Below are 110,385 nucleotides of genomic sequence, written 5' to 3' on the forward strand. Positions count from 1 at the left end.
GTGAGGTCGAACTCCGCCCCGATGAACGGCAGCGCGACCGCCATCATCACCCGGTCGATGTAGTCGACGACCCAGACCCCCATGAGCAGGCCGACGGTGAGGGTCGCGGTCTTCCTGACGTCGAGCGTGTACGTACTCCCCAAGGCGACCTCCGGTGATGCGGGCGTTCCGCATTCTTCATACAGACCAGCCGGTGGTACTCGGGGCTGTTCGACGATTCGTCCGGAGAGGCTACCTCAGGTGGCTTCGGTCAGGGATTGGGTCATTCGGCCGAGCGTACGCTGCAGGTCGGCCAGCTCGCTCATCCGCAGCCCGGTGGCGCCCAGCACGTGCTCGGGCACCCGCAGGGCCGACTGCCGCAGCTCGGCGCCGGCGCCGGTCAGCCGCACCACCACGGAGCGCTCGTCGCTGGCGCTGCGCTCCCGCTGGACCAGCCCGGCCGCCTCCAGCCGCTTGAGCAGCGGTGACAGGGTGCCGGAGTCGAGCCGCAACGCCACCCCCAGCTCCTTGACCGTCACCGGCTCCCGCTCCCACAGCACCAGCATCACCAGATATTGCGGATAGGTCAGCCCCAGCTCCGCCAGCTCGCGCCGGTAGAAGCCGTCGAGCGCGCGGGACGCGGCGTGCACGGCGAAGCACACCTGGTTCTCCAGCAGCAACGCGTTCATGACCCCAGCATACCCGGGGTTGACGGCAGGCAACTAAATTGTGCACAATTAAGTTGTACGCAATCGATTAGGAGCGATCATGAGCACTCTCTACACCGCCATTGCCACCGCGACGGGCCGCGAGGGCCGCGCCGTCTCCTCCGACGGGCGCCTGGACGTCACGCTCTCCCCGCCGAAGGAGCTGGGCGGGGCCGGTGCCGGCACCAACCCCGAGCAGCTCTTCGCCGCGGGCTACGCCGCCTGCTTCGCCAGCGCCCTCGCCCTGGTGGCCAAGCGCATGAAGGTGGAGGCGGAGCAGGCGTCGGTCACCGCCGAAGTGGGCCTGGCCCCCAACGGCGACGGCGGCTTCACCCTGGAGGTCGCGCTCCGCGTCGAGCTTCCCGACCACCTGCAGGGTGAGACCGGCCGCGCCCTGGTGGAGGCCACGCATCAGGTGTGCCCGTACTCCAACGCCACCCGTGGCAACATCCCGGTGACCCTCGTCATCGAATAGGTTCCTTGGCGGGCCCGAGCACCACTGGCAGCACCGTCGGTCCTTCGGTGATGAACGACGGGGTGTAGACGATCTGGTCCTCCTCGACCGCCAGGCGCAGCTCGGGGTACCTGCCGAACAGCGAGGACAGCGCGATGCGGGTCTCGAGCCTGGCCAGCGGCGCGCCCAGGCAGAAGTGCGGCCCGCGGCCGAACGCCAGATGCGTCTCCTGGCCGCGCTCGATGTCGAACCGCCCGGCGTCCCCGCCGAACCTGGCCGGATCCGTCCCCGTGCCGCCGATCGCGACCATGATCGGCTCCCCGGCCGGGATCGTCACCTCGCCGAGGCGCACGTCCTTCAGCGGGTAGCGGAACAGGACGTTGATCACCGAGTTCCGGCTGCGTAACCCCTCCTCGACCACCTGCGCCCAGGCGTCCCGCGTACTCGCCAGGGCGATCTGGTCCCGGTCCGCGCACAAGGCGATGACCGTGTTGGCGAGCAGGTGCACGGTGGTCTCGTGGCCGGCGATCAGCACCAGCCACAGGATCCCCACCATCTCGTCGTCGTTCAGCCGGTCCCCGTCGTCCTCCTGTGCCCGGATGAGCCCGGAGGTGAGATCGTCCCCCATGTCGCCGCGCTTGCGGGCGATGAACGTGGCCAGGTAAGCGAGCAACCCGGCCCCGGCCGTGCCGGCTTCCTCCGGGGTGGCGGTGTGGGACAGGAGCACATTCGTCCACTCGCGGATCTGGTAGCGCTCCTCCTCGGGCACGCCGAACAGCTCGCAGATCACATTGATCGGCAACGGCTCGGTGAAGTGGCGGACGAGATCCACCGCCTCGCCGTCGTCGGGCAGCCGGTCGAGGAGTTCGTCCGTCATCTCCTGGACGCGGTCGGCGAGACCCTGCACGCGTGCCGGGGTGAAGGCCCGGTTGATGAGGCCCCGTAGCCGCCGGTGGTCCGCCCCGTCCTTGGTCAGCAGGTGATCGCCCTCGATGACCTGCCGCAGCGGCCAGTCAGGAGGGATGGTGCCGTCGTGCAGCGCGGGGCAGTTCCGGGCGTTCTTGCTGAAGAGCGTGTCGTCGTTGGAGAGGACCTCGTTCACCATGTCGTACGAGGTCACGGCCCACGCTTTGACCTTGCCCGGGAGCTCGATGGGGACCACTGGCCCGTGCCTGTCACGAAAGCGGTGGATCGTGCTGGACGCTCGCTCGCCGGGAACCGGGATTTGTAGCGGAGAGGTAGTCACTGATAAGCCTCCAAAAAGTGAAATGTTCTCCCAACTGTCCGCGATGGGCAAGATCCAGAAAAGACGAGTTAGACGTCACCGCAGGACCCGCAACTCTTACCAGACGGTGTCAGAGGCGGGTGCTGAGGTGAGTCAGGGTCACGCCGAGGGGTGCGTCCAGGGTGAGTGCGGCTTGGGCGTCTCCGCCGGTCGGCCCCTGGTTGACGATGGCGATCGGGATGCCGAGCGCGGCGGCCTTGCTGACGAATCGCAGGCCGGACCGTACGGTCAGCGACGACCCGAGAACCAGCAGCGCCCGCGCCGCCGCGACGAGCGCGAAGCACTCATCCACCCGGGTCCTGGGCACGTTCTCGCCGAAGAACACCACGTCGGGCTTGAGCAGTCCGCCACAGGCCGCGCAGTCCACCACCTGGAACCCTTCGACCTGATCGTCGGTGAGCACGCTGTCACCGTCGGGGTTGATCTGCCCGCTGGCCGCCCAGCCGGGATTGGCCGATCGCAGGCGGCTCTCCAGTTCGGTGCGGCGGGTCCGCTCGCGGCAGGACAGGCACACGACCCGGTCGAGCCCGCCGTGCAGCTCGATCACCCGCCGCGCTCCGGCCGCCTGGTGCAGGCCGTCGACGTTCTGCGTGACGATGGTCTCGATCAGCCCGCGCCGTTCCAGCTCGGCCACGGCGCGATGCCCGGCGTTGGGCGCGGCCAGGCCGATCTGCCGCCAGCCGGCGTGGCTGCGCGCCCAGTATCGCCGCCGCGCCTCGGCGCTGCCGACGAAGCGCTGGTACGTCATGGGCTCGGCCTTCCGGGCGCGACCTGTGGGTCCGCGGTAGTCCGGGATCCCCGATTCGGTCGACAGCCCTGCCCCGCTGAGCACCACCACGCCACCCCTGGCCACCAGCTCGATCAGGGAGTCGAGCGCGCTGCCGCGGGTTCCCACACTTTCGGTCACAGCACCATGGTGCCCGACTCGCCGCACCGCGCCGTATTCCGGTAACCGGAAAGGGCCCTCCGGTTGGGCTAAAGTGAGAGGCATGTCCACCGAGCCGTCTCAGATGCCGTACGCGCCCGCCGACGCACCCGGGCAGCCCGCCGAAACCCCTGCGCCGCGCGCCGACGCACCTGGGTTGCGTGCTGACGCGCGGCACAACCGCAACCGCATCCTCGAGGCCGCCCGCGAGACCTTCGCCACGCACGGCCTGGACGTGCCGATGGTCGAGATCGCCCGCCGCTCCGGCGTCGGGATCGCGACCCTCTACCGCCGCTTTCCCACGAAGGAGTCGCTGGTCGTCGAGGTGTTCGCCGACGACCTCCACGCGTGCGCGAAGGTGGTCGACGACGCGCTCGCCGACCCCGACCCCTGGCGCGGCTTCCGCAGCGTCATCGAGAAGGTGTGCGCCATGCAGGCCGTCGACCGGGGATTCACCACGGCGTTCCTGTCGAAGTTCCCGGACGCGCTCGCCTTCGAGCACGAACGCGAATGCGCCGAGCGGGGTTTCGCCGAGCTGGCCCGGCGAGCCAAGGAGGCCGGGCGGCTGCGGGCCGACTTCGTCCAGGACGACCTCACGCTCCTGCTCATGGCCAACAGCGGCATCGTGACCGACTCGCCCGAGGCGGCGCTGGCCGCGTCCCGGCGGCTGGTGGCCTTCCTGCTCCAGGCGTTCCGCGCCGAAGGCGCCGACCCCCTGCCACCGGCCACCCCGCTCGGCCTGGACCAGCTCAGAGGCGGGCGGCCTCTTCCAGGGCATTGATGTCGATCTTCCGCATGCCCAGCATGGCCTTCATGACCTGCTGCGCCTTGGCCGGGTCGGGGTTGCTCAGCAGCTCGGGCAATACCTTGGGGACGATCTGCCAGGACAGGCCCCACCTGTCCTTCAGCCAGCCGCACTGCGATTCCTCGCCACCGTCGGTGAGCTTGGCCCACAGCTCGTCGACCTCCTCCTGCGAGGCGCAGTCGACGTACAGCGAGATCGCCTCGGTGAAGGTGAACTGCGGGCCGCCGTTCAGCGCGACGAACCGCTGGCCCGCCAGCTCGAACGACACCGTCATGGCCGTCCCCGCCGGACCCGGGCCTGCGTCGCCGTAGCGCTGGACCTCCAGGATCCGCGAGTCCTCGAACAGCGAGGTGTAGAAAGCCGCCGCCTCTTCGGCCTGGTTGTCGAACCACAGGAACGTGGTGATCTTCTGCATGATGCGCTCCTCCAAGTACGGGAGTCCGGAACGGTGAGTCCCGGGCTGTCCTGTCACTAACGCGTCGAACACGTCGACGGCGATTCGACACGGCGGAGCGAGAATTTTTCCCCGATGTCGAGCGATCGTGTCTTCGCAGATCAGGGTAGGGAAGCCTTGGTTCCGGCGATGATCAGTTCGAGGCCGGCGCGGAAGGCGCGGTCGCGGAGCTCTCTGGGCCGGGTGCCGATAGCGCGGGCCTGTTCCTCGGTCGTGTAGCCGTTGACGTAGGCCATGACGGTGTCCACGGCCGCGGCGGCCGTGTCGGCGGGGACGCCCGCGGTGGTCAGGGTGGCGATGAGGTCGTGGTAGAAGGCGACGGCCTCACTGCCCGGGTTCTGGAAGGTGGACATGAGGCGCGCCCCGTCGCGGTGGGCCAGCATGAGCTCCCGCGTGCCGATCGCGAGCAGGCGCAGCCGCTCGTCCCAGGGGCCGTCGAGCGGCGGCACGGCCTGGCCCGGCGGGACGACCAGGTGCGCGACCATGGCGTCCAGCAGGGCCTGCTTGCTCGGGTAATGCCGGTACAGCGCGCCTGCCCGCACGCCGAGCCGGCTCGCCAGGAGCCGCATGGTGAGACCGTCCAGGCCGACCTCGTCGAGCAGCTCGATCGCCGCCTGAAGCACCTGGGCGCGTCGCTCACTCATCGAATCCTCCAAGACGTGGTTGACAATGCGGCCCTCCGTACGTGAACAATGTACACGTGAACGTTGTTCACGTCGGAACGGCGTCGGAGACGGAGGGTGTCATGACCGAGCAAGGCGTGGGACGGGTGCTGGTGATCGGGGCGGGGCTCGGCGGGCTGACGCTCGCCCACGCGCTCGTCCGAGCGGGCCTCGACGTGCGCGTGTACGAGGCGGATGACGGCAGCGGCGAGCGGTTCCAGGGATACCGGATCGGGCTGGCGGAGCCGGGGCTGACCGCGCTGCGGGCGAGCCTGCCGCAGCGGCTCTACGAGCTGGTCGAGGCCACCAGCGGGGGCCTGACCGGGCCGGGGCTGCTGTTCGACGAGCAGTTAACGGTCCTCAGCCGCGACCTGGAGGGGCCGGTGGAGGGGAGCAGGGCGGTGGACCGGCAGGTGTTGCGGCGGATCCTGCTCGGCGACCTGGGCGACCGGGTCACGCACGGCAAACGGCTGACGGGTGTCGTGGAGAGGGCCGTCGGGAGTGTGACCGCGCGCTTCGCCGACGGTACGGAGGCCACGGGCGCGGTGCTGGTCGGCGCCGACGGCGGCAACTCCGTGGTGCGGCGGCATCTGGTGCCCGAGGTCGGGCTGGTCGACGCGGACCTGTGCGGCGCGATGGGACGCACCACGATCACCGACCGCTTCCTGCGGCTGGTGCCGGGGCGCGGCACCATGGTGAAGGGCCCCGGGATCACGCTGATGCTGGGCCGGATGCAGTTCGACAGGGAGCCGTCCGCGGCCGCCGCCGAGCTCGTCCCCGGGCTGGAGATGCCACACCGGGACAGCTACGTACGGTGGGTGCTGCTGGTGCCGCCGGAGCACCCGGCGGCCACCGATCCGGGGTCCGCCGGGGAGGACGCGCGCGAGCTGGTGCTGGAACTCCTCGAGGGCTGGCATCCCGACCTGCGGGATCTGGTGCGCTCCGCCGACATGAGCGCCGTCGGCCGGTCCAAGGTCTATGACCGGCCGACGCCGCCCTGGCCGGTGGGCCGGGTCACGCTGCTCGGTGACTCCGCGCACCTGACACTGGCCAGCGGTGGGAACGGCGCGAACACCGCCATGCAGGACGCCGTACGGCTGAGCGCCCGGCTGGCCGAGGTCCACCGAGGCGAGCGGGACCTGATCTCGGCGCTTGGGGAGTACCAGGACGATCTGCTCGAACGCGGGAACGCGGCGGTCCAGTTCGGCAAGGAGGCGCTGAAGAGGTTCGTCCCGCCGCGACCGCAGGAGACGCGCTGATCCGTCCGCTCCCGGCCCCAGGGGACGCGGGCCGGCCGTCTTGTTTACCTACCTCTGGAGACTCTTGTCCGGGGTTCGATTGACCTTTCTGGATCACTCCTGGTCAGGTGGTGATTACGGAGCGGAGGTGGATGATATGGCGGACAAGGTGATCGCTCGCAAGCCTGGGGAAGGCGACGCGTTCTGGGTGCTCGGCGGTCTGTACGAGATCAAGGCCGCGAGCGACGAGACGGGTGGCGGCGTGACGGTCATAGAGATGACCGTCCCGGCCGGAATGGGCCCCCCGCCGCACACGCATCCGGGAACGGAGATGCTCTACATCCTGGAGGGGACGGTCCGCGTCTACATCGACGACGAGGTGGTGGAAGGCGGCCCGGGTTCGTTCTTCTACATCCCTGACAGGACGTGGGAGCGCTTCGAGCCTCTTACGGACGCGCGCATTCTCGTGACCTACGCGCCCGGTGGCATCGAAGGGTTCTTCGCCGAGATCGGGGAGCTGGCGCCGACCCGGCAGGCCCCGCCGGCGGACCACCCGTTGCCCAGTCTCAAGGCCGTGACGCAGGTCGGGCTGCGCTACGGACTGGAGATGAGACTGCCGGAGTGACCCGACTGGGCGCAGGCGTAGGAACCTTGCCCATCTCGACGTGAGCTATTTTTTCGGCTTGTCACTGCCACGACGGCCGGGCAGGCGCATGGTGAGCAGCCGCGCGCGGGGTGCGACCCGTTCGGCGAGGTTGAACATGGCCTCGGTCCGGGTGCGGTCGGCGTCGAGGTGGGTGAAGAGGTTGACGCCCAGGTAGAACGTGATCGCCGCGTACGCGAGATCGCGCGGCGGCAGCAGCCTGGCCAGGGGCGACCCGCCGATGACCCGCTCCAGGGCCTGCTCGATGAAGTCGATCCAGGGATCAGAGCGCGCGGTGATCTCCGCGCGGAGCTCGGGCCGGGCGATGCTCGCGCCCACCATCTCGGAGAACAGCGTGATATGGCCGCCTTCGAGATCGGCCCGGTAGATGGCGCTCGCGGTCTCGACGAGTTCCTCGAGGTTCTTGGCCTGCTCCACGGCCTGCCGGTAGGTGGCCATGCGCTGCTCTGACGAGCGGTCCAGCGCGGCGAGCAGCAGCGCGTCGACGCCGCCGAAATGGTAGAAGACCAGCGCCGAGTTGACCTCCGCCGCCTTGGCGATGGCTCGCGCGCTGGTGCCGGCGTAGCCCTGGCTCCGGATCGTCTCGGCCGCGGCGTCGATGAGCCGGTCTCGGGTCTCCGCGCCCTGCTGTTGCTTCTCGGCCACCCGCACCCCCATTGACAGAATCCCGCGTCCTCATCGTACAGTTTAATCGCCTGATTAAATCTACTGGTTAAGGGGGGCGGATGGAGCCTGAACGCCAGCCGCAGATGAGGGCGCGGTGGACGCTGGCCGGAGTGCTGGTCGCGCTGTTCGCGGCGATGTTGCTCGACAGGGTCCTGCACGAGGGGCATCTGGAGCAGACGGCGCTGTTCTACGTCGGCATCCCGGCGGTGATCGCCGTCACCGTCGCCCTCACCGCCCGGCCGCGCAGCACCATCGGCATGGTCATGGCGTCCATCACCGTGGCCCTGGCCCTGGCCGGTCCGCTGCTCGGGGAGGGGATCGTCTGCCTGGTCATGGCCGCGCCGCTGTTCTACCTGGTCGGCCTGCTGGTCGCATTGCTCGTCGACGAAGTCCGGCGCCACCGGGGCAAGGGCCGGATGAACCTCCTGCTCGCGCCGCTTCTCGTCGCCGCCACGTTGGAGGGCACGGCGGTCTCGCTGCCCCGGGACAACGAGGTGAGCGTCACCGCCGGGGCGACGGCGGCGAACGTCGAGCGGACGCTGGCCGCCGAACCCCGGTTCGGGCCCGTGGAGTCGCGGTTCCTGTCGCTCGGCTTCCCCCGGCCGTTACGGGCCGAAGGTACTGGGCTGGCCGTCGGCGACACCCGGAAGATCATCTTCACGCCGCGCCGCTCACTGGGCATCGGCGCGCCCTTGGAGCCCCGGTCCATGATCCTGCGAGTGAGCGAGCGCATGCCGGGGCGGGTGGTGTTCGCCGTGGTCGAGGACACCACGCTCGCGCGCTGGCTGGACCTGCGCCGGGCGACGTTCGACTGGCGAAGCGGCCGTCTGACGGTGACCTTGGCCTACCGCCGTACCTTCGATCCGGGCTGGTACTTCGGCCCGCTGCAGAGCTACGCGCTGTCCGAGGCGGCCGGCTACCTGGTCAAGACGTTCGCCGGATGAGCGATCCCACGCTCATCCGGGGCGTCGCGCTCTTCGTCCCGATGGCCGCCGTCTGGATCGCAGCGGCCGTACGGCGGCCGGGGGAGCGGGACCTCGCCGCGATCATCCTGGCCACGGCCTGGAACCTGGTCGGCCTCGCGGTCGTGAACGCCGTCGCCGTGTACGCGGGCTGGTGGCGCTTCGCCGCCGAAGGCGCCGTGGTGGCGGGCGTACCCGTTGATCTACTGCTGGGCTGGGCGTTGCTGTGGGGCGCGCTGCCCGCGTGCGTGGCGCGGGCGTACCCGCTGCCGCTGGTCCTGGCGGGGTTCGCCTGGCTGGATCTGGGGGTGATGCCGCTGGCCGAGCCGGTCGTGACGCTGGGGCAAGGGTGGCTGTACGGGGAGGCCGCCGCGATCGCGTTCTGCCTGCTGCCCGGACTGCTGCTGGCCCGCTGGACCGCCGCGGACCGGCGGCTCACCTGGCGCGTGTCGTTCCAGGTGAGCCTCGTGGGCGGGCTCATGCTCGGCCTGCCCGTCGCGCTGACCGGCGTATGGCGGCAGCCCGAGTGGGTGATCGGGCTGCTGGCGCAGGTCGTGGCGGTGCCGCTGCTGTTCGGGCTGGCCGCCGTCCGCGAGTTCGCCGTCGCCGGGGGAGGGACGCCGGTGCCGTACGATCCGCCCAAACGCCTCGTCACGAGCGGTCCGTACGCCTATCTGCGCAATCCCATGCAGTCCTCCATGGCGGGCGCCTACCTGCTGCTCGCGGTGCTCGACCTGCGGTTCGCCGCCGCCGCGGTGAGCTGCGTCGCCTACGGCGCGGGGCTGGCCGCCTGGCACGAGGGGACCCAGCTCGTGTCGCGGTACGGCCAGGGGTGGACGGACTACCGGGACCAGGTACGCGCCTGGCTGCCCCGCATCCGCCCCTACCCCGGCCTGCCGCGCGCCGACCTCCACGTGGCCGCGACCTGCGGGCGATGCGACGCTGTCGGCCGGTGGTTCATCCGCCGACGGCCCGTCTCGCTGCGGATCCAGCCTGCGGAGAGGCATCCGGGGGGTTTGCGGCGGATGACCTACGAACGTGCCGACGGGCTGCGCGCCCAGGGGGTGGCGGCCTTCGCCCACGCGGCCCAGCACCTCCACCTGGGGTGGGCGCTGCTCGGCTGGGTGCTTCTGCTCCCGGGGGTGGGGTGGTTCGCCCAATTGTGCGCGGACGCCTTCGGCGCGGGCCCCGCCCGTCCCCGAGCCACCGAAGACGCGGAAACCTGAGACCCGCACGGCCCCAGGCCACCGGACACGCGGAAACCTGAGGCTGCACGGCCCCGAGGCGTCGGACCGGCAGCACGTCTGCGCGGCCACTGGCGCACAACTGTGACCGGCATCACATTTTTCACCTGTCCCCTGAAGCGTTGCCTGTTCGTCCTATGCCCGACAAACCGGTTACGTGGAGGTTCAAGGTCATGAACAAGGTGATCGTCATCCAGTTCGTCTCTCTCGACGGGGTCATGGAGGACCCGGACGGGTCGGCGGGTTCGGCGCAGGGAGGGTGGGCGTTCCGCTACGGGCCCGAAAGCGTGGCCGGCGACAAGTTCGAGCTGGGGGAGGTGCTGGACACCGGAGTCATGCTGCTGGGCCGGGTCACCTGGCAGCTGTTCTCGCGCATCTGGGCCCCAAGGGAAGATGAGTTCTCCCAGAAGATGAACGCCATCCCCAAACTCGTCGCCTCACGCTCGCTGGACCGCGTCGAGGGATGGCGCAACTCCACCCTGCTGCGGGGGGACCTGGCAGACGAGGTGGCCAAGCGCAGGCAGAACCAGGATGTCGTGGTCGCCGGCAGCGCTAGCATCGTCGATGCGCTGCGGGCCCACGACCTGATCGATCAATACCGGTTGCTGGTCTTCCCGACGGTGCTCGGCGCGGGCCGGCGCCTGTTCGGCCAGCCCCTTGGTCTGGACCTCGCGTCCGCCGAAAAGGTCGGCCAAGCCGTCCGCCTCGTCTACGACCGCACGTCCGCGAATGGAGATTACCGGTGAGATACGCCCTGCTGATCAACGAGCGCCCCGGGGCGTACGAGGGCCTCAGCGAGGACCAGCGCGCCGCCATCAGCGCCGAGTACATCACGCTCATGAAGGACGAGCGCATGCTCGGGGGCGAGCGGCTGCAGCCGGCCGACACCGCGACCACCGTCCGCGTCCAGAACGGCGAGCCGCTGCTGACCGATGGGCCGTTCGCCGACACCAAGGAGATCTTCGGCGGCTTCTACATCGTCGAGGCGGACGACCTCGACTCCGCGCTGGAGCTCGCCGCCCGGATCCCGGCCGCCCGCCTCGGCGGCTCGGTCGAAGTACGGCCGCTGGTGGAGCGGTAGGCCGTGCTCGAGGAGGTCTTCCGCGACCAGTGGGCACGCGTGTTCGCGGCCCTGGTGAGCTTCCTCGGCGACGTCGACCTCGCCGAGGAGGCCGCACAGGAGGCGTTCGTCATCGCCGCAGAGCGCTGGGTACGCGACGGGCTCCCGGACAATCCGGGGGCCTGGCTTGTGGTGACCGGCCGCAACCGGGCGATCGACCGCCTTCGCCGCGACCGTACCCGGGCGGAGAAGACCCGGCTGCTGGACCGCCCCATACCGGAGGAGGTCACGATGGACGAGACGACGATCCCCGACGAACGCCTCGAACTCTTCTTCATGTGCTGTCACCCCGCCCTGGCGACCGAAGCTCAGGTCGCGCTCACGCTGCGCGCTCTGGGCGGCCTGTCGACGCCGGAGATCGCCCGCGCGTTCCTGGTGAACGACGAGACGATGAAGCGCCGGCTCTCCCGCGCTCGCAACAAGATCCGGGCGGCGGCGATCCCCTTCGCGGTTCCGGACGAGCGCCTGCTGCCCTCCCGCCTGAGCGCGGTCCTCGCGGTGCTCTACCTGGTCTTCAACCAGGGGTACGGCGACGGCCGGGCCGACCTCGCGGCGGAGGCGATCCGGCTGGGCCGCACCCTCCTCGACCTCATGCCCGACGAGCCCGAGGCGGCGGCGCTGCTGGCCCTGATGCTGCTGCACGACTCGCGTCGCGCGGCCCGTGTTCGCGACGGCGAGATGATCCTGCTCCACGACCAGGATCGCACCCTGTGGAACACCGCCCAGCTCGAGGAAGGGCGAGCGCTGCTCGACCGCGCCGTCAGGTCGGGTGCTTCCGGCGCCTATACGGTGCAGGCCGCCATCGCCGAGCTGCAGACCGAGGAGCGCATCGACTGGCCGGCTGTCGCGGCGCTCTATGACCGCCTGCGGCAACTGACGGGCTCGGCGGTCGTCGAGCTCAACCGGGCCGTGGCGATCGCCGAGGTCGAGGGGCCGCGGGCGGCGCTTGCGATCGTCGACGCGCTCCACCTCGACGACTACCGCTACTTCCACTCCACCCGGGCCGAACTCCTGCGGCGTCTCGGAGACACCGTGGCGGCGCGGGCGGCGTACCTCAGAGCGCTCGACCTCGCCACCACCGGGGCCGAGCGGCGCTTCCTCAGCCGTCGCCTCGCCGAGCTGTGACTCGCCTCGCGACCTCGACGGCGGTGGTCGGCTGCTTTGCGCGCCTACCTTCCGATGCGAGGTCGGCGAGGACGTCGCAGGGCGGTGGCGAGGTCGTCGAGGTGTGTGGCGACCGGGCCCAGGGTGAGCAGCCCGCTGCCCGCCCCGGCCAGCTCCGCCGCCGCCGGAGTGAGCTCGGCGTGGGCGCGTTCCATCGTCTCCCGGTCACCGACGGCGATGGCCGCCCGCGCGGTCAGGCACCACAGAGCCTCGTACAGCAGGTCGTGGGGCGGGTCCGGGATCAGACGCAGTGCGGCCGCGGCCGCGTGGCGGCGATCCTCGGCCAGCAACACCCAGGGCTGCGCCCATGGCTCGTAGGGCCCCCAGTCGGCGTGCTCGTCGACCAGGTCCGGCGGCCGATGCTCGCCGGGCCGTGCGTACTGGAGGCGCAGGCACAGCAGCGCGAGCGGCAGTATGCCGGACCGCAGTCCGGGCATGCCCGCGCCGTCCAGCTGAGCGGCGGCATCCCGATAAGCCGCCTCCGCCGCCGATGCTGATCCAATCGCGGTGAATGACTGCCCGGTCGCGGCGAGCCGCAGCGCCCGGTACCACTGGACGAACACTCCCACCAGCGGCAATTCATGCCGCCGGGCCAGCAGCTGGGCGGCGGTCGCGTGCCCGTCGGCGCCGGCGAAGTCCGCGAGCGCGCTGCGGGCCTGGAGGCGGATGAGGTGCCCGAGCACCTCGAAGGTGACCAGCCCATGCCGGGCGGACAGAGCGACCAGCTCGGCGCCGATCTCGTCGCGGCGCGGCGCGAGCCCCGCCCGGTGGAAGGTCTGCATGAACACCCCGTTGAGGGCGAACGCCAGCAGCCCGGGATCGTCCAATTGGCGGGCGATCTCCTCGGCCTGCCGGGCGGCCTCGGGTCCGCGAGCCGCGCGGGTGCCGCGCGACTCCAGGGCGATCGTGGCCAGGAGCCGCGCCCGCGCCGCCTGGTGCGTGCCGGGTGGGAGAGCGGCCAAGGTGCGTTCGGCCGCCGCCACGATCTGTGCCGCCTGCGCCGGGTCGTCCGAGCGGGTCCAGATGGCCGGTACGTCGTACGCGCCGATCACGCGGGCGGTCAGCTCCGCGTCGCCCAGCTCCTCCGCCGCCGCGACGGCCGCCCCACGATAGCGTCGGGCCTCCTCCAGGCCGCCGCCTCCGGTCACCGCCAGGTTGCGCAGCAGGCCCACCGTCGACTCCAGCCGCGCTCGCGAGCCGGACGCCACAGTACGGTCATAGGCGGCGGCCGTCGCCGCCCACACCCGACCCGTGGCTTCGGTCGTCTCTGCCCGGTCCGGGCCTGTGGCTTCGGTCGTCTCTGCCCGGTCCCGGCCGGTGATCTCGGTCGTTTCCGCCCGCTCCCGGCCGGTGACCTGGGCTGTTTTTGCCCGCTCCCGGCCTGTGGCCTCGGTCGTGTCGAGGTGGCCGGCTTGGTGGAGGATGTCCGTCTCCAGGCGGCGCAGTCCGGGGCCCGGATCCACTCCCAGCTGCTCGACCAGGAGCGTACGCGCCCGGCGCAGCACCGCGAGCGCGTCGCCCTGGCGGCCGGTGCGATACAGCGCCAGGGCCAGCAGCCGCCACGCGTCCTCGCGCCAGGGATGTTCGGCCACATGCGCGTCCAGATCCGGCACCGCCTCGGCCGCGAGGCCCAGGGACAGGCGCGCGTCGGCCTGACGTTCCACCGCCTGTAGCCGCAGCTCCGCCAGGCGGGAACGCTCCGCACGGGCCCAGTCCTCCTCCGCGAACTCGGCGTAGGCGGGTCCGCGCCACCATCCCAGCGCCTCCTCCAGCCGCTTGAGTACGCCCTCGGGCGGCAACGTCGCGGCCACCGCCTGCTCGAAACGCCAGGCGTCCACCGCGTCCGGCTCCGCGCGCAGTGCGTACCCCGGCCCTTCGGTGACCAGCAACCGGGCCGCGGCGCGGGGCGGGCGCTCGGGCTCCAGCGCGCGGCGCAGGGCGGCCACGAAGGTACGTACGGCGCTCACCGCGCCTGGAGGGGGATCGATCCACAGGTCCTCGACCAGCCGGGAGACCGGGACGACGCGGCGGCGGGCGACGATCAGCCGGGCCAGCACCGCGCGGTGCCGCGGCCCCTTCAACGCGACCGCGCCCCCGGCCTCGTCCCAGGCCACCACCGGCCCCAGCACCCCGAACATCCTTTGTGCCACCGGTCCCGGTGCCCCGAACGTCTTCCGTACCACTACCCCACTCTTCCGCGTCATCGTCACCCCGGGCCTCACGCTATAGCGCGCTCATCCGATGCTCATCCGCGCCCGGCAGGCTGGAGGCACCCCATCGGAAAGGACCGAACCATGACGCCTGCCATCGCCGGCTTCGACTACCAGCGCGTGCCCGTCGCCGACGGCGTGTCCCTGAACGTGGCCGTCGCGGGCTCGGGCACGCCCATCGTGCTGCTGCACGGCTTCCCGCAGACCCATCTCATGTGGCGGCACGTCGCCGCCGACCTCGCGGCCGACCACACCGTGATCTGCCCCGACCTACGCGGCTACGGCGCCAGCGACAAGCCCACCGAGACCGAGCACACCGAGACCGAGCACACCGTATACGCCAAGCGCACCATGGCCGCCGACATCGTCGCCCTGGCCCGCGCGCTGGGCCATGAGCGTTTCGCGTTGGCCGGGCATGACCGCGGTGCCCTGGTCGCTTTCCGCGCCGCACTCGATCACCCTGAGGTGATCACCCACCTGGCCGTCCTGGACGTACTGCCGACCCTGGACATGTGGCAGGTGATGCGCGGCACCAGCGCCGCCGTCGGTTTCCATCTCTACCTGATGGCCCAGCCGCCGGGCCTGCCCGAGCAGATGATCGCCGCGACCTCGGACGCCTTCTTCGGCCACTTCCTCGACATCTGGACCAACGACCCGCAGGCGATCCCCGCCGATGTCCGCACCGCCTACCTGGACGCCTGCCGCGGCGCGGTGCCCTCGATCGTCGCTGACTACCGCGCCTCGGCCGGCATCGACGTCCTCCATGACCAAGCCGACTGGGACGCCGGCAACCGGCTGCGGATGCCGGTTACGGCCCTCCAGCAGGACTGGGGTGCCGCCCTCGGCTTCGACGCGGCCGCCCTGTGGCGTGCATGGGCATCCGACCTGCGGCATGAGACCGTCACCTGCGGTCACTTCATGGCCGAGGAAGCGCCCGCTGACATCGCCAAGATCGTCCGTGACCTGCTCACCCGCTGAACGACCAGCCAGAGCCGAGCCGCCGAAGGCATCCGCGCCGTCGGCACCGACCCCGGCTCGGCCCGGACGGTGACGAGCGTCAAGTGCGGTGCCCACGAACGATCGCCGGGCATGCATCCTCCCGCTCCGTCGGAGGGGGTTTCCCTCCGGAGGGACCGTTGTCGCGACGGACCGTCTTCTTCCGCTCCCGCGAAGGGTGTCCTCCCAAGGGAGCCCAGTCACGACGGACCGTCTTCTTCCTCGCCCCCGGAGGGGCGTCCGTCCCTGGGGAGGCCAGCCGCGACGGACGTCTTCTTCCTCGCCCCCGGAGAGGGTGACCGCAAGGGTCTCCCGGGTGGTTCGTCACACGACCGTCTCGATCCTTGTGACGGTCCGTGGTGGCTGGGTCTTTTGAGAGGAATACCCCCTGCGGGGGAAGAGGAAGACGGTCCGTCGTAACTGCCCTCCCCAGGGCCCTCTGCCCGTTCCCGGTCCGGCACGGCCTGGCCGCGTTCCGGTTGGCCTGTCGGCTTGGGGCGCGAGAGTCTTGGCGCCAGGAGTGGACCTTCCCCTTGGGTGAAGGGGCAGCATCGTGGTGCCGGTCGCGTTGGCCGGCGCGAGGAGGGCGGGGGAATGGGGCTGCTGACGATCGGGGCGTTCGCTCGGGCCGCGCGGTTGTCGCCGAAGGCATTACGGCTGTACGACGAGCTCGGGCTGCTCCCCCCGGCCGCCGTGGACGGGGAGTCGGGTTACCGCTTCTATGATCCGGCGCAGTTGGAGCGGGCCCGGTTGATCGTCTGGTTGAGGCGGCTGGGGATGCCCTTGGCCGGCATCCGTCAGGTGTGCGATCTGGAACCGGAGGCGGCGGCCGAGCAGGTCGCCGGCTATTGGGAGCAGGTCATGGCCGCCACCGCCGTACGCGAGCAGCTGGCCACCTTCCTCGTCGACTACCTGTCGGGAAGGGGCAGCGCCGTGGAGGACGCGGAAGCGATGATCGGGATCCGTTATGCGGCCCGGTCGGAGTCGGGGCTGGTTCGTACGAGCAATGAGGACTCCGTGTACGCCGGCACCCGGCTCCTGGCGGTGGCCGACGGAATGGGCGGGCCGGGCGGGAATCTGGCGAGCGCGGCGGCGATCGAGGCGCTCAAGTCGCTGGAGCTGGAGGCCGTACCCGCGGGCGACCTTCTCGGCGCGCTGGCTGATGCGGTGACCCATGCCGACCGGGCCATTCAGGGCATCGCCGAGTCGGCATTGTCCGGTGAGCCGGCCACGACGCTGACCGCGATGCTGTGGTCGGGCTCCCAGCTGGCGCTGGTGCACATCGGTGACACGCGGGCGTATCTGCTGCGCGGCGGTGAGGTCTTCCAGATCACCCACGATCACACCTATGTGCAGGAGCTGGTCGACGAGGGTCGTCTCAGCCCGGAGGAGGCCGCCTCGCATCCGCAACGTTCGCTGCTGGCCCGTGCGCTCACGGGCAAGGGAGGGGCTCAGCCGGACCTTTCGCTGCATACGGCCGTCGCCGGTGACCGTTATCTGTTGTGCTCCGATGGTCTGTCCACTGTCGTATCGGCAGAGTCCCTGCATGGTGTGTTGAGCAGTACGGAGGGCCCGGAGCAGGTTCTCGACGAGCTGGTCAGGCTGGCGTACGCCGCTGGGGCGCCGGACAACGTCGCCTGCGTGGTAGCCGACGTGGTGATGCTGTGACCGCCCCTCGTCCCGATGGCGGCGCCTCGGCGGTCCGTTCCTTCGGCGCGTACACGATCGACCGGCGGCCCCTGGCGATCCCCGCTTTCCGGCGGCTGTGGGTCGCCTCGGCCGTTAGCGCGGTCGGTGGCTCGTTCAGCGTGGTCACGGTGCCGACGCAGCTGTTCACGATGACCGGCTCGTCCGCGGCCGTCGGCGGTGCGGCCGTGGCGTCGTTCGGTGCTCTGGTCGTCGCTTCGCTGGGGGCCGGAACCCTCGCCGACCTCGTTGACCGGCGGTCGCTGCTGCTGGTGGCTCACTGCGGGCTCGCGCTGACCTATCTGGCCTTGTGGGCTCAGGCGGGCCTGGGGAATCGCTCCGTCGCCGTCCTGTTGGTGCTGTCGGGGTTCCAGGGGCTGGCCTTCGGGGCGATCATGGCGACGATGGGCGCCGCGGTGCCCCGCCTGGTGCCCGCCGAGCTGCTGACGGCGGCCAACAGTCTCAGTTCGCTGGCCCGGTACACCGGATCGGTCGTGGGGCCGCTCCTGGCCGGTGTGCTGATTCCGGTGGTGGGGCTCGGCACGCTGTACCTGTTCGACGCCGTCGCGTTGTCGGCCGTCATATACGCGGTGGTCAGGTTGCCGCCGATCCTGCCCGACCCGGCCCGCCCGGTGTCGCGGGGCGGGCTGTACGGCGCCTCCAAGTCCTACGGCGCCTCAAAAGCAGTGCGGCGGCCGTCGATTCTCGGGCAGACGTTCGCCGGGTTCCGCTACCTGCTCGGCAGCCGGGTGCTCGTGGCCGTACTGGCGGTGGACCTCGCCGCGATGGTCTTCGGGATGCCGTCAGCGCTTCTTCCGGAACTGGCGCAGCGCACCTATGGCGGGCCCGTGGGAGGAGGCGTGGAGCTGGGTCTGCTCTACGCCGCCTATCCGGCCGGCGTCTTCGTGGCCGGGCTGATGTCGGGGACGTTCACGCGCGCCCGCCGTCATGGTGCCCTGATGGCATCGGCCGCCGCTGCCTGGGGAGGGACCGTCGTCGTCCTCGGGTTGGCGCCACGGCTCTGGCTCGCGCTGACGGCCCTCCTGCTCGGCGGTGCGGTGAACTTCGTGCTCAGCACCTTCCGCAACGCCATCTCCCAGGCGTACACCGACGACGCCATGCGCGGCCGGATCCAGGGATCTCTCACCGTCGTCCTCATCGGTGGCCCCCAACTGGCCAATCTGCTGCACGGGACCGCCGCGGCGGCGTTCGGCCCGCGGGTGGCGCTCTGCGTCGGCGGGCTGCTCACCGTGACGACCGTCGCCCTGATCGTACGGGCGGCGCCTCAGCTGTGGCACTATGCCGCCCCAAGGACACTGAGTCAGGCGGTTGACCGGGCGCCTATAGTTAGTTAGGTGACTGACTCGAAAGGCTCCCGGGTGAAGACGGCGACCGCCAAGCGGCAGCGGCTGATGATCGCCGCCGCCCGGGTCGTGCACCAGCAGGGCGCGGAACGTACCACCATCGCCGACATCGCTCGCGCCGCCGACGTGCCCGTGGGCAATGTGTACTACTACTTCAAGACCAAGGACGAGCTGGTCTCGGCCGCGCTCAGCGAGCACGTCCGGCAGTTGGGGATGCTCACCGAGCACCTGGAGAGCCTCGGCGGCCCGCTGGAGCGGCTCAAGGGCCTGGTGGAGGCGTGGGTCGGCCAGCGCGAGCTCGCGGCCCGCTACGGCTGCCCGACCGGAACGCTGGCCGTCGAGCTGGACAAACGTGACGAGGGCGGCCTGGACGTGGAGGCGGGCAAGGCCATCCGGCTGCTGCTGGACTGGGTCGAACGGCAGTTCCGCGACCTTGGGCTGCCTGATCCCGACGGGCTGGCCCTGACCCTGGTGGGTGCCTATCAGGGCATGTCGCTGCTGGCCAACGCTCTGCGCGAGCCCGACGTCATGACGCGGCAAGGTGCCCGCCTGGTCGCTTGGCTGGACTGCCTGCCGGGCGACGGCTGCCCAGAGCGGCCCGGCGACCGTTCTCAAGCGCACTGATAAAAGACATGCCGATAAAGGACATATCGCTAAAGAAATGCCGATAATGGCATTTCTCGGGTGGAAAGTGAGGCTGTCAGGTTCTGTTTATCGAGCGAGTAGAGCGTAACCGCCAAGCGCCAATAGATCATGACAAAGGAGTCGCCAGTTGCCTGTAGGAGGCGTTTCCGGACGTCTCGTGCAGAGCAGGATTTGATCGACATGTTGGCGCCCTGGGGGCGGGGCGGATTCGATAGGGGGTCGGCCATGGGAATGAGTCGATTTAATGCTATTCGGGCGGGCACAGCCGCCGCGATGGTCACCACGGCGCTGGCCTGGGCGACCTCCGCCCAGGCGGACACATGCGCGGAGTCGACCACCTGCTCCACGACGGTGACGTTCACCGTCACCGTGGGCGAGGGCCTGGAGATCAGCGTGCCCGACGGGCCGGTCGACCTCGGCACCGGTCAGCCCGGCAGCCAGGTCAGCGGGGAACTCTCAGTCGTCACGGTCATGGACCAGCGGGCCGCGCTGAACGCCACCTGGACGGCGAGCGTGTACGGCACGCCGTTGACGACCGGCGGCGGTACGAGCGACGAGACCGTGCCGCTGAGCGCGCTCAGCTACTGGTCGGGACCCGCGACGGCCACCAGCGGTGCCGGAACCTTCGTGCCCGGCCAGCCCACCGCCGCCGACGCGGAGGTACTCGACGAGGTGTACACGGCCTTCAGCAAGATCAACGGCGCCGGCAACAACTCCGCCAGCTGGAATCCGACCATCGTGATCGACGTCCCCGCCCAGGCGGTGGCCGGTACCTACACCGGCACCATCAGCCACTCGGTCGCCTGAGCCGATGACCAGACGCCCCGGCCGCACCGGAGCCGATCGCCGCTCAGCGGCTCGAATCGGCTCCGGCGGCGCTCTTCCGGCGGGCGCGCAGGCGGCGGAAGGTGATGATCAGGACCGTCCCGGCGACGAGGGCCGCAAGGCCGGGGATGACGAGGATCAGCGCCAGCGGGGAGTCCGACGCGGCGGCCAGGCCCCACGCCCCCGCCTTGCGCGGGAAGGTGAGCGTTCCGGTCTCCGTCCGGTCGATCCGGCCGCTCCTGAGCGTGAGGCTGAACTTCCACGGCCCGTCGGGAAGATCCTGCCCCAGATGTACGGCGACATCCCCCTGCTGGCCGGGCGCCAGGGTGGTGCCCCGCTCGATCGGGAAGGGACCAGCGCTCAGAGCGCTCGGCCCGTCCGTGAGCGACAGCTTCCCTTCGAGGTCGATGGCGCGTTCGCCGGTGTTGGCGATGGTGGCCACGATCTTCGGCTGCCCGTCCTCGGTGCGCTGGGGCAGGATCTCGCCGATCTTGAAGTCCGAGGGTGGCTCACCGCCCGGACCGACGTCGAGGTAGGCGCGCAGCCCTACGCGGTTGACGAGGGTGATGCCCTCCTGCTGCCCCGCGCCGGGCGAGGAGATCTGTGCCCAGATGACGGCGTACCGCTCCCCTTTGGGAGCCCATGCGGGAATGCCGACGGTGGCCTTCACCGACGTCCTGCCCTGTGGCGGCAGGTCGGTGGCGGCCTGGTTGAGCTTGATCCAGGAGCTCAGTTCGTTCGGCGTGCGCTCGGGCTCGAAGGTGAAGCGGCCGCGGCTGATGCCGGCACCGGCGGTGTACAGCTGCACGTGTTGGGGTTTGTCCGAGACGTTGTACACCTCGAAGCGCCGGGTGAACGTGGTGCCGGGATTGACGTGGTCGACGATGAAGGCGTGCGCGCGCGGGTCGTCCATCCGGTTGGCGGGGATCTCCAGCAACCTGATGCCGATGCTGTCCTTGTCGGAGGGGCGCGCCGCGCCCCGGCTCGAGTCCGCGATCGCCGGTGCGCTGAGCATCGCGTACGCGAGCAGCGTCACGGGGACGAGCCGGGGCAACAGTGAAGTGGGCATGTGGGCTAGGCGACGGAGTGGTTCACCGTGCCGGTGTAAACGCCCGCCACCGCTTGGGCGGGGACGTTGACCACGATGGTCGGGTTCCAGGTGGCGGAGTTGTCGCCGGAGCCGGTCGTCTTGCTGAAGGCGGTGCGTGAGGTGTCCAGCGACTGCGCGGCCGCCGCGTTCGCCTGACCGGGAACGAAGGTCCCGGTCCCTGTTGTGGCGGTCGCCCCGCCGGACCAGTACAGGACGGCCGTGTTGGGAACGGTCTCGGCGGCGGTGCCGCCGCCCGTGGTGAAGCCTCCCGACGCGGCGACCACGGACGCAACCCAGCTGGCGGAGAGCGCGGCGCGCTGGTCGGCCACCGTGACCGAGCCGAGGTGCGTGCTGATCTGGCCTCCCGAGCTGCCGCTGCCGAGGTCCGCCGTGTCGGGTACGGTGATCTCCAGCCCGCCCTCGGCGGCCACGGTGAAGGTCACGGTGGTGGAGCAGGTGGTGGACTCGGCACAGGCCTCGGCCTGTGCGAGCGGGGCCACCGCCACCGTCGCCATGATGCCGGCGATGCCTATCAGGGGAAGGCCCAGACGGCTTATGAACATTGCTGTCTCCTTCATCGCATTTCCCGCCCTCTCTGGGCCGTTCACAGCACATTCTCCTCAGTGATCAGATTTCGGAAACTGTTCCCGAGGGCGCCTGGAACAATTTTGGCGATCAGATGACGACTATCGGAAATTAGCAATTCACCGCGTGGGGCCATGTGTAAGGAATAAAGGTGATTATGCCGATTCGCCCGTGCACTCTGGTTCACAACGGCATCGGCGTCCCCGGATCCGAGTGCTCTTGTCGGTGTCTTTGCGCGGGAATTGCCGCCCACGGATCTGGCGGGGGAACGAAGACGGCGGCAAGTGATCTATGATTCCACCGGTTTGCCGCGCGTCGACCTTCAAGCCGGGGCCTCCGCCCGCGCGGACGCCGGCGGCAGTGAGACGGTGACCCGCAGGCCGCCGTCGGGCCGGGCCCGCAGCTCCAGGCCGCCGCCGTGCGCGGTGGCGATGGCCGCGACGATCGACAGTCCGAGTCCGGAGCCGTCACCGGAGCCGGTCCGGTCGGTGCCGAGCCGCTCGAACGGCTGGGCCAGCCGCGCCACCTCCGCCTGATCGAGGACCGGCCCGCCCGTCTCCACGACGAACAGCGCGGTCGCGCCGTCGGACGCGGCGGACAGGCGGATCCAGCCGCCGTCGTGGTTGTGGGTGATCGCGTTGTCGATCATGTTCTCGGCCAGACGGGACAGGAGCGTCCGGCTGCCCCACGTCCACGCGCTGTCGTGGATGTCGCTGTCATGGACGGTGAGGTTCTTGGCGGTGATGTCGGCGGCTCGGGCGGCCAGGGCCGCGGACACCGTACGGCCGAGCGAGACTTCCGCCCGGTCGGCCAGGGCGCCGTGCTGGGTGCGGGCGAGCACGAGGAAGCCTTCCAGAAGCCGGTCGACCCGGTCGAGCTCGGTGCGGAGGCGCTCGGACAACGCGACCGTCTGCGCGGGTACGGGTTCCGGCTTGGCCAGGGCCACGTCCAGCGACGCCCGCATGGTCGCCAGCGGGGTACGCAGCTCGTGGGAGGCGTTGGCGACGAACCGGCGCTGCGCGTCGAAGGAGCCCTCCAAGCGTTCCAGCAGGTCGTCGATGGTGTCGGCGAGGTCCTTCACCTCGTCGGCCGGGCCCGGTACGGCCAGCCGCTCGTGCAGGTTGTCGGCGGAGATCCGCCGGGTGGCCGCGGTGATCGTCCGCAACGGGCGCAGCACCCGGCCCGCGGCGATCCGGCCCAGCACGATCGACACCACGGCCATGACGGCCAGCGCGACGGCCGAGCCGATGAGGAGCTGCCGTGAATGGAGCGCCTGGACCTCCGACAGCTGACTCTGGAGGCGGGCGATGAGCTCCTGGGCGGCGCCGGGCGTGAGCCGCTCGACCGGCGCTGTCCCCACAGGGGAGGTGACCCGCGTCCCCAGGCTCACCAGGTTGGTGATGGCCAGCAGTCCGACGCCGGACAGGAGGAACAGGACGCCGTACAGGGCGGTGAAGCGCAGCCGTACGGTGCCGTCCCACAGTTTCCTCATGACTCCAGGATGCTGTTTCGCGCCTAACAACGACATGACAGCCTCGGTTCGGCCCACGTTATGGCGTCTTGCGTAGAACCGAACCCATGCGAGCAACCATCGAGGTCGCCGGGCTGCGTAAGCGGTTCGGCCAGACCATGGCGTTGGACGGGATGTCCTTCACCATGGAGCCGGGGCAGGTCACGGGCTTCGTCGGCCTCAACAGAGCGGGTAAGTCCACCACGATGCGGGTGATCCTCGGCCTGATCGCCGCCGCCTCCACCGGCCGGATCGCGCTGCGCACCACCGCGCCGTCGGAGGCGATGGCGGCGCCGGCACACGCCGGCGCCACCGTGGCCGCCACCGGCCGCGACACCCTCACGGTGACCGGGCTGGCGGGTGAGCACGGCCGCCAGTGGGGCGTGGCGCCCGGACGACGTGGGCGTCACCCTGAACCCCGACGGGTCGGCCCACCATCCGGGCGGCTTCAAGGAGTCCGGCGACACGTATCGGCGGGCTGCGCCTACGACTGGGCCAAGATCAGCCTGTTCGGGGTCCAGGTGGGCCAGGCGATGGTCGCCATCCTGGCCGTGCTGGCGATCAGCGGCGAGTACAGCACCGGCATGATCCGCACCACCCTGACGGCGATGCCGCGCCGGGCCACCGCGCTGATCGCCCTGCTCAGCCTCGGCATCGCCGCCGCCGTACGGGACTCGGCCACGGCCATCGGGGTCGTGCTCGGCCTGCTCTACATTCTCTCGATCCTGCCGTCATGATCGCGGATCCGGACTGGCAGAAGCTCCTCTGGCAGCTGTCCCCGATGAACGCCGGGCTGTCACTACGGCTGCGCGACACCTGAACGAGGCCCGCCCGCACACGATGTGGAACGTGGTGGAACGCCCCAAAGAGCACAGAGAGGTGCCGCAAGGAGGCGGCACGTTCAGGACGGGGCGGAGGAAAAACCCCATGGAGAATCTTTTTCGATTGATGCTCACACGGCCGGCCGTGGCGCAGGATCCGGATAATCCCAGCATCCCGCTGAGCCAGGACACGCCGTTTCAGCAGTCGCTGCGGGAGGCCGTCGAGGCACCCCAGCGGCGTACTGCCATAGAGGAGGCCGCCACGGCGTTCGTGGCGGGACCGGAGTTCATCGGCGACCCGGCGGACACCCCGCTGGGCGCCGAGCTCGACGAGCTGGCCGCGCGGCTGGAGGAGATGGAGACGGTCGACGGGAGCGCGTCACCGGAAATGGTGCGTGAGGCCATCATCGACGTGTTCGGGATGGACCCGGACGACGTGACCGAGCTGGCGGACTTCAAGAACGCGGTCAGGAGGCTGCGGGACAGCCTGGTGGCGATCAAGGTGCTCCAGGAGGAGCACTCACGGCCCATCGAGCGGCTTGCCCGGCAGCTGCGTACCGCCGAGGTGATCACCCGCCACGTGGCCGACGACAAGTTCCCCAAGGACCTGGACGAGCTGCGGCGGTGGCTGCGGCGCTCGCTCCGACTGCCCTTCGACCTCGGCCTGACCTCCAGGCTGTCGACTCGCGAGGCGGAGCAGGCGCGGCAACAGCAGCACGCGGCGGCGGTGGCCGCGCGCCAGGAGGAGATCGACGGACTGCTGGCGCAGCACGCGAGCCTGCGGGCCGGACTGGAGGAGCTGGGCCGGCTGAACTCCGAGCACTTCCACGTGACGTCCCAGACGGGCAGCGGGTCGGTGCAACCGCCGGAGCAGCTGCGGCTGACGAACGTGGCCACGGCCCTGAGCGCCTTCCACGGCAACCTGCGCGAGCGGGTCGCCCCGACCTCGGTCATCCCCATCGCAGGCGCGGAGGAGCCCGACGCGACCTCCGCGGCCGCCGAGACCATCTCCCCGGCCGAAGAAACCACCACCGACGAGATCAACGCGCCGGTGGCCCAGGCGCTGCTGCAGACGGCCGCCCCGGTGTTGCGCGGCCGTACGGACTTCCAGCCGACGCCGCTGACCGAGGTCGGCTTCGTCCTGCTGCCGACCGCCAACGAGCGGTTGTCCGCGGCCACCCGTACGCTGCTCACCGACCGCGGCCTCGACCTGACCGCGGTGCCGCTCGACCGGCTCACCCACCGGCTGGAGACCGACCTGGCGGCGACGGCGGCCCGGCTGGAGGCGGTGGCGGGCCACCCGGTGCGCCAGTCGCTCCTGCGGGTCGGCGACGCACTTGTCACGGTGCGGACGCCCGTGACGACCGGCTGGGGAACGCTCGGGACCGGCGGCTCCGTACCCCTGCCGACGCTCCCGCTGGACGGGCGCGTCCCGCACACCAAGGGCGAGGTCGCCCCGGCCGGCATCGCCGACCTGCTGGTGGTCAAGCAGCAGCTGACCGGATACGAGTCGGCCGACGTCGCGCACATCGAGAGCGTGCTGCGCGGCGAGCGCAAAGTACGCGATCACAGCCGCCGCGACACCACCGAGCTGATCACGATCAACGAGCAGGAGACCAACACCAGCGAGGACCGCGACCTGCAGACCACCGACCGGTTCGAGATGACCCGGGAGACCGAGCAGACGGTCAAGGAGGACGTCGCGCTGAAGGCCGGGCTGAACGTCTCGGGCAGGTACGGCCCGGTCGTGGAGTTCGCCGCCAGCGCCGAGGGCTCCATCGCGCGCAGCAAGCAGGAGGCCACCAAGTCGGCCGCCAGGTTCTCGCAGGACGTCACCGAGCGGACCTCCCGCAAGATCGCCGAACGGGTGCTGACCCGCACCCAGCTGACGACCACGACCGAGACGATCGAGAAGAACACCCACGAGCTCGACAACACCCGCGGCAACGAGAACATCTCGGGCGTCTACCAGTGGGTCAACAAGGTGTACCAGGCCCAGTTGTTCAACTACGGGCTGCGGGCGATGTTCGACTTCATGGTGCCCGAGCCGGCCGCCTTCCTCATCGCCTCCATGCGGCAGACGAACGCCGCCGCCCGGAACCTGATCAAGCCCCCGGACTTCCCCCTCAACCCGGCGCAGATCAACGAGATGAACTTCGCGTACTGGGTCAAGCAGACCGGCGCGACCGACGTGCAGCCGCCGCCCGAGATGTTCAAGACGAAGTCCCTGGACTTCAAGGCCGGTGGCGGCGACAGCGACACCAACTACAACCACTCGGCCCAGATCGCCATCGACGAGGGCTATCGGGCCGTCTACGCCACGGTGGGCGTGGTGCGCAACATCTGGGAGAGTGACAACACGGTGGAGGTCGTGGTCGGGCGGCGTACGCAGCGGATGCCCGGCGGCGACCGGCTGTGGGCCACGACGCTGGACGACGAGCTCGACTCGGTGGCCGTGGCCATCGACACCTTCCACGTCGCGCAGGTCGCGGTGGCCGTGGAGGTCAAGTGCCAGCGTACGGACCGGGCGATGGACAAGTGGCGGCTGGAGACGCACGCCAAGCTGGAGACGGCGCACAAGGCGGCCGTGGCCGACTACGAGGAGAAGCTGGCGGCGCTGCAGTTACGGGCCGGGGTGGACATCCAGGGCCGCAATCCGGCCGCCAACCTCGCCCTCATGCAGACGGAGCTGAAGAAGAACTGCGTCAGCATCCTGACCGACCAGCACTACGACCTGTTCGACTCCATCGAGACCTCCCCGGCCAACGGGCTGCCGGAGATCAACGTGTTCGAGGCCGCCGGTGAGGGCCCGTACGTGCGCTTCTTCGAGCAGGCCTTCGAGTGGGAGCACGTGACGTTCGTGACGTACCCCTACTTCTGGGGGCGCAAGAACCAGTGGGAGGAGCGGCTCGGCTTCGACGACCCGGACCCGGCGTTCGCCGACTTCCTCCGGGCCGGGTTCTGCCGGGTCTCGGTGCCCGCCCGGCCGGGCTTCGAGGGCGCGATCGACCACTTCCTCACCTTCGGCGAGATCTGGAACGGCGGCCCGCTGCCGACCATCTCCAACCCCCTGTACCTGCCCATCGCCGACGAGATCGCCGAGCGGCTGGACCGGCCCGGCACGGAGGTGCCGCAGGGGGATCCGTGGATCGTGCGCGTGCCCACGTCGCTGGTGAAGCTGCGTGACGACGACCGGCTGCCCCGCTGGGAGCAGGACGCCGACGGCGAGTGGGTGGAGGTCTAGCGACCCCTCATGGACCGGCGGCGGCCTGTCCCCGCCGGTCCTCGGCCTGATCGTCCGCGCATATGAATGGAGGAATGCGGACATGGCAGATCCAGTCGTGCCGGCCATCGCGACCGGCCCGCTGCTGACCGGGTACGTCGAGCCGGGAGTGGGGCGGGGCGTGCTGACCTTCTTCGCCGACATCGCCGACCCGGTCTTCGGGGCCACCATGGAGATCACGCTCACGGCGCCCCCCTGGAACGAGACCGGCCACCAGCCCTTCACCTGGAGGTACCTGCCGCCCACGGCGGAACGGGCCTTCCCCAAGATCTGGCTCGCGGTCGGCAGGCAGGTCACGGTGACCACCCGGCGCACGGGCAAGAGGAGCGCGGCCGATCTCCTGGCGCTCGGCCCGCGCAACCCCTTGATCGAAATCGTCCGTCCGCAGGACGACGACCTGATCCCGCAGCCCGACGCGTCGGTCATCGAGATATGGCGGTTGCTGCCCCAGCCCTTCACGGTCGGGCCCTTCACCGACGACGAGCTCGGGCGCCGCGACGACTTCTTCTCCCAGGCCGCCACGGTCAACGTCACGACGAAGCCGCTCGGCGTGGTCATCCGGAACGTGCTCAACGGCTATGTGGTCACCATCGACATCGACAACAGGAAGGACGGGAAACCGGCGGCCTTCGTCTACGACATCGTCGTCGATTCGCGCGAGGACGACGACAACATCTTCGGAGACCATGTCACGGTACGCGTCGTGCACACGCACAACGTGACCGTGCACGCCACGGCGTCGCAGGACATGGCCGGATTCATCAGTGTGCAGACCCTGCGACTGGATGACTCGTTCATACCGTCATTCCCGCCGCAGGGGACCGTGCTCGACAACACGACCTTCCAGCCGCAGGAGGTCGAGGTCCACTTCGCGCCCGAGCATCCGACCCTGATCTTCCTGTTCGAGCTGGCGATCCAGTTCGTGCCCTACGTCAACGTTCTCTACGACCTCTCGCAGCTGACCTTCGAGCTGGCCACGGGACGCGACTTCTGGGGCAACGAGGTGAGCGGGGGGCAGATCCTGGCCTACGGGATCACGTCGATGTTGCCGTTCGCCAAGGCGCTGCCGCGCTCGGTCCTGCAGTCCGTACGGACCGAGCTGAAGGCGACCAAGCTGGCGCGAGTCCTCGAAGAGGACGTGATCAGCGAGGTGGGCCGCGTCGCCGAGCAGGAGTTCCTCGAGGCCGTGGGCAGCATGGACGTCAAGGGCGCGACCGACCTGGCCCGGATGCTGACCCGCTACGCCACGGGCAAGCTGTCGATGGACCAGGTGCTCAGGCGCTTCCACGACCTCGTGGGCAACGCCTATCTGCGGGAGCTGGACCGGCGCGTCGTGGAGCGGCTGCTGACGGCCAACTTCAAGACCTTCCGCAACCCCCGCCTGGCGGCCGGGTTCAACGCCTTCTCCGCCAAGAAGCTGAGCCGGGGCATCGTGCGCTCACTCGACCCGATCTCGTGGGCGCTGAGCCAGCGCGGCAAGTCCCGCTTCATCCAGGAGCTGGAGAGCGAGCTGGGCAAGGACTGGGCCGAGGTGCTCAAGCACGCCAAGCGGACCGACAGCCGCCTCAGGCAGCTCAGCACCGCCGACATCGCGCACTACGACCGGCTCGCCGCCCGGGTTGAGGACTTCCGCACGCTGTCCAAGCTCAACCGCGGGCGCGGCGATCTGTACGAGGTCGACCACATTCTCGAGCAGCGTTTCTGGCGCAACGATCCGCGGGTGAGCACCGCGTTCGACGAGAAGGGCGAGGGCATGGCCATGGTGATTCCCAAGAACCCGGCGGTGGCGGCGAAGATGCCGGGAAAGACCATCGCCTATGTGCACACCCTCAAGACCCGCCTGCTCACCGAGCTGATACCGAACGGCCGGGAGGCGGAGTTCACCGTCCAGCAGATCTTCGACGCCCACATATGGGTGCTGGAGTCGTTGCGGGTCGACCGCTCGGTGACGTTGGGGGATCGCCTCCTAGGCGATTTCCGGCTGCTGGCCAGGGCGCGCCGCGAGCGGCTCGAACTGCGCATGCCGTCCGCCGCCACCTTCACGCCGCAGGGCGGCTGGCCGGTGCTCGTAGGGGTCCAGTGAGACAAGCCATAGGGCGGGGGAGCAGCGCTCTAAGGCGTCTGCTTGCCCGCCCGCCACTCCGGCGCGAGCACCGACCAGACCTCCATGTCGAGCCGCTTGCCCCGATACGGGTAGCTCTCGCGTAGCACGCCGTCTTTCCTCATCCCGAGGCGCCGGGCCACCGCGATGCTGGCCGCGTTCTCAGCCGAGACGACCCACTCCACGCGGTGGATGCCCCGGTCCTCGACGGCCCAATCGATGATCATGCGCGCGGCCCGGGTCACCAGGCCCTTGCCCGCCGCGGCCGGCTCCAGCCAGCAGCCCACCTCGGCCGTGCCGTGCTCGATGTTCATCGTCCGGAAGAGCACCCCGCCGACCAGCTTGCCGTCCGTCCAGATGCCGTAGATCCGGCCCACGTCGGCCGCGGCCTTCTCGGCGTACGCCCGCAGGTACGAGCGGCTCGACTCCAGGTCCGTGACGGCGTCCGGCAGCGCGATGTGCTGCCCGATGAACTCCCGCCCCCGGTCCATGTGGGCAAGGAACTCCGCCGCCCGCCACGGCTCCAGCGGGCGCAGCTCCGCGCCATCGTCGCCCAGGGATATCGCGTACATAGCTCACCTCAACGGTTGAAACCAGCCCAAACGGTGAACGGATCTTCTCACGGGCGGCGTGACGTCATCTCCCGGCACCGCCAGGAGACGTCATGTCCCAGCACCGTCAGGCGACGTCGCGGTCGCGACAGCGTGGGCCGCGCCGCGTCCGCGGGCTCGGGCGACGATCTCGCCGGCCTGAACGCGTACCGCGGCCTCGGTGGCGTCGCCGATGTCCGGGAGGCCGACGGCCGAGGCGAGGGTGGCGTGGCCGTCGAGGACGAGCCGGAAGCCCGGCCGGGCCTCCGGCTCGAACACCCGCCGCAGGCACCCGGTGAGGTCGCCGACCCTGAGCCGTACGAGACGTCCGATCTCGGCGGGGTCGCCCGTCACCACCGCCACGGTGATCCGGTCGCCCGGCCGGGCGGCGCGGACGGCTTCCTCCGCCGCCTCCAACCGGCCGGCCCCGAGGACCACGAGCACGCCGTCGGCGCCGAACCCGACCCGGCGGCCGGTGATCTGATCCGGCAACTCGGCGGGCGGCTCCCAGCGCTCCTGGACAGACTGCGCGGGGGCGACGAAGGGGAGGTGCGGCGGGTCCCACGTGTCGGCGAGGTCGAGGCCGGCCAGGTGCTCGCAGGCCCGCGCCACGTCGAAGGGGTCGGCGAATCCGGGCGCTGTATCGGCCAGGTGACCGGCCCCGTTCAGCAGGGTGAGGACCAGTTCGGCCAGCCGTACGCACCGCGTGTGGTGCGGCGGGCGTGACTCCAGCGCGAGAGCGAGCAGCAGCGATTCCAGCCGGGTGACCTGTGCCAGCGCGGTGCGGCCCGGCTCGTCGTCGAAGACCCCGGCCAGCGAGCGCAGCCGCAGGCTCCCGTCGGCGGGCGTGTCGCCGGCCAGCGGCAGGCGTTCGAGCCAGCTGCGGGCGAACGCGCCCATCGCCTCGGCCAGACCGGATGGCGACGGTGTCTTGGGGTCGTCCGCGTGCTCGATCGAGCCGGCAGGGGCGTCCGCGTGCTCGATCGAGCCGACCAGGACCGCCAAGTAGAGCGCGCGCTTGCTGGGGAAGTTCGAGTAGACCGCGCCACGGGTCAGCTCCGCCCGCTCCGCGATCCGGTCGACCTTGGCGTCGGCGTATCCACGCTCGCCGAACTCCGCCCGCGCGGCGGCCAGGACGGCCGCCCTGGTGCGTTCCTGCTGCTGCGCCCGGGTCAGCCTGACCATCGCGACCTCTTCGTCCCCGTCATGGTCACAGGATACTAAGGGCATTCGGATGTACGCATCATCCGACCTCGGGGTGTAAATCGAGGTGGCCTACCGCTGGGCGGGCACCGCCGAGGTGGCCGTCGGCCACCAGGTCGCGGCCGGCGGTACATGGACGCCGGGTCGACGATCTCCTCCACAAAGCGGTCCCAGCCGAAGCTCGGCCCTGAGGTGTCGATCCGGATGTCGAACGCGGCGCTCAGCGAGCGGTAGAACAGGCCTCCATCGTCATGGAGACCACCAGAACTGGGCTTGACGTCCACCGGCGTAGCGTCGGTGTCATGAGAGGGACGGCGGCCCTGGTGGGGTCCTGAACGAAGGCGGATGTACGTCCGTGGATGTACATCACCGCACGAAGAGGATAGGGGGAGCCATGCCATGGCCGAACTTGCTGCCCGCGGGATGTCGGTCTGGCTGGACGGCCTGAGCCGGGAGCGGCTGGTTTCCGGCAGTTTGGCGGATCTGGTCGCGCGGGACCACGTGGTGGGGGTTACCACCAATCCCACCATCTTCGCGAACGCCATATCGCGCGGTGATGCCCGCGACGCACAGATGAGCGTTCGAGGCGAGATGGGATCGGCTGTGCGAGCAACTGGCCACCACCCTACGAGCAACCGACAGAAGTGCTGGACATGGCCGTTGACATGACGTACCTGATCGCCGGAGTCAGCGACCGGCTCAAGGCGGTCTTCCAAACCGAGTCCCGGGTCATGATCATCGGCGCCGGCTGGATCGGGTTGGAGACCACGGCCGCCGCTCGCGCCGCCGGAGCCGAGGCGGCCGTCCTGGAGAGCAGGGAGTTGCCGCTGCTGAGGGTGCTCGGCCGCGAGACCGCCGAGGTCTTCGCCGGGCTTGCACCGAGAGCGCGGGGCCGACCTGCGCTGCGGCGTGCGGGGCCGGCCGGTATGAACGTCAAGGCCCGCCGTACAGGGACGCGCACGACCGTGAGGAGGCAACCATGGCTGGCAAGGGCAAGGGCAAGGGCAAGGGCAAGGTTCAGGTGCGCCGGGTCTATGAGGAGCCGGCTGGAGACGACGGCACCAGAGTGCTGGTGGACCGGATCTGGCCGCGAGGGCTGACCAAAATCAAGGCCGGCCTCGACGAATGGTGCAAACAGGTCGCTCCATCGACCGAGCTGCGTACCTGGTATCACCACGATCCCGAGCTCTTCGCGGAGTTCGGCCGCCGCTACCGCGGCGAACTGGCAGAGCCCGAACGGGCAGCCGCGGTGACGCACCTGCGCGAGCTCGCGAACAGCGGAGTGCTGACCCTGCTCACCGCGACCAGACAGCCGGAGATCAGCGAGGCCGCCGTGCTCGCCGAACTGCTCCAGCAGTGACCAGGCCGCCGGCGGGACGGCCAGGCCGGAACGCCATCGGCGCGGCTGACGTGGAGGCGAGAGCAGACTCTTTGACGCAGGGCCAGGAGGTGCGGCATGCGGCACAACGTCGCGCAGAACCCACCTGCGGCGCTTCGGCCTCTCATGCCGGCCATTCGGCTCGTGCGCTGTCGGGGTCATCGAGCAAGGCAGGACTCCCGCTGCGCGGCACCGTCTGGTTGGCCGCCCCAGATGGCGGGTGGTCGCGGACTAGGTGAGGCGGGTTCGACGTCGCCGGGAAAGGCACAGGGCGAGGACCAGAGCGGCCAGGACCGTCGCGGCGAGGCCGATGATGAGCATCCACGGCCAAGACGAGTCGATCAATGCCGGGATGCCCCAGCTGGCGGGTTTGCCGGGGAAGCGGAGTGTCGCGGTGACGGTGCGGCGGATACGGCCGCTTTCCAGCAGGAGTTCGACCTTCCACGGGCCGTCGGGCAGCTGTTCGTCGAGCACGACGGCGACCGGCGCACTCGCGTTGAGGGCCAGCGTGGTGCCCAGCTGGGCTGGGAACGGTCCGGCGCCGAGCCCGCCGGGCCCCTCGCTCAGCCGCATCTGCCCGCTGATGTCCAGGGCGCGCTGGCCGGTGTTGTGCACCGCGGCCTGGACCACGGGCATGCCGTCGGCCGTGCGGCCGGGGGTCAGCCGGTCGATGCGGAAGTCCGACGGCGGGTCACCGCCGGGGCCGACGTCGAGATACATCCTGATACCGACCCGGTTGATCATTTGGACGGTGGGAGCGGAGCCGGGCGCGGCTGCGGAGGTCGCCTCGGCGAAGATGGCGCCGTACCGTTCTCCCTTGGTGGCGCGATGGGGAATGGTGATCGTCGCCTTGAGCGGGATGTGGCTGTGCGGCGGCGCGACCAGCTCGGTGCGGTTGATGGACACCCACGAACTCAGCTCGTTGGCGTCGCGCTCCGGCGACGGCACGAACTTGCCGTCGCGGATCTCCGCCGCACCGGGATAGACCGTGATGCGCTGGGGACTGCTGGAGGTGTTCTCGACCTCGAAGCGCCGGGAGATCTTGGAGCCGGGGTTGATGTGGTCGACTATATACAGGTAGGCGCGGGGATCGTCGCGACGGTTGGCGGAGGCCTCCAGCAGCTTGATGCCGATGACGCCGCGGGGGGCGCGGTGGGACGGGTCAGAACCGCCCGATCCGCCTTGTGCGAGGGCGGGGGCGCTGACCGAGCTGAGCAGCAGCGTCAGCGCCCCGAACGAGGAGAGCAGTAGCGAGGAGAGCGGCATGGTGCGCAGGCCCACGTGGTCAGGTCACCGTGTGCGTGATCGTGCCGGTGTACTGGCCTGCCACGTTGCTCAGGGCGACCGCGATGGTGATCAGCGGGTTCCACGTCGCCGAGTTGCTGCCGGTGCCGCCCGAATGGCTGTAGGCGGTGCGCGAGGCGCTCAAGGCCTGTCCGGTCGCGGGAGGTGGTGCGGCACAGCCGGTCTGGCCGGCGGTGAAGGTTCCGTTGCCGGACGTGGCGGAGGCGGTGCCCGAGCAGTAGGACACGCTGGCGTTGGAGATGGTCTCCCCGGGGTCGTCGCCGCCGCCGGTGGTGAAGGCCGTCGAGGTCACGGCGGCCGTCCAGGTGGGGGTGGCCGAGCCGCGCGCGTCGTTCACGGTGACCGCCCCCAGCTGGCCGGAGGAGTAGCCGCCCGGTGCCGCGTCATTGGTCAGGTCGACCGTGCTGTTGGGCACGGTGATCTCCAGTGCGCCCACGGTCACATCGAAGGTGACCGTGGTGTTGCACGCCGTGTTGTTGGCACAGGTGGCGGCTTCGGCCGGCATTCCGGTCAGCGTGCCCAGCGTCATCACCCCCGCCAATCCCACCAGGCCGGTCCGCAAAAGCGCTTTCATGCTGGTGAATTCTCCTTCAACTCGCAGACATCGAAAACCCCGGCCCGGTTCGGGCGCAGGGTGTGGGAACATTAACACGGAGTGAAAGCGACTCCTCCGCCGATACGGTCAATCGCCCCACCAAAAAACGCCAAGCCTTCGAATGCCGTAATTGGCCGGTAGTCGCCCCCAGTTCTATGAGGTGCTCGCCCAAATGCTGAATCATGTTTGGCGATGAATTTACCGGACGCGGGGATTGTCCTATGAACGCGGCCCGCCATTCGCCACTTAGACTGCCGACGGCATTCGCTTGTCGCCTGAACGGTCGGCGGTCCGGCTCATGCGGATTCATCGGAATCGAGGGAGATACGTGGGGACATTCGCGTCGCTGACGGCGTCGATCGTCGTGAGCCTCGGGCTCGGTGCTCCCGCGGCCCCCGTGCCCGCCGCCGGTGCCATCGGTGCCGCGACGAACTCCACGTTCGCCTTGCGCGTCAATACCCTCACGATCACCGTGCCTGCCTCGGCCAGCCTGGGCAACGGCACTCAGGGCAACTCGCGCAGCGCCAGCATGGGCACGATCACCGTGGAGGATTCCCGTAACGGGTCCCTGTCCTGGACGGCGACCGTGACGTCCACCAACTTCACCACCGGCGGCGGGAGCGCGGGCGAGACGATCGCCAAAGGCAACGTCGCGTACTGGTCCGGCCCGGTCACCGGCCAATCGGGCGGTGGCACCCGCGTCCCGGGGCAACTCACCGCGGCGGACAAGGTTCCGCTGTCTTCGCCGGTGGTCGCGTTCAAGGGGACCAAGTCGCCGCTCGCCACCCTCACCAGTTGGCAGCCGACGCTCGTGGTCAGTGTCCCGATCGCGGCCGTCATCGGCCACTACACCGGCGTCATCACCCATACGGTTACCTGATCACTCGGTTCCCGCCATCGCGCGAGCCCCGGTTCGATGTCTTCATAGTGGCCGCGTTGAGCGGCGAATCCGATATTTCCCACTGACCGCCCGGTCGCTGCTTTGGCAACCCGGCCGGTGAATTGGTGGACTCATGACCGGCCACAAACGAAGACAGCCGAGGCGGAACGGTGGCGCCGGGAGATATTGGGACGGCTGAGCCGAGCGGAGGCGAGGAATGTCCGGTGTATCGATTGTTCGGCGGTTTTCGCGGCGAACAATCGAGCAATCCAGACATTTCTTGCGGCGATAAAAGCCGCTCATCCAGCCGATATATTTCCATTCCTCCTGAAAGGGGATGTCATGCGTCGACGCTCCAGAATTCTCGGATACCCACTCGCCGTCATGGCCCTGCTCCTGGCGGCCCACATACCAGCCGCCGCATCCGACGCCAAGCCACCCCGCCCCCCCTCGCCCCCACGCCCCTGGGTCAAGCTCTGCCTCACGCTCAAGCAGCGGCCGCACCACAGGAACATCCGGTGCACCTTCCCGCCCGCCGACCGGCACGCGAACGCCCCGATGCGCATAGCCGACTCCCTGCGCACACCGACGATCAACGAGAGCGCCGTACCGACTAGCCCAGCGAGCCCTGTCGGGATCACCTCCGGTCCGGACGGCAACATCTGGTTCACCGAGAATTACGGCAACAAGATCGGGAAAGTCACCCCGGGCGGCGTGTACACCGAATACAGCCTGCCCAACGCGGACTCACAGCCCGGCCACATCACCACCGGACCTGACGGCGCCCTGTGGTTCACCGAGGCGAACGCCAACAAGATCGGGCGCATCACCACCACCGGGACGATCACCGAATACAGCCTGCCCACCTCCGCCGCCTACCCATGGGGCATCACTTCCGGTCCGGACGGCAACCTGTGGTTCACCGAGACCAACGTCGACAAGGTCGGAAAGATCACCACGTCCGGGACGATCACCGAGTACAGTCTGCCCACTTCCGGCGCCTACCCCATGTTCATCACCACCGGCCCCGACAGCAACCTGTGGTTCACCGAGCCCCTTCTGGGCAGTCTCGCGAAGGTCACCACCAGCGGAACCGTCACCGAGTACGCCGGTCCCTCTGGCGCGTTGCCCATAGGGATCGTCACTGGATCCGACAGCAACCTCTGGTACAGCGACGCCCAAGGAAGGATCGGCACGGCCACCACCGCCGGGAGCTTCACCGACTACTCCCTCAGTGATCCCAACAGCTTCCCCTGGGGAATGACCCTCGGCCTGGACGACAACGTGTGGTTCGTCGAACAGAGCGCCAACAACGTCGCTAGCATCACCACAACCGGCACCATCAGCGAATACGCTCTCCCGACCAGCTACGCCGGCCCGATGCAGATCGCCGTCGGATCCGATGACAACCTCTGGGTCACCGAGAACCCCGTCGACCAGCTCGCCATCGTCACCCCCTGACCAGGGCGGCCGGCAGCCGCATCGCCTGCGTGCCGCGGCTGCCGGCCGACCCCCCTCGTCCGAAGATCTCGCATCCGGTGGGCATGTCCCGGATCCTTCATCCGGACCAAAGGCGCTGCTATGTGCCGGCGCGATCAGGGGAGCATGAACGACGGGTCATCGGGCCGGGAAGTAGGCGTAGGCGTCCACGGAGACGGTCACCTGCGAGGTGCCCTCGTTCTTCAGCACGACCGTCCCGTCCTGCCGCAGCGCGGCCGTCGTGAAGCCGCTGGTGTCCTTGCTCGCCGGGTACGCCACCACCCGGGCGGTGTTCGGGCCGCTCTGGGGCACCACCGAGACGATCCCGGCCGCGCTCGCCTTCGCGGCGACGGACAAGCCGACGGCGGCGACGCCGGACGAGGGGATGTCCGGCACTCCGGTGAACCTCAGCACGCGGGTGCCGCCCGCGGTGATGGTGACGGCTTTGGCCACCGACGCCGGCCGGATCGCCTTGGTGGTCGATCCTCGCTGGGCCGAGGTGTAGTAGCCGCTCACGTCGACGGAGATCTCCACCGTGCCGGCGCCGAGATTGTGCAGGTTGATCTTCCCGTCGGGGCCGGGCTTGACGATGGTGAAGAACTGCGCCGCGGTGTTGGCCGGGTAGTCGATGTTGGCGTCGATGGGATAGATGTCCCCGGCGGCGTAGACCCGTATCGTCCCGGTGGCGGCGCTCTTGACCATCACCGTGAGCGCGACCGTGTCCACCCCGGAGGCGGGGACGCCGGACATGCCGGCGGTGGCCAGCTGGACGTTGCCCCAGGCAGGGATGACGGTCCGCTCCGCCGGCCGTACCGGGGAGATCGGCATGTAGGTGCCGCCCACGGCGGCGTCGGCCGCCGCGCGGGTGTGGCCGTGGACGTCGAGCGTCACGCGCACCGGCGCGCCGCTCCTGTTCACCACCTTGACCTTCCCGTCCGCGCCGACCTTCGCGATGACCATGGTGGAGGTGTAGCGGCCGCTGTCGTAGAAGAGCACGTTGCTCTCCGGCTCCGCTTCGCCGGAGGGGTACACCGCCAGGGAGCCCGAGTTGAACCAGTCGCCCTTGGCGGCGAGGTTGAGCGCGACCGCGCGGATCCCCGTCGCGGGCAGGCCGGCCACGCCGGCGACCTGAACCGCCATGGTGGAGTTGGCGCTGAGCTGGACGCTGTCCAGAATCCGGCCGCGCGTGTTGAAGTACTGGTCGGGCCCCGGCCTCGGGGTCGCTCCCAGGGCGGCGTCGTCGAGCTGGATCCGTGGAGTGGTGGCGCCGGGATAGCTGATGCTCCTGCCGTTCTCCTTGAGCATCGGCTCCAGCTCGGTCACGCTCGCGTTGGGGAAGGCCTGGCGTAGCACCGCCAGGGAGCCGGCGACGTGGGGGGCGGCCATGGACGTCACTCGGCCTGCCAGCCCGGCCCGAAGACCGACAGGTCGGCGCGGGAGGCCGGCACCGCCTTCGGCTGGGCCAGGCTGCCGTCGATGGCGGCCACGCCGTGCTTGCGGCCGATCGCGCCCACCGAGGCGTCGATCTCGTTGAGCTCGAAGGTCTTGGCGTCGGCGAAGTACTGGCCGGGGCCGACGGGCTGGTCGCTGTCCGACGCCGTGGCGGCGACGGCCGCCTGCCCGGGAAGGACGGTCAGCAGGGGCAGGATCACCGCGGTGACCGCCGTGACGATGGCTAATCGCCTCATGAAGCTCTCCTTACGTCGTTGGGTAAAGACGCTCGCGGTCCCGCTGGACGAGTGCCGGGGTCGACGACCACTCTTCGTGGGGCGCGGGGCTCCCCTGAGAGAGGGGAGCGGTGCTCGAAATCTATGGAGAGATGGGCGGCCCGTCTTCAACCCGCGGTTTGAACCGGCGGTCCACCATTCGCGGCAGCCGCTGCTACTCCGTTCGCTGACACCGGGGGTGCGGTCTACCACGGAAGTCGCAGACCCATGGTTTTGCCATATCGGCAACAGAGTTTGCAGCTGCGGTCCATGAGGTCGCATAGTTCGTCGCGGAGGTGGTCAAGGTGACCGATCAGCTGAAGGACGGCTACGACGTGGTGGTGGTCGGCGGTGGCGCCGCGGGGTTGAGCGGGGCGCTGATGCTGGCCCGGGCGCGGCGCTCGGTGGCGGTGATCGACGCGGGAGCCCCGCGCAACGCCCCGGCGGAGGGCGTGCACGGGTTGCTGGCCCGGGAGGGGATCCGGCCGGCCGAGTTGCTGGAGCGCGGCCGGGCCGAGGTGCGCGGCTACGGCGGTCACGTGGTGGCCGGGGAGGTCGCCGCGGCGGTGCGGGACGCCAAGGGGTTCACCGTGGCGCTGGCCGACGGCAGGTCCGTCCGGGCGCGCCGGCTCCTGGTGGCCGCCGGGCTGGTCGACGAACTGCCGGACGTGCCGGGGCTGCGGGCTCGGTGGGGAAGGGATGTGATTCATTGCCCGTACTGCCACGGCTGGGAGGTTCGTGACCGGGCCATCGGCGTACTGGCCAGTGGGCCGATGGCGGTGCACCAGGCGCTGCTGCTGCGTCAGTGGAGCGCCGACGTCACGCTCTTCTCCCACACCATGCCGCCGCCGGACGAGGAGGAGGCGGAGCGGCTGGCCGCTCGCGGCATCACCGTGGTGCGCGGCGAGGTGGCGTCCCTGGAGATCGTCGAGGACCGCATCGTGGGAGTACGCCTGAGCGACGGCACGCTGGTCCGCCGCGAGGTGATGGCGGTCGCCACACGAATGGTGGCGCGCGCCGGTTTCCTGTCGGCGCTCGGGCTACGGCCGGTCGAACATCCCATGGGAGCCGGCGAGTACATCCCCGCCGACGCGACCGGCCGTACAGACGTGCCCGGGATCTGGGTCGCGGGCAATGTCAGCGATCTGGTCGCCCAGGTGGGCACCGCCGCGGCGGCGGGGGCCACGGCGGCGGCCCAGATCAACGCCGACCTGATCGCCGAGGAGACCCGAGAGGCGGTGGCCGCCTACCGGGACCCGTTCTCGGCCGAGGCCGAAGCGCGGCTGTGCGAACTGGCGATGGGCGAAAGCCGCCACGGCCTGTGAACCGTGGCGGCAGGTCGCCCATTCTCCTGGGAAATCAGTGGCGTTCCTGACGCGGCAGCACCACCTCGGCCGTGATCAGCTGAAGGGCGGCGGCGGCCGGGATGGCCAGCAGCGCGCCCACCACGCCGAGCAGCGCACCGCCGATCAGCGCGGCGACGATGGTGGTGGCGGGGGGTACGTCGACGGAGGACTTCATCACTCTCGGCGCGATCAGATAGTTCTCGATCTGCTGGTAGACGATGAAGAACACCAGCGTGGCGATGGCCACCGGAAACGACACGAACAGTGACACCAAGATGGCGATGGTCGCCCCGATCCCGGCGCCGATCAGCGGTATCAGGTCGGTGACCGCCACGATGATGGCCAACGGCAGTGCGTAGGGCACACCGGCGATCGACAGGAACATGAACGAGGTGACCCCGGCGATCAGGGAGATGAGCAGGTTCCCGGCCACGTACCCGCCGACGCTCTTGAAGATCTGGTCGCCCAGCATCTGTACGCGCGGCCGCCGGCTCCTGGGGACCAGCCGGTAGCCGACCCGGATGATGGAGGGCAGCGCGGCGAGGAAGTACAGCGTCAAGATCAGCCCGGTGATGGCGGAGAAGACCGCGCTGACCACGACGCTGGCCGCGCCGAGCAGCCCGCCGAACAACTGCTGTCCGACCTGCCCGCCGGTGAGGTACGCCTGGGCCTGCTCCAGCAGGCCGAAGCGCTGATCGAGCTCGCGCACCTGCGCGTTGTTCTGCAGTTGGCTGATGTAGGTGGGCAACTGCTCGACGAACTGGCCGCTCTGCTGGGACACGGCGGGCACGACCGCGATGACGAAGACCGCGAAGAACGCGATCACCGCGACGAACACCAGGGTGATCGCCAGCCAGCGCGGCAGGTGCCGCTCTTCCAGCCACTCCACCATGGGGTTGAGCCCCACCGCGAGGAACAGCGACGTCACTATCAAGATCAGTATGGAGACGGCGGCGGTCAGCGCCTGGACCAGCAGCCAGGCGGCCAGTACGCCGAGCGCGGCGGTGAAGCCGAAGAGGAAGGGATTGCTGCCGAAGGGACGGCCGGGGCGGCCGAACGGTAACGGCGAGGGTTCCTCCCGAACGGCCCTGGCGTCGCCCGGGGCCTGCGCGGTGGGGTGATCAGAGGGTTCCGGCACGGGTGCTCCTCTGCCCGGAGGCATCGCTTCATACCGTGCCGGGGGTCACAGCTTGCCGACGCGCGGCGCCATGCATCGGGCAATGCCGATCAGCGGTGGCTCGGGGAGGCGATTTGTGGATGTTCGCCCCGGTCCATCCCCTCGAACAGCGCCGCCGCCCACCCGGCCGTCTCCGAAGCCCAGCGCCCGGTGCTGAGCAGCCCCAGGGCCAGGACGCCGACGCCGAGCCCGAGCACCAGCCACCACACGCCGTGCTCCGCGTCGGTGAACGCCGTGCCGCCGTGAGCCACGGATGACCCGACGATCGTGCCGGAGATCGCGACGCCCAGGCTGGTGCCGGTCTGCCGGCCGGTGGAGGCCAACGAGGCGGCCACCCCGGTCATCGAGCGGGGCATGCCGGAGACCGCCGTGTTGGTGATCGGCGGATTGACGGTGCCCAGGAACACGCCGAACAGCAGATAGATCGCGAGTACGGCCGGCAGCGGGGTGGCCGGTACGAGCCAGAGTGACGCCCCGCCACCCAGCGCCAGTGCGGCCCCGGCGACCACCAGCGGCAGGCGCGGACCGCGCGCGCCGACCACCCGGCCGGTGAACGGGGACAGCACCACGACCAGCCCACCGACCGGGAGCAGGCACAGCCCGGCCGTCAGCGCCGACATGCCGCGTACGTCCTGCAGATACTGGGTGGTCACAAACAGGAACGCGCCGAACCCGCACAAGGCGAACAACGCCATCAGAATCGCCGAGCTGAACGGCACACTGCGAAACAGGCGCAGCTCCAGCAGGGGGTCGGCACGGCGGGTTTCGTACCCGAGGATGCCCAGCACGCCGAGCACGGCGACGGCGAGCAGCCCGAGGATGAACGGCGAGGTCCAGCCCGACCTGCCGGACTCGATGATCGCGTAGACGACGCTGCCCAGCACCAGGATCACCAGCGTCTGGCCCACCGGGTCGAAGCGGCGCGCCCGGGCGGCGCGGGACTCGGGAACGAACAGCGCCGTGCACACGATCGCGGCGGCCACGATCGGCACGTTGATCCAGAAGATGGAGCGCCAGCCGAAGCCGTCGACCAGCGCGCCGCCGAGGATCGGACCAAGCCCCAGCGACAGACCGGACATCGAGCCGAAAATGCCGATGGCCCTGGCCCGCTCGGCCGGGTCGGGGAACGTGGTGGCGGTGATCGCCATCGCCACCGGGTTGAGCATCGTGCCACCGACGGCCTGGAGCGTACGCGCGGCGATCAGCCAGCCGATGCTCGGCGCCAGGCCGCACATCAGCGAGCCGAGCCCGAAGACGGCGAGGCCGATCTGGAAGGTTCGCCGGCGGCCCACCCGGTCGGCGGTGGATCCGGCCAGCAACAGAAAGGCGGCCAGCACCAGGGTGTACGCGTCGACCGACCATTGCAGGCCGGACACCGAGGTGTGGAGATCATGACGGATCGCGGGGAGCGCCACGTTGACGATGGAGATGTCCATCACCACGACGATGATGCTGGCGCAGCAGATGGCGAGCACCAGGTATCGACGGCGCCGGCTGAGGCCGGGCACGTCACGCGGCACCGGCCCGCGTTCGCCGGCCGTCGCCTTCGGCCGCATTGAGTCACTCATGACCTCGACGCTAGGATTTAGAGCATGCTCGAAGTCAAGCCGCAGCCGGAAGTCAAGCCGCAGCCGGAAGTCAAGCCGCAGCCGGAAGTCAAGCCGCAGCCGGAAGTCAAGCCGCAGCCGGAAGTCAAGCCGCAGCCGGAAGTCGAGCCGCAGCCGGTCGAGTCGCAGCCGGTCGAGTCGCAGCCGGAACCCGAGCCTGCCCGCTCCGTCTCTAACCGCTCTGTCTCTAATCGCTCTGTCCCTGACGCCGGCCTGAGCATTGCCGAGGCCGCTCGCCTCACCGGGGTCAGCGCGCACACCCTGCGCTACTACGAACGCGCCGGCCTGGTCGTCACCGCCGTCGACCGCACCGCCGGCGGCCGGCGGCGCTATCGCAAACTGGACCTCGAGTGGATCACCATCTGCACCAGGTTGCGGGCCACCGGCATGCCCATCAAGGCCATCCGGCGCTACGCCGAACTCGTCTCCGCCGGACACGGCAACGAGGAGGAACGACTCGCCCTCATGGAGAGCCACCGCGCCGACGTGCTCGCCAAGATGGCTGAGCTGCAGGAGAACCTCCGGCTCATCGACCACAAGATCGACGTCTACCGGGGCCGGCTCGCCGCCGGCGACGCCGACCAGCTCTGGGCACCCAAGGCACCCAGCCGCCACGCTCCCGCCCGCCAAGCAGGCGTCAGCTGAGCGTGCCGTAGCGAACCTGCGCGGTCCGCTATGTCATCAGCGGTCGAACCAGCGAGCAGCCGAAGGCGTGAGCAGCATGATGACGAGCACCAGCGGTATGAGCAGGGCCGCGACCAGCGTGGTCCAGCCGACACCGCCGTCGATCGCGTTCTTGAGGAGGGAACCACCGACCGAGACCCCTTCGACGGCGATGGCACCCCAGCGCACGAGCTTACGTCGCGAAGTCCAGCGGGCGAGCAGCCAGCACATGAACGCTGTGATCGCGGCGCTGTAGAGCAGCAGCAGGAGAAACGGCCCGCTGAAGGCGAAAGCGATCGTGCCGATCGTGATGGCGAGCCCCAAGAGACTGAAGGCCACATCGAGCGTCAGGACGAACATGGCGACTCGCATGGCGGTCGGCATACGCTCGGCCGGGATCGCATCCGTCACATGATCAGGGTAACCGTCTCGATGCCGGGGCACGATCACTCCCAGGTCACGGAATCCGGGTCCTCGTCATGGGCAGCCGCGCTCGCGAAGATCACGTTGCGCGGCCAGATGGCCAGCGTCGGATCGCGGGTGTCGTAGTACTCCGTGAAGCGCGGATCATCGCTGGGAGGGGGTCAGGACGAGGCGTTGGCCGGGGGCGGTCGGGGTGTTCCATGCCTGCTCGACCTGGTCCAGCGGCATGGGCAGGGGGTCCACGGCCAGGGCGCCGGAGGCGATCTCCGCGGCGAGGGACGGCAGTTCGGCGATGATGCCGGCGGTGGTCAGGGAGCCCTGGCCGCTGCCCATGATGTTCAGGTTCGCCGCGCGCAGCAGGTACGAGGGCAGGGTGATGTCCTGGCCGGCCATGGAGCCGATCTGGACCCAGGCCAGGGCCTTGGAGCGGTCGGAGCGGGCGGTCAGCAGGGCGGACATGGCCTGCTCGGTGGGCCGGCCCCACAGGTAGTCGATGACGACGTCGACGTCAGCGGCCGCCCGCGCGAGCCGCTCGGCGACGTCGTCGGAGCCGGAATCGGAGCGAGAGCCGGAGCGGGAGTCGGAGTCGGAGTCGGAGTCGGAGTCGGAGTCGGAGAGCCTGACCACCTCGTCGGCCCCGAGGCTCTTCAGCAGGTCGAGGCGTCGCGAGTCGCGGCCGGCACCGATCACGCGGGCGGCACCCAGGTGCTTGGAGATCTGGACGGCGAGTTGCCCGGCGTTACCGGTGGCGCCCATGACCAGGACGGAGCCGCCGGGCGGTAAGGACACCCGGCGGCGCAGCGCTACCCAGGAGGACATGCCGGGATTCATGGCCGCCGCCACGGCGGCCGGGTCGGTGCCGGCCGGCAGGGTGATGGCACGGCGGCGGTCGACGACGGCGTGCTCGGCCATGGTGCCCAGCGCGGTGTCGGGGGTGGCGAAGTAGAGCAGTTCGCCCTGCGCGGTACGGCCGACCGCGTCGATGCCGGGCACCAGGGGCAGGGTGCCGTCGGAGGTGTAGTGGCTGCCGTTCGCCGCCGAGCGCACCCGTGGGTGCAGCCCGGCGGCCAGCACGTCGACCAGGACCTCGTGCTCCCCCGAGGGGGTGGGGGCCGGGAAGGTGCCGAAGCGGGGCGGGGCGTCGAAGGAGTGGACGACTGCGGCGCGCATGAGGGTTCTCCTGCCGTAGTTGGTTTGTGTCACGTACTACTTTTGAAAGTAGTTTGTCCCACGTACTAGGTCAAGTAGGCTGACCCACATGACCTCCACCCCGGCCGACGGACCCCTGAGCACAGTGGACGCCCTGGTGCAGCTGTCCTTCCTGGTCCAGCGCGTCCTGTCCGAGGCCGGTGCGGAGCACGACCTGTCGATCATCCAGATCAGGCTGCTGGGCATCCTGCGCGATCGGCAGTGCGGCATGCTCGAACTCGGTGGCTACCTCGGCCTGGACAAGTCCTCCATGACCGGCCTGGTCGGCCGCGCCGAGAGGCGCGGACTGGTCCAGCGCTCGCCTTCCCCCCATGACGGCCGTGCCGTGCTGGTCCGCCTCACCCCCGAGGGCAAGCGGTTCGCCGAGGAGTGTGCCGCCGAGATCGGCCGCCGTGTCATCGGGCTCACCGAGCACCTCTCCGCCGCTCAGCGCGCCCAGCTCACCCAGCTCGCCACTGCCGTCGTGGGGGTCCGGCTGGGCTGAGCGGGTGTCGTTATCCCCGTCGTATATACCCTCGGGGTATAGTGGCGTCCCATGAGCGTCCCCCTCGCCTTGCTCGGCCTGCTGGAACGGGAGCCGAGTCATGGATACGACCTGAAACGCGACTACGACACCTTCTTCGGCCGCGGTAAGCCCCTGCCCTTCGGCCAGGTCTATTCCACGCTCGGCCGGCTGGCCAGAGACGGCAAGATCACCGCCGGGCCGAGCGAGCCGGGCGACGGGCCCGACCGCAAGCGCTACGCCATCACCCCGGTCGGCACGGGCGAGGTCGAGGAGTGGCTGGCCGAGCCGGTGGCGGCCGAGCCGTACCTGCAGACCGTGCTGTTCACCAAGGTCGTGCTGGCCCTGATGCTGGGCCGCGACGCGGCCGGTTACCTCGACGCCCAGCGGGCGACGCATCTGCGGCGCATGCGCGAGCTCACCGAGGTCAAGCGCGCCGGCAACCTGGTCGACGCGCTGCTGGCCGATCACGGGCTGTTCCGCCTCGAGGCCGATCTGCGGTGGATCGACGTCACCCAGGCCCGGCTGGACGCGCTGACGGCGGCGGTGCGCGAGCGATGATCGTCAACCCGGTGCTGCGGGCCGAGGGGATCAGCCGCGCCTTCGGCAACACGCCCGCGCTGCGCGAGGCCAGCCTGTCGGTGAGCGCGGGCGAGGTCCTGGCCGTCATGGGACCCAGCGGTTCCGGCAAGTCGACGCTGCTGCACTGCCTGGCCGGGATCTTCACCCCGGACAGCGGCGAGGTGTGGTTCGACGGGCGGCGCCTGGACACCCTGAACGACGGCCGCCGCAGCGAGTTACGGCGCACCGCCTTCGGCTTCGTCTTCCAGTTCGGCCAGCTCGTGCCGGAGCTGACCGTGGCCGACAACGTGGCGCTGCCGCTGCTGCTCGGCCGTACCCGGCGCCGTCGTGCCTACGCGCGGGCCGCCTCCTGGCTGGAGCGGCTGGAGCTGGCCGAGCTGGGCGGCCGCCGCACGGGGGAGCTGTCGGGCGGGCAGACGCAGCGGGTGGCCATCGCCAGAGCGCTGGTGACGGGGCCGCGGGTCGTCTTCGCCGATGAGCCGACCGGCGCGCTCGACTCGCTCACCGGCGAGCACGTGATGGAGCTGCTGGTGAGCCTGGCCCGCCAGGAGGGCACCACCGTGATCGTGGTGACCCACGACGCCCGGGTGGCCGCCTGCGCCGACCGGGAGGTCGTCGTCCGCGACGGCCGGGTCACCGACCCGTACGCCAGCGGGATCGTACGATGATCCGGCTGGGCCTGCGGCTGTCGCTGAGCAGCGGCAGGGAGACGGTGGCCAGGCTGGCGCTGATCGTCGGCGGGGTGGCGGCCGGCGTCGCGGTGCTGCTGGGCACGCTGTCGCTCTTCAACGCCTTCCAGGCCACCAACGACCGCCAGTGCTGGGAGTGCACACGCGGCACGGCGCCCAACGGCTGGGCCCTGGACGCCACCGCCGACGGCGCGCTGTGGAACGTCCACGAGGACTACTACGCCGGCCAGACGATCACGAGGCTGGACGCCGCCGCGCTCGGCGCCCGGGCGCCGGTCATCCCCGGCCTGTCCCGTATGCCCGCTCCCGGCCAGTACTACGCCTCGCCCGCGCTGGCCAGGCTGCTGGACTCGGCGCCGCGCGACCGGCTCGCCGATCGCTTCCCCGGCACCCGTGCCGGGCTGATCGGCCAGGCCGGGCTGTCCGGGCCCGACGAGCTGGCCATCGTGGTGGGGCGGACATCGGGGCAGGTCGCCGCCATGCCCGGCGCCAGGCAGGTCGACACGGTCGCCACCGAGCCCGCGACCGACGGCAACGCCGACATCTACCAGTTCGGCTTCGGAGTCGGCGCCATCGCGCTGGTCGTCCCGCTGCTGGCGCTCGTGGGCACCGCCACCCGGCTGGCGGCCGCCCGCCGTGAGACCCGCCTGGCGGCGATCCGGCTGGTGGGCGCCACCTCCCGGCAGATCAACGTGCTGGCCGCGGTGGACGCCGCGTTGGGCGCGCTGCTCGGCGCGCTGGCCGGCCTGGCGCTCTTCCAGGTCGTACGGCCCGCGCTGGCCGGGGTGCGGATCACCGGCGTCCGCTACTTCCCCGAGCTGATCGCCCCACATCCTTGGCAGTACGCGGCCGTGCTCGCCTGTGTGCCGGTCGCCGCGGCGGGCGCCGCCCTGTGGTCGCTGCGCCGGGTGCGGATCTCACCCCTCGGAGTGGCCAGGAAGGGCGCGGCGGCTGCGCCGAGGGCGTGGCGGGTGATCCCGATGCTGGCCGGGCTGGGGTTGTTCGCGGGCCCGGTGTTCCGCGGTGACAACGACCTCGACACCGTGCTGGCCGTGGCGGGGCTCGCCCTGATCATGGTCGGGCTGATCCTGGCCGGTCCCTGGCTGACGATGCGGGCCGCGCGCCTGGCCGCCCGGCGGACCCGGAGCGCGGCGACCCTGCTGGCCGCCCAGCGGATGGCCGCCGACCCCAAGGCCGCCTTCCGCGCGGTGAGCGGGCTCATGCTGGCGGTGTTCGTCGGTACGGCTCTCGCCGGCATCGTCCCCGCGGTGCTGTCCGGCCAGCGGGCCGTGGCCGGGGGAGCGCTGAACCACGTACTGCGCGCCCAGTTCGACCGGCCCGGCACCACGGGGCTGTCCCAGCGGGCGCAGAAGGACGTGGTCGCCCGGCTGCGCGGCTTCCCGGGCGTGGACGTACTGCCGATCTACGCCTTGGCGGAGCCGCCGGCCGCCCCTATGCCCACGGACGGCCCACCGCCCCCGCGAACCGCCGTCGAATGCGCGAGCCTGGCCCGCTTCCCCGTGCTCGGGCGGTGCCCGGCGAACGCGTACGCCGTGGCGGGCGTCTTCAACCGCGTGGCCGGCGCCGACAACCCGCTCACCATCGACAAGATCCTGCCCGTCGCGGGAGCCGGCAGCCGATCCGTCTCCACCACCGACGGCCTCGCCATGGAGGCGATCCTGATCTCCACGGCCGATCCGGCGGCGGTGGAGCGGCTCCGCACGCTGCTGGCCGAGCACACCGTCGAAGCCCCGATGACCTTCGCCGAGGTCGCCCAGGTCAGAGCGACCCTGTACACCCAAGGCCAGAACATCGCGCTGGCCGTCGTCGCCCTGACCCTCATCGTCGGCGGCTGCAGCCTCGTGGTGGCGGTCGGCGGCGGGCTGGTCGAACGCCGCCAGCCCTTCACTCTGCTGCGGCTGGCCGGCACCCCCACCCGCACCCTGGCCGGGGTGGTGCTGCTGGAGTCCGCGCTGCCGCTCGTCCTGGCCGCCGTGCTCGCCGCGGGCGCCGGTTTCGGCGTGGCCGAGCCGCTCATCGACCAGCTCGCGATGAGGAAGACGTCTCTGGCGCTGCCCGGCCCTGTCTACTTCGCGACCGTCGGCGGCGGCCTGACCGCCTCCCTGCTGGTGATTCTGGCCGGCCTGCCGCTGCTCAGGCGCCTGACCGCGCCCGACAGCGCCCGTTTCGAATAGGAGCCGCATGAAGCTCATATCGCGGTTGGTCGCGCTGTTCGTGCTCGCCTCCGCGGTGGTGGTGGTGCGCGCGGCAGCGCCGTCCGCCGCCACTGCCGCCGACGAGGGCTACTCCGCCACGATCCGGCGCACCGAGTACGGCATCCCGCACATATCCGCCAAAGATTATGGCGGCCTCGGGTTCGGGTACGGCTACGCCTTCGCGCAGGACAACCTGTGCGTGCTGGCCTCGTGGGTGGTGACCATGCGGGGCGAGCGGTCCCGCTACTTCGGCGCCACGGCCATGTCCGACGACCCGGTCCGCCCGGTCACCAACCTGTCCAGCGACGTCTACTACAAAAGCGTCACCGACTCGGGCGTCGTAGGGCGGCTGCTGGCCCGGTCCGCGCCAGTGGGGCCGGGGGCCGAGGTGCGCCGCCTGGTCGACGGCTACGTCGCGGGATACAACCGCTACCTGGCCGACACCGGAGCGGCGAACCTGCCCGATCCCACCTGCCGGGGCAAGGCGTGGGTCGGCCCCATCACCGCCACGGACATCTGGAACAACCTGCTCGACCTCAACCGCATGGTGGGCAGCGCCGGGCTCAAGGACGCCATCACCGGAGTACGCGGCCCCGAGGCAGACGGGCCGGACAGGAGACCGCCCGCGGGCAGCAACGCCTGGGCGCTGGGCCGTCAGGCGACGCGCGACGGCCACGGCATGCTGCTGGCCGACCCGCACTTCCCCTGGAACGGGATCCGCCGCTTCTACCAGGTGCAACTCACCATCCCCGGCGTGCTCGACGTCTCCGGCGGCAGCCTGTACGGCACCCCGGTCGTCCAGATCGGCCACAACGCGAGCCTGGCCTGGACCCACACCGTCTCCCACGCCCAGCGCTTCACCGTCTACCAGCTGAGGCTCGCGGGCGACCGGAGCAGCTACCTGGTGGACGGCCACGCGGAGCCGGTCGGCCGCCAGGAGGTGGAGGTCACCCTTCAGGACGGCACCACCAGCGGCCACACGCTCTACACCTCGCGTTACGGCCCGGTGCTCGCCGTCGGCCAGACCGACAAGGTCGCGTACGCGCTGGCCGACGTCAGCGCCGCCAACCTGCGCGCGGCCGACGAGTGGCTGGCGATGGGCAGGGCGAGGAACCTCACCGAGCTACGCGCGGCCCAGAACACCTACCAGGGCATGGCGTTCGTCCACACGCTGGCCACCGACGCCGGCGGGACGGCCTACTTCGCCGACGCCTCGGTGGTCCCGCACGTCACCGACGCCAAGGCGCGCCGCTGCGCCAAGCCCTCGCCCATCCCGGGCCTGGAGGCATACGTCCTGGACGGCTCGACGTCCGCGTGCCGGTGGGGCAAGGACGGCGACGCCGTGGTGCCCGGCATCTTCGGGCCGGGCAAGCAGCCCAGGCTTACCCGCGCCGACTACGTGGCCAACTCCAACAACACCTTCTGGATGACGAATCCTTCGGCGCCGCTGACCGGCTATCCGCTCGCGTGGGGTAAGTCGCGCACCGAGCTGGAGCCGCGCCCCCGGGTCAGCCTGGACATGATCGCCCAGCGGCGGTCCGGCGCCGACGGCCTCGGCGCGCCCGGCTTCACCCTGGAAACGCTGCAGGCCACCGCGTACGGCAAGCGCGACTACACCTTCGAGCTCATGCGCTCGGACCTGCTCCGGATGTGCCGGGCCAACCCCGAGCCGACCACCTCCGAAGGCAAGCGGGTGAACGTGCGCGAGGCCTGCCGGACGCTGGGCGACTGGGACGGTCGTGCCACTCTGGACGGCCACGGGGCCATCCTGTGGCGGGAGTTCTTCACCCGGCTCGAGCGTCCCACCAAGCCGGGGGAGCCCAGGTACAGCCCCTGGCGGGTGCCGTTCGATCCCGCGCGTCCGCTGACCACTCCTCGGGGGCTCAGGGGCGACGATCCGACGGTCCGGCAGGCCCTGGCCGACGCCGTGCTCTTCTTCCAGACCAACCGCGTCCCCCTGACGCTGACTCCGGGCCAGGCGCAGCGCTACGCCTCGATCCCGATTCCCGGCTGCACCGAGGGGGAGGGCTGCTTCGACAGGGTGCGCATGAGGGGTCCGCTCGGCGCCGACGGGCGCTACCCGGAGGTGGACACCGGCTCCAGCTTCATGATGGCCGTCGAGCTCACCCCGGACGGGCCCCGCACCCGTACCGTCCTGACCTACTCCCTGTCCGCCAACCCCGCCTCGCCCCACCACACCGACCAGACGGTCCTGTTCTCGCGCCGCCAGTGGGTCACCGAGCGCTTCACCGAAGCCGAGATCGCCGCCGCACCGCGGCTGAAGACCGCCACGGTGCGAGGGTGACGGCTCAGCTCAGCCGTCGAGGCGCACGGTGACGGTGACGCGGCCCGCTTCGTCGCGCCGGGCGACCGCGTGCCCGGTGCGATCGGCGCCGTCCAGGTCCAGCGATATCGGGCCGCCCTCGTCCAGGAAGTTGCGCCACCACTTCTTGGCGTCCGGCATCTGCACGCCGATGGTGACGACGTCGTCCGCCCGCCGGTAGGCGACGGGTGTGCTGAAGACGCGTCCCGAGCGACGTCCTGTGTAGGTGACGATCGTGAGGTGCTTGCGCACCAGCCTGCCCCAGCGAGGAGAGGAGCGCAGCGCGCTCGCGCAGGCGTTGACCCGGGTGACCATTTGCTTCGGCAGGGGTCCTTTGTAGGGCACGAATCCTCCATCCCGGTAACTGGAGTTGGTTCTCCAGTTACCGGGATACCGTAGCACGGTAAGTGGAGAGCCCCCTCCACCTGAACGGGCCCTATCGTCCGCGCCGCAGCCCGCGCAGGAAGTTCCACAGCGCGGAACGGGGCGATCCTTGTCCGCCGGCGGCCTCACCCGCCGGGGACGGCTGCGCGTCCACGGGAGCGGGGGCGGTCGCGGGGACGTGAGGGCTGGCGAGTTCGTACTGGACGGGCAGGGACCGCAGCGCCCGCATGAAGGGGGAGGAGCGCCAGGGCAGCTGGTCGGCCGGCAGCGCCAGCTTCATCTTGGAGAACCGGTTGAAGAGCCGGCGTACGGCGATCGTGGCGATCTGGGTCGCGAGCCGCTGGCCCAGGCAGCTGTGCGGCCCCGCGCCCCAGGCGAGGTGCGCACGGGTGCTGCGGATGGCCTGCCGATCGATCGCCCCGGCGAATCGCGGATCGGCGTGCGCGCCCGCGACGGAGAGCATGACCGGATCCCCGGCGGCGATCGTGTAGTTGCCCAGCTTCACGTCCGTCATCGGGAACCGGAAGGTCAGGTTGGCCATCGGCGGATTGAGCAGGGCGACCCGATTGACCGTCTCGTCGATCGAACCCACCGACAGACTCTCCCGGACATCCGGATTGGAGACGACCTCGACGACCACGTTGCAGACGAGACTGGCGGTGAAGTCCAGCAGGCCGGGCAGCATGAGGAGCTCGCGGGCCAGCTCGTCCAGCGTGATGTCCGGCTTCGCCTCGATCATGTAGGAGGGCAGGTCGTCCCCGGGGCGGTCGCGCTTGCTCGCCGCGAGCTCCGTCATGGCGGCGTACAGCCGCTCGAACGCCGCGGGCGCGTCCGGCCCGGCGTCGACCATGCGCCAGATGTCCATCACGACCTCCTCGCCGCGTGAGGCGGTGAAGCCGAGCATGCGGTTGGCGACCATCAGGGGGAGCGGCCGCGCGTACTGCGCCGCCAGGTCCGCCCATCCCTTGGAGCCGCCTTCCGCCAGCACATCGAGGAGGTCGTCGGCGTACCGCACGATCGAACGTTCCAACTGCTGCGCCTGGAGGTGGCCGGGGTTCTGGAACGGCGCGAGCGCGTTGGTCCACGCGCCCCGCAACTCGCGCTGCGCCGTACCCTCCTGGAAAGCCGAGTTGTTGATCTGGAAGACGGGCAGCAGCGGCCAGTCCGCCGGCAGCCGCCCCTCGATGTTGGCCTGCCACCTGTCGACGTGCTTGCTCCAGATGCCGCCCGTGTTCTGCAGGACGCGCAGCACTTCCTCATAGCCCAGGACGAACCAGACCGGCACCCCGAGGAGGTCGACCGGGGCGACCGGTCCGTACGTGGCGCGCAGGCGCTCGTGCATGAGCGCGGGATCAGCGTCGTATTCCCTGGTCAGCAGCGGTTCAATGGGCGTCGACGGTGGGGTTTGCGCAGGCTGCTGGGGCCACGGGCCATGGGTCACGGGGACGAACTACCTCTCTGGTTGCTCCCGTCGCCACGTCGGTGCAGACGTAACAGCACGAGTGATGCGCTCTGGGAGCTTTCGGCCGATTCACACAAGAGGTCAGTAAGCATCACGTATCCCGCTGGTCATGGCAAGGCTCCAGCCCGATGGACCGCTCCGGGGGCGCCAGCTCCTTGCTGCCCCTTTTCGGGCCGCCAGCTACGACGAACCGTCTTCTTCCTCCCCCGCAGGGGGTTTCCCTCCCTGCGGGCCCTAGCCACTCCACGGCCGCGCGGCTTCGTCCTCCCCCGGAGGGGTATCCGTCCCCAGGGGCGTCAGCCACGAGGGACCGTTTCTTCCCCTCCCCGGAGGGGGTTTCCCTCTCAAAGGACCCCAGCCACCACGGACCGTCACAGGGGCCGGGACGGGTCGTGTGACGGACCATCCCGGGGCCGTCAGCCGGCCGGGTCGGCGATGCGGTCGAGCCACTCTTCCAGCAGGCGCCGCTCCGGGTCGGTGAGGGCGGTGGTCCGGGGCAGGACGGCGCGCAGGGTGACCGCGGCGGTGACCGGTCCGGGGGAGGCGGCCGCCGGAGCGTCGGTGGTGATCGCGGCGATGACCGCCTCGCGGGCGAGGACGGACAGCTCCGGATCGCGCCGGTCCGCGGGCATGGAGATCAGGGTGACGGTCGTGCCGAGACCGGCCGCCTGGACGAGGTGGGCGGCGCGTTCCTCGCTGACGCGCAGCCGGCCCGCCTCGGCGATCCGGCGGATGTGCGCGGCGAGGATCTCTTCGCCGGCGACGGCGGCGGGCGAGTCGGCGGCGGCCCCGAGGCGGGGCTCGTTCATGAGCAGGTAGAGGGCCGGGTTGGCCAGGCCGAAACCGATGTGCAGGTTCCAGCCGACGCGGAGGTCCTCGACCGGGTCCGCGATGGATTCCCGGCCGGTCTTGCTGCTCAGGTAGGCGGCGAAGCCCTCGGCCGCGACCGCGTCGAGCAGGCCCCGCATGTCGCGGAAGAGCCGGTAGATGGTCGGCGCCTGCACACCGGCCGCGGCGCCCACCGCGCGCGTCGACACGGCCTCCCGGCCGCCCTCGGCGAGCAGCTTGGCCGTGGCGGCGAGGATGCGTTCGCGAGGGCCGCCCTCGGCGTCGACATCATCGGCATCCATGGTGGCAACGATAACAGATTCGCGTTAGCATCACTATTTATCGGTGATAACGTCCATCTCGTTAGCAGTGATGCGCGGGAGTCGATCTGACCCCGGCGACCCTGCTGCAGGGCGACAACTGGAGGTCATTTATGATCATCGTCACCGGGGCAAGCGGACAGCTCGGCCGGGCGATTCTGGAGGATCTGCTCGAACGCGTCCCCGCCGAGAAGGTCGCGGTGAGCGTCCGCGACCCTGAGAAGGCACAGTGGTTGCGGGAACGGGGCGTCCGCGTCCGCCGGGGTGACTACGCCGAGCCCGCGAGCCTCGCCCACGCCTTCGAGGGCGCCTCCCAGGTCCTGATCGTGTCCGCCGCCGCCACCGGCGACACGGCGCTCAGCCTGCACCGCACCGCGATCACAGCGGCCAAGGCAGCCGGCGCGCGCCGGATCCTCTACGCCAGCCACATGGCCGCGAACCCGTCATCGCTCTTCGCGCCCATGCCCGACCACGCCGCCACCGAGGCGGCGCTGGGGGAGTCCGGCGTCGCGTGGACCTCGCTGCGCAACGGCTTCTACGCCGTCACGACGCTGATGCTGTTGCGCGACGCCCTGCGGACCGGCGAACTGGCCGCGCCGCAGGACGGGCCGGTCTCCTGGACGGCCCACGCCGACCTGGCCGAGGCCGCCGCGATCGTCCTGGCCGACGAGGGCCGTTTCGACGGCCCGACCCCGCCGCTCACCGGCTCCGAAGCCCTCGACCTCGCCGACGTCGCCGCGCTCGCCGCCGACCTCACCGGACGCCCGATCAGGCGTGTCACCATCACCGACGAGCAGTACGTGGCGAGCCTGCTCTCCCATGGCGTGCCGGAGCCGCGGGCACGGATGCTCGTGGGCATGTTCGCCGCCAGCCGGCAGGGCGAGTTCGCCCAGGTCGGCCCGGCGCTGGCCGACCTGATCGGCCACCCGCCGACGCCCCTGCGGGACGTCATGAAAGCGGCGCTCACGGAAGGCTGACGCGAGCCAACACCGGGTCAACGCAGACGCGACTCGATGGCCTCGATGATGCGCGGGCGGAGTTCGGCGGCGCGGATGACGGCGTCCACAGAGCCGACCTCCACCGCGCGCTGGATGTTGTGCACCCGGTCGAACTCCGTGGCCACCTCGCCGAGCTTCTCCGCGCGGACCGATGCGCGGAGCTCGTCGAGCTCCGCGGTCAACGCGGCGCGCTCGGTGCCGGCGGCGGCCGCGGTGCGCGCCTCCAGGTCCCGTACGCGCGGGTCGGCCGCGGTGCGGACGTTGACGTCGCCGGAGAACACCACCGCGGCGGCGGGGGCGCCACCGAGCACCGAGGCGAACGAGCCCTCCAGCGCGAGCACGGTCATGTTCGGGTTCAGCGCCTTGGAGAACACCACGAACGCGCCACCGTGATAGCGCGAGATCACGCAGAACACGATGGGCCCGCGGAAGTTCACGATCGCGCGGCCGATCTCGGCGCCGTACTCCAGTTGCAGCTTCCGCATCGACTCCGGCGAGCCGTCGAAGCCCGACAGGTTCGCCAGCACCACCAGCGGCCGGTTGCCGCTGGCCGCGTTGATCGCCCGCGCGGCCTTCTTCGACGAGCGCGGGAACAGCGTGCCCGCGGTGTAGGTGTCCGGGCCGTCGGTGGGCGGGAACCCGCGCCGCGGCACCGCCCGTGACTCGATGCCGAGCAGGCACACCGGGATGCCGCCGAGATGCACGTCCTGCACCGCCGCGGTGTCGGCATCGGCCATGCCCGCCCAGCGTTCCAGCACCGGGTGGTCCTGGTCGGACAGCGCCCGCATCACGGTACGGATGTCGAACGGCTTCTTGCGATCCGGGTTGGCCTCGGTGGAGAAGATCTCGCCGACGGTGGTGAAGTCGCTGTCCGGCAAGGAGTGCGGGAAGTCGGAGATGTCGCGCTCGACGGGGTCGGTGGTCTTCGCTCGCCGCGGCCCCTGCTCGCCGGGCGCGACATACGTGTGGTCGTAGTACGACATCAGCACGTCCCGCGCGGCGGCCAGGTTGGGCGCCCAATACTGGGCCTGCCCGTTCGGGCCCATCACGCGGTCGTAGCCGCCGATGCCGAAGTTGTCCTCGGCCGACACGCCACCGGAGAAGTCGAGTGACTGCTTGCCGGTCAGCACCATCGCCGAGTCCGGCGTCATCACCAGGATGCCCTTGGTGTGCATGAGCATCGTCGCCTCGGCGTTCCAGTAGGGCTGCGCGCCGACGTTGATGCCCGCGACCACGATGTTGATCTCGCCGCCGTCCTGGGTGAACTCGACGATCCGCTTGAGCGCCGCGGCCACCCAGTCCATGTTCTCCGTGCCGGACTTCATGGAGATCCGGGCGCCGGCCGACAGCGCGTACCACTCCAGCGGCACCCGCATCCGCTCGGCCAGGTCCAGCGCGGCGATCACGCGGCGGCACTCCGCCTCCGACAGCGCGCCGAGCGACTTGGTCGGGTCGCCGAGCAGCAGGACCCTGGTGACGCCCTGCGGGTGCCGGCGGGTCGGCGTGGTGACCACGCCCGCGACGATCGCCGCGGTGTTGCGCCCCTTCGGCCGCTCGACCGGCACCAGCGCGTGGTTGTCGTCGAGGTCGTACTCGGCGAAGTCGCCGAGCCGGCCGGTCAGCTCGTACGGGTAGACCGTGTTGCGGCTGCTGGCCCGCAGCACCTTCTGCCGGTAGTCGTCCAGCGGCTCGACCGGCTCGTCCGACGGCTCGCCGATGGTCAGGTCGGTGCCGCCGGTGGCGTCGAAGGTGATGCGTACGGCCATCTTCGTCAGTTCGCCGGTCGTCCGGTCGCGCTGCCGCGCGATGAACAGGATCTCCTCCAGGCCGGCGCCCACGGTCGTCGGCCGTACGCGCGCGGCGATCATCTCGATCTCGGCGCGGGTGATGCCGCTCGGCGGCCAGACGTAGACCACGATCCGGTTGGTGTTGAAGCGCTTCTCCGACGGCCGCCGCGACTGCGCGCGGCGGATGGAGTCGAGGCAGGTGGCGATGGTGTCCTCGGCCGTCGGCAGCGCGACCAGCCGGCCGTCGTGCTCGCGCAGCTCGGTCAGGTCGCGCACCTGCGCGAAGGCGACGAGGCGGTCGTCGGACGGGTTCTCCCGCGCCACGCACTGGAAGAGGTAGACCTCCTCGTCCGACGACGGCAACCGGGTCAGGTCGAACTTGCTCAGCCGCTCCAGTTGCATCCGCTGCGCGATGTACGGGTGCAGGCCGCGGATCAGCCGCTGCTCGGTCATCCCGGTGTCCGACGGACGGAAGGTGAAGTGGTGGTGCATCACCGTGCCGCCGCTGCCCGCGACGGTGGCGGTGAGCCGGCGAACCTGGCTCGGCAGCGGGTGCGCGCTGACGACCTCGTGCAGCGCGGCCGCCATCGCCTCGGAGCCCTCCGGCTGCCTCTCCCAGGCGAGATAGATGTCGGCGTCGACGGCGTCCTCGCCGCTCACCAGCTCCGCGAGCCCGCGCAGCGCGCCGCCCAGGTCCTCGAAGGCGACCGCGGAGGAGACCACGCGGGAGCCCGCGCGTTCGGCGACCACGAATGTGCAGCCCGCGGCCTGGCTGGTGCGGACGCCGGTGAGCCCCTTGTTGCCGTAGTAGCGCCGGGTCAGCACCTCCAGCATGACCGCGTTGTCCAGGTCGTCGCGGGTGAGCCGCTGGCCGAGCAGGCGTACCAGCGGCTCGGTGGTGCGTACCATCTCGGCGATGCGCTCGGCGCGGTCCGGCGCGTCCGGGTGCGCGTCCAGGTGGCGCAGGTGTTTGCGGACGTCGGAGTAGACGCGGGCGCGGTTGCGGCGCAGCAGCGGCTGGGCGAACCAGGCGAACACCACGCCGCGCGCGAGGTCGGAGACCACGGGGAAGCGGACCTGGGTCGCGGCCAGCAGCCGCTCCAGCGCGAGACCGGCGGGCTCGCGCAGCGTCTCGTCCGGCGGCGACTCCCGCAGCCAGGCGCGCAGCAACGTCGTGACCACCGCGGCGTCGGCGGACGCGCGCTGCTGGGCGAGGAAGATCCGGAACACCGCGGCCTCGAGGTCGGGAGAGCGCTCCAGGTCGGTGACGCCGTAGTGGCCGAGCGCCTTGGCGAGCTTGGCCTGGAAGGCCGCCGGCAGCCCGGCCCGCTCGACGTCGAGGCTCTGCAGGTAGGTGTGGAAGTACTCGCGAGCGCTGTAGACGTGGCCGGCGCCGCCGTCCTCGCCCGCCGGCCGGTTGCGGCTCAGCTCGGCCAGGTCGGCGAACACCTCGACGAGGGCGAGCTCCTCGGCCAGCGGCCGATGGCCGTCCTCGGTGGCCGCCCGGCGCGCGGCGAGGTAGTCCTCGAGCACCCCGCCCTCGTCGTGCGGATCGACGTCGAAGCCCAGCAGCAGGCTGCGCAGGTCCTCCTGGCCGCGCGCGGCGCGCTTCCACGCCGGGATCTCGCCCGGCGCGGCGGGCAGGTCCAGCTCGACGGACGCGGCGGCCGAGGTGCTCGCGGCTTCGGCGGCGTCGTCGGCGAGCGGCTCCAGCCGCAGCAGCGGCGCACCGGTCTCGACCTGGCTGCCCACGGAGACGACGCACTCCTTCAGCCGCGCCTTGAACGGCGCCCGCAGGACCGTCTCCATCTTCATGCTCTCCAGCACCAGCACCGGAGCGCCCGCCTCGACCTCGGCGCCGACCTTCAGCGGCGTGGCGACGACCAGCGCGGGCGCGGGGGAGCGGACGACGCCGCCCTCGTCGCGGCTGACCCGGTGCGTCACGCCGTCCACCTCGACCAGGTGGATCGGCCCGTGCGTGCCGGTCAGCAGGCGGTAGGGGGTGCCGTTGACGATGATCCGCCCGGTGTGCCGGTCGAAGCGCTCAAGCTCGACGTCGGCGGTGCGGACGTCGTCACCCGCTTGGACGCCGACGCGGAAGCGGTGCGCGCCGACCCGCGCGACGCGCACGCGGTAGCCGGCGCCGCGCAGCTTGAGGTCCAGCGGCCGGCCGCTCTCGTGCTGCACCTGCGGGCGCCCGCCGAACGCCGTGGACAGCAGCCGCTGCCGCTCGGCGCGCTCCTCCTCCTCGTACGCCTCGATGGCGGCGGCCGCCAGCGCGACGGCGGAGTGCCGGTGGGAGACGAGCCGGCCCTGGCCGCGGACGCGGTCGATCCAGCCGGTGTCCGCGCTGGCGTCGATCACCTCGGGCTGGTCGAGCAGGTCGAGCACGAAGCTCTTGTTCGTCGCGCCGCCCTCGATGATCACCGTGGTCTGCGCCATGGCCCGGCGCAGCCGGCCGAGGGCCTCGTCGCGGTCGCCGCCGTACGCGATGATCTTCGCGATCATCGAGTCGAAATCGGCCGGGATGGTGTCGCCCTCGCTGACGCCGGTGTCGACGCGGATGCCCGGCCCGGCGGGCAGGTCCAGCCGCGCGATGCGGCCGGGGGAGGGCGCGAAGTCGCGGTCGGGGTCTTCGGCGTTGAGCCGGGCCTCGACGGCGTGCCCGCGCTCCACCGGCGGCGCGCCGTCGAGCCGGCCGCCGGATGCCACCCGCAACTGCGCCTTGACCAGGTCGAACCCGGTGGTGGACTCGGTGATCGGGTGCTCGACCTGCAGGCGGGTGTTGACCTCGAGGAAGGCGAACAGCTGGTCGCCGGGGTGGTAGAGGAACTCGACGGTCGCCGCGCCCCGGTAATCGACCGCGACGGCCAGCCGTTCGGCCGACGCCTTGAGCTCGGCCGTCTGCGCGGGGCTGAGCACCGGCGAGGCCGACTCCTCGATGACCTTCTGGTTACGCCGCTGCACCGAGCAGTCGCGCACGCCGAGCGCCCACGCGGTGCCCTGGCCGTCGGCGATCACCTGGACCTCGACGTGCCGGGCGCCGGTGACCAGGCGCTCCAGGAACACCACGCCGCTGCCGAACGCCCGAGCGGCCTCCTGGCTGGTGCGCTCGTAGGCGTCGGCGAGCTCGGCCTCGTCCGTGACCACGCGGATGCCTCGCCCGCCGCCGCCCGCGGTCGCCTTCAGCATCAGCGGGTAGCCGATCTCGGCCGCCGCCTCGAGGGCGGCGTCCAGGGTCTCGACCGCGCCGCGGCTCCACGGCGCGACCGGCACGCCGACCTCCTCGGCGAGCAGCTTCGCGCCGATCTTGTCGCCGAGCCGGCGCATGGCCTCCGCGCTCGGCCCGACGAAGGTGACGCCGATCTTCTCGCACAGCTCCGCGAACGCCGGGTCCTCGGCGACGAACCCCCAGCCGACCCACGCGGCGTCGGCCCCGGTCTCCACCAGCGCGCGCTCCAGCACCTTCAGGTCGAGGTACGGGCGCTCGGACGCCGGACCGAGATCGTAGGCGAGGTCGGCCTCGCGCACGAACGTGGCGGCGCGGTCGACGTCGGTGTGCAGCGCGACGGTTTGGATCGGTGTCGCGGTCTCCGCGGCCAGCTCCCGGACTGCGTGGATGAGCCGCATCGCGGCCTCACCACGGTTGACGATGGCGACACGACTGAACACCCGACCGAGCCCTCCTGTTGACTGTGCGCGCCTTCCCTGTGGCACCCCCCGCACCTGTACAGCCTTGCCTCTGCCGGCTCGTAGGGAAATGTCGCAGAGGGAGCACACCAAGGCTCCACAGTTGTAGGGAACGACCAAAAGCACGCGTGCGCGAGCGCGCCAGGTGGCCCTAGGTTACCGTGCGGCCACCACAGCGTGACGCCGTAGGGCCTGGGCGAGGCCCGCTGTGGCGAACGCCGCCGCCACCAGCGCGGCGCTGACCCACAGAGGCGAGTGGTAGCCGAGCCCGGCGGCGATGGTGGCGCCGCCGATGGCGGGACCGGCCGCCGCGCCCACGTTGAGGGCCGCGGTCGCGAAGGAACCGCCGAGCGAGGGCGCCTGGGTGGCCGCGTACAGGACCTGGGCGATCAGGGTCGAGCCGACGGCGAACGACAGGGTCCCCTGGACGAAGACGAGCAGAAGCGTGGCGACCGGGCTGCCGGCCGCTGCGGCGAAGAGCGCCCACCCGGCGAGCAGGGCGATCCCACCCACGATCAGGACCCGCGTCGGCCGCGTGTCGGACAGGCGCCCGCCGATGGTCACCCCGGCGAACGACCCGAGACCGAACAGCGCCAGCACCGCCGGCACCCAGGCCGGCGAGAAGCCGCTCACGTTGGTGACCAGTGGGGTCAGGTACGTGAACGTACAGAAGGTGGCGGCGTTCACCAGCGCGGCCAGCGCCAGCACGACGAGCAGTCGCGGGCCGCGCAGGGCCCGGAGCTCGCGCCCCGCGCGGGGGTCTCCCGTCGCCGGCGTGAGGTCCGGCACCGAGCGCAGCACGGCGAAGACGGCCGGCAGGGAGATCAGGGCCACGACCCAGAACGCCGACCGCCAGCCGAACGTCTGACCGAGCGCGGCACCGGCGGGCACCCCTGCGATACAGGCGAGCGTGATGCCGCCCAGCAGGATGGAGGTGGCCCGCCCCTTGGCGTTCGGCGGGGCCATGCCGGCCGCCGTGGCGAGCCCCACGGCGAGGAAGCCGGCGTTGGCCAGCGCTCCGAGCACCCTGGTCACCAGGAGCACCGGGAAACTGGTGGTGAGCGCGCCGGCGACGTGTACGAGCATGAACGCGACCAGGAAGACGAGCAGCGCCCGTCTACGCGGCCAGCGCATGCTGAGCACCGCCATCAGCGGCGCTCCCACGATCATTCCCGCGGCGAAGGCGGACGTCAGCGCGCCGGCGGCGGGGATGGACACGTTCAGCTCACCGGCGATGTTCGGAACCAGTCCGGAGAGCATGAACTCGGACGTTCCTTGGGCGAAGACCGCCAGTCCGAGGATGTAGATGGCGAAGGGCATGAGCGAAGGACTCCAGGCCGCGTTGAAAGGGCATCACAGGACGACGCGGCGCGCCACCGCGCACACCATCAGGGATGCGCGGGCGCTACCGCGTGAAAGAAGGGACCAGGTCCGGCGGAGCGGAACACCTGGAATGAATCAGTCCGTATGACGGTGATCCGGCGGCGAGAGTGACGAAAGGGCGCGCTGGCCTCAGGGGGCGGCGCTGCCGCGTGACATCACGAGAAGCCACCGGAAGAACCGGTGGCTAGCGTCTTGACGCCTCAGGACTGGACATAGGCCACACGATAGGCAAAAGTCACAGAACTCGTCCATCGCATAAGCGCTTTTGCCCAGGTGCGGGTTTTTCGCACCTGCGAATCGAGCATGATGCGCACGACCCCTCGGCGGACGTTTCGGGGAGAAGCGATGAAGGGGTACGACTTCGAGGGAGCGGCACTGGAGCTTGGTGCCCTGGTGCGCGAGGACGGCACCGCCGACTCCGCCGAGCGGATCCGCATCCCCCTGAGCATGCTGAACCGGCACGGACTGGTCGCCGGCGCCACCGGAACCGGAAAGACCAAGACCCTCCAGCTCATGGCGGAGCAACTCGCCGCCCAGGGAGTCCCGGTCTTCCTCGCCGACATCAAGGGCGACCTGTCGGGCCTGGCCTCACCGGGTACGGCCTCCGAGCGCGTCACCCGGCGTGCCGCCGAGGTGGGCGAGACCTGGCAGCCCGCGGCCTGCCCGGTGGAGTTCTTCTCCTTGGGCGGTCTGGGAGACGGCATCCCGATCCGCGGCACCATGACCGCCTTCGGCCCGACCCTCCTGGCCAAGGTCCTCGGGCTCAACGAGACGCAGGAGTCGACACTCGGACTGATCTTCCACTTCGCAGACAAGCAAGGGCTGCCGCTGCTCGATCTCAAAGACCTGATCGCGGTCATCCGGTATCTGACCACCACGCCGGAGGCGCTGAGCGGCATCGGCGGGCTGTCGGCGGCGACGGCCGGGGTCATCCTGCGCGCCTTGACCAACTTCGAGGCGCAGGGGGCGGAGGCGTTCTTCGGCGAGCCGGAGTTCGACGTGCGCGACCTGCTCCAGGTGACGCCGGACGGTCACGGGGTGATCTCCGTTCTCGAACTGCCCGCCGTACAGGACCGGCCGCAGCTCTTCTCCACCTTCCTGATGTGGCTGCTCGCCGACCTGTTCCATGAGCTCCCTGAGGTGGGGGACGTCGACAAGCCGAAGCTCGTGTTCTTCTTCGACGAGGCGCATCTGCTGTTCGACGACGCGTCCAAGGCGTTCCTGCAGTCGATCGCCCAGACCGTACGGCTGATCCGGTCGAAGGGCGTGGGCGTGTTCTTCGTCACCCAGACGCCGAACGACGTGCCGACGGACGTGCTGGCCCAGCTGGGCGCGCGCGTGCAGCACGCCCTGCGCGCCTTCACCCCCCAGGACGCCAAGGCGCTCAAGGCCACCGTCTCGACCTTCCCCTCGTCCTCCTACGACCTGGAGCGGCTGCTCACCGAGGTCGGCATCGGAGAAGCCGTCGTGACGGTCCTGTCCGAGACGGGCGCGCCGACCCCGGTGGCCTGGACGCGCCTGCGCGCCCCTCAGACGCTCATGGGACCGTCGAGCCCGGACGTGGTCCAAGGCGTCATCGCCGCCTCGCCGCTTCAGCGGAAGTACGGTACGGCGGTCGACCGCCAGTCGGCTTACGAGATCCTGTCCGCGAAGCTGGCCGAGCCTCCCAAGGGCCCAGAAGCTCCGCGCGAGCCGGAGCGGGCCAGGGAGCCGGAGCCGAAGCAGTCCATGCTGGAGCGGGTGCTGGAGTCGAAGGAGTTCCAGTCCCTGGCGCGGTCGGCGGCCTCCAGCCTCGGCCGGGAGATCACCAGATCCATCTTCGGCACCGCCCGTCGCGGGCGACGCTGAATCAGCGCACACGGTCCTGGACTGGGGAGGGCACGGCCCGAGGTTTCAGGCCGGCGCGGCGGCGACCCGCTGCCGGAGCAGGGCCTCGTGGCCGGGGTCGGTGTACAGGGTCGCGGTCAGCCCCGTCTCGGCCGCGTCGGCGAGGACGGCCAGCAGGGTCGCGAGCTGCCCGGGAGGCTCGGCGCTGAGCAGTTCCTCCGCGTGCCCGACGATCAGGGTGACTGCGCCGACATCGCGCAAGGAGTCGGTGAGCGCGTCCCAGTTGCGGCCGAAGTGGCCGGGGAGGCGCAGGGCGCGTGCCACCTCCTCGAAGAAGGCGGCACGCGTCCGGCAGGCCCGCCCATCCACCAGTGCCGGCGCAGGGTCGGTGGACACTGTCAGCCAGTGCGGCGGCGGATGTGCGGCGGCGGTCATGGCGGTCCTAGAGCCGGTAGAAGTCGGTGTAATGGTTGGGGGAGAACCACGTCACACCGCTGCTGCGGTTGACGACGATCCGGTACGCGTCACGCGCGGCACCCCGCGCCCGGGAGTACACGTCGTACTCGTTGCTTTGGTTTCGCCACCTGCGGAGACATGATCCGAATAGGCTCTGACCTGGGAAAACGGCTACTGCTAGCGTTGGTTGTGATTGGCAGCAGTCGGTTGTTGGACGGCCCACAGACGGCCCAGGCGTCACATCCGTAGGCGAACACCGAGCGCAACAAGAGAGCCCCGGGCGGCCGGCCCGGGGCTCTCAGGTTGCTGACGTGGTCTACCCCGCGTCGCGGATGGTGTGGACGATCAAGCCCAGGAGTTCTCTCGCTTCGTCGTCGCAGAAGGCGTCACGGCGGAGGCTGTTCATGGTTGAGACGTACAGGGCAACGTCCTCCGGCCGCTCTATGGTCGTCACGCCGTGCGTCATCTCCACACGCACGAAGGGACGGCCCTCCTCAACATCGTCATAGATGACGAAGGGGTTCCAGCCTAGGAACGTCACCTGTCGGTCGATTGGCAGGATGCCCACCGAGATGTTGTCGAGGGCAGCCAAAGATATGATCCGGTCAACCTGGGCGAGAAGCGTGTTCACACCTCCCACCCGCAGACGCAAGGCCGCCTCGGTGATGAGGAACTCGAAGCGGCGGGTGGTGTCGTAGAGGATCTCTTGCCGCTGAATGCGCTTGCCCAAGGCTGCCGCGTGGTCCCGAGTGCCGCCAGTGTCCGACATTTCGAACACCCGCCGCGCATAGTCGGCGGTCTGCAACAGCCCGGGAACGATCAACGGCTGGTAGTTCCTTATGGTTCGTGCCGTGGATTCAGATTGAGCGATCTCACCCTGCATGTGGAGTTGGCCTCGCAGTGCGGCCCGCCAGGTGACGACCTCGGTGTGCGCCGCCTCCGCCAGCTGTAGCAGTCGCTCCCGAGTCTCCGCGTCCGCGTTCACGGCGTCGGCCCACGCGCCGACCTCGGCAGCCGTGGGCACCTTGACGCCGCGCTCGATCCGGGACGCTGACACCTGCGAGACTCCGATGGCGGCCCCGATAGCCTCTCCGCTCAGGCCGGCGAGCTCGCGGAGTCGGCGCAGCTCCATGCCAAGGTAATCGCGCTGTGTACGCGGCTCCGCGTCGGTCACGTGGTTCCACCTCCAGGTGTACAGAAGGGGCGGCTTGGAGGCCGCCCCTTCATCACTCGATCGTTGTCAGGCGTTGCATGTGCGCTCCTGGCGTGCCTGATTGGCCAGGAACTCGTTGAGGGGTATGGCCGCATCCCACGCCGCGGCGCGCACCGCCTTGTAGGCCGCGATCCGGCCGGGGTCGGTGACTAGCTCGCGGTCGAGGGGCCGGCCGACCGGGTCGTACCGCATCGCGATGGCGGAGACCGCGGACGTGTCCTCGTCGAACAGCCAGAAGTCCTCATGTAGGTCAGTCAGTTCGGGGTGATCCGAGCGGACTGCGATACGGATCTCCTCGCCTGCCGCCGCCGATTCGACGTAGCCCACCAGCTGGTAGCGAACGTAGTCGCTCAGCGGCAGGTCCACGATGTGCACCCGCGACCAGTGCCGCCCGGCCGCTGTGGTGACGGCCACACGCCGCAGCCACGGGGAGGTGCGGACGGAGCGGTCAGGGCGAGGCTCGCCGCGGAGCCACGCCTGGATGCGCGGGACCTCGCTGTCGACGGTGTACTGCTGGAGGGTCTCGAGCCGGAAGGTGGAGACGGTGGCCCCCTCGAAGCAGCGCTCGATGTCCTCCGGCGTCATGCTTCCCTCACCTCGGTGGGGATGTGGGTGACGAGGGCCCGGGGGAACTTGATGACGATCTCCCCCGGAGGGATCTCGCCGAGCTCCGCGAGTTCGTCGTCCGAGAGCCGGTAGCCCTGGAGGGCCACGTAATCGGCGTCGGGCTTGTACTCGTACACCTTCGGGCAGTCCCCGTCTTCGCAGAGGTCAGCGAGAAGCCTGAATCGCATGATCGGCTCTCCTCATTCGGTGTGAAGTCTATGGCCAGTCTGTTCTAAACCCAATGGTCGCCTACCAGCGAGCCATGTCAAGAGTCACGGGAAATCGCAGCTCATGGTGCATGTCTACCTCGACTTGCCGAGAACTTCGCCGATTCACCTTGACGTGCTAATCAGTTTCAGTCACGCTCTAGTCAGTCGCTAGACACGCAAGCCCGGTGGAGACCTGACTAGATGTCCGATTTGGGCAGTCGGGTCGCCCGATCAGCAGAAGGGGGCGACCTGTGCGCCGGAACCTCGTCCAGAGCCGCCCGCGTCGCGAGCGCCTTTTGAAGCCCGAAGACGTAGCGGACGTCTTCGACGTGTGCAAGCGCACCGTCATCGGGTGGGCGACGTCGGGCCGGTTGCCCTTCGTTCTGACGCCTGGCGGTCAGTACCGCTTCCGGGCGTACGACGTCGACGCCCTGGTCGACATCCCTGACGACGAGGTGGCGTGAACATGCCCACCCCCAGAAATGACGAGGGACGGCCCCTCTCCGCCAAGATCCGGGCCGCCCTCGTTCCCGTCCCGAAGACAGGAAGGAACTACCCCATGATGGCACAGCGTCCGTCCCTCGTGCCGCTCCAGCGTCTGCCTGAGCAGGAGCACACGTCGTGGTGCGTCAACCACATCCCCGGCGAGAATGCCGGCGACTTCGGCACCTGCATGGCCAACGACCTCACCGTCGACGACGCGTTCGTCGGCCTCAACTCCAACGCCGACGCCGGGATCCGCATCGACCTCGGGTTCACCGGCACCGGCACGAGCGTCGACGACGCCGAGCGGATCGCGCTCGCCATCCTCTGCCAGGTCGCCCGCGCCCGCGGTCTCACCCCGCCCGCCGACGTGTTCGCAGCGGTGACGGCATGACGACGCTCTTGCGCCGGTCGCTCCTCCTGTGGGATGCCGCCGACCACGACGCGAAGCCGTACACCGCCACGTTCATCTACCGCGTGTGCGACCCGTTCGCCGTCCGGCTGCTCGTCCCCGACCACGGCACCAACAAGGTCGCCGAGGTTGTGTTCGCCCGCGTGCTGCTCATCGACGGCTTCACCGCGCCGACCGGTGACGGCGCGGTCCGGGTCGAGCCGCACATCGTGGACCGCGACTACATGACGCTCACCCTGCCGACGACTCGCGACGGCAAGGAGTTCTACACCGAGCGGCGCCCGCTGCAGGAGTTCGTCATCGACACGTGCGCGGTGGTGCCGTCCGGCAGCGAGCGCCCCAGGGTGAACGCCGAGCTGGACCGGTGGCTGGCGGAGGCGACGCTGTGACGACGTTTGAGGCCGCCTACCGCCAGGCCGAGACGATGCGCGCCAGCGGCGCCACCCGCGACATGCTGCTCGACCGCGCCGAGGGTTTCGACGCCGCCTGGCAGTTCTCCTCCGCGGCTGCGTTCCGCGCCGTCGCCGGGCCCGCGGAGGCGTCCGCATGAACCTCCTCGACACGCTCCTGCCCATCGTCGGCCTGCTGGCCAACCTGGCGATCCCGACGGTGGCGATCACCGCCTCCTACCGCCGCGCCATCCGCAACGCGGCGGACTCCAGCGGCGACCACGACGAGGCGGAGTGATTCTGATGGCACTGAGGTTCCCGACAAGCCAGCCCGACGCCGCCCTCAACCGGGCGATCGGCGACTCCATCAAAGGCGCGACCGAGCGGGCCACCGCGGACGTGGACGCGACCCTCGCCCGGGTGGACGGCAAGGCGAACATGCTGCTGGCGTTCGCACTCGGCCTGGCCTCCGCGGTGGTCGCCCTCGCCGTCGCCCGCCCCCGCATCCACCCGGTCGCCATGGTGGCGATCGGCGGTGCCGGCGTCATGCTGGCCGTCGCCGCCGTGCTCCTGCTGCTGGCGGTGCGCCCCTACATTCCGCGCAAGGGCGGCACCGGCTTCGTCTCCTATGCCCGCGCTGCGGACGACGAGGAGCTTAAGCGGATGGTGGCCGGTTACGGCTTCGGCCACCTGCGGCACATGTCCGTCCTGGCCGTGGCCAAGTACCGGACCGTGCGCCGAGCCGTTGACCTGGTGATCGCAGCCGTGGTCGTGCTCGTCACCGCGATTCCCGTGGGGGTGATGGCGGCGTGATCACCGCGAAGCGCGTTGTCGTCGCGCTCGCTTTCTCAGCGCTCGCTCTCCTCACCCTGACCGGGTGCGGGCCGGAGGGGTCGGTGGTGAGGCAGTGGACCGAGTCGGGCTGTCAGGGCGCCGACGCTAGTCGATGCCCACGCACCTACTGGTTGCTGGTCGTCACCGCCTGGGGTGAGGACCCGATTCCGGTGCCGGTCACGAAGGCCCAGTACCGGGCGTGCGCCCCTCTCCACTCTGGCGACGGGCGTGGCAGTGAATATCCGACGTGTCTCAAGGAGGCCAAGAATGGGTGACACCCCGGCTATCGCGTTCGGGCTGCTGAGCCTGGCGCTGGGCATCCTGTTCCACAAAAAGCGCGCAAAGATCATTCGCAGCGGTGGTGAGGAAGGCGGCGGCAAGGGCAAGACCGGCGGCAGGGGGATCCTTCCTCGCGCGGTGCTGTGCCGGATCATCTCCGTCCTGATGTTCCTCGGCGGCGTGGGCGTGGCGTCGTCGTTCGTTGGCGACTGGCTGCGCGGCTGGGACTTCAGTATCGGCGAAGTCCCCACGGTGGCCATCGCCGCCATCGTGGCGGTCGTGCTCGGCTTCGCCGTTCTGATCGACGTGTGGGACGGCGGCGGCCTCAAGCCGATCACCTACGGGATGATCGTCATGTTCCCGCTGCTGTGGGCGACCGGCGGCGGCAGCCTCTCCTGGCCCAAGGCCATCTCCGCGCAGGCGTGGTCCTGGGTGACGGGGGCCATGTGATGACCCCCGTCACCAAGCGTCGACTGGCGGCCGCCATGTGGGCGAACCGCCCCAGCGTGTCGGAGCTGATGTTCTTCACGATCGCAGTCCTGGTCACGTACTGGCTGATCGCCATGCCGCTGGTCCTGCTCGTCGTGGCGGTGCTGCTGATTCTGGTCGGCGGAACTCTGCAGATGGCGCTCGCCGACCTGCGCAAGACCACCCCGGTCCCTCCGGCTGGGGAGGGTGACGATGCCGAGGATTGAGCACATCATCATCGGCCTCATCGTGGTGTGGGCCATCATCGCCATCGCGCGGCACGCCAACCGCACCAAGGCTGACGAGGAACGCCCGTCGTGGGCGGTCCGGGCGATCAACGCCGCCGGCGGGAATGTCGAAGCCAACCGGCTGTTCCCCGCCACCGGCGAACTGGTCGGCCGCGGCGTCGGTGCCGCCAGGGCGAGGTGGTCGCGCGGCCGGCCCGTACGGGCTGAGACGCGGGAGGCTCAGCGGGAGCGCGCTGCCGAGCTCGTCGGCAAGGCGCGCGAGGCAGCGGTCAGCCGCGGTCGCGCGGTGGTCGAGGCCACCCAGCGCCGGTGGGGTGGCCGTGACGGAGATCCAGGCCGCCGCCTGGCGTGGTGGCCGCGTCGGGGCGAGGCCGACGGGACGCCCGAAGCGGCTGACAGCGGTACGGGCGCAGAACGGCCGCAGCACAAGCTCGTGTGGGACGGAGAGAAGTGGCTCCGCGTCCCCGTCGACGAGGCGGACGCGCCGATGGGCGACACAGCCTCCGACGGCCCGAAGACCGAAGAGGACGCCACACCCGTCACCCCGGAGGCGGCGACGCCCAGGCCCCGGTGGCGTCTGCTGCGCCGCTTCGTGTGGTGGCGACGCAACGACGAGACCGGCGACACCGAGGCTCCTGCAGCCGCCCGCACCCCGGAGACCGTCCCCGCGGACACCGGAAATCCCATCACCGACCCAGCTGTCAGGGCTGCATGGCAGCGCCTGGCGGCTTCGTCCGCGGGCTACTGCACCCCGGAGAAGTGCACCGGCAACGGCACCTACGTCCAGATCACCATCGACGGCGTCCGGAAGACGTCGTGCCCCACCTGCACCGATCACAAGGAGAACACCGACATGGAAGCAACCGCACGCCCCCGGACCACGGACATCCCCCGGCAGGCCAGCACCAGAGACGGCAACGGCTGGCCGGTGAACGACGCCGCCACCGTGGCCCAGCTGTCGCCCATGGACTGGGGTCAGGTGGCCGACCGGGTTCGCGACTTCGAGGCCGGCGCCGACTACGAGCTCATCAACTTCATGACGGGCGAGGTCGCCGGGATCTGCACCTACGCCGCCGCCTACGAGCAGCTGCACGCCTCCTGCGTCGACACGATCGGCCTCGACCCCGTCGCGGTGCAGGGGCTCGGCGAGTTCACCGAGCACGTGATGGAGCTGGCCAAGGCGATGGGCGACGCGCACCAGCAGTTCCTCGTCCAGTACCAGGAGATTCTGCAGGCCGTCGCGAACGGCGTCGTGCTTCCGTACAACGGCCGCTGGATGACCGGCGAAGCCGCCGTCTAACCACCTTCGGCGCCCCAGCCTCTTCCTCCCCCGGGGCTGGGGCGCACCCTAGATCGAAAGGCAGAGGTCACGTGGTGAAAGCCAAGGCCACCCACGAGCGCCCGCCGCACATCCGTCACGCCCCCGCAGTGCAGGACGATGACGAGGAGCCCGGCGAGAGCTGGCTGTGGTACGCCACCAAGGCGAGCGGCAAGGCAACCGCGCGCTGGTTCGCCGCAGCCCCCGCCGCGCGCACCCCGCTGCTGGCCCTGCCCGCCATCTACGCCGCCGGCGCAGCCGTGCACGCCTACCACCTGCCGTGGTGGGGCATCGGCACGGTGACCATCGCTGGGACGATCGTCACCTACGCCAGCGCCATGAACCGCCTGCAGGGTGCCCGCATCGTCGGCGCCTCGGCCGCGACCGCCGCCACCGGCGGCTGGCTGGCCGCCGCCACCGAATTCGGTGTGAACGGCGGCCCGTCCGGGTTGGCGACGTGGATCTACCTGGGTGCGTTCGGCGTCGGGTACGCCCTGCACCGGCTCGGGCTGCGACCGCGCCGCGAGAAGGCGGAGAAGACGCCCGAGGTGGTGGACGAGGAGATTCCGCGCATCGACTGGGACGGCTACCTGGAAGGGTGGGGGCTCGCCGGTGCCGAGGTGTTGAAGGCGGAGCCGACCCGACTCGGTGAGCGGGTGCTGCTGGACACGCGCGGCACCGGCAAGCGTGCCTCCTCGTTCGTCAGCAAAGGACTCGCGGAGCTGATCGCCGAGGAGTTCGGCCTGTCGGCCAGCCGGGTGGACGTCCGTCTCGGTCGCATCGCTGGACAGCTGCTGATCTCGGTGCGGCTGCAGAACCCATGGGCGAAGCCGATCCCGCACCCGCTGCTGGACCCGCACCCGGAGATTGAGCTGCCCGAGGTCGGGGACGTGACCCGGCCGTTGATCATTGGCCAGGATCCGGAGACCGGCCGCCCTCTCGAGCTGGTCGTCTACGACGAGCACGGCGCCTCGCACATCGCCATCATCGCCACTAAGGGCGGCGGCAAGACCGTCGTGGTGGACAACGTCATGGAGCGGCTCACCGCCGCCGACAACTGCGCCGTGTGGGGCATCGACATCGCCAAGGGCAAGAACATGGCCCGCTGGCGCGACGCCGGCGCGCTCGGCCTGTCCGCGTGCGGCTCAAAAGAGAGGGCTAAAGCGGTCCGCATCCTGGAGTTGGGTGCCGAGATCACCCGCTGGCGTGAGGTGCACAGTAACGAGGCGGTGCACCAGCCGCGCCCAGGCGGTCCGCTCGTGGAGATCGTCGTTGAGGAGATCGACAGCCTGGTGGGCGGCGGCGATCAGCTCGCGCAGCGGGCCCGCGCAGCCCTCACCACGATCACCAGCAAGGGCCGATCCCCGGCGGTAGGGCTGGTCATCATCGGTCAGCGTGGCACCGCGGAATGGATCGGCGGCCCGAACGTGCGCGCCAACATCGACCGTTTCGTCTTGGCGAAGATGACCCGCGCCACCGAGATCATGAACGCGGTGGGTTCCGATGTCGGGTCTCGTCTGCCGAACGTGACCGCCTACGGGGAGGGCCACCCCGGCGTCATCCTCATCACCGACATCTCCGGCAACTACGACCTGGGCCGCTCCTTCCTGCTGAAGGAACTGGACGACCTGGAGCGGCTGGCGGAGGGACGCCGGCCATCGGACTTGGAGCCGGCTCTGGTTGAGCACCTCGGAAAGGCGTACCAGCAACTCCTGTCCGGCCAGCCCATCACCGAGGCTGTGCTGCCCGCATCCGTGTCCGCCGCCGAGGAGCAGCCGCAGGAGGGCATGGTGCGGGCGCCAGAGGAGCGGACCGCCGAACGCGCCGAGCTCGGTCGGCACCTGTTCCTGCTGCCCGCCCTGCCGGCCGCAGACGCTGAGCGGGTGCGTGAGCATTCGGCGGCCCGTTGGGAGATGTTCAAGCGGGTCGAATCCGAGGCGGAGGCGGCGCTGCCGTCGCAGGTGCCGGACGATGTCCGCGCCAAGATCATGGCGCGGCTTGGCGACGGCGAGGCGGCCCGTCCGGAGATCGAGAAGGCGACCGGCTATAGCCCGGCGGCGGTGCTCCGGTTCCTGAACCAGCTGCGTGGCGAAGGGTCCGTCGACATGCGCGGCCGTGGCCCGGCGACCCGGTGGTTCCTCACCGGGAACGAACACGTTGCGTGACGGCAGGTTCGGCGATGTGAATCTCCTCATCGAATCTCCTCACCGCCTCATGGGAGCCCCTATATATGCCCTCCCGGTGAGGAGATGAGGAGATGAGGAGATCAAGGCCGGAAGTCCCAAAAACCATGATCAGCGATACGCAGAGTTACCGAATCGAGGTGTGAGATGGACGTCGTAACCATCGCGACGGCGCTGGCCGACACGACCGGCCTAGGTGAGATCGCCGCCCGGATGTGCGGCCGCTGCCAGGCAACCGGGCTGGTCGCGTTCAGCTACCGGCGCCTCATCGGCACGGCGCACGTGCTGGGCGTCCCGTACATGGCGATGCTGCACGCGGGCGTGGCCTGGCGGACGGACGTGAACTTCGTCAACGTGCTGATCGATCTGGAGTGCGACATCTACAACCGGCTCGTGCAGGTCAACAACCTGATCGTCGACCTTGAGAATCAGATCGCCGGGCTGTGGGCCATCTACGACGAGACCCCGGAAACCGAATGGTGCCTGGCCCAGATCGGCGTCCTGCAAGGCGTCCTGCAGATCCTCTACCCGGCGCTGAGCCGGCTGAAGTACGCGCTGCAGCGCATCCAAGGTGCCCCAGACGAGCTCGGCGAGACCTATGCCGCCGCCTACCGGCACGTCCGTTCCGGTCGAAAGCTCCCCTTCAACGGCCGTTGGCTCACCGCCGACGGCGCCGACGCCCTACTGCTGAACCTCCCTCGATAGGAGATCACCATGCCCGAGACCGTCACTGTGCACTGCGGCACCTGCGGGCGCCCGATACAGGTCGACGCGGCCGCGCTGAACCAGTGCGAGGTGCTCGTCTTCGTGGACTGCCGCGGCTGCGGCACCACCCTGCAGATCAACGGCTGATCGCCGCCTACCTACACGACTAAAGGAGAGCCCACTATGGATGCCGCCGAGACGAACAGGCTTGACGGCAAGCTGGTCACGATGATCGCCGTGGCCGTGTTCGCGCTGGTCGCCGTCGTGGTGGGCGCGTTCGTGCTCTCATACGACGCGCTCACCGCTGTGGCGGAAGCCGCGCACGTCGCCATGAGCTTGTCGTGGCTCATGTCGGTCAGCGTGGACGGGGCGATGACGGTGGGCACCATGGCCGCCCTCGTGCTGAAGATGCTGGGCAAGACGACGGGCTATGCCTGGTTCGTCGTCCTGGCCGGCGTCGCCATCTCGGTCGCCTGCAACGCGCTGCACGCCACCCAGTCGCAGGGCGGCAAGGTCGTCCTCGTTGGGTGGCAGGCGGGCGCCGTCTCGGCGATCCCCGCTGTGGCGTTGGCGCTCAGCCTCCACCTTTTGATCATCCTGATTGAGGCCATCACCGACGCGGTGAGCGGCCGAAGGAAGACGGCCGGAGACGGTCCGGCAGACGGGTCGAAAGACGCTTCGCCGATGTCTGTCGCAGTGTCTGTGGAGCGTCTCTCGCAGACGGTCGAAGCGCCTCCAGTCGAGCGTCTTTCACAGCCCGCCCCGATGGCTCCGACGACTCTGTGGGGAGCGTCTTTCGAAGCGTCTCTCCCGCCCGTTGTCGAGCGTCTCCCGCAGACGCCGAAAGACGCCGAGCGCCCCGTCGAAGACGCTCCGAAGGACAGCCTGAAAGACGTTCCCGGGACCGACCGCAACGACCGCGAGCCGTCACCGCCCGCCATATCCCGGCCCGCGGTAAAGCGTCAGCCAGCCCGACCCGTCAAGCCTGCGAACGTCGAGGTCAGCACGAAAGACAAGGCGATGGCGATCATGAAGGGGAGCCCGGAAATGACGGCCGCCGACCTGGCCCGGGAGCTCGGGTTGGAGCCGAGTGGGTACGTGCGGACGCTCCGGCGCGAGGTGCTCGCCGAACTCGCCTCCGAAGACGCTGAAGACGCCGCCGCAAAGGCCTCGAAAGACGCTCTCGAAGACGCTTCAAAAGACGGTGACGAAGACGCTCCGACAGACACTGCCGAAGACGGCCAGAAAGACGCTCCGGAAGACACCTCCGACGGCGTCTCTGGCCGGCGTCTACACGCGGTGTGAAAGACGCACAGCGGGTGTCTTTCGACTACCTCAAATCGTGCCCACTCAGATCACCGCGAAGGGAAACGCTCATGGCTCACCCGCACTCCGAAGTGCCGCCGCTGTCCGCGCGCGCGGCTCAGGGTCTCGCCCGGGTGCACGGCAACGGCTCCGTCGAACGCATGCTGGAGCTCGCTGGCAAGCTCGGGCTCACCGAGGCCGACATAGCCCACATGCCGCACCAGATCGCGGCGGAGATCGCCGAAGGCTTGCTCTGGTACGAGGACCACAACCGCCTCTCCCACGCCCGCGACTGGCACAGCATCTACCGCGCCGAAGCCGACATCGCGGCCACCACCGGGCTGGAGGGCATCGTCGCCTACCTGCTGCACACGTTCTGGTGGGAGGAGACGGTGGAGAAGATTCTGCGCCGCTCCCAGCGCACCGCGGGCGTGTCCCCCGAGGAGATGGCGAGGCGGATGCGGCTCAAGCTGGGGGCCGACGCCACGTTCGGCTTCCGGACCGACGGCCCCGCGACCACAGGCCTATAGCTGGAAGCGCGTCTAAGCCCAGACGCGCGAAAAGGCCCCGCCCACCCGAAGGTGGACGGGGCTTTCTCGTGTCCACAAGCGACCGGACGGGCTAGGCCCGGCCGCCTGCGCGCCGCCACAGGGAAGGGCGGCGGTCGCTCGCGCCGCGTGGGCAGGCAGCGCGAGACGTCCTCTACATGGACGACACGTTCTTGTCGGAATGCACCCCCGGATGGCCGTTCTCCGTCACCGACGGCTCCACGTGCATCCGCATGATGAATCCGACCAGCGCGGCGGCGGCCGCGTTCAGCAGCGACACCTGCCCGGCAGCCAGGTCGAGGCCGAAGCCGACGCCGAGCGCGATCAGCGCTTGGACGGCGCCCATCAGCAGCGGCACCGGGAACGGCTTGACGGCGATGGCGGCGACCAGTGCCAGCACTGCGGCAGCGGCGGCGTTGATAGCGCCCGCCTGCTCGCCGGTCACCGTCAGGCCGAGGCCGACCGCCAAGGCGAGCCCTGTCTGGATGAGGGTGAGCCACAGTGCGGGCTCACGGCCGAGGATTCGCATAGCCCCTCCTGGAGGCTCGGAAATGAGAAACCCGCCGCGCTGGTGCGGGGCGGGCGACGGGTTGGCCACTGGTCAGCGAACGTAGTAGCCGTTGTAAAACTCGTACGACTTGGCCTCCGACGCGGCGCCCTTGACGAGCCACACCGTCTCCCACGGGCCAGTGCCGGACACGGGCGCGTTGTTGTTCAGCACGTGGCCGTTGAAGCCGCAGCGGGGGTCGGAGTTCTTGAACAGCTTGTACGTGCGGCCGTCGAGCACGTCCGTGCCGGCGCCCATGTAGACCCGGATGGCGTGGCGTGGAGCCAGCATGACGGCGCCGTCGGCGCCAGGCGCGACGCCGGGCAGTACGGCGACGGTGAAGGTGTTGCAGCCGGTCGCGGCGGCCCGGTCGGGGTTGGCGTGCGCCCACGCGTCTTCGATGCGCAGCCCTTTCACGTCGACCGGCTCACGCCCGGCGTTGACCACGTCGATGTATTCGCTGTTCCTGTTGCCGGGCACGTCGGCGCCGTGCGCGTTGTAGCCGATCGTGCCGACGGCGAGCCCTGCCACGTCTGCCGAAGCGGCGGCCGGTGGGACGGCCAGGCCGAGGGCGAGGGCGACTGTCGAAGCCGCGATGGTCTGCTTGAGCATGAGGGCGCTCTCCTAGTTGGTTTCGTCCACCCAGCCGGGGATTCGGCCGGGCTGCTCATCGGGCTCGCGCAGTTGCTCCGTCTCCTCTGTGGGAGGCGGCCACCAGCGCAGCCAGAGGCCGTCCACAGCTACGCGACGCGCAGCAGGTGCGGCCAGGTCAGTTGTCCCACGTAGCCGTCGTCGTCGAGGCCCTCAGCCCGTTGGAAGACGTGCACGAGCGCGACCAGGTCGGGGTCTGCGTGGGTGGACTCCAGCCACCCCTGCAGGCCCGTCTCGGCGTAGGCGCTTGCGGGAACGCGGCCTCGGGCGAACAGGCAGCCGCGGACCGTCTTGACGTCGTAGTTGTTGTCACCGGGCGAGATCAGCGGCAGGTCCTTCACGAGCTGCTCCATCCAGGAGAGGGTCGGTTTCGGCGCGGTGCCTGCCATGAGGGCCGCGACCGCCGAGCGGAAGGTGTTCATGTCCAACGAGTGCGGGTCCGGCTTGCCGGGCTGCACCTCCTTGTGGCCCTTCACCCGTGTCGCGGGCAGGCCGAACTCGCGGCAGAGCTCGGCGCACAGCCGCTTGTAGGCGTCGAGCTGGACGGCCGGCCATGGCTCGCGGCCGTTGTTCTCCGCCTCGATGCCGAGCGCATTCGAGTTGGTGTGGTTCGCGCTGGTCGAGGGCGCGTTGTGCCAGCACTTCCCGGCCGCGACCACGTAGATGGTGCCGTCGTGCTTCAGCCAGAACTGGCTGAGCGGCCCGTCCAGTCCGGGGCGGCCGTCCCGGACTACGTGCAAGTCGTCGCGGCCCGCCGTGTGGTGGGCGACGATGCCGCGGACGGCCGGCTGCGAGCCGTGCCCGCGGGTCTTCCATCCGGGCACCTCGGTTACGGGGTAGCCGGTGCGTCTGGCGACGTCGGCGAGCTGGGTCAGCCACGGCATGATGACCTCACAAGTGGTATGCGATCTTGAACTCGGCGAGGGTGAGCTTCACCGACGTGGGCGCGTTGTGCTGGACGAGCAGCCCGACCGGCGTTGCGGGGTGGACGAACATGCCCCACGTCTTGGCGATGTACTGGCCGCCTGGCGTGATGGCCCGGTCCTCCGTGCACGTCGAGTCGTAGCCGGTGGACAGGTCGAGAGGGTCGCGGACGAACCGGTCCCGCAGCTCCGTGTAGTCCTCGGCCTCCCAGTACATGAGGGCGTACAGCTCGGCCCATGCGTCGTGCTGCGGCCAGATCAGCCCGGAGCGGGCGTCCGGGTAGGCGGAGGTGATGCCGTCCGGCTGGCCCGGGTTGTGCATGCCGTGGTCGTCGTAGGACTCGGTGCCGTACGGGAAGCGGACCACGTAGTAGTCGCCGTTGGCGTTGGTCACGGGGATGGTCTGGGATGCGGCCTTGAGGCTGCACACGTACGCGGTCATGGCGCTCCTTCACATCGATAGGCGGTCGAGCCAGATTCGACGGGTGTGCACGTGTAGGTGAGGCCGGCATAGGTGAACGTCCAGCCGCCCGGCGGCGGCCCCGGTTCGCCGCGGTCACCTTTCGGCCCCGGCACGGTGGAGTCTTGGCCACGCTCACCCGCGGGCCCCGGCGGTCCGGTGACGGCCGGGCCGGGCTCTCCTTTTTCGCCTGCAGGGCCGCGAGCAGGCGGATGGGTCTGCAGGTATGCGGAGACGGCGGCGGCGATCTGCGTAGCAGTGGGCGCTTTTCCGTCTCGCGGAGGATGTTCTTGCAGGTAGGCGGTCACCGCAGCCTGGATTTCTAGGACCGTTGGCGGTCGACCGGGGTCGCCTTTCTGGCCCTGGCTTCCGCGCTGCCCGGGTGGGCCGGCCGACGGCGACACCAGCGGCACCCCGCCCAGCCGCTGAACTTGCTCGGAGAGGACTTGCCGATCGTCTTCCGCCTGTCGGAGCTGGGCGCCGAACGCGTGGATCTGCATCGATATGACCGCCACCAGCACCGCCACCACGGCCGCTCCGGACAGGACCAGCCAGTTTCTGCGCAGCCCGCGCACGTGCGCCCCCATCAGCCGCCCCTAGCGGCGAGCCAGATCTGCACGACGATGCCGGCCAGCACCAGCACCGCAGGCAGAATCCCGGCGTAGAACGCCTGTTTGACATTCGACGTCCGCTTCTCCGCCGCGGCGTCGAGCGCCGAGCGCACCGCCTTTATGTCGTCGCCAAGAGTTCGCCGAACCTCGTCCACATCGCGCTCCAACTCGATGAATCGCCGCTCGGTCAGCCGCTGGTCAGCGGCGTACTCGGCGCGCTGGACGAGTTGGGTGAGCATCGCGGCGTTGTTGTCTAGGCGGCGGGAGAGTTCGCCGAGAGTCGGTTCATCAGGCACGTCGGCCCCTCGCTTGCTCGCCTTGCCGTCAAGAGATAGGGATGACGCCGATTTCTCGGCAGGCGATGTCGCAGGTGTTGTCCGTGACGCCCGTGTTGGTCGCCGAGTACATGACGCGGGCGTAATACGTCGAGCCGGGCGTCATGCCCGACATCTGGAACGTCCGGTTCTGGTAGTAGTAGTTCGTCGCGGCCAGCGAGAAGCCGCAGCCCGTGAAGCCGACGCTCGCCGACAGCACCTCGGTACCGGCGGCGCTGGTGCCCAGGAACACGTTGGCGACGATGAACACCCGGTTGTCGCCGGTTTGCGCGCGGGCGGCCCCGCCGACGAAGACGAGCACCCTGCCGGAGGTGGGGGCGACGAAGGTGGTGGCCACGACCGGGCTGCCGGTGATGAACGTCGTCGAGGTGATGTTCAGGATCTCGGTGGCGTCCTGCGCCCACACCGACGCCGGGAAGTCGGCGGCCTTCACCTTGGAGCCGACGAGGATGTCCGTCACGGGTTCGCCTCCTACGGCGCGGGTGTGATGTAGATGTCGCGGACGTCGAACCCGCGCGTACCGGCCGCCGCCGACGCCTTGTGCTGCGTCTTGGCGAAGTAGAGCTGGCCCGGCTTGAGCCCTTCGAGCAGCGTGGTGCGGCTGTAATACACGTAGCCGGTGGCGTTCTCCTGCACGCCGATACCTCGCGTGACCACGTTCGGGCCGAGGACGGTCGAGCCGGAGTCGTTGGTCTCCTTGACGACCGGCGCGAGGTGTAGGCGGCGGGTGCCGTCGCCGCGCAGGCCACCGCCCACGGTGACGAGCACACGGCCCGACGTGGGGGCGGTGAAGGTGGTGGAGATCTGCGGGGTGCCGTCCGTGTAGGTGGTCGAGGTGACGTTGAGCACGTCGGTGGCGTCGCGGTTGAACTTGGCCGGCGGGAAGTCGAGCGCCTGGACGGTGGTTCCGGCCCGGTAGTCGCTCATGGGACGGGCACCACGGTGATGTCGCGCGACTGGATGTCGCCGGAGGTGCCGCCGGACACCTTGTAGGCGGTGTGTGCGTAGTAGGTGCGGCCTGGCGTCAGCCCGGTCAGGAGCGTCGTCCGGGACAGGTACATGAACGAGGTGGTCTGATCCGTGCAGCCGATACCGCGCGCCACCACGTCGGCGGCCAGGACCGCGGTCCCGTTCGGCCCGTCCTCGCGCACCACCGGGGCCAGGTGCACCCGGTTGGCGGTGCTGGAGTCCTGCAGCCCGCCGCCCACCGTCAGCAGCACCCTGCCGGAGGTGGGGGCGATGAAGTAGAGCGACACCAGCGGCGAGCCGGAGATGTAGGCCGTGGAGGAGATGTCGGAGATGCGAGTGTCGTCGAACGCCCACACTGAGGGCGGCATGTCGACCGCCGTCACCAGTTCGCCGTTTGTGATGTCGGGCACGAGCCCCTCCCTTACAGAGCCCGGATCGCGGGCGTGAACAGCTTCAGTACGGCGCCGGCGGCGTGCGACTTGGTCACCCCGTTGACGTGCCGGGTGACCGTGAACGTCTGCGGCGAGCTGCTGCCGGAGATGGCGGTGACGGTCATCTGCTCGCCGCCCACCGCGATGTCGAACGGCATGTCACCGGCGGCGGTCGTCCACAGCGGCCCCTTGGACGTGGCCACCGACAGGGACGTGGCCGAGCTGGTGGCCGAGGAGTTGAGGGTGGCGTACTCGGTGCCGTAGCGGTCGGTGCCGTACACGCCGACCTGGTAGGGCGTCTCTGGCGTGCAGTTGACCGTGATGCTCCACTCCTTGGGGGTGAGCGTCTCGGTGTAGCCGCGCGCTATCTGGCTGATCTGGTCGGGCGGTAGGAAGGACGGCGGGTTGTCGATCGTCAGCCGGTCGCCCACGTCCAGCGCGATCACGTCGGCGGTCAGGGCGGCGTCGCTGGACACGCCGGGGCTGGCCAGGTTGACCGTCACCTGCGGGTAGCGGGCTTCGTCGACGGTGCCGAGGTGGGCTCGCCAGTTCGCCTGGTCGGGCAGGTCGGTGTCAGCGGCGACGTTGACGGTCACCTGCTCGTCGTAGCGGCCCACCCCGTTCGGCGGGGCGGCCGTCGACAGCGGGCCGGTCGTGACGACGGCGCGGGCGGACGAGCCGTCGTTCCTGGTGACGGTGACATCGTTGCGCACGTTCTGGTCGTCGTCGACCGGCTCCAGCGGCGGCGACAGGTGGCGGGCGTCGTAGTCGAGGGCGACCGCGGCGGCCTGGTTGTAGAGGCTGGACCGGGTCCGGTAGGCGAGCCCGACCTGGTTGCGCGCCTCGTACAGGATCCCCATGTCGGCGTCGGCTGCGTCGCCGATCAGGTCGAGCAGCGTCGCGGGCTTCTGCGGGCCCATCGCCGTGCTGTCGTCGAGCGTCCCGACCGACGTGAACGTGATCTGTTCCTCGTCGCACAGCCGCTCGATGCGGCGGCCCGCAGTCTCGCCGGTGTAGGCGGCCAACTGCGGGCCCAGGTCGAAGATGGATGTGATCGCCGACTGGACGCTGATGTGCCCGATCGCGGTGTCAGTGATGCCGCCGCCGACCGAGACGATGATCCGCTGCACCTGGCCGAGGGTCCGCGAGGCCAGGGTGCCGCCCGCCGTGAGGCCGCTGGTCGCGCCGGGCTCCAGGATGGACAGGTCCCAGTCGATGTTGGCGCCGTTCTGGTCGAGGTCGAGCGCCACTCGCAGCTTCTTACCGGTGACGGCGAACACCATGAACCCGCTGTCCAGCAGGACGTTGCCGTCCTCGTCGTACGCCTGCACCTTGAGGTCGCCGCCCGGGTCGCCGTACCTGATAACCCACTGAGCGGCGGTGCCCGACCCGTAGATGCTGATCAGCGCCTCATCTCCGGAGATGCCGGCGGCCGGGACGGCGAGCAGGAAGCGGATGCTCGCGTCGCCGGTCACCGTGTATGCGGGCACGACGCCCGTCCATACGCTGTCGGCCAGGAGCGGGATCGGGTCGGAGGAGTCGAATTCGGTGTAGGAGGCCAGGTCGGGTGTGCCCGTGAACGTCATGGACGGCCCGCCGACGCCCGAGGCCAGCCGGGACGATCCGTCGCCGTCCTCACATGGCCAGTAGGCGACGACCGGCACGGCCAGGGCCGGGTTCGTCAGCCCCCGATACAGGGCCGAGCGCAGCGGTGCGGCGCCCTGGCCGAGGCGGCGCAGGATGCCGGACGCCTCGACCGGCGTCCACACGTCGTTGCCGGTGATGTCCCAGCGGGGCGGCCACGAGGACACCTCGCCGACAAACCGGACGCTGCTCTCGGCGGTCACCCTGATGGGGGTGTTCCTGCCAAGCAGCCCGTAGTACGCCGAGGTGGGGTTGCGCGGGCTGTACTTGCCCAGCCGGTTGTTGAACGACAGGGTGAGCCGCGACGCCTCAGACCGCGACCCTTCGTCGCTCTGGCCTCGGCCAATGGATACGCCGTCGCGAATCCGGACGTCGGTGGTGACGTCCACCCAGGAGCCGTTGATGAACAGCTCCACCAGGACGTCGAACAGGTCGGCCACGGCTTCACCTCCCCAGCACGGTCTGAACGTTGCCGCCGCGCACCCGCACCGCGCGCCGCAGGACCTCGACCAGCAGGTCATCCAGGCGGGAGCCCGCCGAGTCGATAAGCAGGCGCACGTCAACGGGCGGCATCTTGTCGAGGTTGGCCAGCGGTTCCGGCGCCCCGGTGCCGTTGTGCACCATCGACGTGCCGGGCGGCAGCATGCCGCCGTTGTCGAACGTCGGTACGAGCCCGCCGGTGGCGAGCTTGAGGCCGTACCGGCGGGAGAACATCCCGTTGGTCGCGCCGCGGGCTGCGGAGCCGACCCGTACGCCCTTGCTGCCGGACGACTCGACGTTGACGCCGCCGAGCGTGCCGGCCATGTGGCCAACCCCGGCGTCGGAGATGCCCACCCGGAAGCCTGACGGCCGGTTGCGGACGAACCCTTGAGGTCCGGTCTTGTTACCGAAGCTCCACGTGGTGAACAGACGGTTGTACGGCTTGCGTCCCTTGATCACGTTGGTGATCGCGGACATGAAGCCGCTGCAGTCGTAGCCGCCGGGGCCGACGCCGCCCCACACGTACGGCTTCCCGGCCTGGTTGCGCGCCCACTTCAGCGCGTTCTGCACGCCGGGCCCGCCGAGCCAAAGCTTGTTGTACTCCTTGGACACGGCCGCGCCCATCTGGGACGCCCACCCGCCGTACAGCGAGTTGGCCCGCGACGCCATCTTCTGCACCGACGACAGGCCGGTCACCGAGTGCTTGGCGATGATGCCGCCGGAGGCGTAGCCGACGCCCTCGCCGCGCATCTTGGACGACCAGCGGGGGCCGACGCCCATCGCTTCGGCGACCGCCTTGGTGCCGCCGCTGCGGGCGATGGCGTTCATCTGCTTGACGTAGTCGGAGCCGACCGCCCGGGTCCACTCCGGCCGCATGACGGCTTCTCCGCCGGACAGGCCGATCTTGCCGCCGTTGGGGCCGTAGAAGGTGTGCACGTCGCGGCCGGGCGTGTAGCCGGGCAGGACGTCCGGCATGATGCCGCCGGAAGCGTTCAGCACGGTGCCGCCGGAGCCGTTGACGTTGACGTGGAAGCCGACGAGCTTGCCGCCCGCCTTCACCTCGATCATCACGCGCCGGTTCTTGATCTTCCCGGTAGCTGAGTTGATCTGGCCGGGCAGCTTCGTGTAGCGGGCCACCAGCTTGTCGATCTCGGCGCGGGACAGGCCCGACTGCTGCAGCACGCCCCGCAGGCGGGTGATCTCGGTGGCGAACACCTTGTTCGCCTTGTCGACGCTGCCCGTCTGATCGCGGACCTTGGCCGAGTGCTCGATCGCGGCCTGAATGGAGCCGATCAGCACCCGGTTGGCTTCCCGGCCCGCCTTGCTGTTGATGTTGATTTTGCCGGTGCGCTGGTCGATCTGGACGTTGTTCTTGGAGAACGCCGTGGTCAGCTCGTCGATGCTGTCGCGGAACGCGATGGCCGCCAGGTCCGCGTCCCCGTTCAAGCTGCGGAACTTGGCCAGTGTCGTGTTCAGGGAGGAGACCTTCACGTTCGCCGTGCTGGCCGCCGCGCCCACGCCGTTCAGGCTGGCCGCTGTGTCGCGTCCCGCCGCCGCGGCCGGCCCCATCGCCTCCGCCGACCGGCGGGAGGATGCGATGGCTTCGTTGAGTTCCTGGTTTTGGCCCTGCAGCGCTAGCCGCAGCTCTACCGAGCCCTTCGACAGTTCGTCGGTGCCCGCCCCGGCCACCTGCTCGCTGGCCGCCGCGTCACGCAGCTTGTTGCCGTAGGCGTCCAAGACGCTGTTGACCTGGGCGAGAGCTGTCTGGTTGCCGAGGGCGGCGTTCGTGACGGTGTCCAGGCTGATGCCCAATTGCTGGGCGACGGCGAGCAGACCATCCTGTTCCAGCCGTTGCACCGCCAGGGCGCGGGTGTCGGCGGTGATTGCGCCGGTCTGCTTGTCCAGCGTCTCGGTCAGGTCCCGTACCCGCTGGTCGGCCTCGGCCTGCTTGGCGGCGAACATCGAGACGGCGCCGATGCCGAGGGTCAGGGCGATACCCCACGGCCCGCCGAGCACGCCGGTGATGCCGGACAGGGCGCCGCGCACCTTAGCGGCCGGCGCCTCCATGCCGCCGATGCGGTCCTTGAACTTCTGTATCGGCCCGTCAGCGCTGGTGAACGCGCTGGCCACGCCGCCGACCACGGTGAGCAGGGGGCGCAGCTTGGAGACCAGCGTGCCGACGACGACGGCGACCGCGATGAACTGCACGGCGCCATCCCGTAGCGGCCCAGGGAGACCGTTGATCAGCTTGACGATCGCGCCGAGCGGCCCCAGCAGGACCGGCAGCACGTCGACCACCGCCACCGCCGCGTCGTGCAGAAGCCGGAACGTCTCCGCCGCCTGCTGCTGCCCTTCCACGCTGCGGGACCAGGCGGCGAACTTCGCGGTGCCCTGCTCCAGAGTGTCGAGCAGCCCATCACCGGCGCCCTTCGCCTGTGACAGCACACCGGCCAGGCCCTTGGCGACGTTGCCGCCGATCCGGCCGAGCTGCGCCAGCGTGTCGCCCGCCTTGTCGACGGTCCGCTGTAGCATCGCCGCGCCGCGCTCCGATGTGAGGAACGCGCTCGCCGCCTTGGCGCCGTTGACCGCCCACTGCGCCATCCGCTCGGCCAGCGTGAAGCTCGGACCGATCAGCGCGGACACGGCCCTCAGCGCGGGCTGCACAGCCCCGGCGAGGATGCCCATGGTGCGGCTGGTGCCCGCGAACACCTTGTTGACGGTGCCCTTGCCCAGGTCCGTAGACGCGAACGCGATAGCTTCTTTGGCGGCGGAGTTGAACCCGGCCGCCACGCCGAGCATGCCGGTCTTGACGGTCGGCAGCAGGTTGCGGGCGACCGGCCCCATCTGGGCGGCCAGCCCGTCGAACAGCTTGTCCTGGACGGCCCGCTGGACGGGGTCGAAGCTCTTCTTCAGCCCGGCCAGTTCCCGCACGAACGCCTTCGCGTTCGGCGACAGCTTGTCCAGCGCCTCGTCCAGCTTCTTGGCGTCGCCCTCGGCCACGGCCGACATGGCGTCGCCCACGCCGATCAGGCCGACCTTGAGAACGCCCGTCGCCACCTTGGTAGCGACCAGGGCGGCAGGTAGGGCAGCGACGGCCGCCGCGGCGGGTAGTACGGCCTGGGTGAGCGCGACCGCGCCGCCAGCCAGCGCGGCCAGGCCCAAGCCCTTGCCCGCCGCCTTGTGCGCGGTCTGCATCCGCTTCTCAAGCCTGTCCAGGTCGCTGGCTACCTGCTTGAACGCCTTGGACGCGTGCTCACGGGCGAAGATGGTGAACCCGAGGGCGGTCTGATTGGCCACAGCTCACCCCCGGGTGATTCAGTTGTCGAACGGTCGCGGGATCGGTTCAGGCCGAGGTGGTGTGGGCCCGTCGCCGCGGTGCACGCAGGCGTACAGCCACGCCGTGTACGCGAGCAGGTCCCGGTTTTGGGCGAGCAGTTCGGTCTCCGTGGACCAGCAGCCCTTGACGAGCACCCACAGCCGCCGCCACGACATGCGGCCCGCCCAGAACTCCGAAAGCTGGTCGGCGTCGCGCGGGTAGCGGTGAGCCAGTTCGGCCTCCAGCTCGTCGCCTTGCTCGACCAGCAGGCGGCACAGCTCGATCAGTTTTTTGGGCCTACACCGGCGAGCGCCTCGAAGATCTTCTCTTGCAGGTCCTCCCACTCCTGTTGCGAAAGGTCGAGGTCCTCGAACGCCTCGACCTCCTCCGGCGTGAAGATGACGTCGAGCGCGCCGAGCATGTCGTTTGCGGCGAGACGCCGAGCCACCTTGCCGCGCTTGATCCGCCGGGGGATCGCGAGGCTGATGGTCTGCCCGTTCTCGCCCGCCCACTCGAACACGCGCTTGGGGGAGGGCTGCGGGGCCTCGACGTCGGCGGTCACGGCCCCTCGCTTACTGCTGGTGCTGGTCATGCGGGTCTCCTTCGTGCGGTGCGGGTCTGGGTGGTGACGGGACGGCCGGGAGACCCGCATCAGCCGGCCGTCCCGCGATCAGCGGGTGATCTGGGCTGCGACCCGGTCCATCGCGGCCCTCATCTCCTGCCGCGCCTTGGGCGCGGTCTTGGCGATCGTCTTGCGAAACCAGGGGTGGCCCGGCTGCTGGAACCACCGCTCCCGGTTGCCGAACAGGGGCTTACGCCACCCCTTCTCGGTGTCGAAACCGCGCGGAAGCATCTCCATCCCAGATGGCATGCGGGTGACGATCCGCACCCGCGTGCCCGTCGCCTGGATGCCGACGCCGCGCGCCATCCTCCGCCGCAGGCCGGTCGAGCGAGGGCCTTTGGCGGGGATGGTGCGGGCGGCCATCTTGGCGGCGTCGCGGGCGGGCTTGGCCGCCTCGCGGACCGCCTTGCGCAGTTCCTTGGTCAGGCCCTTCTCGCCCGCGTGCCGTAGGCGCCGGTTGAGCGCCTTCCAGTCCTTGCCGAACTCGAAGGCGACTTCCCACTGCGACGGCATGACGGCTCAGGCGTAGGTGCCGCGCGTGACGACGCCGTCCACCTGGAACTCGGCCGAGAACGACACCTTGTCGGACACCGACGACTCGGCGGTGTAGGAGGTGACCCAGCACTCGCCCGAGTACTTCACCTTCCCCGTGGTGCTGCCTTCCGGGCCGTACTCGAACGACGCCGTTGCGGTCTGGCCGGTCATCAGCGCGCCGAGCACGGCGTCCGGGCCGGTCGTCACGGTCGAGTTGAAGTGACCCGAGATGCTGAACGAGGTGTTGACCAGGCCGGGGATGTTCTTGGTGCCCTGGTCGCCGAACGCGGTCACCTCCGACAGGTCCCGCGAGCCCGGCAGGCCGGACACGTTGTCGACGTACTGGGAGATGGTGCGCAGCGTGCCGCCGGTGTCGTCGACCGCGAACACGCTGTCCTTGCCGTGTACGAAAGACACGTCGCCCTCCAGGCATGAAAAAACCGGCCATGGCCGGCGCGGGTCTGAGAAAGGGTGGGTTAGCGGCGGGCGAATGCCGTCGCGTAGGTGATGCTCGGCGTGGTGCCGGAAATGGTGTGCTGCTCGCGCACGTACTGGTTGACCGTCCCGGTCACCGTCTTGCGCTGGGAGCCCACGACCGTCGCGGCCGTGAACGTGATCAGGTCCGTGAACGTGACGTTGTCGGCGCTGTGCTGCACCTTCACCGTGGCCGAGGGCGTGGTGCCGGAGACGGCCGTCACGTGCAGCGACGCGACCCCGCCGTTGAGAGACGAGGTGGTGTTGTCCACCGAGGCGCTGTTGCCGGTGACGGTCTCCGCCGTGTGGGCGTGCACGACCTGGCCGTGGTCGACGCCGTCGTTGGGGGTGGTCTCCAGGGTCAGGCTGACAGTGTCCGACACCGACGACTCGATGCTGTAGCTCGACAGGTTCGACGTGGCGATGAACGCGGGCTTGCCGATCGTGAAGCCGTCCGGCATGACGCTGGTCAGCAGCCCGTCCAAGGCGCCGTCGCTGGCCTGAATCGTCTCGTCGATATCGCCCTCTTCGCCGTCGAACAGGCCGTTGACGTTGATGCTGCCGCCGCGCAGGCCGGGGATGAACCGCGCCCCGTCGTCGAGCAGCGTCGTCGTCTCGCCGAGGCTGCGTTCCCCGGCGACGGTCCAGCCGGTGATCCGCCCGGACAGGTGCTTGTCATTGACCAGCACCCGGCCGTTCCTGCTGTGCACGAACGCCATCGTCGGTCACCTCCTCTATCGCGCCCTGCTCGACGAGCCAGGGCACGCTCGTCTTGGGCAGGTCGTCGACCACGTCTCCCGGCTCGGCCCGGCGTTCCTCGCCGCGCCCTCGGCCGGGGTAGTCGAGGCCGACCAGCGCCCGGTATTGCTTGGCCACCTGTGCCTCCTAAGCGGTGATCTCGATGCCGAAGTCAACGCCCACGTAGCGGACCTCTCCATACGTCATGGGCCCGTAGTTGCGGGCCTCCCGCACCCGGACGAAGCTCGCCACCCCGCCCAAGCTCGGGTCCGCCTCGATGACCGCCTTCACCGACCGGACGCCGGAACCCTCCAGGTAGGCGTCCAACTCCGCCTGCGAAGAGCGGTCGTCGACGGCCTGAACCAGCAGGGTGACCGTGAACAGGAAATCGTCCGAGCCGCGCCCCATCGTGGAGTCGAACCGGATCGTCGGCTCGCCCTCGAACCCGGGCGTGATGACGGCCGCCGGCGGGCTGATGCTGTCGGGCACCTGCGGGTGCACCGCGAACGGGGCCGGGATGGTGCGCAGCCGTACGGCCAGGCCCTCCCGGAGGTCGCTGAGGCTGGCCATCAGCCGAACCCGGGCAGCATGTACGGCTCGATCAGGGCCCGCACGTCAGGGTCGAGATTCGGCACGCGCATCAGCCCCCATTCGGCGGACCCGGCCACACCTTCCGGGCTGTCCTTACGCCGGAACAGCCGTCCGGCCTGCAGCAGGGTGGCCTGCATGATCTCGTCGGGCACGGTTGGCCATCCCCAGCGGGCGGTGATCCGTACGCGGGTCATGGTGGTTCCCCACGAGCCGGCGGGCAGGAGCAGGCCGGTGATGGCCTGCTCGTCGAGCAGGGCGTTATCGGGCGCGGTCTCGTAGCTGGTGGCGGCCGTCCACGAGCTGCCCGACCCGGTCTCCACGAGCAGGCCGGTCAGGGTGCCGATGTCGTCGATCAGCAGCAGTTCGCCGCGCTCGTCCCGGACGGTGCGGCCGAACGGGTTGAACGTGCGCTGCACCGCGGTGTCGTCGAGCCAGAATCGGCGACCGGTCTTCTTGTCGATGGCGCGGGACGCCGCCGCGAGCGCGTTGTTCAGCAGCGCGTCGCGGGCTGTGTCGGTGATGCCTACCTGCGTTTTCAGGTCGGCCAGGGTGGCGTACTCGTGGGCCACGTCTCCGCCTCAGGTAGTGGCCTTGCGGGCGGTCCTGCGGCCCTTGGGAGGCGTTGAGGGGGGCTCCTGTCCTCCGCCCTCCCCAGAGGTCTCAGTGGCGTCTGTGGACGGCTTGTAGCCGCGCAGGCCGAGCTGCTCGTCGACCTGCCTCACACGGTCGTCCAAGCCGTGTTGGACGTAGCCGTCGCGCTCCCGCAGGAGGGCGGCGATCATCGGGTCTTCTGTCATCGTCACTCCTGGTGGGGCGCTCGGGGCCCGGTGGGCACGGGCCCCGAGCACGAACGGGTGGTTAGACGCCGGTGAACGTCGGGGCGATCAGGCCGGTACCGGCGATCTTGCGGGCGTGGGCGTAGCGGGCGTGGGTGTAGGCGAAGTAGCCGTACACGACCATGAGCACGCCGAGGGACGCGGCGGCGGGCTGCTCAGCGCGGATGTACATCGGGGCGTTCGAGTCTTCCCAGAGGTGACATTCCTGCCGGTCCACCAGGTAGATCTCATCCTCAGTGCCAGCGCCGAGGGTCGTGCCGATGTTGTTGTCCACGATCACCGGCGTGCCGTTCGGCAGCACACCGCGCACGCCGTTGCCGTACACGGTGGCGTAGTTGGCGCCGAGGGTCTGCTGAACGATGCCCGGCTGGCTGATCATCGGCCAGGTGGAGCCCATCGCATTCTGCATCCAGTACCAGCGGCGGCTGTGCATGACGGCCAGGTTGTCGCCGGTCGCCATGTCGAGCAGCGCCGCCTCGACCTCGGACAGCCCCTGGATCACCTTCGGGTACAGCTCGGCCGCGGTCGGCGACGCGTCGGTGTACGCCACGGCGGTAGCCACGTTGGTCAGGCCGTTCGTGGCCTGGTTGAGCAGAGTCGAGTCCAGCGTGGTCGCATACCGGCGGAACAGGTCGTCCAGCACCACCGGCTCGACACCGGCGCCGCGCTCGATCGACTGCCGCGACAGCGTCTGCTGGCCGGCGTTGGTCTGGACGCTGAAGGTCATCAGCGTGTCGTCGATGTTCGTCTCGGACACGGCCGTGTTCTCCGACGCCTGCAGCGCGGTGCTGGTCGCCGTGGTGATCCGCGACAGGTTGACCGTCATACCCTCGGCGGGCAGCGCGTGGCCGCGGATCGCGTCGGCGAACGGCCTCTTGGCCGCCGCGGCGGGCGCGTACATGTCGGTCAGGTACTGCGGGACGACCAGGCCGGTGAAAGCGCCGGTACCGACCGCGCGCTCTTCGAGCTGGGCGCCGCGCTCGACACGCTCCTCCTGCATGTGCCGGGAGAGCCGGTCGCGGGCCTCGTAGTCGCCGAGAAACGCGGAGGCCACGTCCCGCTCGAACGCGGCGCCGCGCCGGTCCTTGTCCTGCCGGTAGGTGCGCTCCTCGACACCGACCCGGCCGACCCGGTCGTAGGCGGGGGAGCGGTTGCCGGTCGGGGTGACCCGGGCCGACAGGACGGCGATCTCCTCCTCGCGCGCCTGCTCGCCGAGCAGGCCGTCCAGAACGGTCTGCCGGCGGGTGACCTCAGCGTCGGCGGCGTCGCGGGTAGCGACCCGAGCGGACACGGCATCCTCGGTCAGGTCGGGGTCGCTTCGCAGCGCGAGCAGGGCGTCCTGCTCCTGCTGCCGTGCGGTGATCGCGGTCGTCAGCGCCTCTCGCGCCTGCGCGATCAGTTCTCCGAGCGTCATGGCTCGATCTCCTTGCTTGTTGGGATTCATGACGCCCCGGTCCAGGTCAGACGGCCACCCGAGGCGATGCGCCGGGTGGACTCGTGCGCGCGAGCGCAGGGCAAAGCACCCGCCATAGGGCGGGTAGTTCAGGGGTTCAGCGGGCGAGCGCGATTTCCAGCAGCGCGCGGGCCCTGCTCGACGGCGCCGGCTGCTGCCGTAGCACCGCCTCGGTCGCCGGGTTCGCGCCGTAGCCGACGATCGCCACGTCACCGCGGTGGATGTCGTAGCGAGAGATCCGGTACTCGCTGTAGTCCGGGCTCCACTGCCCGGCCTCGATGCGGAACGCGAACGACATCTCGTCGATCAGCCCGGCCCGCAGCTTCGGCACGATGTAGGCCACGTCATGGTCGGTGGGGTCGAGCTGCGCCGCGAGCACCGACAGGCCGCTGTCGTCCTCGACGAGCTGCAGGGTGCCGGTCGTGGTGCGGGCCATGCGGCGGAGCTGGTCATGGCCGAGCACCAGCGGCACATCCAGGTCGGCGCGGGCCAGCGACTCGGCGCCGGCCCGCGCGGACACGATCTCCGTGTACGGCCCGTAGTGATCCCACATCTCATATCCGCGCTCGTACACCGTGGCGTACCCGGCGAACTCCAGCTGGCCGCCGTCGCCGGCGGTGCGCAGCTCGATCGACGCGGGCACCCGGGCGGTCGCGCGGGAGGTGGCGTGCTCGGCGCAGCGGCGCTGTGAGGGGCGGTCGGCGCGCTGCCGTACGTGCTGGGCGCGGGCCGCCGCTGCGGCCTCGCGAGACGTCGCGGTCATGGTGTCGCTCCCGACGTGGCGGTGGTGGGTTGCGTGCGCGGGCTGCCGAACAGCCGGTCGAACTCGGCAAGCTGGACCTCGGTGAACGGCGGCAGGTCCTCCAGCTCCCGCGCCTCCGAGGGGGCGAGAGTCCGCGAGGCGATCCGCGTCTGCAGGGTGCGGGCGCGGGCCTCCGGGTCCATGGCCAGCAGCGAGTCCCGGTTGAGCTTCACGTAGCGCGGGCCCGGCACCAGGCCGCGGCCCATCGCGTCCTCGCGGCGGGAAACGGCAGGTCCCAGGTTCATGATGAGGAACTGCAGGTTCCGCTGCGTGATCGTGGCGTAGGTGATGTGGCCCGAGGACACGGCGGCGTCGATCAGGTCGGACGGGCAGCCGAAGAAGCGAGCGATGTCCGTCAGGCCGAACTGGCGGGCCTCGATGAACGCCGACTGCTGGGCGACCGCCTGAATCGGCTTGTACTCCCAATCGTTGCCGTGCACGAACAGGTCACCGTCGCGTACGGACGCCCGGAAGTGCTCCTTGGCTATCTTCGCCTCATCCTTGTTGATCTTCTTGGCGGTGTTCTTCAGCTCGGCGAGCGGGATCGCCCCGCCGCCGAACCAGTCGCGGGCGAACTTGCTCGCGTTCAGCGACTCCTCGATGCCCCACGCCGCGTACGCGACCGGGGACAGGCCGAGAGGGAGACCGGCCACAGTGAACTGCTTCTCGTGCCAGATCTCCCACGGGTCGTACTCGACGCCGGCCACGATGAACTTCGTGATCTCGGCGCCCTTCGCCCGGACGGTCACATCCGACAGGGTCACCAGGTCGATGCGCGCGGGCAGGCCGCGCCCGTCCGGCCCGACGACACCAGAGCGCTCGACGATGACGCCGAAGCAGTTCCCGGCCCGGTCCAGATCCACCTGAGTGGAATACAGCCACTCCTTGACGCCGACCCGCTGACCGCCCGGCGTGACGAGCACGGGCGGCTTGGGCACCTCGACCTGGACGCCGGACACTCGCCGGAATACGTCGACCGGCATTGTGGAGATCAGGTCAGCCCGCAGCCGCAGACACGCCCAGACGGCGCTGTGCCGTAGCGCGGTGTCGTTGTTGACCAGCACGCCGCCGCCGCCCGTGCGCAGGCCGCGGTTCATCGCGATCAGGTCTTCCGGGGTGATGATCTGCGCTTCCCGCGTGAACGCGCCGCGCAATCTGGACCAGACGCCCATGTCCCTCCCTTCAGCCGAACGAGTCCGCTACGTCGTAGTCCTCTTCGATCAGGTGCGCCCGCGTCTCGTACGCCCACCGCGCTTGCGTGCAGGCCACAAGCGGGCTGATGTCCACTGTGGAGACGCGCCGGCCCCACGCCCACGCGTCGCCGAGCGGCCTGGTCTTCACGCCACGCACGGCCGTCTCGAGCAGCTCCTGGCCGATGTGCCGCAGGGTGCCCTGCCGTACGGCGTCGGCCAGCTGCCCGCAGCCGGCGGCCACGTCCTGCACGCTCGGGATTGCCAGGTCACCGCGGCGAGGATGCTCCGGATCCTCCGGAGGCTTGATGCCTGCCTTCTCCAACGGGGTGAGCAGCGACCCGGCCGGGCCTTTCACGTCCAGCCCGATAGCCACCGGATCCCAGCGTTCCTTGAGCTGTATCAGCCGATCGACCAGCCAGTCGGTGCCGGGCCTGTGCTCGACGACCTCCAGGTGGCCGAGCCCGTCCGAGCGCAGCCCGTACACGGCGATGCAGGCCGCATCCCGGCTCGGGGTGACGTCCAGCGCGAACGCCACGTCGCCCTCACGTCGCGACTCCTCGTCGGCGAGCTCCATCCACGCGTCGACGTCCAGGACGCTCGCCCCGTCGCCGGCCCGGGGCAGCCACACGCCGAGCCGCTCGGCCGCGAACTTGTCGCCCAGCCCGGACGGCTTCGCCTCATCGATCACGGTCTCTTCGCGGATGCGGATGCCCAGCGATGGGTTGCACGCGTACCACAGGTCCCGGTCGCGGGCGGCCCGCCGCCGGTCCGCCTCGTTGGTGACGTCCAGATCGGCGCCCCAGTCGAAATGCGCCATCCGCTCCGAGCCGGCCTCGCCGTCCGTGCGCAGCCCGTACGCCCACGCCGCAGGATCGTCCGGCGGGGTGCCGAAGAACCACTCTTGGGGATTGGGCCTGGCCGACAGGGTGGGCAGCGTGGCGGCCCGCTGCTGCGCGGTCAACTCCTGCGCCTCGTCGAGCACGTTCTTGTCGCCGGAGAAGCCGCGGCCCGACGTACGGCTGCGCGCCACGAACCGCAGCCGGGCCCCGCCCGCGGACCGTGTCAGCTCGATGCCCTGCTCGCCATTGGCCTGCCAGTACCGGTTGACCCGCCGGTCGAGGTCCGGCGTCGACTCGATCAGCCCTTTGACACGGAGGAAGCCCTCCTGCGCCGTCTTGTACTCGTGTGCCGAATGCAAGACCAGCTTCTCGCCGAGCAGGAACAGCCAGCCGAGCTCCAACGCCTCGATGATGCCGCCCTTACCGTTCTGGCGCGGCACCCAGCACGACACCTTCATGGCAGCCCACCGGCCGCCGGGCTGCTCGCCCAGGCCGTGCGTGAGCACGTACTGCTGCCACGGGTCCAGATGCAGGCCCGCCGACGCAGCCAGGTCGATCACTTCGGGCGCGGCGCTGGAAACGTAGTCGGGCCACCTACCGACCCGCGGCGTCTGCGATCCGATCCGCACGTCGGGCAGCAAGCTCGTCAACGGTGCTGCGCTCCTTTCCGCCGGGCATGCCGTCCAGCTCGGCGATCGTCGCGCGCAGTTCCTTGGCGATGACCGCGGCGTCCCGGCCGGCGGTTTCACGGAGCTCGGCGGCCAGCTTGTCGCGGATCGCCTCCAACGACGCGCGCCGGTTGCCGCCCTCGACCGTCTCGACCAGCTCAGCCATGATCACCGTCCATGATCTTGCGGGGAGAGAAAAGTGGACGCCTAGGCGCGGGGTCGTCCAGGGTCCCGGCTAAAAGGCTGTGACCTGCGGAAACGCGATTCGATCGCTCGACGCTGTGACCTGCGGCGATGTGAGGGCTACCAGTCCTGCGAGGTGCGCAACGGTGGCCCGCTCAAGGGCTTGTTGCCGCGCTCGGTGTTGCACTTGCGACCACATACGGGGCATGGGGCGTTGGCTCCGTGCGCTGGCCTCATCGCGTGAGGGTCGACGGGCTGGTCAGCGTCGATGCTGATCGGTATCAGGTGGTCAGCCTCGCCTGCCCCGTGATGCAGGCAGAGATGGCAGGTCGTGCCGTAGATGGTGAACATCTGGGCTCGTGCTCTGCGATAGGGGCGACCAGCACGATGCCTACGACTACGCACACCGCATCACCCCAGGAACAGCGGAAGGGCCCGGCGTGTGCCAGGCCCTTCCGATACGTCTCGCAGAGTAGATGCTCAGAGCATGTCACCTCGAAGCTTTAATCCGCAACTATCTGTGCTGATCAGCACAGGCGAGCGGACATGGCCGCCTAAACCGGGACGCTCGTCGCGCGGGTGGAACCTTCCATCAGGGCGGTAACGTCGCCCACCCGGAACAGGGCGCGCCCGTGCACGTCGAGCCCGACAGGGGTGAGGCGGCGCCGCTTCACCCACGTGTACAGCAGCGCGGGCTGAATGGGTCGCACCAGCGTGGTCAGCGCTCGGCAGATGTCGGGTGCGGACAGCCGCATCTCCTCGATCTCGGCGAGCATCCATTCCCGTCGCTGCTGAACCCCGTAGCCGACGCGCTGGCCTTGCCCGTCCACGCACGTCGGGCAGGTCACCCTTGATGCGCCGGGCCGGGCGTACATGTCGGCGCCGCACAGGTCGCACGGGCCTGCGTACACCTGCTCAAGCGGACGGTCGATGGTATGCCGGGCTTGCCGAATCGCTTCGGTGAGTTGCTCGACGGCCTGCGCTGCGCTGTCCCTGCCGAGCATCACCCGGAGATGGCGGAGTAGCCATCGTGCTTGGCCGGCGGTGCTGGGGCCCGGGTCGGTGGACAGGGTGATGTACAGGCAGGTGGGGTGTGTGCAGCCGCCCGCGCACACGGGGCCGTCCATGACTGTGACGCCGGCTCGCAGGCTGTTGACCCACGCGGCCGCGGTGGTGTGGAGGAGGGTGGCGGCTTCTCCTGCCCGCTGGTCGAACGGTAGGGGACGTTCGGTGCCGCGGGGGCCGCCGCCGTCGCCGATGCGGACCTGTCGGGCGAGCGCGAGCTGCAGGTGGTGGGCGAGGCTGGGCACGTCGCCGAGGTCGCGTTCGAAGCTGACGTGGCATGCGGCGCAGACGCGCCGGGACGCGGGCATGAGCCGGTCGCACCAGGTGACGGGGCAGGCGATTCTGGCCACAGGGTTCCCTCCTGGGAGCTGCTGTACGGGGTGGTGGTGTGGGAGGGTGGCGGCGTGGCCGCCCCTGGTATCAGCAGGGGCGGCCACTTCACGCGGTCTTCTGCTGGCTGTTGTCGGCGGAGTTCCGAGCCCGGTCGGCGAGGGCGTCGAGGCGGGCGGCGGCGGCGTAGGTGTCGTCGATGCTCCGCTTGTGGAGCTCGTCGAAACGGGCCTCGGAGGTGGCGAGCGCCCGCTTGAGGTGGCGGATGCGGATGAGCAGCGCGCCGATGAGCGCGGAGACGGCGCTGACGCTGATGCTGAAGTAGCTCAGGATGTTGAGAAAGATGGTCATGATCGGGCCTTTCTTGTCTGGTCGGCGATGAGCTGCATCACCTGGGCGGCGTGGCGAACGCAGATGGCGATGTCCTTGGGGTCTTCGGACAGGGCGGGGTTGGGGCACGGGTCGTCGAGCGACTTGCGCATGCGGCAGCGGCGGAGGCGGGGGGTGTCGCGAATCGCGACGCCCTCGGTGGCGGTGGCGGTCATTGCGGGGCTGCTCCCTGGTGGGGCGGGACGAGCCGGACTTTCTCACCGTCGAGGCCGGTCACGGCCCACACGGTGCAGCCGGGCTCTTCCTGCGCGAGCGGGGTGGCGATGCCGCGGGCGTCGACGGTGAAAGCGACGACGGGGGATGAGGTGATGACCTCGCCGTCGACGACGTACTCAATGCGCCAGCCCTGGCCGGGGACGACGTGGGTGGGCGTCGGGTCGGCCGAGGTGCCGATGCGCTCGAAGCCGGGGTATTCGTTGGCGGGGACCAGCTTGTTCTTGTAGGTGCTGAAGACGAGCGGGGCGCCGCTGGTGCTCCACGCGAGCACGGGCCGCTCGGTGTCGCCGTATCGGGCGTTGTAGTGGGCGGTGGTGCCGGGGGTTGCGGCGATCATTGCGTGTCCTTCCCTGAGGTGGCGCATCCGCGGGCGCGGACGGTGACGTAGCCCTCGACGGCCGGGGCGACGGTGCGCGGGTCCACGGCCTCGGCGGGGCAGTCGTGGGCGTAGATACCGTCGGGCTGCTCGGATCGGTCGTGGGGCTTGACCCAGAAGACGCGGCGGAGGAAGCCGAGCGGCCAGTCTCGTTTCGTGGACGGGTCGAGCACGCCGTAGCCGACGGTGCGGCCTTCGTGCCAGGCCGGGCAGCGGGTGTGTCCTTTCCGGGTGTGGGCGATGACGGCGCTCTGGCGCACGTAGTCGAGGTGGGCGATGTCCTCGGTCCAGACGATGTCGATTTCACGGGCGAGGGCTTCGTCCATGCGGGGGTCTTCGTACATGTCGGGGTCCCAGGTGGGGTCCTTCATGGACGCGGGCGCAGGGTCGGGGGTCTCGAGCGGCCCGCCTTGGTGCTTCGGGGTCTGCATGTTGATCTCCTTCGCGGCTTATAGGTGGGGGTCAATTTCCGGCGAGGCTGCCAACGTTTCCCCGTCCTTAGGGACGGGGAACGGGGAAACGTCGTCGGCGGTGCCCGTTCCAAACGTTTCCGCAACGTTTCCGGGTAACGTTTGACCTGGGGAAACGTCGTTCCGTTCCGGATCTTGCTGGAAACGTAGGCTGTCTACACGTTTCCGCTCATCTCCGGAAACCCAATTTGCCCTACTTTTGCGCACTCTGACCGCTTCGGCGATTGCCTCGCTTCCCGCCGAGATGTTGAGCCGCTTGCACTCCTCTCGGATCTTCCGATTGCCCCAGTCGGCGGGTATCCCCTCAAGCTCGAGCTTCTCCACCAGCCAGTTACCGGCGGCCGTTTCCGCGTACTCCTCCGTGTCAGGCACCAGCACGACGCTCGTGACAGGCGAGCCATCCTCTTTCGCCTCGCCGGCGAGCTCGACCCGCCTCATCCGGAACACCTGGTCAGACAGTTCGTCGTCGTCTTTCTGCTTGCCGGTCGCGAGTGTGATGCGGGTGTCGGCGAGGCCCTTTCCCTTACGGGTGACGCCGAGCTCGGTCTGCATGGCGCCCTTCATGGCGGACGCCCCTCGGCCCCGCTCAGCGTCTGCGTGGCCGCTGTGGTGGACGACCAGCACGCACGCCCCCGTGGCGGCCCGCATGCGTTCCATCAGGTCGACAACCACGCCCATCTCGGTGTTGTCGTTCTCGTTGACGCCGACCGTGACCCGGGCCTGCGTGTCGATGATGATGAGCGATGCTTCCAGCCGTCGGCACGCCTCGATGAGCACAGCCCACTCAGGGGACTTGACTTGGACGGGCCGGGGCAGGAACTTCACCCCGGTCATCACGACACCGTGGTATTGCTCCCAGGCGCGTACGCGTTTGCGCATGCCCTTGACGCCCTCGGCGACGATGTAGACGACGTTGGCCTGCCGGACTTTGCGGCCATGCCAGGGGGTGCCGGTGCCGACGGCTGCCGCGAGGCTGAGGGTGATGAAGGACTTCATGGTGCCGGACGGCCCGTACATCCTCGTTACGGTGTCGAGGAACAGCACGTCAGTGACGAGCGGTTCCAGGCTGGGGATGTTGTCGAGGTCGTCGGTTTCCAGCAGTTCGCCGAGGAGCGCCTGCACCTGCTGGTCGAGGTCGGGTCGCGGGTTCTCCTGCGGCCAGCAGTCGCATCTCTGCTCACCGCACACCGAACAGGACGCCATCGGCGGGGTGCGCAGGTCCATGCCCGCAGGGTCGGCCTGGTTGCCGCCGTCAGCAGGAGGCGGCGGGGGCGGGGTGGCGCCGTTGCCGTTCGGCGAGGTGAGGCAGCGCTGCCTCACCTCGCCCAGCAGGGCGACGGGCAGACGCGCGGCCGGGCCTGCGCTGTCCCGGCCGGCCGCCGCGCGCATGATGTCGGCGGCGCCCGCCTTGCCGTCGTTGTAGTTGCACCACGACCACAGGCTGGGGACGGTCAGCTTCTGTCCTGACGGTTGGGCGCCGACGGGGATGCCCCAACGGGTGGAGAAGTTGACGGCCACGTGGTCGTCGTGCAGCAGGCTGAACTCGCTGCTGGGCGCGTCGCCGCCGATGGTGGGCCGGTGCCACTTGTGGCGGCCGTCGCTGTGAACGCCCAGATAGGTGGCGCCCGCGTCGGTGAGCACGTCGAAGAACGTGAGGTGCTCGGCCAGCACGGTGTACGGTCCGTCATCGCCGTTGTGGTGGCCGTTTTGGATTGGCCGGGGCCGCGGCGTCGGCACGGCCGTACGCCCTTCACGCGCCATCTTGCGCTCGCGCTTCTCCTGGTCCGCCTGCACGAGCAGGTCGCGCGCCTCCGGCAGGAGTTCGGCTGCGACGGTGGCCAGCTGGTCGAGGGTGTAAATCTGCTGCTCTTTGGTCTCCTCCATCCAGGTGGCTCGTTCCAAGTCGTTCTTGCGGTTGACCGTGCCGGGCACCTTCATCAGCCGGTCGAGGTTGCCGACTTCCAGGTCCCAGCACCAGCCGTGCAGGTACGCCTGTGCGGCGAGGATGGCCTGCCAGCTCAAGGTGAGTTCCTTGGCGCGGGCCCGTTCATCCTCATTGGTGATGAGGTGCGGCTGGTCGATCAGCCAGATCGGGTTGAAGCCGCCGCCGGTGCTGGCCCAGATGGTCGGCTCGGGTAGCCGGGATTCGGCGACGACCTTGCGGACGGCGTCGGAGTCGGGCGGGTGTGGCAGGTCGTCCTGGCCGGGCTTGTGGCCGATGGTGCCGTAGTCGCCGTCGGCCCAGAGGTGTGTGAGTGCGTAGGCCAGGCTTTCGCCGCCTCGCCCGGTTTTGGGGTGGTCGCGCAGGGTGGTGCTCTGCGCGTAGATGCCGAGCGGCTTGCCTTTGTCGAGCTTCAGCACGTAGTCAACGGCGGCCTGGATGCCGTTCTCGTCGGTGGTGAAGCGGCGCCCCTTCCACCGGTCGCCGTCGCTGCAGATGCTGATGTAGCCGGGCGCGTTGGCATAGAGGCAGGTCAGCCAGATTTGGACGGCGTCGCTGTTCGCGGACAGGCCGCTGCCTGTTCCCATCAGCCTCGCCTCCGCGGGTCGGCGGTGAGGGGTGCGTGCGGCTTTGGCTGCTCGTCCTGTTCGGGGGTCATCGTGGTTGCGCCTCTCCTGAGGTTCCGGGAGGCGGGCAGGAGCCGGGCCAGCGTCCTTGTCGGTAGCGCTGAAGGGTGTGCCCGAGGGTTTGCGCGGTGCGCAGATCCCCGCCCGTCGTAGGGGTTCTGGGTGTCGGCCTGCTTGCCCACAGACAGGTCGACGGTGGTGACGGGTGGGGTTAGTCCTGCTGGTCGGCGAGCCGGTGCGCCTCGATGTAGGCGATGCAGTCGCTCTTCCACGCGTACAGTCGCTTGCCCATCTTGAACAGGAACTCGGCTTCGCCGCGGTGGCGCTTGTAGCGCAGGGTGGCCTCTTCCATGCGGGTGAGCGCGCACACCTCGTCGGGGAAGGTGAGGAGGGTGTCGTCCGCGCGGTCGGGCGCGGCGTTGGCCTGCGCGGACCTGCGGGAGGTCGGGGACTTGCGGGTGTCGGTGCTGCTACTGTGCATGATGCGCGACATCCTTTGTACTCGTTGGCAAGCGTTGGACATGGGGTATGCGCATGGGGCCTGGCGGGATGGGTGCAACCATTCCCCGGGCCCGCTTTCGTCGCGGGGATCCGTGGCCTTTTGCTAGGTCAAACTCTAGCAGCATTGGTCACGCGAAGTCCATCACTATCCCACGAATACGGCGCTGGACATTAAGTGTTTCCCCAGCTCGCTGTGCCCGTGGGCAAAGTTGCGGCCCGCCGACCTGTTGTCGTTGGACTTCATTGGACATAGAGTGTCGCATGACAAAACTCCAGTGGGCAGGAGAGTTCAATGAGCGAGCAACCCGAGGTTGGGCACCCAGAAGACGCAGGCCAGGGACTTCTCGATCGGTACTGGGAGATCATCCGCTACCGGCGCGGGCTGGCCAAGGCGTCACAGAAGGACACCGCCTTTGCCGCTGACGTGTCCCGCACCACGTTGATCAACGTGGAGAAGGGGCACAGCGGTCCTGTGCCGGAACCTGCAACGGTGGCGTCCATCATGGCTGCGCTCGGCTGCGCCGTCGTTGAGGGGCGCGCAGAGGTGGCGTACTACGAGGCTCTCACCCCCCAGATGGTCGGGCGTCTGATCGAACTGGTGACACAGATCCGGAAGACGGACGAGCTCAAGGCCGCGCTGGCTGCGCGGACGTACCGGGCCTATGTCGACACCTGGAGTTCGCTGGGACAGCTGCCAGAGACCGGTATGGCCGACGCGGATGTCTGGCAGGACCGGATGGAGCAGGCGCAGCGGGAAGCGCTCACGAGCTTGCAGACCTTTGTCGTGCCGCATCTTCGTGCCGGCGAGCCGACGGATGATGCGCTGCTGGCACGCTTCGACCTGGCCGACTTCGAGAGTCGGTTCGGGCCGGAGGCCAAAGAGAGGAGCCGGCGCGAGGGCGAACTCGCCATGAGGGAGTGGCAGGCACTGCCGGAGGAGGTTCGCAAAGCCACCTCGTTCGCGACGTACAAGCCGACGGGTAGGGTGCCGATCCCGAAGGCTGAGGTTGAGGAGCTCCGAGAGAAGCTCGCCGTGGCCGAGGAGCGCCAGATGCTGGCCGAGCGTAACGCCGCGATTGAGCACCAGCACGCCGAGGAAGCGCGGCGAGAGCTGGCCGCGATCCGGACCGACAGCGCGGCCGCGCAGGCGTTCGCCCAGCTGCCAAAAGAGGTGCAGGACCTGCTGCGCACCGGCCACCTTCATGACTGGAAAGTGATCGAGGGCGCGGGCATGCGGCACGTTCGGCTCACGTTGCGCGGCGAAGAGGATGCGCCGGTGACGGCGCGGGACATCATGGAACAGGCGGTGCACGTCGACTTCGCGCTGCTCGGCTCCATGATGGTGATCCGCACCCTGCAAGAGCACAATTGGGATTACCAGAAAGCCATGAAACAGATGCCTACCGCGTTGCGCGAGCTGGCCCAGCAGGCGCAGGTGGCCGCCGACTGGTTGCGGAATCCGACCACGACGCAGAAGCAGGAGCCTGGAGGGGACTGATGGCGCACGTTGAGGACCGATGGATGCGGAAGGGGCGCGGCCCGGACGGCAGGGTCGTTTTAGGCGACGACGGTAAGCCGGTCCTCGAGCGGCATCCGGACCGTTACGGCCGGGGGAAGCGCTGGCGGCTGCGCTACGACGTGGGCGGCAGGGAGAAGAACGAGTCGTTCGCGAAGAAGACGGCCGCGGATGACCGGAAGAAGGAGGTCGAGGCCGACCTGCTGCGCGGCACCTACATCGACCCGAACGCAGGGAAGGTGACTTTCCAGCGCCAGGCCGAGGAGGTCATCAAGAACCGCACCCTTGATGTCACCACTCGCGCCCTGATGCAGGAACGCCTGGCGAAGCACGTCTATCCGGTGATCGGCTCGAAGGAGATCGGGCTACTGTCGCGTCGGCCGAGCCTGGTCCAGCATCTCGTGAGGAGCTTGGAGGCGGCCGGGCTGGCGCCGTCGTACATCGAGGTCATCATGGCGTACGTCGGCCTGGCGTTCTCGGTGGCGATCGACGACGAGCTGATCGTCAAGAACCCGCTCAAGTCGAAGACGGTCAAGCTGCCGAAGGTCGAGCCGAAGACGCTCGTGCCGTGGACGGCCGACCAGTTGTTCGGCGTGTCCGGCGCGCTGCCGGACCGCTACCAGGTCACCGTGGACGCCGGCTCAGGGGTGGGCCTGCGGCAGGGCGAGATCTTCGGGTTCAGCCCTGACGACATCGACTGGCTTCCGGGCGTCGTGCACGTCAAGCGCCAGTTGAAGCTGCTCAGGCAGGGCGGCGGTCTGGTGTTCGCGCCGCCGAAGAGCGGCAAGCCGCGGGATGTCCCCTTGGCCGAGAGCGTCAAGGTGGCCCTGGCCGAGCACATGCGGTTGTTCCCGCCGGTCGAGGTGACGCTGCCGTGGGGGAAGCCGGATGGCAGGTCGACCACGGTTCGGCTGTTCTTCGTCAACACCCTGGGCCGGCCGGTGCACCCGGCGACGTTCTTAACGGTGTGGCAGCGGGCCCTCGAACAGGTGGGGGTCGTGCCGCCGCTGGGGCCGGGGGAGAGGCGCGGCCACGCCTACCGGGAGCACGGGATGCACATGCTGCGCCACTACTTCGCCAGCGTGCTGTTGACGGAGGGCGAGAGCGTCAAGGCGGTGGCTGACTGGCTGGGCCACGCGGACGGCGGCGCGCTGCTTCTGAAGACGTACGCGCATCTGATGCCGAAGTCGGAGGAGCGAATGAGGAGGGCCATTGACGCGTCGCGGATGCGGCGCGAATCTGCGGCTGACGGCCCCGAGACGGCCCACAGCGTGATCGTTTAAGCGTTTTCGCAGCTCTTTGGATATCCCCAAGGACTACACGTCGTACTCATAGTAGGTGGCGCCGCTGGGGAGCTGGCCTTCCCGGTTGTAGAAGCGCCCGCCGGTGTAGTTGTACCTGCCGTCCGTCCAGGCGTACCAGCCGCTGCTGGTGGGGTAGTTCTTGGAAGCCCAGATCGAGTTGGCCGAGCGTGCGTCGGCGCAGCGGGAGATGGTGCAGGAGTTGTAGACCGTGGCGTTGGCCGGGGTGATGCCGACCAGGCCGACGAGGGAGGTGATGGCGGCGAGGACGACGGTCAGTCGTACCGGCCAGGAAGGGCGGGGGCGCGGCTGTGTGTGCACGAGGCCTCCTTCGGGGGGTGACAGACATGGTCATGGTCGCCGCTCATCTCAGGTCAAATCAAGGCAAAGAATGCCAAGGGGAAGGTGAACACTTCGCGGACGGCTCCTGCTCAATCACTCTGTACCCGGCGGGGCGAGTGCGTCGCTCGCCGCGCCGGAGTAGCGGCGGGCCAGGCGCGCGAAGGCGTCCTTGAGCTCGGCCGGGCCGACGACCTCGATGTCGGCGTCGAACCTGCCGAGGACGGCGGCCAGGTCGGTCCAGGACCACGAGCCCACGACGAGCCGGCAGCGGTCCGGGCCGAGCTCCTCGACGACTCCGTTGTGAGCGAAGCGGGAGACGGCGGCGGCGGGCAGGTCGAGGATCACCTCGCCGCGACAGGGCCAGTTGCCGGCGCCGTCGACGCCCCGGAACTTGCTGGTCACGAAGGCCACCAGGTCGCCTCCGGGCAGCTCGCGCGGGGTGAAGCGGGGCCCTGTAGGGGTGCGCGGGGTGATCCGATCGGCGCGGAAGGTGCGCCAATCCTCGCGGTCGAGGTCCCAGGCGACGAGGTACCAGCGCCCGCCCCACGTGACGAGATGATGGGGCTGCGCCCGGCGCGGCGGAGTCGGCCTACCGTCGTCGTCCACACCGGGTGGGTAGTCGAAGCGCAGCACCTCCCGGGCGTGGACGGCGGCGCTGATCGCCATGAGAACACCGCTGTCGACCTGCGGGCCCGGTCGGTGCGCCGGCCGCTCGACGGCGGTGATCTGGAGGGTGTCGATCCGGTGGCGCAGCCGTGTGGGCATGACCTGCCGGACGGTGTTCAGCGCGCGGGCCGCGGCTTCCTCGATGCCCGCCCCACTGGAGGTGGCGGCGGTCTGGAGCGCGATGGCCAGAGCGACGGCCTGCTCGTCGTCGAACAGCAACGGGGGCAGTTCCGCGCCGGCGTCGAGCCGATAGCCGCCGTCGGGCCCCTTGAAGGCCAGGATGGGATAGCCGAGCTCACGCAGTCGGTCGACGTCGCGGCGCACGGTGCGCGGGCTGACCTCCAGCCGCTCGGCCAGCAGCGCCCCCGGCCACTCCCGGCGCGTCTGGAGCAGCGAGAGCAACGACAGCAGTCGCGCGGAAGTCTTCGGCATGACCTCATTTTGCCCGGAGAAGAGGACACTCCCTGTCCGCTTCCTCTGCGACTGTTGTCGCATGCCAGACAACGACAACGACTCGAAGGGCCCGAACGCCGTGACCGCCACCACCACGCCCCCCGCGACCCTCGACGCCGAGCGGAGCGACCTGCTCGCCGCGATCGCGAACGCGCGATCCGCCGTGACCAACGCCGTCCGCGGGCTCGGCGACGAGCAACTGGGCGAGCGCCCGACGGTCAGCGAGCTGTGCCTTGGCGGGCTGGTCAAGCACGTCGCGTCCATGGAGGAGACGTGGCTGCGCTTCGTGGTCGACGGCCCGTCGGCGATGACGTACGGCCTGCCCGAGGGCGTCACCTGGGCCGACATCGCGGCCGGAACCGCACGCGAGTTCCCGCAGTGGATGATCGACCACCAGAACGACTTCCAGATGCTGCCCGGCGACACGCTGGCCGGGATCCTCAAGCGTTACGAGCAGGTCGCCGCCCGCACCGCGGAGATCGTCGCCGCCGTCCCCGACCTGTCGGCGACGCAGCCGCTACCGGAGGCACCCTGGCACGAGCCGGGCGAGGCGCGCAGCGTGCGCGGGGTGCTGATGCACGTCATCGCCGAGACCTCCCAGCACGCCGGGCACGCCGACATCCTGCGCGAAACGCTCGACGGTCAGAAGTCGACCTGAGCGGCGATGACCGTTCTCGACACCCGGGCGCTCAACCGCGCGACGCTCGCCCGGCAGCTGTTGCTCGATCGCGCCGACGTTCCGGTGCTCGACGCCGTCGCGCACCTGTGCGGCCTGCAGGCGCAGGAGCCGCAGGAACCGTTCGTCGGGCTCTGGTCGCGGTTGCGGGCGTTCGACCCGGCGGCGCTCTCGGACCTGCTCATCGGGCGGGGCGTGGTGCGTACCCACCTCATGCGCCGCACCGTCCACCTCCTGACCGCCGACGACGTCCTGGCCTGGCGGGGGCGCCATGACGCCATGCTGCGTCAACGCGTACTCGGGACCTATCGCCGCGAGCTCAACGGGGTGGATCTCGACGAGCTCGCGGCGGCAGGACGGGCGGTGATGGCCGACGACGAGCCGCGCTCGATGAGCGAGCTCGCGCGGGCGCTGGCCGAACGCTGGCCGGAGCCGGGGCCGCGGGCCCTGGGCGAGATGCTGGTCGCCGCGCTCGTCCCGATGGCGCAGCTGCCGCCACGTGGGGTGTGGCGGGCGAGGGCGGGAGTGCGCAACGTCCTGCTCTCCTCCTGGTTGGGGCGCGAGATCGACCCACCGGCCGGGAACGGCGCCGATCCGAACGGCGCCGATCCGGTCGGCTCGAATCGGGTCGGCTCCGATCCGAACGGCTCTGATCGGGTCGGCTCTGATCCGGTCGGTGAGGTGCTGGTGCGGCGCTATCTGGCCGCGTTCGGTCCGGCCTCCTCGGCCGACCTGCGCGCCTGGTGCGGCCTGGCCGGACTGCCGGCCGCGGTGGCCGCGATACGGGAGAAGCTGGTCACCTTCCGGGACGAGCGCGGCCGGGTCCTGCTGGACCTCCCCGACGCGCCACGCCCCGACCCGGACACACCCGCCCCGGTACGGTTCCTGCCGGCGTTCGACAACGCGATCCTCGGTTACCACGACCGCGGCCGGATCATCGACGACGCCCACCGCCTCCTGTCGGTCGCCGGGGCTCGCGTCGTTCTGGTCGACGGCCGGGTCGCCGCGACCTGGAACGTCCAGGCGGGCACCGTGATCGTCACCCCGCTGGGTGGCTTCTCCCGAGCCGACCGAGCCGAGGTCGCCGAGCAGGGGCAGGAGCTGGCGGCGTTCCTGTCCGACGGCGAGAGCGACCGCGTACAGATCGACGCGTCTCCCCGCTGACCGCCACACCCGCGAGCTGCTTCCCTTGAGCACCGAAATCCGGGAAGAGGGCACAGGCAGCGCGCGGGTGTAGCGTCTGACCAGACGAGCCGATCATGAAGGAGGCCACCCGCTGGAGCCGCGCGGTGCACAGCCGGACATGTCCCAAGGTGAGCGTCTCGGCAGATACAGCGCTGTGGCGAGCGCGCTGGCGTCGCGCAGTGACCGGCAACTCGCCGAGTCGCTGCGGCAGGCGCGGGGTCTGGGCTCGGGGATAGGTGGCACCTCCGCGTCATTGGACGTCGACGGCGTGCCGGTCTTCGCGAAGCGGGTGCCGCTGACCGACGTGGAGCGCCAGGCGGACAACATGATGTCCACGGCGAACCTGTTCGGGCTGCCCCCGTTCTGCCAGTACGGAGTCGGCTCGCCGGGCTTCGGCGCCTGGCGCGAACTCGCCGCCAACGTCATGACGACCACCTGGGTACTGGCCGGGCACAGCGCGGCCTTCCCATTGCTGTACCACTGGCGGGTGCTGCCGGGAGCGCCCCCGCCCACCGAGGAGCACGCCGACGTCGAGGCCGCCGTCCGATACTGGGACGGCTCGTCGGCGGTACGGCGACGCCTGGACGCCCTCGCGCGAGCCACCGCCAGCGTCGTGCTCTTCCAGGAGTTCATCCCGTTCAACCTCCATGACTGGCTCGCCGCACAGGTCGCCGCCGGCCAGGACGCCGCGGTGGCGGCATGCGCCATGGTCGGGTCACGCCTGCCGGCCGATGTGGCGTTCATGAACGCCCGTGGGTTGACGCACTTCGACGCCCACTTCGGCAACGTCCTGACCGACGGCCGACGCCTGTACATCGCCGACTTCGGGCTGGCGACCTCCCCTCGGTTCGACCTGTCCGCCGGCGAGAGTGGATTTCTGGCCCGCAACGCGACGCATGACACGGGTTACGCGCTGATGCAGCTGGTCAACTGGCTCGTCACCAACATCTGCGGGGTGGCGGTGCCGCGAGTGGGCGGGCCCGTGCGGCGCAACGCCTACATCCGCGCGTGCGCGGCCGGTGCGGACCCCGCCGGCGCTCCGCCGGCCGTCGCCGGGGTGATCCGCCGGTACGCACCTGTCGCGGCGGTCATGAACGACTTCTACTGGGAACTGTTCGGCGTCGATCGCACGACGCCGTACCCGGCCGAGAAGGTCGAGCGCGCCCTGAGCGCGCCGCGCTGAGCGACCGCCTCATCGCCGGTCCTCCGTTGCGGCGCAGCCGTGCACCATGACCTCGACCACGTTCTGGACAGCCTCCCTGCTGACCATCCCCGGCGGCGCGGTGACCAGGGTGAACAGCGCACCCCCGTAGAGCGCGATCAGGGCCGGGATCCTCTCGCGCGGGATGGTGAGGCCGAGCTTGTCGTGGTAGCCGGCGGTGAGCAGCGACGCCGTGTCCTGCAGGCTCGCGAGCGCCGAGGAGAGCACCGGCCGGCGCGCGGCCTCCATCTGCAGTTCGAAGATCGCCAGATAGCGCTCGCGCAGGGTGGTCGCGGCTGTGAGCAGCGATTGCGTCCACAGGTCGACCAGCGTCGTGGGTTGCTCGGTGGCCCGGTCGATGGCCTGGTCGGTGTCGGCGTGATGCAGTTCGACGATGCGCTCGGCGGCGGCCACCAGCAGTGCTTCGCGGCTGCGGAAGTAGTTGGACGCCGTTCCTGGTGGCAGGTCCGCCTGCTTCTCCACCGCGCGGTGGGTCAGCCCATGTACGCCCGAGGACGCCAGCAGCTCGATGGCGGCATCGGTCAGGGCTCGGCGACGGGCCGGATTGGTGGGCGGCATGCCCCTATGTTACCAATGACTGTACTAGTACGATCGTAGTGAATGAGCTAAGGGGGGGTCCCATGAGAATCGCGGTGGTCGGTGCCGGGCTCGGGGGAGTGGCGGCGGCGGTAGGGCTGCATCGCCTGGGCCAGGAGGTGACGCTCTTCGAACGCGGCGCGGAGCTCCGGGAGGCGGGCACCGGGATCGTGGTCATGCCCAACGGGCTCCGCGCGCTGGAAGTGCTGGGGCTGGCTGACGACGTTCGCGGGCACGTCATGGGTGCCACCCGCGCGGGGTTGCGAGACTGGCGCGGCCGGCCGCTGCTGGTGACCGATGCGGTCCGAGCTCAGCAGGAGGTCGGGACGCCCGCCATGATCGAACGAGCGGAACTGCACCGGGCGTTACGCGCTCCGCTGCCCTCCGGGCTGGTGCGCACCATGACCCTGGTCGAGCGCCTGGAACCGGACTCCACCGGGGTGACCGTGATCAGCGACGGTAGCCCCGTCATGAAAGCGGACGCGGTGATCGCGGCCGACGGTATCGGCAGCAAGCTGCGCGGACAGCTTTTCCCCGGCCACCCCGGGCTGCGGCGGACCGGCCGGTTGGACCTGCGCGGCATGCTGCCCCGCCCTCCTGGCGTGGCGCCGGAACTACTCGCCAGCCAGCTGGTCGACCGTCGCAGCGGGGCGATGTTCGGCCTGTTCCCCGTCGGTGAGGACCGCCTGTACTGGTTCACCGACTCCCTCCTGAACGGCACGCCGCCGCCCGGCGCGAGCGAGGCACGCGGGCAGATGCTGTCCCTGATGGCCGACTGGCACCCCCTCGTCACGGCAGTGATCGAGGCCACCCCGTCCGCCGACATCTATGTCGACCCGATCGCCTGCCTGGCCGAACCCCTGCCCTCGTACGCGGCCGACCGGATCGCACTCCTCGGCGACGCCGCGCACGCCATGTCACCCGATCTCGGCCAGGGCGCCAGCCAGGCCTTCGAAGACGCGGCCGCGCTGACCCGCCACCTGACCGGCGCCGAAGCGGCCGACGTCGCCCAGCGGCTCCTGCGCTACGACGCCGAGCGCAGGCCCAGGGCCAACGGCATCATGCGGGCGGCGTCGCGGCAGTCGCGGCTGACCTCCCAGACCGGCGCCGCCGCCTGGCTGCGCGACGCACTGCTCCGCGCTGTACCGTCCCGGCTGGCCACCCGGCAGCTCGCCGCCCTCTGGCGCGCCTGAGAAGTCACATCAAACCATTTTGATGTATTTTGGAGTACGTGACGACGTCCGATCGCGTGCCGGTTCCGCTGCTCATGCGCATGGCGGCGCACCCGCTGCGCTGGGCGCTGATGACCGAACTGGCATCCAGTGACCGCCGCGTACGGGAACTGGTCGCCGCCGTCGACGAGCCGCAGAACCTGGTGTCGTACCACCTGGGCCTGCTGCGTACGGCGGGGCTGGTCGTCGCGCGGCGCAGCAGCTTCGACGGCCGCGACAGCTACTACCACCTCGATCTGGCGGGCTGCGTAACCGCGTTCGGCGACGCCGCCACCGCCCTGCATCCGGCGCTGGCGCCTGGGGACCGTGGGCGGTCGAAGGGCGGCTCGGTGTTGTTCCTGTGCACC

The 110,385-nt window shown here is 69.9% G+C and carries 117 protein-coding genes (2 of these 117 running past the window's edge); 52 read left to right on the forward strand and 65 right to left on the reverse strand.

Features of this window, described 5'->3' with window-relative positions:
• Positions 1 to 143 carry the 5' end (the start) of an MFS transporter gene (locus tag ACQP2T_RS27645; RefSeq protein ID WP_433518956.1) on the reverse strand. Its footprint begins 1,084 nt before the window's first position, so only the first 143 of its 1,227 coding nucleotides appear in the window; it begins with the start codon at positions 141 to 143; its stop codon lies beyond the left edge, outside the window.
• A 93-nt stretch (positions 144 to 236) separates the two neighbouring features.
• Entirely contained in the window at positions 237 to 668 is a 432-nt protein-coding gene (locus ACQP2T_RS27650; protein ID WP_433518957.1) for a MarR family winged helix-turn-helix transcriptional regulator, read from the reverse strand.
• Between the two features lie 79 nt (positions 669 to 747).
• Between ACQP2T_RS27650 and ACQP2T_RS27655 the strand changes: the two genes are divergently transcribed.
• Complete coding sequence (locus ACQP2T_RS27655) at positions 748 to 1,161, forward strand: organic hydroperoxide resistance protein (protein ID WP_357954004.1); 414 nt, start codon at positions 748 to 750, stop codon at positions 1,159 to 1,161.
• Here ACQP2T_RS27655 and ACQP2T_RS27660 read toward each other — a convergent pair.
• Positions 1,151 to 2,302 (reverse strand): cytochrome P450 family protein, encoded by a 1,152-nt coding sequence (locus ACQP2T_RS27660; protein ID WP_433518958.1) that lies wholly within the window; start codon positions 2,300 to 2,302, stop codon positions 1,151 to 1,153. The two genes, ACQP2T_RS27655 and ACQP2T_RS27660, sit on opposite strands and share 11 nt — an antisense overlap.
• Positions 2,303 to 2,495: 193 nt before the next feature.
• Positions 2,496 to 3,332, reverse strand: coding sequence for an NAD-dependent protein deacetylase (locus tag ACQP2T_RS27665; RefSeq protein ID WP_433518959.1), 837 nt, complete (start codon positions 3,330 to 3,332; stop codon positions 2,496 to 2,498).
• Between the two features lie 82 nt (positions 3,333 to 3,414).
• Between ACQP2T_RS27665 and ACQP2T_RS27670 the strand changes: the two genes are divergently transcribed.
• Positions 3,415 to 4,131, forward strand: a complete 717-nt coding sequence (locus tag ACQP2T_RS27670) for a TetR/AcrR family transcriptional regulator (protein ID WP_433518960.1) — start codon at positions 3,415 to 3,417, stop codon at positions 4,129 to 4,131.
• Here the strand turns inward: ACQP2T_RS27670 and ACQP2T_RS27675 are convergent.
• Entirely contained in the window at positions 4,100 to 4,570 is a 471-nt protein-coding gene (locus ACQP2T_RS27675; protein ID WP_433518961.1) for a VOC family protein, read from the reverse strand. The two genes, ACQP2T_RS27670 and ACQP2T_RS27675, sit on opposite strands and share 32 nt — an antisense overlap.
• Before the next feature lie 140 nt (positions 4,571 to 4,710).
• A complete protein-coding gene (locus tag ACQP2T_RS27680) occupies positions 4,711 to 5,253 on the reverse strand; it encodes a TetR/AcrR family transcriptional regulator C-terminal domain-containing protein (protein WP_433518962.1) in 543 nt (180 codons plus the stop codon).
• Between the two features lie 101 nt (positions 5,254 to 5,354).
• Here ACQP2T_RS27680 and ACQP2T_RS27685 point away from each other — a divergent pair, with 101 nt between their 5' ends.
• Both ACQP2T_RS27685 and ACQP2T_RS27690 read left to right on the forward strand, forming a co-directional pair.
• A complete protein-coding gene (locus ACQP2T_RS27685; RefSeq protein WP_433518963.1) occupies positions 5,355 to 6,530 on the forward strand; it encodes an FAD-dependent oxidoreductase in 1,176 nt (391 codons plus the stop codon).
• A gap of 136 nt (positions 6,531 to 6,666) precedes the next feature.
• Complete coding sequence (locus ACQP2T_RS27690; protein WP_433518964.1) at positions 6,667 to 7,134, forward strand: cupin domain-containing protein; 468 nt, start codon at positions 6,667 to 6,669, stop codon at positions 7,132 to 7,134.
• A gap of 45 nt (positions 7,135 to 7,179) precedes the next feature.
• Here ACQP2T_RS27690 and ACQP2T_RS27695 read toward each other — a convergent pair whose 3' ends face one another.
• Positions 7,180 to 7,830 carry a TetR/AcrR family transcriptional regulator gene (locus tag ACQP2T_RS27695; protein ID WP_433518965.1) on the reverse strand — a complete coding sequence of 217 codons (651 nt, stop codon included), beginning with the start codon at positions 7,828 to 7,830 and terminating at the stop codon, positions 7,180 to 7,182.
• Between the two features lie 68 nt (positions 7,831 to 7,898).
• Here ACQP2T_RS27695 and ACQP2T_RS27700 point away from each other — a divergent pair, with 68 nt between their 5' ends.
• The 5 genes from ACQP2T_RS27700 to ACQP2T_RS27720 all read left to right on the forward strand — a co-directional run bounded on the left by ACQP2T_RS27700 (position 7,899) and on the right by ACQP2T_RS27720 (position 12,290).
• Positions 7,899 to 8,783: a hypothetical protein gene (locus ACQP2T_RS27700; protein ID WP_433518966.1), complete on the forward strand. Its 885-nt coding sequence runs from the start codon at positions 7,899 to 7,901 to the stop codon at positions 8,781 to 8,783.
• Positions 8,780 to 10,027, forward strand: coding sequence for an isoprenylcysteine carboxylmethyltransferase family protein (locus ACQP2T_RS27705; RefSeq protein WP_433518967.1), 1,248 nt, complete (start codon positions 8,780 to 8,782; stop codon positions 10,025 to 10,027). Before ACQP2T_RS27700 ends, ACQP2T_RS27705 begins: the two co-directional genes overlap by 4 nt.
• A 191-nt stretch (positions 10,028 to 10,218) precedes the next feature.
• The gene (locus tag ACQP2T_RS27710) at positions 10,219 to 10,791 is read left to right on the forward strand and encodes a dihydrofolate reductase family protein (RefSeq protein ID WP_433518968.1); all 573 of its coding nucleotides are present in this window, start codon (positions 10,219 to 10,221) and stop codon (positions 10,789 to 10,791) included.
• Complete coding sequence (locus ACQP2T_RS27715; protein WP_433518969.1) at positions 10,788 to 11,126, forward strand: YciI family protein; 339 nt, start codon at positions 10,788 to 10,790, stop codon at positions 11,124 to 11,126. The genes ACQP2T_RS27710 and ACQP2T_RS27715 overlap by 4 nt, the downstream gene beginning before the upstream one ends.
• Before the next feature lie 3 nt (positions 11,127 to 11,129).
• On the forward strand, positions 11,130 to 12,290 hold the full coding sequence (locus ACQP2T_RS27720) for an RNA polymerase sigma factor (RefSeq protein ID WP_433518970.1): 1,161 nt from the start codon (positions 11,130 to 11,132) through the stop codon (positions 12,288 to 12,290).
• Positions 12,291 to 12,334: 44 nt separating this feature from the next.
• Here the strand turns inward: ACQP2T_RS27720 and ACQP2T_RS27725 are convergent, their stop codons facing one another.
• A complete protein-coding gene (locus ACQP2T_RS27725; RefSeq protein WP_433519839.1) occupies positions 12,335 to 14,467 on the reverse strand; it encodes a BTAD domain-containing putative transcriptional regulator in 2,133 nt (710 codons plus the stop codon).
• A gap of 156 nt (positions 14,468 to 14,623) precedes the next feature.
• Here ACQP2T_RS27725 and ACQP2T_RS27730 point away from each other — a divergent pair, with 156 nt between their 5' ends.
• From ACQP2T_RS27730 to ACQP2T_RS27750, 5 genes are all read left to right on the forward strand, one after another.
• On the forward strand, positions 14,624 to 15,517 hold the full coding sequence (locus tag ACQP2T_RS27730; protein ID WP_433518971.1) for an alpha/beta fold hydrolase: 894 nt from the start codon (positions 14,624 to 14,626) through the stop codon (positions 15,515 to 15,517).
• Positions 15,518 to 16,129: 612 nt separating this feature from the next.
• Positions 16,130 to 17,203, forward strand: a complete 1,074-nt coding sequence (locus ACQP2T_RS27735) for a MerR family transcriptional regulator (protein WP_433518972.1) — start codon at positions 16,130 to 16,132, stop codon at positions 17,201 to 17,203.
• Positions 17,200 to 18,576 carry an MFS transporter gene (locus ACQP2T_RS27740; protein WP_433518973.1) on the forward strand — a complete coding sequence of 459 codons (1,377 nt, stop codon included), beginning with the start codon at positions 17,200 to 17,202 and terminating at the stop codon, positions 18,574 to 18,576. Before ACQP2T_RS27735 ends, ACQP2T_RS27740 begins: the two co-directional genes overlap by 4 nt.
• Positions 18,577 to 19,209, forward strand: a complete 633-nt coding sequence (locus ACQP2T_RS27745; RefSeq protein WP_433518974.1) for a TetR/AcrR family transcriptional regulator — start codon at positions 18,577 to 18,579, stop codon at positions 19,207 to 19,209. It begins immediately after the preceding gene.
• A gap of 294 nt (positions 19,210 to 19,503) precedes the next feature.
• Positions 19,504 to 20,037: a hypothetical protein gene (locus tag ACQP2T_RS27750; RefSeq protein WP_433518975.1), complete on the forward strand. Its 534-nt coding sequence runs from the start codon at positions 19,504 to 19,506 to the stop codon at positions 20,035 to 20,037.
• A gap of 43 nt (positions 20,038 to 20,080) precedes the next feature.
• Here ACQP2T_RS27750 and ACQP2T_RS27755 read toward each other — a convergent pair whose 3' ends face one another.
• The 3 genes from ACQP2T_RS27755 to ACQP2T_RS27765 all read right to left on the reverse strand — a co-directional run bounded on the left by ACQP2T_RS27755 (position 20,081) and on the right by ACQP2T_RS27765 (position 23,222).
• The gene (locus ACQP2T_RS27755; protein ID WP_433518976.1) at positions 20,081 to 21,124 is read right to left on the reverse strand and encodes a hypothetical protein; all 1,044 of its coding nucleotides are present in this window, start codon (positions 21,122 to 21,124) and stop codon (positions 20,081 to 20,083) included.
• Between the two features lie 5 nt (positions 21,125 to 21,129).
• Complete coding sequence (locus tag ACQP2T_RS27760; RefSeq protein ID WP_433518977.1) at positions 21,130 to 21,708, reverse strand: hypothetical protein; 579 nt, start codon at positions 21,706 to 21,708, stop codon at positions 21,130 to 21,132.
• Between the two features lie 344 nt (positions 21,709 to 22,052).
• Positions 22,053 to 23,222 (reverse strand): HAMP domain-containing sensor histidine kinase, encoded by a 1,170-nt coding sequence (locus tag ACQP2T_RS27765; RefSeq protein WP_433518978.1) that lies wholly within the window; start codon positions 23,220 to 23,222, stop codon positions 22,053 to 22,055.
• 86 nt (positions 23,223 to 23,308) lie between these two features.
• Between ACQP2T_RS27765 and ACQP2T_RS27770 the strand changes: the two genes are divergently transcribed.
• From ACQP2T_RS27770 to ACQP2T_RS27780, 3 genes are all read left to right on the forward strand, one after another.
• A complete protein-coding gene (locus ACQP2T_RS27770) occupies positions 23,309 to 23,977 on the forward strand; it encodes an ATP-binding cassette domain-containing protein (RefSeq protein ID WP_433518979.1) in 669 nt (222 codons plus the stop codon).
• 211 nt (positions 23,978 to 24,188) lie between these two features.
• On the forward strand, positions 24,189 to 27,305 hold the full coding sequence (locus ACQP2T_RS27775) for a hypothetical protein (RefSeq protein WP_433518980.1): 3,117 nt from the start codon (positions 24,189 to 24,191) through the stop codon (positions 27,303 to 27,305).
• Between the two features lie 82 nt (positions 27,306 to 27,387).
• A complete protein-coding gene (locus ACQP2T_RS27780) occupies positions 27,388 to 29,427 on the forward strand; it encodes a hypothetical protein (protein WP_433518981.1) in 2,040 nt (679 codons plus the stop codon).
• Positions 29,428 to 29,456: 29 nt separating this feature from the next.
• Here ACQP2T_RS27780 and ACQP2T_RS27785 read toward each other — a convergent pair whose 3' ends face one another.
• Both ACQP2T_RS27785 and ACQP2T_RS27790 read right to left on the reverse strand, forming a co-directional pair.
• Entirely contained in the window at positions 29,457 to 30,017 is a 561-nt protein-coding gene (locus ACQP2T_RS27785; protein ID WP_433518982.1) for a GNAT family N-acetyltransferase, read from the reverse strand.
• Positions 30,018 to 30,107: 90 nt separating this feature from the next.
• Positions 30,108 to 31,220, reverse strand: a complete 1,113-nt coding sequence (locus ACQP2T_RS27790) for a TetR/AcrR family transcriptional regulator (protein ID WP_433518983.1) — start codon at positions 31,218 to 31,220, stop codon at positions 30,108 to 30,110.
• Between the two features lie 417 nt (positions 31,221 to 31,637).
• On the opposite strand from ACQP2T_RS27790, the gene ACQP2T_RS27795 reads away from it, so the two are divergent.
• The 3 genes from ACQP2T_RS27795 (at position 31,638) to ACQP2T_RS27805 (ending at position 32,598) form a co-directional block, all read left to right on the forward strand.
• Positions 31,638 to 31,907, forward strand: coding sequence for a transaldolase family protein (locus ACQP2T_RS27795; protein WP_433518984.1), 270 nt, complete (start codon positions 31,638 to 31,640; stop codon positions 31,905 to 31,907).
• 62 nt (positions 31,908 to 31,969) lie between these two features.
• The gene (locus tag ACQP2T_RS27800; protein ID WP_433519840.1) at positions 31,970 to 32,338 is read left to right on the forward strand and encodes an NAD-binding protein; all 369 of its coding nucleotides are present in this window, start codon (positions 31,970 to 31,972) and stop codon (positions 32,336 to 32,338) included.
• On the forward strand, positions 32,305 to 32,598 hold the full coding sequence (locus ACQP2T_RS27805; RefSeq protein WP_433518985.1) for a DUF488 domain-containing protein: 294 nt from the start codon (positions 32,305 to 32,307) through the stop codon (positions 32,596 to 32,598). Before ACQP2T_RS27800 ends, ACQP2T_RS27805 begins: the two co-directional genes overlap by 34 nt.
• A 249-nt stretch (positions 32,599 to 32,847) precedes the next feature.
• Here ACQP2T_RS27805 and ACQP2T_RS27810 read toward each other — a convergent pair whose 3' ends face one another.
• Positions 32,848 to 33,897 (reverse strand): hypothetical protein, encoded by a 1,050-nt coding sequence (locus ACQP2T_RS27810; protein WP_433518986.1) that lies wholly within the window; start codon positions 33,895 to 33,897, stop codon positions 32,848 to 32,850.
• Between the two features lie 4 nt (positions 33,898 to 33,901).
• Positions 33,902 to 34,495: a hypothetical protein gene (locus ACQP2T_RS27815; protein WP_433518987.1), complete on the reverse strand. Its 594-nt coding sequence runs from the start codon at positions 34,493 to 34,495 to the stop codon at positions 33,902 to 33,904.
• A gap of 349 nt (positions 34,496 to 34,844) precedes the next feature.
• Between ACQP2T_RS27815 and ACQP2T_RS27820 the strand changes: the two genes are divergently transcribed.
• Both ACQP2T_RS27820 and ACQP2T_RS27825 read left to right on the forward strand, forming a co-directional pair.
• The gene (locus ACQP2T_RS27820) at positions 34,845 to 35,396 is read left to right on the forward strand and encodes a hypothetical protein (protein WP_433518988.1); all 552 of its coding nucleotides are present in this window, start codon (positions 34,845 to 34,847) and stop codon (positions 35,394 to 35,396) included.
• Between the two features lie 342 nt (positions 35,397 to 35,738).
• On the forward strand, positions 35,739 to 36,857 hold the full coding sequence (locus ACQP2T_RS27825) for a Vgb family protein (RefSeq protein WP_433518989.1): 1,119 nt from the start codon (positions 35,739 to 35,741) through the stop codon (positions 36,855 to 36,857).
• A gap of 156 nt (positions 36,858 to 37,013) precedes the next feature.
• On the opposite strand, the gene ACQP2T_RS27830 is transcribed toward ACQP2T_RS27825, so the two are convergent.
• Both ACQP2T_RS27830 and ACQP2T_RS27835 read right to left on the reverse strand, forming a co-directional pair.
• On the reverse strand, positions 37,014 to 38,261 hold the full coding sequence (locus ACQP2T_RS27830; protein WP_433518990.1) for a hypothetical protein: 1,248 nt from the start codon (positions 38,259 to 38,261) through the stop codon (positions 37,014 to 37,016).
• A gap of 5 nt (positions 38,262 to 38,266) precedes the next feature.
• On the reverse strand, positions 38,267 to 38,563 hold the full coding sequence (locus tag ACQP2T_RS27835; protein WP_433518991.1) for a hypothetical protein: 297 nt from the start codon (positions 38,561 to 38,563) through the stop codon (positions 38,267 to 38,269).
• Positions 38,564 to 38,886: 323 nt separating this feature from the next.
• Here ACQP2T_RS27835 and ACQP2T_RS27840 point away from each other — a divergent pair, with 323 nt between their 5' ends.
• On the forward strand, positions 38,887 to 39,906 hold the full coding sequence (locus ACQP2T_RS27840) for an NAD(P)/FAD-dependent oxidoreductase (protein WP_433518992.1): 1,020 nt from the start codon (positions 38,887 to 38,889) through the stop codon (positions 39,904 to 39,906).
• 34 nt (positions 39,907 to 39,940) lie between these two features.
• Here the strand turns inward: ACQP2T_RS27840 and ACQP2T_RS27845 are convergent, their stop codons facing one another.
• Together ACQP2T_RS27845 and ACQP2T_RS27850 are read right to left on the reverse strand one after the other, a co-directional pair.
• The gene (locus ACQP2T_RS27845; protein ID WP_433518993.1) at positions 39,941 to 41,065 is read right to left on the reverse strand and encodes an AI-2E family transporter; all 1,125 of its coding nucleotides are present in this window, start codon (positions 41,063 to 41,065) and stop codon (positions 39,941 to 39,943) included.
• An 89-nt stretch (positions 41,066 to 41,154) separates the two neighbouring features.
• Positions 41,155 to 42,672, reverse strand: coding sequence for an MFS transporter (locus ACQP2T_RS27850; protein ID WP_433518994.1), 1,518 nt, complete (start codon positions 42,670 to 42,672; stop codon positions 41,155 to 41,157).
• 24 nt (positions 42,673 to 42,696) lie between these two features.
• On the opposite strand from ACQP2T_RS27850, the gene ACQP2T_RS27855 reads away from it, so the two are divergent.
• Positions 42,697 to 43,356 carry a MerR family transcriptional regulator gene (locus ACQP2T_RS27855; RefSeq protein ID WP_433518995.1) on the forward strand — a complete coding sequence of 220 codons (660 nt, stop codon included), beginning with the start codon at positions 42,697 to 42,699 and terminating at the stop codon, positions 43,354 to 43,356.
• Between the two features lie 36 nt (positions 43,357 to 43,392).
• On the opposite strand, the gene ACQP2T_RS27860 is transcribed toward ACQP2T_RS27855, so the two are convergent.
• Positions 43,393 to 43,785 carry a hypothetical protein gene (locus ACQP2T_RS27860; protein WP_433518996.1) on the reverse strand — a complete coding sequence of 131 codons (393 nt, stop codon included), beginning with the start codon at positions 43,783 to 43,785 and terminating at the stop codon, positions 43,393 to 43,395.
• 156 nt (positions 43,786 to 43,941) lie between these two features.
• Positions 43,942 to 44,967 (reverse strand): quinone oxidoreductase family protein, encoded by a 1,026-nt coding sequence (locus ACQP2T_RS27865; protein WP_433518997.1) that lies wholly within the window; start codon positions 44,965 to 44,967, stop codon positions 43,942 to 43,944.
• 88 nt (positions 44,968 to 45,055) lie between these two features.
• Between ACQP2T_RS27865 and ACQP2T_RS27870 the strand changes: the two genes are divergently transcribed.
• Genes ACQP2T_RS27870 through ACQP2T_RS27890 form a run of 5 tightly spaced genes read left to right on the forward strand, consistent with a single transcriptional unit; the run spans position 45,056 to position 51,300 of the window.
• Entirely contained in the window at positions 45,056 to 45,490 is a 435-nt protein-coding gene (locus ACQP2T_RS27870; RefSeq protein ID WP_433518998.1) for a MarR family winged helix-turn-helix transcriptional regulator, read from the forward strand.
• Positions 45,491 to 45,541: 51 nt separating this feature from the next.
• Positions 45,542 to 46,069, forward strand: coding sequence for a PadR family transcriptional regulator (locus ACQP2T_RS27875; RefSeq protein WP_433518999.1), 528 nt, complete (start codon positions 45,542 to 45,544; stop codon positions 46,067 to 46,069).
• On the forward strand, positions 46,066 to 46,758 hold the full coding sequence (locus ACQP2T_RS27880) for an ABC transporter ATP-binding protein (RefSeq protein ID WP_358551751.1): 693 nt from the start codon (positions 46,066 to 46,068) through the stop codon (positions 46,756 to 46,758). Before ACQP2T_RS27875 ends, ACQP2T_RS27880 begins: the two co-directional genes overlap by 4 nt.
• On the forward strand, positions 46,755 to 48,974 hold the full coding sequence (locus tag ACQP2T_RS27885; protein ID WP_433519000.1) for an FtsX-like permease family protein: 2,220 nt from the start codon (positions 46,755 to 46,757) through the stop codon (positions 48,972 to 48,974). The genes ACQP2T_RS27880 and ACQP2T_RS27885 overlap by 4 nt, the downstream gene beginning before the upstream one ends.
• A 7-nt stretch (positions 48,975 to 48,981) precedes the next feature.
• Positions 48,982 to 51,300 (forward strand): penicillin acylase family protein, encoded by a 2,319-nt coding sequence (locus tag ACQP2T_RS27890; protein ID WP_433519001.1) that lies wholly within the window; start codon positions 48,982 to 48,984, stop codon positions 51,298 to 51,300.
• 9 nt (positions 51,301 to 51,309) lie between these two features.
• Here the strand turns inward: ACQP2T_RS27890 and ACQP2T_RS27895 are convergent, their stop codons facing one another.
• The 3 genes from ACQP2T_RS27895 to ACQP2T_RS27905 form a co-directional block, all read right to left on the reverse strand.
• Entirely contained in the window at positions 51,310 to 51,663 is a 354-nt protein-coding gene (locus ACQP2T_RS27895; protein ID WP_433519002.1) for a hypothetical protein, read from the reverse strand.
• A 91-nt stretch (positions 51,664 to 51,754) separates the two neighbouring features.
• On the reverse strand, positions 51,755 to 53,044 hold the full coding sequence (locus tag ACQP2T_RS27900) for a cytochrome P450 (RefSeq protein ID WP_433519003.1): 1,290 nt from the start codon (positions 53,042 to 53,044) through the stop codon (positions 51,755 to 51,757).
• Between the two features lie 536 nt (positions 53,045 to 53,580).
• Entirely contained in the window at positions 53,581 to 54,294 is a 714-nt protein-coding gene (locus ACQP2T_RS27905) for a TetR family transcriptional regulator (protein WP_433519004.1), read from the reverse strand.
• A gap of 131 nt (positions 54,295 to 54,425) precedes the next feature.
• On the opposite strand from ACQP2T_RS27905, the gene ACQP2T_RS27910 reads away from it, so the two are divergent.
• The gene (locus tag ACQP2T_RS27910) at positions 54,426 to 55,289 is read left to right on the forward strand and encodes an NAD(P)H-binding protein (RefSeq protein WP_433519005.1); all 864 of its coding nucleotides are present in this window, start codon (positions 54,426 to 54,428) and stop codon (positions 55,287 to 55,289) included.
• A 17-nt stretch (positions 55,290 to 55,306) separates the two neighbouring features.
• Here the strand turns inward: ACQP2T_RS27910 and ACQP2T_RS27915 are convergent, their stop codons facing one another.
• Together ACQP2T_RS27915 and ACQP2T_RS27920 are read right to left on the reverse strand one after the other, a co-directional pair.
• The gene (locus ACQP2T_RS27915) at positions 55,307 to 60,769 is read right to left on the reverse strand and encodes a carboxyl transferase domain-containing protein (RefSeq protein ID WP_433519006.1); all 5,463 of its coding nucleotides are present in this window, start codon (positions 60,767 to 60,769) and stop codon (positions 55,307 to 55,309) included.
• A gap of 174 nt (positions 60,770 to 60,943) precedes the next feature.
• On the reverse strand, positions 60,944 to 62,107 hold the full coding sequence (locus ACQP2T_RS27920) for a Cmx/CmrA family chloramphenicol efflux MFS transporter (protein WP_433519007.1): 1,164 nt from the start codon (positions 62,105 to 62,107) through the stop codon (positions 60,944 to 60,946).
• A gap of 408 nt (positions 62,108 to 62,515) precedes the next feature.
• On the opposite strand from ACQP2T_RS27920, the gene ACQP2T_RS27925 reads away from it, so the two are divergent.
• On the forward strand, positions 62,516 to 64,018 hold the full coding sequence (locus ACQP2T_RS27925; protein WP_433519008.1) for a helicase HerA-like domain-containing protein: 1,503 nt from the start codon (positions 62,516 to 62,518) through the stop codon (positions 64,016 to 64,018).
• 45 nt (positions 64,019 to 64,063) lie between these two features.
• Here ACQP2T_RS27925 and ACQP2T_RS27930 read toward each other — a convergent pair whose 3' ends face one another.
• The 4 genes from ACQP2T_RS27930 to ACQP2T_RS27945 form a co-directional block, all read right to left on the reverse strand.
• The gene (locus tag ACQP2T_RS27930) at positions 64,064 to 64,432 is read right to left on the reverse strand and encodes a barstar family protein (protein ID WP_433519009.1); all 369 of its coding nucleotides are present in this window, start codon (positions 64,430 to 64,432) and stop codon (positions 64,064 to 64,066) included.
• A gap of 337 nt (positions 64,433 to 64,769) precedes the next feature.
• Positions 64,770 to 65,627 (reverse strand): helix-turn-helix domain-containing protein, encoded by an 858-nt coding sequence (locus ACQP2T_RS27935; RefSeq protein ID WP_433519010.1) that lies wholly within the window; start codon positions 65,625 to 65,627, stop codon positions 64,770 to 64,772.
• 66 nt (positions 65,628 to 65,693) lie between these two features.
• A complete protein-coding gene (locus ACQP2T_RS27940) occupies positions 65,694 to 66,251 on the reverse strand; it encodes a DUF6879 family protein (RefSeq protein ID WP_433519011.1) in 558 nt (185 codons plus the stop codon).
• Positions 66,248 to 66,460, reverse strand: coding sequence for a hypothetical protein (locus ACQP2T_RS27945; RefSeq protein WP_433519012.1), 213 nt, complete (start codon positions 66,458 to 66,460; stop codon positions 66,248 to 66,250). The genes ACQP2T_RS27940 and ACQP2T_RS27945 overlap by 4 nt, the downstream gene beginning before the upstream one ends.
• Before the next feature lie 272 nt (positions 66,461 to 66,732).
• Between ACQP2T_RS27945 and ACQP2T_RS27950 the strand changes: the two genes are divergently transcribed.
• The 14 genes from ACQP2T_RS27950 (at position 66,733) to ACQP2T_RS28015 (ending at position 75,635) form a co-directional block, all read left to right on the forward strand.
• On the forward strand, positions 66,733 to 66,945 hold the full coding sequence (locus ACQP2T_RS27950; RefSeq protein ID WP_433519013.1) for a helix-turn-helix domain-containing protein: 213 nt from the start codon (positions 66,733 to 66,735) through the stop codon (positions 66,943 to 66,945).
• 95 nt (positions 66,946 to 67,040) lie between these two features.
• Positions 67,041 to 67,358, forward strand: a complete 318-nt coding sequence (locus tag ACQP2T_RS27955; protein ID WP_433519014.1) for a hypothetical protein — start codon at positions 67,041 to 67,043, stop codon at positions 67,356 to 67,358.
• Entirely contained in the window at positions 67,355 to 67,765 is a 411-nt protein-coding gene (locus ACQP2T_RS27960; protein WP_433519015.1) for an SsgA family sporulation/cell division regulator, read from the forward strand. The genes ACQP2T_RS27955 and ACQP2T_RS27960 overlap by 4 nt, the downstream gene beginning before the upstream one ends.
• Positions 67,762 to 67,926 (forward strand): hypothetical protein, encoded by a 165-nt coding sequence (locus ACQP2T_RS27965; RefSeq protein WP_433519016.1) that lies wholly within the window; start codon positions 67,762 to 67,764, stop codon positions 67,924 to 67,926. The genes ACQP2T_RS27960 and ACQP2T_RS27965 overlap by 4 nt, the downstream gene beginning before the upstream one ends.
• Positions 67,923 to 68,063 carry a hypothetical protein gene (locus tag ACQP2T_RS27970; protein WP_433519017.1) on the forward strand — a complete coding sequence of 47 codons (141 nt, stop codon included), beginning with the start codon at positions 67,923 to 67,925 and terminating at the stop codon, positions 68,061 to 68,063. The genes ACQP2T_RS27965 and ACQP2T_RS27970 overlap by 4 nt, the downstream gene beginning before the upstream one ends.
• Positions 68,064 to 68,068: 5 nt before the next feature.
• Complete coding sequence (locus ACQP2T_RS27975; protein ID WP_433519018.1) at positions 68,069 to 68,578, forward strand: Pycsar system effector family protein; 510 nt, start codon at positions 68,069 to 68,071, stop codon at positions 68,576 to 68,578.
• A 288-nt stretch (positions 68,579 to 68,866) separates the two neighbouring features.
• Positions 68,867 to 69,328, forward strand: coding sequence for a hypothetical protein (locus ACQP2T_RS27980; RefSeq protein WP_433519019.1), 462 nt, complete (start codon positions 68,867 to 68,869; stop codon positions 69,326 to 69,328).
• Positions 69,328 to 69,573 carry a hypothetical protein gene (locus ACQP2T_RS27985; RefSeq protein WP_433519020.1) on the forward strand — a complete coding sequence of 82 codons (246 nt, stop codon included), beginning with the start codon at positions 69,328 to 69,330 and terminating at the stop codon, positions 69,571 to 69,573. Before ACQP2T_RS27980 ends, ACQP2T_RS27985 begins: the two co-directional genes overlap by 1 nt.
• A complete protein-coding gene (locus ACQP2T_RS27990) occupies positions 69,560 to 70,894 on the forward strand; it encodes a hypothetical protein (protein WP_433519021.1) in 1,335 nt (444 codons plus the stop codon). The genes ACQP2T_RS27985 and ACQP2T_RS27990 overlap by 14 nt, the downstream gene beginning before the upstream one ends.
• 71 nt (positions 70,895 to 70,965) lie before the next feature.
• Positions 70,966 to 73,077, forward strand: a complete 2,112-nt coding sequence (locus ACQP2T_RS27995; protein WP_433519022.1) for a winged helix-turn-helix domain-containing protein — start codon at positions 70,966 to 70,968, stop codon at positions 73,075 to 73,077.
• Between the two features lie 165 nt (positions 73,078 to 73,242).
• The gene (locus ACQP2T_RS28000; protein WP_433519023.1) at positions 73,243 to 73,800 is read left to right on the forward strand and encodes a hypothetical protein; all 558 of its coding nucleotides are present in this window, start codon (positions 73,243 to 73,245) and stop codon (positions 73,798 to 73,800) included.
• 9 nt (positions 73,801 to 73,809) lie between these two features.
• Positions 73,810 to 73,947, forward strand: a complete 138-nt coding sequence (locus ACQP2T_RS28005; protein ID WP_433519024.1) for a hypothetical protein — start codon at positions 73,810 to 73,812, stop codon at positions 73,945 to 73,947.
• A gap of 36 nt (positions 73,948 to 73,983) precedes the next feature.
• Positions 73,984 to 75,105: a DUF2637 domain-containing protein gene (locus ACQP2T_RS28010; RefSeq protein ID WP_433519025.1), complete on the forward strand. Its 1,122-nt coding sequence runs from the start codon at positions 73,984 to 73,986 to the stop codon at positions 75,103 to 75,105.
• A gap of 71 nt (positions 75,106 to 75,176) precedes the next feature.
• Entirely contained in the window at positions 75,177 to 75,635 is a 459-nt protein-coding gene (locus ACQP2T_RS28015) for a hypothetical protein (protein ID WP_433519026.1), read from the forward strand.
• 172 nt (positions 75,636 to 75,807) lie between these two features.
• On the opposite strand, the gene ACQP2T_RS28020 is transcribed toward ACQP2T_RS28015, so the two are convergent.
• From ACQP2T_RS28020 to ACQP2T_RS28175, 32 genes are all read right to left on the reverse strand, one after another.
• Positions 75,808 to 76,182, reverse strand: a complete 375-nt coding sequence (locus ACQP2T_RS28020; RefSeq protein WP_433519027.1) for a hypothetical protein — start codon at positions 76,180 to 76,182, stop codon at positions 75,808 to 75,810.
• A 72-nt stretch (positions 76,183 to 76,254) separates the two neighbouring features.
• Positions 76,255 to 76,812: a hypothetical protein gene (locus ACQP2T_RS28025; protein WP_433519028.1), complete on the reverse strand. Its 558-nt coding sequence runs from the start codon at positions 76,810 to 76,812 to the stop codon at positions 76,255 to 76,257.
• Between the two features lie 128 nt (positions 76,813 to 76,940).
• Entirely contained in the window at positions 76,941 to 77,735 is a 795-nt protein-coding gene (locus tag ACQP2T_RS28030; protein ID WP_433519029.1) for a peptidoglycan recognition protein family protein, read from the reverse strand.
• 7 nt (positions 77,736 to 77,742) lie between these two features.
• On the reverse strand, positions 77,743 to 78,216 hold the full coding sequence (locus ACQP2T_RS28035) for a hypothetical protein (RefSeq protein WP_433519030.1): 474 nt from the start codon (positions 78,214 to 78,216) through the stop codon (positions 77,743 to 77,745).
• Positions 78,213 to 78,821, reverse strand: a complete 609-nt coding sequence (locus ACQP2T_RS28040) for a hypothetical protein (protein ID WP_433519031.1) — start codon at positions 78,819 to 78,821, stop codon at positions 78,213 to 78,215. The genes ACQP2T_RS28035 and ACQP2T_RS28040 overlap by 4 nt, the downstream gene beginning before the upstream one ends.
• Complete coding sequence (locus ACQP2T_RS28045; RefSeq protein ID WP_433519032.1) at positions 78,821 to 79,141, reverse strand: hypothetical protein; 321 nt, start codon at positions 79,139 to 79,141, stop codon at positions 78,821 to 78,823. Before ACQP2T_RS28045 ends, ACQP2T_RS28040 begins: the two co-directional genes overlap by 1 nt.
• Before the next feature lie 28 nt (positions 79,142 to 79,169).
• Positions 79,170 to 79,640 carry a hypothetical protein gene (locus ACQP2T_RS28050; RefSeq protein ID WP_433519033.1) on the reverse strand — a complete coding sequence of 157 codons (471 nt, stop codon included), beginning with the start codon at positions 79,638 to 79,640 and terminating at the stop codon, positions 79,170 to 79,172.
• A gap of 11 nt (positions 79,641 to 79,651) precedes the next feature.
• Positions 79,652 to 80,107 (reverse strand): hypothetical protein, encoded by a 456-nt coding sequence (locus tag ACQP2T_RS28055; RefSeq protein ID WP_433519034.1) that lies wholly within the window; start codon positions 80,105 to 80,107, stop codon positions 79,652 to 79,654.
• On the reverse strand, positions 80,104 to 80,559 hold the full coding sequence (locus ACQP2T_RS28060; RefSeq protein ID WP_433519035.1) for a hypothetical protein: 456 nt from the start codon (positions 80,557 to 80,559) through the stop codon (positions 80,104 to 80,106). The genes ACQP2T_RS28055 and ACQP2T_RS28060 overlap by 4 nt, the downstream gene beginning before the upstream one ends.
• A gap of 11 nt (positions 80,560 to 80,570) precedes the next feature.
• Positions 80,571 to 82,664 carry a hypothetical protein gene (locus ACQP2T_RS28065; RefSeq protein ID WP_433519036.1) on the reverse strand — a complete coding sequence of 698 codons (2,094 nt, stop codon included), beginning with the start codon at positions 82,662 to 82,664 and terminating at the stop codon, positions 80,571 to 80,573.
• A 4-nt stretch (positions 82,665 to 82,668) separates the two neighbouring features.
• Positions 82,669 to 86,001, reverse strand: a complete 3,333-nt coding sequence (locus ACQP2T_RS28070) for a hypothetical protein (RefSeq protein WP_433519037.1) — start codon at positions 85,999 to 86,001, stop codon at positions 82,669 to 82,671.
• An 18-nt stretch (positions 86,002 to 86,019) separates the two neighbouring features.
• Positions 86,020 to 86,364, reverse strand: coding sequence for a hypothetical protein (locus ACQP2T_RS28075; protein WP_433519038.1), 345 nt, complete (start codon positions 86,362 to 86,364; stop codon positions 86,020 to 86,022).
• Positions 86,304 to 86,612, reverse strand: a complete 309-nt coding sequence (locus tag ACQP2T_RS28080; protein WP_433519039.1) for a hypothetical protein — start codon at positions 86,610 to 86,612, stop codon at positions 86,304 to 86,306. The genes ACQP2T_RS28075 and ACQP2T_RS28080 overlap by 61 nt, the downstream gene beginning before the upstream one ends.
• Positions 86,613 to 86,690: 78 nt before the next feature.
• Entirely contained in the window at positions 86,691 to 87,155 is a 465-nt protein-coding gene (locus ACQP2T_RS28085; RefSeq protein WP_433519040.1) for a hypothetical protein, read from the reverse strand.
• A 6-nt stretch (positions 87,156 to 87,161) separates the two neighbouring features.
• Positions 87,162 to 87,593: a hypothetical protein gene (locus ACQP2T_RS28090; protein WP_433519041.1), complete on the reverse strand. Its 432-nt coding sequence runs from the start codon at positions 87,591 to 87,593 to the stop codon at positions 87,162 to 87,164.
• A gap of 59 nt (positions 87,594 to 87,652) precedes the next feature.
• Positions 87,653 to 88,369, reverse strand: coding sequence for a hypothetical protein (locus ACQP2T_RS28095; protein ID WP_433519042.1), 717 nt, complete (start codon positions 88,367 to 88,369; stop codon positions 87,653 to 87,655).
• A complete protein-coding gene (locus tag ACQP2T_RS28100; RefSeq protein ID WP_433519043.1) occupies positions 88,326 to 88,526 on the reverse strand; it encodes a hypothetical protein in 201 nt (66 codons plus the stop codon). Before ACQP2T_RS28100 ends, ACQP2T_RS28095 begins: the two co-directional genes overlap by 44 nt.
• Before the next feature lie 9 nt (positions 88,527 to 88,535).
• Positions 88,536 to 88,958 (reverse strand): hypothetical protein, encoded by a 423-nt coding sequence (locus tag ACQP2T_RS28105; protein WP_433519044.1) that lies wholly within the window; start codon positions 88,956 to 88,958, stop codon positions 88,536 to 88,538.
• Complete coding sequence (locus ACQP2T_RS28110; protein WP_433519045.1) at positions 88,958 to 89,548, reverse strand: phage head-tail connector protein; 591 nt, start codon at positions 89,546 to 89,548, stop codon at positions 88,958 to 88,960. The genes ACQP2T_RS28105 and ACQP2T_RS28110 overlap by 1 nt, the downstream gene beginning before the upstream one ends.
• Positions 89,549 to 89,557: 9 nt before the next feature.
• On the reverse strand, positions 89,558 to 89,776 hold the full coding sequence (locus ACQP2T_RS28115; RefSeq protein WP_433519046.1) for a hypothetical protein: 219 nt from the start codon (positions 89,774 to 89,776) through the stop codon (positions 89,558 to 89,560).
• Between the two features lie 61 nt (positions 89,777 to 89,837).
• Entirely contained in the window at positions 89,838 to 91,229 is a 1,392-nt protein-coding gene (locus ACQP2T_RS28120) for a hypothetical protein (RefSeq protein ID WP_433519047.1), read from the reverse strand.
• A gap of 136 nt (positions 91,230 to 91,365) precedes the next feature.
• On the reverse strand, positions 91,366 to 92,031 hold the full coding sequence (locus tag ACQP2T_RS28125) for an HK97 family phage prohead protease (RefSeq protein WP_433519048.1): 666 nt from the start codon (positions 92,029 to 92,031) through the stop codon (positions 91,366 to 91,368).
• On the reverse strand, positions 92,028 to 93,242 hold the full coding sequence (locus ACQP2T_RS28130) for a phage portal protein (RefSeq protein WP_433519049.1): 1,215 nt from the start codon (positions 93,240 to 93,242) through the stop codon (positions 92,028 to 92,030). The genes ACQP2T_RS28125 and ACQP2T_RS28130 overlap by 4 nt, the downstream gene beginning before the upstream one ends.
• 10 nt (positions 93,243 to 93,252) lie before the next feature.
• Positions 93,253 to 94,752 carry a hypothetical protein gene (locus tag ACQP2T_RS28135; protein WP_433519050.1) on the reverse strand — a complete coding sequence of 500 codons (1,500 nt, stop codon included), beginning with the start codon at positions 94,750 to 94,752 and terminating at the stop codon, positions 93,253 to 93,255.
• Complete coding sequence (locus ACQP2T_RS28140; RefSeq protein ID WP_433519051.1) at positions 94,697 to 94,936, reverse strand: hypothetical protein; 240 nt, start codon at positions 94,934 to 94,936, stop codon at positions 94,697 to 94,699. Before ACQP2T_RS28140 ends, ACQP2T_RS28135 begins: the two co-directional genes overlap by 56 nt.
• 571 nt (positions 94,937 to 95,507) lie before the next feature.
• Complete coding sequence (locus tag ACQP2T_RS28145; protein ID WP_433519052.1) at positions 95,508 to 96,368, reverse strand: hypothetical protein; 861 nt, start codon at positions 96,366 to 96,368, stop codon at positions 95,508 to 95,510.
• A gap of 88 nt (positions 96,369 to 96,456) precedes the next feature.
• Positions 96,457 to 96,699 carry a hypothetical protein gene (locus ACQP2T_RS28150; protein ID WP_433519053.1) on the reverse strand — a complete coding sequence of 81 codons (243 nt, stop codon included), beginning with the start codon at positions 96,697 to 96,699 and terminating at the stop codon, positions 96,457 to 96,459.
• Positions 96,696 to 96,893 carry a hypothetical protein gene (locus ACQP2T_RS28155; protein WP_433519054.1) on the reverse strand — a complete coding sequence of 66 codons (198 nt, stop codon included), beginning with the start codon at positions 96,891 to 96,893 and terminating at the stop codon, positions 96,696 to 96,698. Before ACQP2T_RS28155 ends, ACQP2T_RS28150 begins: the two co-directional genes overlap by 4 nt.
• Positions 96,890 to 97,291 (reverse strand): hypothetical protein, encoded by a 402-nt coding sequence (locus ACQP2T_RS28160; protein WP_433519055.1) that lies wholly within the window; start codon positions 97,289 to 97,291, stop codon positions 96,890 to 96,892. The genes ACQP2T_RS28155 and ACQP2T_RS28160 overlap by 4 nt, the downstream gene beginning before the upstream one ends.
• The gene (locus tag ACQP2T_RS28165) at positions 97,288 to 97,761 is read right to left on the reverse strand and encodes a DUF6009 family protein (RefSeq protein WP_433519056.1); all 474 of its coding nucleotides are present in this window, start codon (positions 97,759 to 97,761) and stop codon (positions 97,288 to 97,290) included. The genes ACQP2T_RS28160 and ACQP2T_RS28165 overlap by 4 nt, the downstream gene beginning before the upstream one ends.
• 18 nt (positions 97,762 to 97,779) lie before the next feature.
• Complete coding sequence (locus ACQP2T_RS28170) at positions 97,780 to 100,329, reverse strand: AAA family ATPase (protein WP_433519057.1); 2,550 nt, start codon at positions 100,327 to 100,329, stop codon at positions 97,780 to 97,782.
• Between the two features lie 250 nt (positions 100,330 to 100,579).
• A complete protein-coding gene (locus ACQP2T_RS28175; RefSeq protein ID WP_433519058.1) occupies positions 100,580 to 100,849 on the reverse strand; it encodes a helix-turn-helix transcriptional regulator in 270 nt (89 codons plus the stop codon).
• A 312-nt stretch (positions 100,850 to 101,161) separates the two neighbouring features.
• On the opposite strand from ACQP2T_RS28175, the gene ACQP2T_RS28180 reads away from it, so the two are divergent.
• Together ACQP2T_RS28180 and ACQP2T_RS28185 are read left to right on the forward strand one after the other, a co-directional pair.
• Positions 101,162 to 102,367 (forward strand): helix-turn-helix domain-containing protein, encoded by a 1,206-nt coding sequence (locus tag ACQP2T_RS28180; protein ID WP_433519059.1) that lies wholly within the window; start codon positions 101,162 to 101,164, stop codon positions 102,365 to 102,367.
• A 23-nt stretch (positions 102,368 to 102,390) separates the two neighbouring features.
• Positions 102,391 to 103,668 (forward strand): tyrosine-type recombinase/integrase, encoded by a 1,278-nt coding sequence (locus ACQP2T_RS28185; RefSeq protein WP_433519060.1) that lies wholly within the window; start codon positions 102,391 to 102,393, stop codon positions 103,666 to 103,668.
• Between the two features lie 33 nt (positions 103,669 to 103,701).
• Here ACQP2T_RS28185 and ACQP2T_RS28190 read toward each other — a convergent pair whose 3' ends face one another.
• A complete protein-coding gene (locus tag ACQP2T_RS28190; protein WP_433519061.1) occupies positions 103,702 to 104,007 on the reverse strand; it encodes a hypothetical protein in 306 nt (101 codons plus the stop codon).
• Positions 104,008 to 104,121: 114 nt separating this feature from the next.
• Entirely contained in the window at positions 104,122 to 105,126 is a 1,005-nt protein-coding gene (locus tag ACQP2T_RS28195; protein ID WP_433519062.1) for a helix-turn-helix transcriptional regulator, read from the reverse strand.
• A 61-nt stretch (positions 105,127 to 105,187) separates the two neighbouring features.
• Between ACQP2T_RS28195 and ACQP2T_RS28200 the strand changes: the two genes are divergently transcribed.
• The 3 genes from ACQP2T_RS28200 to ACQP2T_RS28210 all read left to right on the forward strand — a co-directional run bounded on the left by ACQP2T_RS28200 (position 105,188) and on the right by ACQP2T_RS28210 (position 108,191).
• Positions 105,188 to 105,805, forward strand: a complete 618-nt coding sequence (locus ACQP2T_RS28200; RefSeq protein ID WP_433519063.1) for a DinB family protein — start codon at positions 105,188 to 105,190, stop codon at positions 105,803 to 105,805.
• A gap of 6 nt (positions 105,806 to 105,811) precedes the next feature.
• A complete protein-coding gene (locus ACQP2T_RS28205; protein WP_433519064.1) occupies positions 105,812 to 106,987 on the forward strand; it encodes a winged helix DNA-binding domain-containing protein in 1,176 nt (391 codons plus the stop codon).
• A gap of 139 nt (positions 106,988 to 107,126) precedes the next feature.
• Complete coding sequence (locus ACQP2T_RS28210; protein WP_433519065.1) at positions 107,127 to 108,191, forward strand: serine/threonine protein phosphatase; 1,065 nt, start codon at positions 107,127 to 107,129, stop codon at positions 108,189 to 108,191.
• Positions 108,192 to 108,200: 9 nt separating this feature from the next.
• Here the strand turns inward: ACQP2T_RS28210 and ACQP2T_RS28215 are convergent, their stop codons facing one another.
• Positions 108,201 to 108,788 carry a TetR/AcrR family transcriptional regulator gene (locus ACQP2T_RS28215; RefSeq protein WP_433519066.1) on the reverse strand — a complete coding sequence of 196 codons (588 nt, stop codon included), beginning with the start codon at positions 108,786 to 108,788 and terminating at the stop codon, positions 108,201 to 108,203.
• A gap of 62 nt (positions 108,789 to 108,850) precedes the next feature.
• Between ACQP2T_RS28215 and ACQP2T_RS28220 the strand changes: the two genes are divergently transcribed.
• Entirely contained in the window at positions 108,851 to 109,999 is a 1,149-nt protein-coding gene (locus ACQP2T_RS28220) for an FAD-dependent monooxygenase (RefSeq protein ID WP_433519067.1), read from the forward strand.
• Between the two features lie 38 nt (positions 110,000 to 110,037).
• On the forward strand, positions 110,038 to 110,385 hold the 5' end (the start) of the coding sequence (locus ACQP2T_RS28225; protein WP_433519068.1) for an ArsR family transcriptional regulator. The gene runs 378 nt beyond the window's last position; only the first 348 of its 726 coding nucleotides appear in the window; it begins with the start codon at positions 110,038 to 110,040; its stop codon lies off the right edge, out of view.

Source organism: Nonomuraea sp. CA-143628 (assembly GCF_050942315.1).
In the GTDB taxonomy this organism is placed as follows: Bacteria; Actinomycetota; Actinomycetes; order Streptosporangiales; family Streptosporangiaceae; genus Nonomuraea.

Coding starts and splice junctions, on each gene's coding strand:
- ACQP2T_RS27650 (WP_433518957.1), bottom strand. CDS start 668: ATGAACGCGTTGCTGCTGGAGAACCAGGTGTGCTTCGCCGTGCACGCC.
- ACQP2T_RS27655 (WP_357954004.1), top strand. CDS start 748: ATGAGCACTCTCTACACCGCCATTGCCACCGCGACGGGCCGCGAGGGC.
- ACQP2T_RS27670 (WP_433518960.1), top strand. CDS start 3,415: ATGTCCACCGAGCCGTCTCAGATGCCGTACGCGCCCGCCGACGCACCC.
- ACQP2T_RS27675 (WP_433518961.1), bottom strand. CDS start 4,570: ATGCAGAAGATCACCACGTTCCTGTGGTTCGACAACCAGGCCGAAGAG.
- ACQP2T_RS27680 (WP_433518962.1), bottom strand. CDS start 5,253: ATGAGTGAGCGACGCGCCCAGGTGCTTCAGGCGGCGATCGAGCTGCTC.
- ACQP2T_RS27685 (WP_433518963.1), top strand. CDS start 5,355: ATGACCGAGCAAGGCGTGGGACGGGTGCTGGTGATCGGGGCGGGGCTC.
- ACQP2T_RS27690 (WP_433518964.1), top strand. CDS start 6,667: ATGGCGGACAAGGTGATCGCTCGCAAGCCTGGGGAAGGCGACGCGTTC.
- ACQP2T_RS27695 (WP_433518965.1), bottom strand. CDS start 7,830: ATGGGGGTGCGGGTGGCCGAGAAGCAACAGCAGGGCGCGGAGACCCGA.
- ACQP2T_RS27700 (WP_433518966.1), top strand. CDS start 7,899: ATGGAGCCTGAACGCCAGCCGCAGATGAGGGCGCGGTGGACGCTGGCC.
- ACQP2T_RS27705 (WP_433518967.1), top strand. CDS start 8,780: ATGAGCGATCCCACGCTCATCCGGGGCGTCGCGCTCTTCGTCCCGATG.
- ACQP2T_RS27710 (WP_433518968.1), top strand. CDS start 10,219: ATGAACAAGGTGATCGTCATCCAGTTCGTCTCTCTCGACGGGGTCATG.
- ACQP2T_RS27725 (WP_433519839.1), bottom strand. CDS start 14,467: ATGTTCGGGGTGCTGGGGCCGGTGGTGGCCTGGGACGAGGCCGGGGGC.
- ACQP2T_RS27730 (WP_433518971.1), top strand. CDS start 14,624: ATGACGCCTGCCATCGCCGGCTTCGACTACCAGCGCGTGCCCGTCGCC.
- ACQP2T_RS27735 (WP_433518972.1), top strand. CDS start 16,130: ATGGGGCTGCTGACGATCGGGGCGTTCGCTCGGGCCGCGCGGTTGTCG.
- ACQP2T_RS27750 (WP_433518975.1), top strand. CDS start 19,504: ATGGTCACCACGGCGCTGGCCTGGGCGACCTCCGCCCAGGCGGACACA.
- ACQP2T_RS27755 (WP_433518976.1), bottom strand. CDS start 21,124: ATGCCCACTTCACTGTTGCCCCGGCTCGTCCCCGTGACGCTGCTCGCG.
- ACQP2T_RS27760 (WP_433518977.1), bottom strand. CDS start 21,708: ATGTTCATAAGCCGTCTGGGCCTTCCCCTGATAGGCATCGCCGGCATC.
- ACQP2T_RS27765 (WP_433518978.1), bottom strand. CDS start 23,222: ATGAGGAAACTGTGGGACGGCACCGTACGGCTGCGCTTCACCGCCCTG.
- ACQP2T_RS27770 (WP_433518979.1), top strand. CDS start 23,309: ATGCGAGCAACCATCGAGGTCGCCGGGCTGCGTAAGCGGTTCGGCCAG.
- ACQP2T_RS27775 (WP_433518980.1), top strand. CDS start 24,189: ATGCTCACACGGCCGGCCGTGGCGCAGGATCCGGATAATCCCAGCATC.
- ACQP2T_RS27780 (WP_433518981.1), top strand. CDS start 27,388: ATGGCAGATCCAGTCGTGCCGGCCATCGCGACCGGCCCGCTGCTGACC.
- ACQP2T_RS27785 (WP_433518982.1), bottom strand. CDS start 30,017: ATGTACGCGATATCCCTGGGCGACGATGGCGCGGAGCTGCGCCCGCTG.
- ACQP2T_RS27790 (WP_433518983.1), bottom strand. CDS start 31,220: ATGGTCAGGCTGACCCGGGCGCAGCAGCAGGAACGCACCAGGGCGGCC.
- ACQP2T_RS27795 (WP_433518984.1), top strand. CDS start 31,638: ATGGCCGAACTTGCTGCCCGCGGGATGTCGGTCTGGCTGGACGGCCTG.
- ACQP2T_RS27800 (WP_433519840.1), top strand. CDS start 31,970: ATGATCATCGGCGCCGGCTGGATCGGGTTGGAGACCACGGCCGCCGCT.
- ACQP2T_RS27815 (WP_433518987.1), bottom strand. CDS start 34,495: ATGAAAGCGCTTTTGCGGACCGGCCTGGTGGGATTGGCGGGGGTGATG.
- ACQP2T_RS27825 (WP_433518989.1), top strand. CDS start 35,739: ATGCGTCGACGCTCCAGAATTCTCGGATACCCACTCGCCGTCATGGCC.
- ACQP2T_RS27830 (WP_433518990.1), bottom strand. CDS start 38,261: ATGGCCGCCCCCCACGTCGCCGGCTCCCTGGCGGTGCTACGCCAGGCC.
- ACQP2T_RS27835 (WP_433518991.1), bottom strand. CDS start 38,563: ATGAGGCGATTAGCCATCGTCACGGCGGTCACCGCGGTGATCCTGCCC.
- ACQP2T_RS27850 (WP_433518994.1), bottom strand. CDS start 42,672: ATGAGTGACTCAATGCGGCCGAAGGCGACGGCCGGCGAACGCGGGCCG.
- ACQP2T_RS27855 (WP_433518995.1), top strand. CDS start 42,697: ATGCTCGAAGTCAAGCCGCAGCCGGAAGTCAAGCCGCAGCCGGAAGTC.
- ACQP2T_RS27865 (WP_433518997.1), bottom strand. CDS start 44,967: ATGCGCGCCGCAGTCGTCCACTCCTTCGACGCCCCGCCCCGCTTCGGC.
- ACQP2T_RS27870 (WP_433518998.1), top strand. CDS start 45,056: ATGACCTCCACCCCGGCCGACGGACCCCTGAGCACAGTGGACGCCCTG.
- ACQP2T_RS27875 (WP_433518999.1), top strand. CDS start 45,542: ATGAGCGTCCCCCTCGCCTTGCTCGGCCTGCTGGAACGGGAGCCGAGT.
- ACQP2T_RS27880 (WP_358551751.1), top strand. CDS start 46,066: ATGATCGTCAACCCGGTGCTGCGGGCCGAGGGGATCAGCCGCGCCTTC.
- ACQP2T_RS27885 (WP_433519000.1), top strand. CDS start 46,755: ATGATCCGGCTGGGCCTGCGGCTGTCGCTGAGCAGCGGCAGGGAGACG.
- ACQP2T_RS27890 (WP_433519001.1), top strand. CDS start 48,982: ATGAAGCTCATATCGCGGTTGGTCGCGCTGTTCGTGCTCGCCTCCGCG.
- ACQP2T_RS27900 (WP_433519003.1), bottom strand. CDS start 53,044: ATGCACGAGCGCCTGCGCGCCACGTACGGACCGGTCGCCCCGGTCGAC.
- ACQP2T_RS27905 (WP_433519004.1), bottom strand. CDS start 54,294: ATGGATGCCGATGATGTCGACGCCGAGGGCGGCCCTCGCGAACGCATC.
- ACQP2T_RS27910 (WP_433519005.1), top strand. CDS start 54,426: ATGATCATCGTCACCGGGGCAAGCGGACAGCTCGGCCGGGCGATTCTG.
- ACQP2T_RS27920 (WP_433519007.1), bottom strand. CDS start 62,107: ATGCCCTTCGCCATCTACATCCTCGGACTGGCGGTCTTCGCCCAAGGA.
- ACQP2T_RS27925 (WP_433519008.1), top strand. CDS start 62,516: ATGAAGGGGTACGACTTCGAGGGAGCGGCACTGGAGCTTGGTGCCCTG.
- ACQP2T_RS27930 (WP_433519009.1), bottom strand. CDS start 64,432: ATGACCGCCGCCGCACATCCGCCGCCGCACTGGCTGACAGTGTCCACC.
- ACQP2T_RS27940 (WP_433519011.1), bottom strand. CDS start 66,251: ATGACGCCGGAGGACATCGAGCGCTGCTTCGAGGGGGCCACCGTCTCC.
- ACQP2T_RS27945 (WP_433519012.1), bottom strand. CDS start 66,460: ATGCGATTCAGGCTTCTCGCTGACCTCTGCGAAGACGGGGACTGCCCG.
- ACQP2T_RS27955 (WP_433519014.1), top strand. CDS start 67,041: ATGATGGCACAGCGTCCGTCCCTCGTGCCGCTCCAGCGTCTGCCTGAG.
- ACQP2T_RS27960 (WP_433519015.1), top strand. CDS start 67,355: ATGACGACGCTCTTGCGCCGGTCGCTCCTCCTGTGGGATGCCGCCGAC.
- ACQP2T_RS27970 (WP_433519017.1), top strand. CDS start 67,923: ATGAACCTCCTCGACACGCTCCTGCCCATCGTCGGCCTGCTGGCCAAC.
- ACQP2T_RS27975 (WP_433519018.1), top strand. CDS start 68,069: ATGGCACTGAGGTTCCCGACAAGCCAGCCCGACGCCGCCCTCAACCGG.
- ACQP2T_RS27980 (WP_433519019.1), top strand. CDS start 68,867: ATGGGTGACACCCCGGCTATCGCGTTCGGGCTGCTGAGCCTGGCGCTG.
- ACQP2T_RS27985 (WP_433519020.1), top strand. CDS start 69,328: ATGACCCCCGTCACCAAGCGTCGACTGGCGGCCGCCATGTGGGCGAAC.
- ACQP2T_RS27990 (WP_433519021.1), top strand. CDS start 69,560: ATGCCGAGGATTGAGCACATCATCATCGGCCTCATCGTGGTGTGGGCC.
- ACQP2T_RS28000 (WP_433519023.1), top strand. CDS start 73,243: ATGGACGTCGTAACCATCGCGACGGCGCTGGCCGACACGACCGGCCTA.
- ACQP2T_RS28005 (WP_433519024.1), top strand. CDS start 73,810: ATGCCCGAGACCGTCACTGTGCACTGCGGCACCTGCGGGCGCCCGATA.
- ACQP2T_RS28010 (WP_433519025.1), top strand. CDS start 73,984: ATGGATGCCGCCGAGACGAACAGGCTTGACGGCAAGCTGGTCACGATG.
- ACQP2T_RS28015 (WP_433519026.1), top strand. CDS start 75,177: ATGGCTCACCCGCACTCCGAAGTGCCGCCGCTGTCCGCGCGCGCGGCT.
- ACQP2T_RS28020 (WP_433519027.1), bottom strand. CDS start 76,182: ATGCGAATCCTCGGCCGTGAGCCCGCACTGTGGCTCACCCTCATCCAG.
- ACQP2T_RS28025 (WP_433519028.1), bottom strand. CDS start 76,812: ATGCTCAAGCAGACCATCGCGGCTTCGACAGTCGCCCTCGCCCTCGGC.
- ACQP2T_RS28030 (WP_433519029.1), bottom strand. CDS start 77,735: ATGCCGTGGCTGACCCAGCTCGCCGACGTCGCCAGACGCACCGGCTAC.
- ACQP2T_RS28035 (WP_433519030.1), bottom strand. CDS start 78,216: ATGACCGCGTACGTGTGCAGCCTCAAGGCCGCATCCCAGACCATCCCC.
- ACQP2T_RS28040 (WP_433519031.1), bottom strand. CDS start 78,821: ATGGGGGCGCACGTGCGCGGGCTGCGCAGAAACTGGCTGGTCCTGTCC.
- ACQP2T_RS28055 (WP_433519034.1), bottom strand. CDS start 80,107: ATGAGCGACTACCGGGCCGGAACCACCGTCCAGGCGCTCGACTTCCCG.
- ACQP2T_RS28080 (WP_433519039.1), bottom strand. CDS start 86,612: ATGACCAGCACCAGCAGTAAGCGAGGGGCCGTGACCGCCGACGTCGAG.
- ACQP2T_RS28085 (WP_433519040.1), bottom strand. CDS start 87,155: ATGCCGTCGCAGTGGGAAGTCGCCTTCGAGTTCGGCAAGGACTGGAAG.
- ACQP2T_RS28095 (WP_433519042.1), bottom strand. CDS start 88,369: ATGGCGTTCGTGCACAGCAGGAACGGCCGGGTGCTGGTCAATGACAAG.
- ACQP2T_RS28105 (WP_433519044.1), bottom strand. CDS start 88,958: ATGGCCAGCCTCAGCGACCTCCGGGAGGGCCTGGCCGTACGGCTGCGC.
- ACQP2T_RS28115 (WP_433519046.1), bottom strand. CDS start 89,776: ATGACAGAAGACCCGATGATCGCCGCCCTCCTGCGGGAGCGCGACGGC.
- ACQP2T_RS28120 (WP_433519047.1), bottom strand. CDS start 91,229: ATGACGCTCGGAGAACTGATCGCGCAGGCGCGAGAGGCGCTGACGACC.
- ACQP2T_RS28125 (WP_433519048.1), bottom strand. CDS start 92,031: ATGACCGCGACGTCTCGCGAGGCCGCAGCGGCGGCCCGCGCCCAGCAC.
- ACQP2T_RS28130 (WP_433519049.1), bottom strand. CDS start 93,242: ATGGGCGTCTGGTCCAGATTGCGCGGCGCGTTCACGCGGGAAGCGCAG.
- ACQP2T_RS28140 (WP_433519051.1), bottom strand. CDS start 94,936: ATGGCTGAGCTGGTCGAGACGGTCGAGGGCGGCAACCGGCGCGCGTCG.
- ACQP2T_RS28150 (WP_433519053.1), bottom strand. CDS start 96,699: ATGACCATCTTTCTCAACATCCTGAGCTACTTCAGCATCAGCGTCAGC.
- ACQP2T_RS28155 (WP_433519054.1), bottom strand. CDS start 96,893: ATGACCGCCACCGCCACCGAGGGCGTCGCGATTCGCGACACCCCCCGC.
- ACQP2T_RS28160 (WP_433519055.1), bottom strand. CDS start 97,291: ATGATCGCCGCAACCCCCGGCACCACCGCCCACTACAACGCCCGATAC.
- ACQP2T_RS28165 (WP_433519056.1), bottom strand. CDS start 97,761: ATGCAGACCCCGAAGCACCAAGGCGGGCCGCTCGAGACCCCCGACCCT.
- ACQP2T_RS28170 (WP_433519057.1), bottom strand. CDS start 100,329: ATGGGAACAGGCAGCGGCCTGTCCGCGAACAGCGACGCCGTCCAAATC.
- ACQP2T_RS28175 (WP_433519058.1), bottom strand. CDS start 100,849: ATGCACAGTAGCAGCACCGACACCCGCAAGTCCCCGACCTCCCGCAGG.
- ACQP2T_RS28180 (WP_433519059.1), top strand. CDS start 101,162: ATGAGCGAGCAACCCGAGGTTGGGCACCCAGAAGACGCAGGCCAGGGA.
- ACQP2T_RS28185 (WP_433519060.1), top strand. CDS start 102,391: ATGCGGAAGGGGCGCGGCCCGGACGGCAGGGTCGTTTTAGGCGACGAC.
- ACQP2T_RS28195 (WP_433519062.1), bottom strand. CDS start 105,126: ATGCCGAAGACTTCCGCGCGACTGCTGTCGTTGCTCTCGCTGCTCCAG.
- ACQP2T_RS28200 (WP_433519063.1), top strand. CDS start 105,188: ATGCCAGACAACGACAACGACTCGAAGGGCCCGAACGCCGTGACCGCC.
- ACQP2T_RS28205 (WP_433519064.1), top strand. CDS start 105,812: ATGACCGTTCTCGACACCCGGGCGCTCAACCGCGCGACGCTCGCCCGG.
- ACQP2T_RS28210 (WP_433519065.1), top strand. CDS start 107,127: ATGTCCCAAGGTGAGCGTCTCGGCAGATACAGCGCTGTGGCGAGCGCG.
- ACQP2T_RS28215 (WP_433519066.1), bottom strand. CDS start 108,788: ATGCCGCCCACCAATCCGGCCCGTCGCCGAGCCCTGACCGATGCCGCC.
- ACQP2T_RS28220 (WP_433519067.1), top strand. CDS start 108,851: ATGAGAATCGCGGTGGTCGGTGCCGGGCTCGGGGGAGTGGCGGCGGCG.